Raw genomic sequence first — 112620 nt, 5'->3', positions numbered from 1 at the left:
CGTTGCTGTTGTCGGATGAGGACGGCTTTCGCCAGGCATTGCAGAGTGTCGTGCAGGAGGTTCTTGAAGCCGAGATGACGGAGGCGATCGGGGCCGAGAAAGGGGAGCGGACGGCGGAGCGGACGAGTTACCGGTCCGGCTATTACGAGCGCAAGCTGGTGACGCGGGTCGGGGTGCTGGAGCTTCGCGTTCCGCAGGATCGGGCTGGCCGGTTCTCGACGGAGTTGTTTGAGCGCTACCAGCGTTCGGAGAAGGCATTGGTGTCGGCGCTGGTCGAGATGTACGTGCAGGGCGTTTCGACCCGCAAGGTGAAGGCGGTGACGGAGGAACTGTGCGGCCACTCTTTCTCGGCCTCGACGGTGAGCGAGGCGACGATGCGGCTGGATGAGGCGCTCAAGGCGTTCTTCACGCAGCGGCTCGAGGAAAGCTATCCGTATCTCATCTTGGACGCGCGCTATGAACGGGCTCGCGAGGCGGGCGTGATCGCCAGCCAGGCGGTGCTGGTGGCGATCGGCGTGGATTGGGAGGGCCGGCGCCAGGTTCTGGGCGTGGAGCTGGCCAACCGGGAGAGCCATTCGAGCTGGCGCGAGTTCGTGACGGGGCTCAAGAATCGCGGGCTCGCCGGCGTCGAGTTCGTCGTCTCCGACGACCATCCGGGGCTCAGGGCGGCAATCCGCGAAGTGCTGCCCGAGGCGGTCTGGCAGCGCTGCTACGTGCACTTCCTCAGAAACGCGCTCGACTACGTGCCGCGCAAGGTCGACGACGATTGCCTGATGGAGCTCAGATGGTTCTACGACCGGCGCGACCTTGCCGAGGTCAAACGCGACCTGGCGCAGTGGATCGCCAAATGGCAGGCCAAATACCCGAAGCTGGTCAACTGGGTGGAAGATAACATCGAGGAGACGCTGAGCTTCTATCGGCTGCCGCTAGCTCACCACAAGCACATGAAGTCGACGAACATGCTGGAGCGGCTGAACCAGGAGATCAAGCGGCGCACCCTGGTCGTTCGCATCTTCCCCAACCCGCGGAGCTGTCTGCGGCTGGTTCGGGCATTGGCGGTGGAGATCCACGAGAACTGGCTCGAGGCGACCCGCTATCTCAACATGGATCATCTGCGCGAGCACAAGAAGGAGAGCCTGAGGGCCTTGGCCGCCTGAGCACCGTCATGTGTCCGCCGCTCCGCTAAACACGGGGGCTGCGCGGCGGACACGCCGACGTCACCGCGATGCCACGCCATTTTGCAGAACTTGACGCACACAACTCCGCAGGAATGAGCGAGACGCTGGGTCTGCCAATCTCCCCCCTTGAGGGGGAGATGTCCGGCAGGACAGAGGGGGGCGCGAAGGATCACTCCGGTCAAAATCACTGTGCCGCGGAACTCGCTTCCGGGGGGACGCGCAGCCACAGCGCTTTTTCGCCGAGGCTGCCAACCATGCCTGCGTGTGCTGCGCGCTCGGCATCGGTCAGGCGCGACGGCAAGGCGATCGGCCGCACACCGATCGAAATATCGATGTCGTCGACATTCTGCCTGCCGCCCGCCGGAGTCAGGATGCTGTCGAGGATAAGGCTTGCCTGCTTGCCGCCGATGAGCTCGATATAGACCTCGGCCAGCAATTCCGAATCGAGCAGCGCGCCGTGCTTGGTGCGGCGGCCGTTGTCGATGCCGTAGCGGCGGCAGAGCGCGTCGAGCGAATTGGGGCCCATCGGATGCTTGCGGCGCGCCAGCGCCAGCGTGTCGACGATCCGTCCCGGATCGATGGCCGGATGGCCAAGCCGGCTGAATTCGAGATTGAGGAAGCCGATGTCGAAGCCGGCATTGTGCGCGACCAGTTTGGCGCCGTCGATGAAGGCCAGAAACTCCTCGGCGATCTCCATGAAAGTCGGCTTGCCCTGAAGATCGGCGGCGCTGATGCCGTGCACGGCCTGCGCCTCGTGATGGATCTGGCGGCCTTGCGGGTTGATGTATTTGTGGAAGGTTCGGCCGGTCGGGAAGCGGTTGACCAGCTCGACGCCGCCAAGCTCGATGACGCGGTCCTCGCGCGTGTCGAGGCCGGTGGTTTCCGTATCGAAGATGATCTCACGCATCGAATCAGTCCACTGGTGCCGGCATCATTCTAGCCGAATCACACCAGGAACAAAATGGCAACAAGTAATGCGGGTCTGCAAGCCTCTTAACCAGGCCTGGCTGCCTTATCCACGACTAGTTCGGCGATGATGGCCTTGACGGCCGCGCGAGTGGCGTCAAAGCCCTGACCGGTGTCGATGACAAAGTCGGCGCGCCGGCGCTTTTCGGTGTCGGGAACCTGCCTGGCCAGGATCGACGCCAGTTTCTCCTCGTTCATGCCCGGCCGCGCCAGCACGCGGGCGCGCTGGACTTCGGGCGGCGCGGTGACGACCACGACCTTGTCGACGCGGTTGCGGCCGCCGGTCTCGAACAGCAGCGGTATATCGAGCACGGCAAGCGGCGCGCCGGCGGCACGATGTTCAGCCAGGAAGGCATCGGCGTCGGCACGGACCAGCGGATGGATGATCGCTTCCAGCCGTTTCAGCGCGGCGGCGTCGCCGAGCACCCGCTCCGCCAGTGCCGCGCGGTCGACCGCACCGGATCGGGTGGTGCCGGGAAAGGCCGCCTCGACCAAGGGCGCGGCCTTGCCGGCATAAAGGCGATGCACAGCCTCGTCGGAATCATGGACCGGCACGCCGGCCTCGGCGAACATCTTGGCCGCGGTCGATTTGCCCATGCCGATCGATCCGGTGAGGCCTAGCACGATCATTTTATCGCGCCGATATCGGCAATAATTATTTGCCGCAGTTCGGCGGTGACTTCTGGCCTGATGCCGAACCACCGCTCGAAGCCGGGCACCGCCTGGTGCAGCAGCATGCCGAGCCCATCGACGGTTCTCAGGCCGCGCGCTTTGGCGGTAGCAAGCAGCGGCGTCTCCAGCGGCACGTAGACGATGTCGGTGACGATGGCGCGGTCCGGCAGTCTGCCTGGATCCGCGGACAGGCCTTCATTGCCATGCATGCCGAGCGCTGTCGTGTTGACCAGCAGGCCGGCATCTTCGAGCAATTCGCCGGTCGCCGCGAGGTTGTGGGCGGAAACGCCGGCACCGAAGCGGTCGCGCAGCTCCTGCGCCCTCGCAAGCGTCCGGTTGACGATGCGGATGTCGCTGACGCCGCGCTGCTTCAGCGCATGGATGACCGCGCGAGCGGCGCCGCCGGCACCGAGCACCACGGCGGGGCCGTTGGCCGCCCAGCCCGGTGCATATTCGTCCAGATTGGCGGCAAAGCCATGGGCATCGGTGTTGCCGCCGCACAATTCGCCATTCTCGAACCACAGCGTATTGACCGCACCGATCTGTTCGGCGTCGGCGTCGCGTCGCGCCGCCAGTGCGAAGGCGGCTTCCTTGTGCGGGATGGTGACGTTGCCGCCGCGATAGCCTTGTGCCTGCAGCGCCTGCAGGAATTCGGCAAAGGCCTCCGGTTCAAGGTCGATGGCCTCGTAGACGCCGTCGATGCCGTATTTCGCCAGCCAGTGGCCGTGGATCTTCGGAGACCTGGAATGCGCGATCGGGTGGCCGGTGACGAAGGCTTTTTTTGGGGCCTCAGCCATCGATCGCCCCGAACTCACGCAGCTTGGCCAGCACCGGCAAAAGTGGCAAGCCGACAATAGTAAAATAGTCGCCTTCGATTTTTTCGAACAGCTGGATGCCTTCGCCTTCGATCTGGTAAGCGCCGACGCTGGACAACGCCTTGGCGCCGACGCGCGCCAGATGGCGGCCGATGAAGGCCGGATCGAGCTTGCGCATGGTCAGGCTGGCGATGCCGACATGCCGCCACAGAACCTGGCCGTCACGGCCGAGCACGACGGCGCTGTTGAGGTGATGCGTCTTGCCCGACAGCGCCAGCAGATGACGGCGCGCTCCTTCCATGTCGGCCGGCTTGTGGAACAGCTCGTCGCCGAGCGACAGCGTCTGGTCGCAGCCGAGCACCAGGGCGCCGGGCTTGCGCTCACTGACGTCGGTGGCCTTGGCTTCGGCGAGCACCAGGGCGACGTCCTCCGGCGACACGCCAGTGTTCTGCAGCGGCGCCTCGAGCGCGCGCTCATCGACAGAGGCCGGAACCGCTTCGACAGTGACGCCGGCATTGACGAGCAGCGCCTTGCGGAACGGGCTGCCCGAGGCAAGGATGATTTTTTCAGCCATTTTTTTCGCCCGTTTGCTGGCGTCACTAGGGTGCGTCGAGATTCAGGTCGGGCCGCGCCGAAAATGGTGGCTTCCGAGAACCGGAGCGGAGCGTACATTTCGTACGTGAGCACCGGAAGCGCAGGAAACCGCCGTTTGCAGGCCGGCATCACCTGAATATCACACGCCCTAGCGCGTCTTGCCGCGCAGGGCAACGATGGCCGCCGCCGTCTCCTCGATCGAACGGCGGCTGACGTCGATCATCGGCCAGCCGTGCCGCGTGCATATCTGGCGGGCATAGGCGAGCTCTTCGGCGATCGCGGCGCGGTCGACATAGTCGGTCGGTTCGTAGGCGCTGGTGCCGAGAATGCGGTTCTGCCGGACCTGCGAGATCCGTTCGGCGGTGGCGACCAGGCCGACGATCAGCGGCCTCGTGGCATTGACCAGGCTTTCGGGCACCGGAACGCCGAGCACGATCGGGATGTTGGCGGTCTTGATGCCGCGATTGGCGAGATAGATGCTGGTCGGCGTCTTCGAGGTGCGGGAGATGCCGACGAGCACGATGTCGGCATCATCCATATTGGCCGGCAGCTGGCCATCGTCATGCTCCATGGTGAAGTTGAGCGCGTCGATGCGGCGGAAATATTCGGCGTCCAGCACATGCTGGGCACCGACGCGGCGGCCGGCCGGCGTGCCGAGATAGGACTGGAACACCGTCAGCACCGGTTCCAGCACCGAGACGCAAGGCAGGCCCATGGCCGCGCAGCGTTCGTCGATGCCGCGGGCAAGCTTCTGGTCGACCACCGTATAGAGGATGATGCCCGGCTCCTCCTCGATATCCTCGAACACCTTCGTCACCTGCTTTTCGGTGCGGATGAGCGGGTAGATATGTTCGATGGCGCGCGCGTCCTTGTATTGCGCGGAAGCCGCGCGGCCGGCGGCCAGCAGCGTTTCGCCGGTGGCGTCGGAAATCAGGTGAAGGTGAAAGAAGCTCTGCGGTTTGTTCACAGGATACATTCCAGGCTGTGGGCCGATGTGGATAAGCCGGGCGGGAAACTCGGCCACCGCAAAGCGACTGTATCAGATGGCGGTTTGTCCACAATTCGATGTGCTGTCGGCTTCTCCGGGCGGTTGGGGACAAGTCCGGGGACGGAGCTTTTTGCCTTCGCTTCATCCACAGGGGCAATTTCCCTGGCCTGGCGGCAACGCATTGACTCCAGTCGTAAATTCCCGACTTTCCACAAAGTCCTGCAATCCCGTTGGAGAAGCGCGCGACAATATGCTGGCTGGTCTTTTCGAGGGCAAAGCGGGACAGGAGATAACCACCACAACCAACAGACTCTTAGAATCATAAGATTCCTAAAAATAGAATATTTAATTATAGGGAAGCCTGGAAAGGCGAGCGCTCAATGCCTCAAGACCGGATCGTGCTGGACGTGTTGAGAGGCAAGGCGGCGTTTCCGCCACCGCTCTGGATGATGCGCCAGGCCGGCCGCTATCTGCCGGAATACCGGGAGACGAGGAGACGGGCCGGATCCTTCCTCGATCTTTGCTACGACCCGGATCTCGCCGTCGAAGTGACGCTGCAGCCGATCGAACGCTTCGGCTTCGATGCATCGATCCTGTTTTCCGATATTCTTGTCGTGCCGCATGCGCTCGGCCGCGACGTGCGCTTCGAGGAAGGACGCGGCCCGCTGCTGACGCCGATCACGGCTGCGGAAATTGCGGCTCTCGACGGCGAAACGTTTCACGTGAATCTCGAGCCGGTCTACGAGACGGTGCGGCGGTTGCGCGCCAGACTGCCTGATGAAACGACGCTGATCGGCTTCTGCGGTGCGCCCTGGACGGTGGCGACCTACATGATTGCCGGCCACGGTACGCCCGACCAGGCGCCGGCCAGGCTGTTCGGCTATCGCGAGCCGGCGGCCTTTCTTAGGCTGCTGAAGGTGCTCGCCGATCATTCGGCTGCCTATCTGATCCGCCAGATCGAGACCGGCGCCGACGTGGTGCAGATCTTCGATTCGTGGTCAGGCGTGCTCGACGAAGCGTCTTTCGAATTGTTCTGCGTCGAGCCGGTGGCCTCGATCGTCCGGCAAGTGAAGGCTGCCCATCCCAATGTTCCGGTCATCGGCTTTCCCAAGGGCGCGGGAGATCACTATCGAAGCTATCGCCAGAAGACCGGCGTGACCGGGCTGGGCCTCGACTGGACCGTGCCGTTGTCGAGCGCGAAGGAATTGCAGCGTGACGGCGCCGTGCAGGGCAATCTCGATCCGCTGAGGCTTGTAGCCGGCGACAAGGCGCTTGCCGACGGCGTGGGGGCGATCCTGAAGGCGCTGGGCGACGGACCACTGATCTTCAACCTCGGCCACGGCATCACGCCGGAGACGCCGCTGGCGCATGTCGAGCAGATGGTGAAACTGGTGCGGAGCGCATCGTGACGATGATGGGCGCGGACAATGCGAACAGCACCAACAGCGGTCGAGGGGCGATGCGCCGCGCGGCAATTGCGATCGCCATCTTCCTGGTGCTGGCCGGGCTGCTGTTTTTCTTCGGGCCCGATGATTTCTATCCCTGGGCGAAGGCGATCCATGTGATTGCCGTCATCTCCTGGATGGCTGGCATGCTCTATCTGCCGCGCTTGCTGGTCTATCATGCCGATGCCGAAAAAGGCTCCGTCCAGTCGGAGACTTTCAAGGTGATGGAGCGCCGCCTGCTGCGCGGCATCATCAATCCGGCAATGGTGATCACCTGGGCATTCGGCCTGTGGCTCGCCTGGAAAGGCTTTGGTTTTCAAGGCGGCTGGCTGCATGCCAAGATCGCTGCGGTGGTTGGCCTGTCGGCCGTGCATGGCTATCTCGCCGGCGCCGTCCGGACATTTGCCGAAGACCGCAATGAAAAATCGGCAAGGCACTGGCGGATCGTCAACGAGATCCCTACATTGCTGATGATCGTCATCGTCGTTCTGGTAATCGTGAAACCGTTCTGACGTCTTCGGTTGCCCGCAAAAGGCGGCTTGCTCTTTCAACCGACCGACGATAAAAGACGGGTCTTCCTTCCCGTCATGCGCCGCCCATTTATCGCTTCGGCCGCGCCCGGCATTTGTCGCATCCCTCCGATATTTTTCCCAAAGCTTACTCAGAGTCCGTCTAATGATGCAAGAAATGAAACTCACAGAGTTCAAGAACAAGAAACCGCCAGAGCTGATCGCTTATGCGGAATCGCTCGAGGTCGAGAACGCCAGCGTCATGCGCAAGCAGGAGCTGATGTTCGCGATCCTGAAAAGGCTGGCGACCCAGGATATCGAGATCATCGGCGACGGCGTCGTCGAAGTGCTGCAGGACGGTTTTGGTTTCCTGCGCTCTGCCAATGCCAATTATCTGCCGGGTCCCGACGACATCTATATTTCACCGTCGCAGATCCGGCGGTTCTCGCTGAAGACCGGCGATACGGTCGAAGGGCCGATCCGCAGCCCGAAAGAGGGCGAGCGCTATTTCGCGCTGCTCAAGGTCAACACGATCAATTTCGACGACCCGGAAAAAATCCGCCACAAGATCCATTTCGACAATCTGACGCCGCTTTATCCGACCTCGCGGCTGAAGATGGAGATGGAGGTTCCGACCTCGAAGGACATTTCGGCGCGCGTCATCGACCTGGTGGCGCCGCTCGGCAAGGGCCAGCGCGCGTTGATCGTGGCGCAGCCGCGCACCGGCAAGACGGTGCTGCTGCAGAACATCGCCCATTCGATCACCACCAACCATCCGGAATGCTATTTGATCGTGCTTCTGATCGACGAGCGGCCGGAGGAAGTCACCGACATGCAGCGCTCGGTGAAGGGCGAGGTGGTGTCCTCGACCTTCGACGAGCCGGCGGTGCGCCACGTCCAGGTTGCCGAAATGGTCATCGAGAAGGCCAAGCGCCTGGTCGAGCACGGCCGTGACGTCGTCATCCTGCTGGATTCGATCACCCGCCTCGGCCGCGCCTACAACACCGTCGTGCCGTCATCCGGCAAGGTGCTGACCGGTGGTGTCGACGCCAACGCGCTGCAGCGGCCGAAGCGCTTCTTCGGTGCTGCCCGCAACATCGAGGAAGGCGGCTCGCTGACCATCATCGCCACGGCGCTGATCGATACCGGCAGCCGCATGGACGAGGTCATCTTCGAAGAGTTCAAGGGCACCGGCAATTCGGAAATCGTGCTCGACCGCAAGGTGGCGGACAAGCGCATCTATCCGGCCATGGACATCCTCAAATCCGGCACCCGCAAGGAGGACCTGCTGGTTCCGCGCCAGGACCTGCAGAAGATCTTCGTGCTGCGCCGCATCCTGGCGCCGATGGGAACGACCGACGCCATCGAGTTCCTTATCGACAAGCTCAAGCAGACCAAGACCAACGCGGATTTCTTCGATTCGATGAATACGTAAAGGGGGCAAGGCGCTGTCCCGCCGGCGTTCCGGTTCTGTGCACCTCGACCTATCGACGGCGCAACTGCCGCTCGAGTTCCTCAGCGTCGGTTATCACCGGCAGGCAGACCTGCCCCGTGCAGAGCCAGGCGCCGGGCTCGGTCGTTGGCTGCAGGACGCCGCCTGGCAAGGCCGGCAGATTTGTCACCGAGCCAACAGGCACGACGACGTCCACCCGGCGCGGGTCTGGATTTCGATTCGCAACCGGAACAAGCCTTAGAGTCTCCGGTCTATCCACGATCACCAGCTTCAGCGGTTCAAGCGCCAAGGCACAGGCATTGACTATACCCGCCTGGCCATAGCCCTGGTGCTCCGCCCGCCCGCCCGCGTGCTCTGCGACTGTCCAGGCTTTTTCCCAGAGATCGACATCGCCCGAAAGCGACGACAATCGGACCAGAGCCTCGATGATCTGGCCGGTAGCGGAAGGAATGGCTTCGTCGACATCGCCGCGGATGCGGATGGGCACATCCGCGCTGTCGGACGCGGTCAGATAGTAGCCGGTCTTGTCGCTGTCCCGGTGCCAAAGATCGAGTTGCTCAATGAAGTTCCCGGCGCGATCGATATAGCCGGGATTGCCGGTCGCCTCGAACAGTGAGATGGCGGCGTTGGCCATGGCGGCATAGTCGCTCGACAGAGCCGGAAACAGCTTCTTTGCGCCGAGCATCGAATGCGGCAGGCGGCCGTCACGTCCGGCAGCCGCAATTGCGCCAAAGGCCGTTGCCGCCGCTTCGATCCAGTCGGATCGGCCAAGCGACCGTCCGGCCTCGGCAAGGGCTGCGATCATCAAGCCGTTCCAGTCGGTCAGGGCCTTGCCGTCACGCCCGGGCCGCACGCGCTGTTCCCTCGCTGCCAGCAGCCTTTGCTTGAGCGGAACCAGAAGGTCACGATCGATGACGCTCTGCGCCTGTTGAGCATCAGTCTGGCAAATGATCGGCTTGCCTTCCCAACCATGCGGGTCGGCAAGCGTGAAGTATTTGAAAAACAATGCTGAATCGTCGCCAAGGGCTGCTTCTAGCTCATCCCTGCTCCAGGTGTAGAACAACCCCTCCTCGCCCTCGCTATCGGCATCAAGGCTGGCGGCGAAGGCATCGCCCTCGACTCGCATTTCGCGCAACAGCCAGGCAATGGTCTCTTCGATTCGCAGCCGGAACAATTCCTCGCCGGTTGACGCATAGGCCCAATTGCACAAGCGGATGAGCTGGGCATTGTCGTAGAGCATTTTTTCGAAATGCGGGACCAGCCATTCGGCGTCGGTCGAGTAGCGGCTGAGTCCGCCGCCAATATGGTCATAGATGCCGCCGGCCAGCATCTTTTCGAGGCTGAGGAGAACGGCGTCGCGGTGGGATGCGGTGCCGTCGCGCAGCCAGGACAGCCAGAGGCTCTGCATGAACGGCGCGTTGGGGAATTTCGGCGCGCCGCGCAGACCGCCCAAATCGCGGTCGATCATGCCGTCAATGCCATTGGCGAGGTTCGCCAGCATGCCGCGGTCGAGCACGGCCTTGCCATGGCTGCCCGCCAGCCGCGTCTCGACATGCGTGGTCAGGCCGTCGGCACTCTGGTTAACGCTTTCTTTCTTCTCCCGCCAAGCCTTGTCAACCGCCTCCAGCACCTGGACGAAACCCGGCCGGCCGTAGCGGGCTTCGCGCGGAAAGTAAGTGCCGCCCCAGAACGGCTTGCCCTCCGGCGTCAGGAACATGGTCAGCGGCCAGCCGCCCTGCTCGCCCATCGAGGACAGCGCCGCCATGTAGATCTGGTCGATGTCGGGGCGCTCCTCGCGGTCGACCTTGATATTGACGAAGAGACGGTTCATGACGGCGGCGACGTCGTCGTTCTCGAAGCTCTCATGCGCCATGACGTGGCACCAATGGCACGCGGCGTAGCCGACAGAGAGCAGGATCGGACGCTGCAGCACCTTTGCTTCGGCCAGAGCGGCGGGCGACCATGGCCGCCAGTGCACGGGATTGCCGCTGTGCTGCTGCAGATAGGGGCTGGCCTCTTCGGCAAGCAGGTTTTGTGCAGGCAATGTCACGGCACTACTCGATGCGGATTGAACAGGCATAGCTAGGGCGCTTCGGCAGAGCGGGCAAATGATTTCAAAAGACTCCATCGTGGCGCTGTCGAGCGGGCGCCTGCCGGCCGGCATTGCGGTGATCCGGATTTCCGGGCCGCAGAGTCGATTCGCTGTCGAAACGATTGCTGGATCGAAGGTGCCAAACCGCGTTGCCACCTATCGCAAGTTCCGGGCGCCCGACGGATCGGTGCTGGACAGCGGCCTGGTCGTCTTCTTTGCCGGCCCCGACAGTTTTACCGGCGAGGACGTTGCAGAGTTCCATGTGCATGGCGGGCGCGCCGTTGTGGCGAGGATGCTGGAAACGATCGCCTCCTGCGACGGCGTCAGGCATGCCGAGCCTGGCGAATTCACCCGCCGCGCCTTTCTCAACGGCAAGCTCGATCTGGTCGAAACCGAGGCGCTGGCCGATCTCATCAACGCTGAAACCGAGGCGCAGCGGCGCTTTGCCGTTCACAACGCCCAAGGGGTGCAGAGCGAACTCTATCTGGGCTGGCGCCGACGGCTGATCCACGCCCGCGCGATGATCGAGGCCGAGATCGATTTTGCCGACGAGGACGACGTGCCGGGCTCGGTCGCCGACACAGTCTGGTCGGATGTTCAGGCCGTGATCGACGAAATCGAGCGCCATGTCGCCGGCTTCCGGGCTGCCGAGATCATCCGCGACGGGTTCGAAGTCGTCATCCTCGGCGCACCGAATGCCGGCAAATCCAGTCTGTTCAACGCCCTGGCGCGGCGCGAAGCGGCCATCGTCACCGACGAGCCGGGCACGACCCGCGACCTGCTCGAGGTGGTACTGGACCTGCAAGGGGTGCGGGTCAGGGTAACCGACACCGCCGGTCTGCGGGAGGCGCCCGGCAAGATCGAGGCGATCGGCATCGAGAAGGCCAGGACCAAGGCGCACAGCGCTGATCTGCTGTTGCTGCTGGAGGATCTGGCGGAGCCAATCGCGATCGGTATGCTGCCGGGCGACATTCAGGCGCTGAGGGTCGGTACAAAAATTGACCTGCTGGGGGGCAAATCGCCCTCGCCTGCGGCGCACTATGATTTCGCTATCTCGACGCGGGACGGCACGGGTCTGACCGAATTGCTGGACGAGATCGGGCGTCGTGCCGCAGTCCAGATCGGCAAGGCCGGCGATGTCCTGCCGTCGCGGCTGCGGCACGTCGAGCTGCTCAACGAGACGAAACGCTTCCTGCTCGCAGCAGTGGTCAGTGGTGATCGCGGGCAGGAGCTACGGGCCGAGGAACTGCGCCTGGCGGCGGATCGGCTTGGACGCATCGTCGGGGCGGTCGATGTCGAGGATATGCTGGACGTTATCTTTTCGCAGTTCTGTATCGGCAAATGACTCACGTGAAACATTGCCAAGTACCGAGATGCGGGCGTGTCGCTAGCTTGCTCGCTTAGTGGGGGGAAGCCGGTGATGATTCACGTGAAACACGTAGCGATGAACGCAGACGGAATTGTTTCACGTGAAACGACTAGTGGGTGTCCTTGACAGTGCAGGCTCACGGGCACATGTGTCGGCGGATTTGAATCGGAATATACAAATGACCAATCACTATGATGTGGTGGTGGTGGGCGGCGGCCATGCTGGTTGCGAGGCGGCTAGTGCGGCCGCGCGGGCTGGCGCCAGGACGGCGCTGGTGACGCTGCGTTTCGACACGATCGGCGTGATGTCTTGCAATCCGGCGATCGGCGGTCTCGGCAAGGGCCATCTGGTTCGCGAGATCGACGCCATGGACGGGCTGATGGGGCGCGTCGCCGATGCCGCCGGCATCCAGTTCCGCCTGCTCAACCGCCGCAAGGGGCCAGCGGTGCGTGGTCCGCGAACGCAGGCCGACCGAAAACTGTATCGGCTCGCCATGCAGGCGGCAATCCGCCAGCAGGCTGGCCTCGATGTCATCGAAGGCGAGGTGCTGGATTTCGAAATCAACGACGGGGAAATCGACGACGGACGCATCGCGGCGGTGCTGCTGGCGGATGGAAGCCGGCTCGCCTGCGGCGCCGTGGTGCTGACGACCGGCACTTTTCTGCGCGGGCTGATCCATATCGGCGAGAAGAAGATCGTCGCCGGCCGCATGAACGAGCAGGCGAGCATCGGCCTGTCGGCGACGATGAGCCGCGCCGGCTTCAAGCTCGGGCGGCTGAAGACCGGCACGCCGCCGCGGCTGGACGGCAGGACGATCGATTGGGCGTCACTGGAGAGCCAGGCGGCGGACGAGGACCCCGTGCCGTTCTCGCTGCTGACCGATCGCATCGAAAATCCGCAGATCCATTGCGGCATTACCCGAACGACCAATGCGACGCACGAGCTGATTCGCGCCAATCTCGGCCGCTCGGCCATGTATTCGGGCTCGATCGAAGGCGTCGGGCCGCGTTATTGCCCGTCGATCGAAGACAAGATCGTCAAGTTCGGTGACCGCGAAGGCCACCAGATCTTTCTGGAGCCGGAAGGGCTGGACGACGACACGGTGTACCCGAACGGCATTTCGACCTCGCTGCCCGAGGACGTGCAACTCGACATCCTGAAGACCATTCCGGGGCTGGAGCGGGCAACCATGCTGCAGCCGGGCTATGCCATCGAGTATGACCATGTCGATCCACGCGAGCTCAAGCCGACGCTGGAAACCAGGCGGATCGCCCGCCTTTTCCTCGCCGGCCAGATCAACGGCACCACCGGCTACGAGGAGGCCGGCGCGCAAGGGCTGCTTGCCGGCTTGAATGCAGCGCGCAAGGCGTCGGCGAGCGAGGAAATCGTGCTCAGCCGCACCGAAGCCTATATCGGCGTGATGGTCGACGATTTGACCAGCCGCGGCATTGCCGAACCCTACCGCATGTTCACCTCGCGGGCCGAGTTCCGGCTATCGCTGCGAGCCGACAACGCCGATGAGCGGCTGACGCCACTGGCGATAAGGCTGGGGATTGCCTCGCCGGAGCGGATGCAGCGGTTCAACAATAGTATGCAAGACCTTGAGAAGGCGCGACAGCTCGCCCTCGGCACCACCATGACCCCCAATGAGGCAGCGCGCCATGGGCTCGAAATCAACCGGGACGGCGTCCGCCGCTCGGCCTATGAGTTGCTGGCCTATCCCGGCGTCGACATAGCCTGGCTGGCGCGGGTCGAGCCGGCTTTCGCGGCGATCGACAGCAAAACGGCCGAACGTCTTGAAACGGAAGCCAAATATTCTGTCTATCTCGACCGCCAGCAGGCCGATGTTTCGCAGATCAGGCATGAGGAGAGCAGGCTTATTCCCGAGTCGCTCGACTTTGCTTCTGTTCCCGGCCTGTCGAACGAGTTGAAGCAGAAGATGCTGGCACGCCAGCCGCGCTCGATTGCCGATGCGCAACGCATGGAAGGCATGACGCCGGCGGCGCTGGCGATTATTGTCGCCCATGTCCGCAATGCCGAGGCGGCCGCGCGAAAGCAGGTCGCGTGAGCGCTGCGTCCTGGGTAAACCTGCAGGCGGCAGCGGGCCCGGTTTCACGTGAAACATTCGATCGCCTGGTCGAGTTCGAGGCCGTCTTCCGGAAATGGAACCGCCGGATCAATCTGGCCGCGCAATCGACGCAGGACGATGTCTGGCGCCGCCACATCCTCGACAGCGCGCAGCTGGCGCGAATCAAACCAGAGGCGAAGCGCTGGGTCGATCTCGGCTCCGGCGGTGGGTTTCCCGGCCTTGTGCTGGCCTTTTTGCTTGCCGAGCGGGACGGCGCCGGTATCGACCTGGTTGAAAGCAGCCGGAAAAAAGCATCGTTCCTGCAAGCGGTCATCGGACAGTTCAGCCTGCCCGCCAAGGTTATCGCGCGCCGCATCGACGACAGCTATCCCCTTGTTCCTGCACCGCAAATCGTCACAGCCAGGGCACTCGCCTCGCTGCCCGACCTGCTCGACCTGGCGGCACCGTGGCTGACCAAGGGTTCGCGCGGCCTGTTTCACAAAGGCCGGGATTACCGCGCCGAAGTGGCAGAAAGCGCTCAACGATGGTCTTTCGATCTGGTAGAACATGCCAGTGCAACCGACGCACAGGGCGTCATTCTCGAAGTATCCGACTTGCGACAGCACCCTGGCTTGTGACCGGCGACCCAAATGAATTTCTGGCATAGACCCATGATGAAGAACGGCCCCCGAATCATCACCGTCGCCAACCAGAAGGGCGGCGTCGGCAAGACGACGACCGCCATCAATCTGGCCACCGCGCTGGCGGCCATAGGCGAACAGGTGCTGATCGTCGATCTCGACCCGCAGGGCAACGCCAGCACCGGGCTTGGCATCGACCGGCGCGACCGCACCGTCTCGTCCTATGATGTGCTGACCGGCGAGCTGGATCTCGAAGCGGCGGCGATCCCGACGGCGGTGCCTGGCCTGTCGATCGTACCGTCGACGCTCGACCTGCTCGGCATCGAGATGGAAATCGCCTCGGCGCCGGATCGGGTGCTGCGGCTGCGCAACGCGCTGCGGGCTTCGGCTGAGCGCTCGGCCAATTTCGGCTATGTGCTGATCGACTGCCCGCCGTCGCTCAACCTGCTGACACTGAATTCGATGGCTGCGGCCGATTCGGTGCTGGTGCCGCTGCAGTGCGAGTTTTTCGCGCTGGAGGGCCTGAGCCAGCTTTTGGAGACGGTCGAGCAGGTGCGCCGCTCGATCAACCCCGACCTGACGATCCAGGGCATCGTGCTGACCATGTTCGACGGGCGCAACAATCTCGCCAACCAGGTGGTGCAGGATGTGCGGGCGCATATGGGCGACAAGGTCTATGAAACCGTCATCCCGCGCAATGTCCGCGTTTCCGAGGCGCCGTCCTACGGCAAACCGGCGATTCTCTACGACCTCAAATGTTCGGGCAGCCAGGCCTATCTGCAGCTTGCTTCGGAAGTCATCCGCCGCGAGCGCAAATTGCGTGCCGCTTAACCGGTTGTAAATAATAAACCCGATTCGATACCGAAACGATCTGGATGGACGATGAACGAAGACCCTTCGAGGAAAAGACTGGGACGGGGACTGGCGGCCCTGATCGGCGAAATCGATCGCCCAGCGGCACCGGAAAAGCCCGGGTTGGCGGGCGACGGCAAGGTGCCGATCGAGTTCCTCAGCCCCAATCCGAAAAACCCGCGCCGGCATTTTGGCGACGCCGACCTGACCGACCTCGCCCAGTCGATCCGCGAACATGGCGTGGTGCAGCCGGTGGTGGCGCGGCCGTCGAAAACCCAACCGGGCCGCTACGAGATCATCGCCGGCGAGCGACGCTGGCGCGCGGCGCAACGCGCCGGGCTGACCGAAATCCCGATTATCGTGCGCGACGTCGACGATCGCACGGCGCTCGAACTGGCGATCATCGAAAACGTCCAGCGCACCGACCTCAACCCGGTCGAGGAGGCGCTCGGCTACCAGCAGCTGATCGACGACCATGGCTATACCCAGGCCGATCTCGGCCAGGTGATCGGCAAGAGCCGCAGCCATGTCGCCAACACGTTGAGACTGCTCAAGCTGCCCGACGTCATCCGCGACATGCTGGTCGACGGGGCGCTCTCGGCCGGCCACGCCCGTACCCTGGTGACGGCCAACGACCCGGCCGGGCTTGCCAAGCGGATCATCGATGAGGGGCTTTCGGTGCGCCAGGCCGAGGCCTTGGCGCAGCTGCCGGTCGGCGCGCCGTCGGCAAAACGCCAGCCCGCCGCACCGCCGCAAAAGGATGCCGACACGCTGGCGCTGGAGCGGCTGATGACCAGCACGATCGGCATGATCGTCACGATCGAGCACAACCAGCGCGGCGGCGTGATCAGCGTCGCCTACCGGACGCTGGAGCAGCTTGACGAGCTTTGCCGAAGGCTGAAGCGGGAGTAGGTAGGTTGCTAAAATTAGCCGGCAAATAAGATTTTTGCTGCCGTGCGGTGATTGGCGAAATCGTCGAAGTAGTCAAACCTCCCCCTTGAGGGGGAGATGGCCGGCAGGCCAGAAGGGGTCGTCAAATTTCAAGCGCCACCTCCTCTGTCGTCGCGGAAGGGGCTGGTGTTCTACGCGCTGTGACCCCCTCTGTCGCCTTTGGCGACATCTCCCCCTCAAGGGGGGAGATCAGGTGCGCTGCGCCAGCCTGGCGCTCTCCACGGCGATGCCGAGCAGGGCCTGGCGTGCCAGCGCGATCGACAGATCCGGCCGCCGGCGTGTCTGCAGCACCGCCGTCTGCAGGCGGTTGAGGGCGCGGCCGAGCGCCTCGCTGCTCCAGCGTTCGAGGGCTTTCTCGACCAGCTTGCGCCGGGAGAAAAACACCGGCGGGCGCGCCGCGGCAACGACCGAAGCGGCATTGCGGCCGCCGGCGTCCATCAGGCCGCGCATCGCCTGAATCGCCTGCAACTGCCGCATCGCCGATGAAAGTACCAGAAAGGGCTGGCCGCCGGACTGGCAATGGCGGGTGAAGGCGGTGTCGAAGTCGGCGATCCTGCCTTCGAGCAGGGCGTCGACCGCTGCGTCGAAGGAGAGGCCCGAGACATCGCCAGACGTCGCCTTGACGTCGTCGAGGCCGATTTCGGCCTGGCCATGCGCGTAAAGCACCAGCTTTTCGATCTCGCCGCGCGAGGCCAGCCGGTCGCCGCCGAGATTGCGGCGCAGCGCCTGCCGCGCCTCCAGCGTCATCGACATGCCGGCCTTGCGCAGTTCGTCGTCGATGATCGTATCGATATCTCTGGCCTCATCGGCGTAGCAAGGCAGAGCCATGGCATTGTCCGCCGCCTCCACCACGGCGCGCAGGCCGACGCCCTTCTTCAGGTCGCCGGCCTCGATGAGGATGATGGCGTCCCGCGCGGGCTCCGATGTCAGCGCCTTGACGTCATCGGCAAGCGCCTTCTGAGCGCCGGCGTTGCGCACCCATAGCAGGCGCCGCTCCGAAAACATCGGCACGGTGCGGGCCTCGTCGAGCAGGCGGCCCTCGTCGCGATCGACCTCCGAACCGTCCAGCCTGACGACCGAGAACGGATCGTCAAGCGGCAGGCCGGTCTTGCCGGCAAAGGCCTTTGCCCGCTCGGCAACCAGCCCGCGATCGGGACCGTAAAGCAGCACGATCGAGACGCGCGGATCCGGCTTCGCGAGCCATGCATCGACCTCGTATGCTTTCTTTTGTGCCATGGGCGCTGATTAGCATGACGCGGGCGCGGGGTGAACGGCGCCGCCCTCCTTTCCTTCTCCCCCTTGTGGGAGAAGGTGGATTGGCGCGCAGCGCCAAGACGGTTGAGGGGTGCTGGCCGGAGCGCTGTTGGTGCCAAGCTGGAACACCCCTCATCCGACCGAGCTTCGCTCGGCCACCTTCTCCCACAAGGGGAGAAGGAGGTGCTCGTGCCGCCCAACCCGACGCATTGCCTTATCTGGCGGGAAACCCGGCGCAATCATCTCCCAAATTGCGCGCTGGCGCGGAAGATCGACAAGAAATTTCGCCGACATATCTCCATCCTGTCGGCCGCGGGCAGCAGCCAGCGGCAGCGAAGCCTCGCCCGACGAATTGGCACTGGTCTGGCGGTGTGCAAGTATCCTGGCCGGGCAACAGTGGAGGACCGAGATCATGGCCGATGCCGGAATGCTGCGCTTCCATGTTCCGGAACCGGAAGTGCGGCCGGGCGGGACGCCGGATTTCTCTAATGTGAGCATTCCAAAAGCTGGCTCGGTGCCGCGCCCGAAGATCGACGTCGACCCGCGCGACATCCGCGATCTGGCCTTCTCGATCATTCGCGTGCTCAACCGCGCCGGCGAGGCGGTCGGGCCGTGGGCAGGGCTGCTTTCGGACGAGGAGTTGCTGGAGGGGCTGCGCCATATGATGACGCTGCGCAGCTTCGATGCGCGCATGCAGATGGCGCAGCGCCAGGGCAAGACCTCTTTCTACATGCAGCACCTCGGCGAAGAGGCAGTGAGCTGCGCCTTCCGCAAGGCGCTGTCGCGCGGCGACATGAATTTTCCGACCTATCGGCAGGCCGGCCTGCTCATCGCCGACGGCTACCCGATGGTCACGATGATGAACCAGATCTATTCGAACGAGGCCGATCCGCTGAAAGGGCGGCAATTGCCGATCATGTATTCATCGAAGGAGCACGGCTTCTTCTCGATCTCCGGCAATCTGGCGACGCAGTACATCCAGGCGGTCGGCTGGGCGATGGCCTCGGCAATCAGCAACGATTCAAAGATCGCCGCCGCGTGGATCGGCGACGGTTCGACCGCCGAGTCCGACTTCCATTCGGCGCTGGTGTTCGCCTCGACCTACAAGGCGCCGGTCGTGCTCAACGTCGTCAACAACCAGTGGGCGATCTCGACCTTCCAGGGCATCGCCCGCGGCGGCTCCGGTACTTTTGCCGCCCGTGGGCTCGGCTTCGGCATTCCGTCACTGCGCGTCGACGGCAACGACTATCTCGCCGTCCATGCGGTGGCCAAATGGGCGGCGGAACGGGCGCGCAGCAATCTCGGGCCGACGCTGGTCGAATACGTCACTTACCGCGTCGGCGCCCATTCGAGCTCCGACGACCCGTCGGCCTACCGGCCGAAGGCCGAGTCCGATGCCTGGCCGCTCGGCGACCCGATCGTCAGGCTGAAGAACCATCTCATCCAGCGCGGCGTCTGGTCGGACGAACGCCACGCCCAGGCCGAGGCGGAAATCCTCGACACGGTGATTTCGGCGCAGCGGGAGGCCGAGCGCCATGGCACGCTGCATGCCGGCGGCAAGCCCTCGGCGCGCGACATGTTCGAGGGCGTCTATGCCGAGATGCCGCCGCATCTCAGACGCCAGCGCCAACAGGCAGGGGTCTGACCATGCCGCGGCGGACCATGATCGAGGCGATCCGCGACGCCATGGACGTGTCGATGGCACGCGACAGCCAAGTCATCGTGTTCGGCGAGGATGTCGGCTTCTTCGGCGGCGTCTTCCGCTGCACGCAAGGCCTGCAGGCGAAATACGGCAAGAGCCGCTGCTTCGATGCGCCGATCAGCGAATCCGGCATTGTCGGCGCGGCCATCGGCATGGCCGCCTACGGGCTGAAGCCTTGCGTCGAAGTGCAGTTTGCCGACTATGTTTATCCGGCCTATGACCAGATCGTCTCGGAAGCGGCGCGGCTGCGCTACCGGTCGAACGGCGATTTCACCTGCCCGATCGTCGTGAGAATGCCGACCGGCGGCGGCATTTTCGGCGGCCAGACCCACAGCCAGAGCCCGGAGGCGCTGTTCACCCACGTCTCCGGCCTGAAAGTCGTGGTGCCCTCGAACCCGCATGACGCCAAGGGCCTGCTGATCGCGGCGATCGAGGATCCGGACCCGGTGATCTTCCTGGAACCGAAGCGGCTTTATAACGGGCCTTTCGACGGTCATCACGAGCGGCCGGTAACGCCATGGTCGAAACATGAGCTCGGCGAGGTTGCCGACGGCCATTACACGGTGCCGCTCGGCAAGGCGGTGATCCGACGGCCGGGTGCGGCGGTCACCGTGCTTGCCTACGGCACGATGGTCTATGTCGCCCGGGCGGCGGCCGAGGAGACCGGCATCGATGCCGAGATCATCGATCTGAGGACACTGCTGCCGCTCGACCTCGAGACGATCGTCGCCTCGGTCAACAAGACCGGGCGCTGCGTGGTGGTGCACGAGGCGACGCTGACATCGGGGTTCGGTGCCGAACTTTCGGCGCTGGTCCAGGAGAACTGCTTCTACCATCTGGAAGCGCCGGTGGCGCGGGTCACCGGCTGGGACACGCCCTATCCGCATGCGCAGGAGTGGGACTATTTTCCCGGTCCCGCCCGGCTAGGCCGCGCGCTGGTCGAAACGATGGAAGCCTGAAGAGGGAACGATGGGCGAATATGTCATCAAGCTGCCCGATGTCGGCGAAGGCGTTGCCGAGGCCGAGCTCGTCGAATGGCAGGTCAAGGTCGGCGACCTCGTGCGCGAGGACGCCGTGCTTGCCGCTGTCATGACCGACAAGGCGACGGTCGAAATTCCGTCGCCCGTCGATGGCGAGATCGTCTGGTTGGGCGCCGAGATCGGCGACACGGTGGCGATCGGCTCGCCGATTGTCAGGTTGAAGGTGGCCGGCGAGGGAAATGTGAACGCAGGCGCGAAATCGGCGGAGGGTGAGGCGGCACCTACCCCCACCCCTAGCCCCTCCCCACAAGGGGGAGGGGGACGAGCTTCGGCCGCCAAAGCCGAAGCCAGGTCCAGCTCGCCCTTGGTCGGGTATGTGCCAAGAACCGAGGGCGCACGAACGGCGGATACGGAGTCCCCCTCCCCCTTGTGGGGAGGGGTTAGGGGTGGGGGTACTGCGCCGGCTTTCGGGGGTATAGCGCCGGTCGGTGCGCCGCGTCCGGAGGGAGAAAAGCCACTGGCCTCGCCGGCCGTCCGCCTCAGGGCGAAAGAGGCCGGCATCGACCTTCGGCAGGTCCCGGGAACCGGCCCAGCCGGCCGCATCCGGCACGAGGATATCGACGCCTTCCTGGCACGCGGACCGCAGCTCGCGAAGGCTCCTGGCCTCGCCCGCAACGAGGCGGTCGAGGACATCAAGATAATCGGGCTCAGGCGAAGGATCGCCGAGAAGATGACGCTGGCCAAGTCGCGCATCCCGCATATCACCTATGTCGAGGAGATCGACGTCACCGCGCTCGAGGATTTGCGCGCCGCGCTCAACAAGGAGAAGCGGCCGGGCGCAGACAGGCCGAAGCTGACGCTGCTGCCGTTCTTGATGCGGGCGATGGTCAAGGCAATCGCCGACCAGCCCAATGTCAACGCACTGTTCGACGACGAAGCCGGCATCGTCCACCAGCATGGCGGCGTCCATATCGGCATCGCCGCGCAGACAGCTTCCGGGCTGATGGTGCCGGTGGTCAAGCACGCCGAGGCGCGCGACATCTGGGACTGTGCAGCCGAGGTTGTCAGGCTGGCCGAGGCGGCAAAATCCGGCACGGCGACGCGCGACGAGCTCTCGGGCTCGACCATCACCATCACTTCGCTGGGCGCCATGGGCGGCGTGGCGACGACGCCGGTGATCAATCATCCGGAAGTGGCGATCGTCGGCGTCAACAAGATGATGGTGCGGCCGGTATGGGACGGCAGCCAGTTCATCCCGCGCAAGATGATGAACCTGTCCTCCAGCTTCGACCACCGCGTCGTCGACGGCTGGGACGCGGCGGTGTTTATCCAGCGGATCAAGACGCTGCTGGAGACGCCGGCGCTGATTTTTGTGGACTGAGGAGATGAGAACGGTCGCAAAGGCCCCCTCGCCCGGCAGCATGGGGCGCCGGGACGCTGGCTCCCCCTTCTCCCCTTGTGGGAGAAGGTGTCGCCGAAGGCGACGGATGAGGGGTGCTCCAGCTTGGCACCTACCGCACTCCGTCCAACACCCCTCATCCGTCTCGGCGCTACGCGCCGATCCACCTTCTCCCACAGGGGGAGAAGGAAAGGCGCGCAGCGGCCGGATGGTGGGGCATTTATCCCCGAAAGGACGCAGCTGACATGAAGGAAATCTCCTGCAAGCTGCTGGTCATCGGCGCCGGTCCGGGCGGCTATGTCTGTGCCATCCGCGCCGGGCAGCTTGGCATCGACACGGTGATCGTCGAGGCAGGCAGACCGGGCGGCACTTGCCTCAATGTCGGCTGCATCCCGTCAAAGGCGCTGATTCATGCAGCCGAAGAGTTCGAAAAGCTCTCGCACATGGCCGGCGGCAAAAGCCCACTCGGCATAACGGTCGCGGCACCGTCGCTTGATCTCGCGGCGACCATTGCCTGGAAAGACGGCATCGTTAGCCGGCTGAACAACGGCGTCGCCGGCCTGCTGAAGAAAGCTGGCGTGAAGACGGTGCATGGCTGGGCGACATTTCGCGACGGCAAGACCGTTGCCGTCGAGACCGAGATCGGCATGCAGGTGATCCGCGCCGAAACGGTGGTGATAGCGACCGGCTCGGCGCCGGTCGAGCTGCCATCGCTGCCGTTCGGCGGTCCGGTCATTTCGTCGACCGAGGCGCTGGCGCTGAGCGAAGTTCCGGAGAGGCTGGCGGTGGTCGGCGGCGGCTATATCGGGCTGGAACTCGGCATCGCCTTTGCCAAGCTGGGCGCCAAGGTGACCGTGGTCGAGGCGTTGCCGCGCGTGCTGGCGCAATATGATGCGGAACTGACCCGGCCGGTGGTGAAGCGACTGGCCGAACTCGGCATCGAGGTGCTCGTGAACGCCAAGATCAAGGGGCTGTCCACTAAGCGCGACGCGCTGCTGGTCGAGACGAATGGCGGCAAGAACGGCAAGATTGCCGCCGACAAGGTGCTGGTCACGGTCGGTCGCAAGCCGGTGACCGAAGGCTGGGGGTTGGAGCAGATCGACCTCGACATGGCCGGACCCTTCATCCGCATCGACGACCAGTGCCGCAGCTCGATGCGTGGTATCCTTGCCATTGGCGACGTCACCGGCGAGCCGATGCTGGCGCACCGGGCGATGGCGCAAGGCGAAATGGTCGCCGAGATCGTCGCCGGCCACAAACGCAGCTGGGACAGACGAGCGATCCCGGCTGTCTGCTTCACCGACCCGGAGCTGGTCACCGCGGGCCTGTCGCCGGAGGAGGCCAAGACGCGTGGCGAGATCAAGGTCGGCCTGTTTCCCTTCACCGCCAATGGCCGGGCGATGACGAAGTTGGGCGAGGACGGATTCGTCCGGGTAGTGGCGCGGGCGGACAGCCATCTGGTGCTTGGCATCCAGGCCGTCGGCCAGGGCGTGTCGGAGCTGTCCACTGCGTTTGGGCTGGCGCTGGAGATGGGTGCGACGCTGGAGGATATCGCCGGGACGATCCATGCCCATCCGACACAGGGCGAGGGTTTTCCGGAAGCGGCGCTGAAGGCGCTGGGGCACGCACTGCATATCTGAGGGCTCGCGCTCTCCCCCCTTGAGGGGGAGATGGCCGGCAGGCCAGAGGGGGTCGGTTCGACTGGATGCGACCTCCCTTGCGACAGATGGAGGTTGACGCTCTACGCGAGGCGACCCCCTCTGTCGCCTTCGGCGACATCTCCCCCTCGAGGGGGGAGATTACGCAGCTCACCCCGCAAGCCGGCTAACCATCTCGTGCTGCGCATAGGCGCGGCCGAAGCGGTTGGCCAGGAACGCGTCGAGCGCGATGTCCTCCTGCTTGATGAAGCCCCTGGCCGGCAAGCTGCCGTCGGCGAGCATGTCGAGCACCGCGCAGATGGCCGATGCGGTGGTGATCTGGATGGCGCTGCGCACCGTTTCGCCGTCGCGCCTGGCGTAGATCTTGTTGGCGTAGGTCTCCTGCAGCAGACGGCCGTTCTTGCGGCCGCTGACGGTGACGAAGACGATAACCACGTCCTGCAGCGTTGCCGGCAGGGCGCTTTCGAAAATGTCCTTCAGCATGTCGCGGCGGTGGCGCAGGCCGAGGTCGTTGAGCAGCGCCTTCATGATCGCGGCATGGCCGGGATAGCGGATGGTGCGATAGTTCAGCGTGCGCACCTTGCCCTTCAGCGTTTCGGCCAGCGTGCCCAGCCCGCCCGAGGTGTTGAACGCCTCGTAGGTGACGCCGTCGAGCGAGAATTCTTCACGCTCCTCCAGCGGCGGCACTTCGATCAGCTCGCCTTCGACGATCGCCTCGCAAGGCTCGCAATATTCGTTGATGACGCCGTCGGTGCTCCAGGTCAGATTGTAGTTCAGCGCATTCGACGGGTACTGCGGCAGCGCGCCGACCCGCATGCGCACGCTTTCCAGCGTGTCGAAGCGGCCGGCGAGATCGTTGGCAACGATCGAGATGAAGCCGGGCGCCAGACCGCATTGCGGGATGAAGGCGCTGTTGCCGGAGCGCGCCAGTTCCTTGACCCGCCTGGTGCTGACGACGTCCTCGGTCAGATCGAGATAGTGCACGCCGGCGCTGGCCGCCGCCTCGGCGATGCGCGTGGTCAGATGGAAGGGCGCGGCGCTGAGCACCGCGAATTTGCCGGCCAGGGCCGCTTCGAGGGTGCCGGCGGCCTCGATGTCGAGTTCCAGCGTCTCGACCGTTTCAGGCAGTTCGGCCGCGCCGAACTGCGCCGCCGAGCGGTCGACGAGCGTGACCTGGTAGTCGCCCGTGGAAGCCAGCATCTCGGCAATGGTCGAGCCGATCTTGCCGGCGCCGACGACGATGATTTCCTTCATGACCGGTCCCTCGCACCAATGCTAAATTCACGGTTAGAATCGCAGCTTGCCTGTCGAAAGGAAGCGTGAGATTGTACGAAACGCAGCCTCTCTTTGGGCAATGTGCCGGTAAGGTTCGTCGAAATGCTCAGCGATGCCGACCAAGCTCTGCTTTCTCTGCTGCGCACCAATGCGCGCGCCTCGACCGCCGAACTGGCGCGGCGGCTCGGCGTCTCACGAACGACGGTGCAAAGCCGGATCGAGCGGCTGGAACAGCGCGGCATCATCGCCGGCTACGGGGTCAGGCTGTCGCCGGATTACGAGCAGGGGCTGGTCAGGGCGCATGTCCTGCTCACCGTCACCCCCAAGCTTGCCGACAAGGTGGTGCGCAGCCTGCAGGCGCTGGCACCGGTTCGCACGCTGCACTCGGTCAGCGGCAATTTCGACATGATCGTCATCGTCGAGGCGCCGTCGATCAGGGATCTCGACACGCTTCTCGACCAGATCGGCGCCATGGACGGAGTCGAGCGCACGTCGTCGTCGATCATCCTGTCGACGCGGATCGACCGCTGAGCGGGCTGGTGTCGCGGGTCCAGACGCTGGCGCGAAGGATCACCGAGCGCAGTGATCGTTCTGGCGCTCTCGCGGCAAAGCGATATAGGCTTCGAAGATGTTGGATGAGACTCGCAGAGGGGCCGCGTCCTCTCGCGCCAAGCTGACAAGTCGCGCGGTCACGCAACGATTTCCAGAGGAGACCTCCTTGCCCAAGCAGTGTTTTGGAAAATCCCATGTGCCGTTGTCGCCGGCAGTCAGGGCCGGCGATTTCGTCTATGTCTCAGGCCAGGTGCCGGTCGGCACAGACGGGCTGGTGGTCAAGGGCGGCATCGCCGAACAGACCGAGCAGGTGCTGTCGAACGTCAAGGCGGCACTGGCGCTGGCCGGCTGTACCCTGGACGACGTAGTCAAGACGACGGTCTGGCTCGAAGACGCCCGCGATTTCGGCATTTTCAACACCGTCTATGCCAGGCATTTCCCGAAAGACCCGCCGGCGCGCACGACAGTGGAGTCGCGGCTGATGATCGACATCAAGATCGAGGTCGAGGCCGTTGCCTACAGGCCGGCCTGACGGGAAAATGGAGACAGGCGCGATGCAATTCGATCTCCTGATAAAAGGCGGCCGCCTCATCGATCCGGCCTCCGGCCTCGACGCGCAGCGCGATCTGGCGATTGCCGACGGCCGTATCGCCGCGATCGACACCGAAATCCCATTCGAACGTGCCGCCCGCGTCATCGATGCCACGGGCTCGATCGTCGCGCCGGGCCTGATCGACCTGCACAGCCATGTCTATTGGGGCGGCACGTCGCTCGGCGTCGATGCCGACCGGCTCGCCGCAAAGAGCGGCACCACCACCTTCATCGATGCCGGAAGCGCCGGCGCCGGCAATTTCCTCGGCTTTCGCCGCCACGTGATCGAGCGCTCGAAAGTCCGCATCCTGGCCTATGTCAACATTTCCTTTGCCGGCATATTCGGCTTCTCGCAGACCGTGGCGGTCGGCGAGTGCAGCGACCTCCGGCTCTGCGAACCGCGCGAGACGGTAGCGGCGGCTCGCGAGCACGCGGACGTGGTTGTCGGCATCAAGGTCCGCTCGGGTCGCCATGCCGGCGGCGCCAGCGGCATCGCGCCGGTCGATCTCGCGCTCGAAGCCGCCGACAAAGCCGGCCTGCCGCTGATGGCGCACATAGACGAGCCGCCGCCGGGCCGCTCGGAAGTGCTGCCGCGGCTGCGCAAGGGCGACATTCTCACCCACTGCTTCCGGCCGTTTCCCAACGCGCCGGTCTTCGCCTCGGGGGCGGTGCGGCCAGATATGCGGCTGGCGCGCGAGCGCGGCGTCATCTTCGATATCGGCCACGGCATGGGCTCGTTCGATTTCGAAGTGGCCAAGGCGATGCTCGGCGAGGGGCTGGCGCCGGACGTGATCAGCAGCGACGTGCATCTCTACTGCGTCGACGGGCCGGCCTTCGACATTCTGGTGTGCATGTCGAAGCTGCTGGCGCTCGGCATGCCGCTGGTCGAGGTGCTGCGCGCCGCGACACAGCGGCCGGCCGAAGCGATCGCCAGGCCCGATCTCGGCAGGCTGGCGGTGGGTGCGGTCGGCGACATCGCGGTGCTGCGGCTGCGTCCGGGCCGCTTCACCTTTGTCGATTCGGTCGGCGCCTCGCTGGTCGCCGAGCAAAGGCTGGTCTCGGACGGAATCGTGGTCGGCGGCAGCTGGTGGCCGAACGAGGCGGTGGACGATCTCGGCGAAACCGAGCGTTTCGAAGCGCATGCGCACGACACGCATGTCGAGGTGGCGAGCCGGCATTTCGGGCGTGGGTGATCTCCCCCCTTGAGGGGGAGATGTCGCCGAAGGCGACAGAGGGGGTCGGTTCGACCGGGCTCGTCTTCCTGCAACGGATGGAGGCTGGCGCTCGACGCGCGGCGACCCCCTCTGGCCTGCCGGCCATCTCCTCCTCAAGGGGGGAGATCACAGCTTCACCGCCCCGCCGCTCCATAAACCGGCGTCGCAATGCCTTCCATCCTCGCCTTGATCTGCAGCGCGACGTACTTCGAATAGAAGCGCGACAGCGCCAGATTGCCGCCGTGGAACCACAGCGCTTCCTGTGCCGTCGGCTTCCACATGTTGCGCAATTCGCCTTGCCACGGACCCGGGTCGCCTTTCACGCCCGAGCCAATCCCCCAGCACGGGCCGACCTTGTCGGCGACTTCGCGCGAGACGATCGCCGCCACGGTTTCGTTCATCGAGAGATAGCCGGTGCAGGCGATGATTGCGTCGGCCGCCAGTTCGGTGCCGTCGTCGAAGAGGATGCCTGTCGGCGTCAGCGACTTGATCCCGACGCCGCTGCGGATGCCGATCTCGCCATCGATGATCAGGTCGCAAGCGCCGACATCGATGTAGAAGCCCGAGCCGGTGCGGTAGGCCTTCATCAGGAGCCCGGTCTCGTCGTCGCCGAAATCGATGGCGAAGCCGGCGCCGCGCAAGCGGTCGTAGAAGGCCGCGTCGCGCGCCTTGATGATGTCGTAAAGCGCCCGCTGGCCTTGCGGCAGCAGCGCGAACGGCGTCGAGGCGACGATCATGTCGGCCTTCTCGGTGGTGATGCCGCGGGCCAGCGCCTTTTCCGAAAAGATCTCGAAACCGATCTCCATCAGCGTGTCCGACTTGACCACCGTCGTCGGCGAGCGCTGGACCATCGTCACCTCGGCGCCGCTCTCCCAGAGGTCGACGCTGACGTCATGGCCGGAACTTGCCGCACCGATGACGGCGACCTTCTTGCCGCGGAATTTCTCGCCGCTGGAATACTGGCTGGAATGCAGGATTCCGCCGTTGAAGACATCGGCACCCGGCAGGTCGATGCGCCTGGGCGGGCCATAGGCGCCGGTCGCAAAGACGATATGCTTCGGCTTTAGCGTGATGCGCTCGCCGGCGCGATCGAGCTCGACCGTCCAGACCTTTTCGGTGTCGTCATAGGACGCGCTCACGCATGTCGTGGAGGTCCAGTAGTTGAGCTCCATGACGCGCGTGTACATCTCCAGCCAGTCGCCCATCTTGTCCTTGGGCGTGAACACGGGCCAGTTCTCGGGAAACGGTATGTAGGGCAGATGGTCGTACCAGACCGGGTCGTGCAGCACGAGCGAGCGGTAGCGATAGCGCCAGGAATCGCCGGCCTGAGCGTTCTTCTCGATGACTATGGCCGGCACGGCCAATTGCCTGAGCCGCGCCCCGAGCATGATGCCGCCCTGGCCGCCGCCGATGACCAGGCAATAAGGCTGCTGGCCGGCGCCGAGTTCACGTGTCTCGCGCGCCCTCGCCTCCAGCCAGGTCTCGCGCTCCGGATCGGCCTTGTGGCGGACACCCAGAGGCCGCGCCGGGCCCTTGCGCTCCTCAAACCCCTTGAGATCGCTCATCGCGGTAAACAGTGTCCGGCACTTGCCGTCCCTGAGACGCATGATGCCATGGCCCCACGCCGATGACGTCTCGAAAGAAAACCAGGCTTCGATCGTGCCCTCGTCCGAAGTCGCTTCGCCGCTGAGCTGCCACCGGGCAGGTTTTGTCGTTGCCAGCGTCGCCGCCAGCATGTCGCGGATCGCGGCGCGGCCCTCCATCGTCCTGACGTTCCAGGTGAAGGTCAAGAGATCGCGCCAGTAGCAGTCCTCGACGAACAAATTGGTTGCCGCCTCGACGTCGCCGGCCTCGAGCGCCCGGGCAAAGGAATCGAGCCAGGTGGCCGCCTGTTTCGTCGGTGCGATGTCGAGCATCTGTCTTTCCTAACTTCCAGTGGCCTTTGCGCTGCCCTCATTCTTACCCTTTCCCGGATCTTTGCGGGAGAGGGTGAGGGCAGCGCAAACAGTCCGGAAGCTAAGGGCGCAGCGTAGGCCGAAGCGACTGCCGCTGCCGTCAGGCCCGCGCGCGGGCCTGATCCGAACCGCTATCCAGCCATGCAAGATCGTCCGGCGAAAGTGAAATGTCGAGCGCCTGGAGGCTGTCTTCCAATTCGTCGAGCGTGCGCGGCCCGATCAGCGGGACGGACGGAAACGGCTGCGCCAGCACATAGGCGAGCGCGACGTGGATCGGGCTTTTGCCCAGCCGTCTGGCGAGCTCGATGGCGCGGTCGCGACGGCCGAAATTCCTCTCCGAATACCAGACCCGGACCAGCTCCTCATTGTCGCGCCGGTCGCGGCCGGCGCGGTCGGTGAAGAAGCCGCGGCCCTGGCTCGACCAGGCGAAATTCGGCATCTGCCGGGCGGTAAGCCAGGCCTTCCATTCGTCGCTGGAGGAGGTGACGCAGCCTGCCCAGATCGGCTCCAGCATTTCGGCCAGCGAGAAATTGTTGGAAAGCGCACCGGGCTTCTGCTTGCCGGTGCGCTCGGCATAGGCAATCGCCTCATCCATGCGTTCCATCGTCCAGTTCGAGCCGCCGAACGGACCGCGAATGCGGCCGGCCTTGACCTCGCGGTCCATCGCATCGACGAATTCGTCGACCGGCACATCCGGATTGTCGCGGTGCATGAAATAGACGTCGATATGGTCGGTCTGCAGCCGTTCGAGCGACTGGGTGAGCTGCTTGCCGATGACGTCGGGATAGCAGAGCGGCGAGTGCGCGCCCTTGCCGATGACCACCGACTGCTCGCGCACGCCGCGGTTCTTCAGCCACTGGCCGAGCAGCGTCTCGGTATAGCCGGAACCGTAGACGAAGGCGGTGTCGAACAGATTGCCGCCGGCCTCGAAATAGGCATCGAGCAGGATGGCGCCCGACGAAAAGGTGCGGAAATCCTCGAAGCCGAGCGCCAGGCACGAGGCCGGCCGCGGCAGGCCCGGAATGCTGCGCTTGGGGATGGCGGTTCCGCCGGAGCGCAGCTTCCGTCCGGAGATCGTGTTGACGCGCTTTGCTGGTTTCTCGATGTCGTATTCGAGCCCGATCGCGGCCCGCCATTTGTCGAGCACGCGCAGATTGCCAAGACTGTCGGCCCAGCCCATGCCGGGCCAGGCGAACTCCTGCATTCCGCCGAGAATGGCCTCGCCGGCGGCGTCGACCTCAAATGCGTACAGCCAGCCGTCCTCCGTGACCTCGACCACCTCGGTGTCACCCGGACGGATGATGCGGATTTCGCCGGTGCCGCCTTGCTGGCCGCTGGCATACCAGAAATCCGCCACCTCGATGCGGCCTTTGCTGCCGACAATACGCAAGACATTGTCCTGAGCGAGCGAGATGCTGCAGGACACTTCCGCGACGATGCCGCCCGGAAAATGCAACAGCGCCGACGCCCATTCGTCGACGCCGGATTGGCCGAGATGCGCAGCGCCGACGACTTTGTCCGGCTCGGCGAAGGGCTTTCCCACTGCTGCGCCGGCAATCAGCCGCGCCATCGAGACGGGATAGCCGCCGACATCGAGAATGCCGCCGCCGGCGAGATCCTTGGCGTAAAGCCGGTGCTCCGGCATGAAGCCCGGCATGGCGAAGCCGAAGCTGGATTTGATCATCTTGATGTCGCCGATCGCGCCGGCCCTGATCAGCTCGACCAGCTTGGCCGTCTGCGGATGCAGCCGGTACATGAAGGCTTCGCCGAGAAAGGTGCCGGCCTTGCGCGCGGCATGGATCATGGCGTCGGCTTCGAATGCGGTCAGGCCAAGCGGCTTTTCGCAAAGCACGTGCTTTCCGGCCTCGGCCGCCTTGATCGCCCATTCGGCATGGCTCGGATGCGGCGTCGAAATATAGATCGCGTCGACATCCGGATCGCCAACCAAAGCCTCGTAGCCGTCCAGGATGCGGGCGCCGGGGAAAGCCTCGGTGAGCCCCGCCTTGCGGGGATTGCGCGCCCCTAAGGCGACCAATGTGCCGGTGCGCGAATGGGCGACGCCCCCGGCAAAAGCCTTGGCGATGTTGCCGGGCCCGAGAATGCCCCAGCGAACTTTTTCTGGTTTGGACGTCATGTCAAATCTCCGTGGGGTGGCCGCGAGCAATCGCGATCGGACAAAAGAAAGATGGGTTAGCGAATGCGTGCGCCGGTGGCGTCGAAGAGAAGCGAGCGGTCGGCTTTGATCGACACCACCAGGTCGTCGCCGTTCGCGCGATGCCGCGAGGCCTCGCGCTCGATGATCAGTTCCTCGCGTCCGCCCCCGATACCGGAATTGGCATAGACATAGCTCACCGATCCCAAGTGCTCGGCGACGTCGGCCTTGAGGGTAAGGTCGCAATCGCCCTGGCCGGCGTCGAAGAAATGCTCCGGCCGCACGCCAAGCACAACATCGCCGCCTGTTGCAGGCAAGGCATCCGAAAGCGGCTTGCGCAGTCGCGCGCCGCGATGATTGACCAGTTCGACGACCGCCGCACCGTTGTCGGCCCCGACCATTTTTGCCGCCAGGAAGTTCATTTTCGGAGAGCCGACGAAGCCGGCAACGAAGCGGTTGGCGGGGTCGTCGTAGAGATCGAGCGGCGCGCCGATCTGCTCGATATTGCCGGCGTTGAGCACGACGATCCTGTCGGCCAGCGTCATTGCCTCGGTCTGGTCGTGCGTCACATAGACCATGGTAACGCCGAGCTCCTTATGAAGGCGCGATATCTCGACGCGCATCTGCACCCGGAGCTCGGCATCGAGATTGCTGAGCGGTTCGTCGAACAGGAACACTTGCGGCTCACGCACGATGGCGCGGCCGATGGCGACGCGCTGGCGCTGGCCGCCCGACAATTGCCGCGGCCGCCGCTTCATCAGCTCGGCGATGCGCAGGATTTCGGAAGCCCGCTTCACCCGCCGCTCGGTATCTCCCTTGGGGTTGCCGGTCATTCTCAGGCCGAAGCTCAGATTCTGCTCGACCGTCATGTGCGGATAGAGCGCGTAGGACTGGAACACCATGGCGATGCCGCGATCGGCCGCCTCGACGTCGTTCACCACCTTGCCGCCAATGGCGATCTCGCCGTCGCTGATGTCCTCGAGTCCGGCGATCATCCGAAGCAGCGTGGACTTGCCGCAGCCGGAAGGGCCGACGAAGACGACGAATTCGCCGTCATCGATGTCGATATTGGCACCGTGGACGATCTCGAAGACGCCGAAGCGCTTGATGACGTTTTTGAGTGTGACTGCCGCCATGCTGATCCTTACTTGATGGCGCCGGCGGCGATGCCGGCAACGAAATGGCGCTGCAGAAGCACGAACACGACGAGCATTGGCGCCGTCAGCATCACCGCGCCCGCCATGATGCCGCCCCAGGACACCTTGGTGAGACCGATCAGCGTGCCGAGCGCCACGGGCGCGGTCATCGCGCCCGGCTTGGAATTGATCAGCAGCGGCCAGAGATAGTTGTTCCAGGAGGCAAGGAAGAGGATGATGGCGAGCGCCGCCAGCATCGGCCGCGCCAGAGGCAGTGCGACGAACAGGAATATCCGCCATTCCTTGACGCCCTCGACCTTGGCGGCGTCGAACAGCTCGTGCGGCATCATCGAAAAACTCTGCCGCATGAAGAGCACGCCCAGCGAATTGAACAGCGGCGGCACGATCAGCGCCACCCAGGTGTTGGCGAGCTTGAAGTCGCGCGCCACCATGATGAATTGCGGTATCAGCACGACCGCATAGGGCAGCGTGATGGTGCCGAAGATGATGGCGACGACCATGCCCTTGCCGAAGAAGTTGTAACGCGCCAGCGCCCAGCCGGCCATCGAGGTCAGCATCACCGACAGGAAGGTATAGGTCACCGCCACCGAGACGGAGATGCCGATGGCGCCGATGAAATTGGTGCCGCGCTGCAGATTGCTGACATTGTCGAGGAAATTGCCATGCGGCAAAAGCTCGATGTCGGGGCTGAAGATGCCGTTGTCGGGCATCGTCGAAAAAACCACCATCATCCATAGCGGAAACAGCCAGACCAGTGCCAGCGGCGTCAGGAACAGATGCAGCGCGATGCTGCGTCCCAATCTGGCCTGGGAGCGGCTGACTCTTGAGTGCGAGGTCATTTCGGTTCCCTCGTCAGCCATATCTGCACCAGCGAAATGGCGATCGCCAGCCCGGCCATGGTGTAGGCGACGGCCGAAGCGTAGCCGAAATTGAGCGACCGGAAGCCCTGGCGGTAAAGCAGCAGCCCGAGCGTTTCGGTGCCGCCGCCCGGCCCGCCGCGCTCGGTGATCAGGAAGGGCTCGGTGAACAGCTGCATGGTGCCGATGATCGACAGCACGGCGCAGAACACGATGATCGGCTTGAGCAGCGGCAACGTGATGTAGAAGAACTGTTTGACCTTGCTGACCCGGTCCAGGGTCGCCGCCTCGTAGACATCCTCGGGAATCGACTGCAGGCCGGCGAGCAGGATGATGGCGTTGTAGCCGGCCCAGCGCCACGTCACCGCCATCATGATCACCGCCATCGCCGGGGTGACGTTGGTAAACCAGTCGACACTGGGCAGGCCGATGCTGTTCAGCAATTTGTTGATGATGCCGTAGTCGAGATTGAACATCAGCCGGAAAACCGCCGAATAGGCGACCTCGCCGACCACGACCGGCGCGAAGAAGGCAAAGCGGAACAGGCCACGGGCCTTGAGCAGTGGCGAATTCAAAAGCACCGCCATCACAATCGCCAGCGAAATCATCACCGGCACCTGGATGACAAGGATCAGCAATGTGTTCTTCAAGGCATTGAAGAAGGCCGGATCGCCGATCAGCCGGCCCCAGTTGAAGGTCGGCGCGAAGCGCCACGGCACGGTGCGCGTCGCCTGGAACGAGATCAGGAAGGAATCGATGATCGGCCACAGCCAGAAGATCGAAAAAATCAGCAGATACGGCGCGAGGAAGCGATACGCCGTGGCGTTCTGGTAGCGCATCGTTTCCTCCTTTCTGCTTTCAAGTTCTTGCCTTCTCCCCTTGTGGGAGAAGGTAGATCGGCGCGTAGCGCCGAGACGGTTGAGGGGTGATGGCCGGAGTGCCGCCGGCGCCAAGCTGGAGCACCCCTCATCCGTCGCCTTCGGCTCCCCTTCTCCCACAAGGGGAGAAGGGGAGCCGCGCGCTCGGAGCCGCCTCGTCTAGATCACGACTTGACGGGCAGGCCGGTCGCCGCGGCGATCTGGCTTGCGGCATCGTCGAGCGCTGCCTTGGCGTCGGGATAGCCGCCGGCCAGATATTTGGTCTGCACCGCGCGGATGATGATTTCGGCGTCGCTCTGGAACGGCGTGCCGCGGCTGGGGACGACCTTGGGCAAGGTGCCGAGGATGTCCTTCCACACGGCTTGGCCACCCCAATAGGGCAGGCCCTCGGAGACATAAGGGTCGTTGAGCGCCGAGATCAGCGACGGCACCAGGCCGAAGCCTTTCAGCATGGTGATCTGGCCCTCATTCGTCGCAAGCGTGTATTTCAGATAGGCGTAGGCGGCTTCCTTGTTCTTCGACACCGAGGTGATGGCGAGCGAGGAGCCGCCGAGATTGGCGGCGCGCGGACCGTCGGCGGTCAGGCTCGGCATCAGATAGACGCCCCATTTGCCTGCCCCATCGGGCGATTCGGTGCGCACGGTGCCTTCATACCAGCCGCCATACATCTGCGTGGCGACCTTGCCGGCGGTGTTGTTGGTGATCTTGGTGCTCCAGTCGGCAGAGGAAATGATGCCGGCGTCCTTCATCTCCTTGATCTTGGTCATGGCATCGACGCATTTGGGCTGGTTGACCGTGATCGATTGCCCGTCGGCGGAGAAGTAGGCGCAACCCTGCTCGTTGGAGATCATGCGGAAGAATTCGGAATCGCCGTTGAAATCGGCGTTGGTCATCGTGACGCCGGGATTGGCGGCCTGGATTTTCTTGGCGGCGGCGATGAAGTCGTCCCAGGTCTTGATCGAGGACGGATCGACGCCAGCCTTCTCGTAGAAGTCGCGGCGGTAGAACATCGCCACTGGACCGGAATCCCAGGGCATCGCATAGGCCTTGTCGTCAACCTCGAGCTCGGTACGCTTGAAGTCGGGGAATTTTGCCTGGTCTTCCGCGGTGTAGCCGAGCGTATGCAGGTCGACGAAGCAATCCGGGAACTGGCTCCAGTAGTTTTCGGCTTCGCCGTTCTCGATCGTAACGATGTCAGGCAGCCCCTCGCCGCCGGCGGCACAGCCGGCGATTGATTTGTCGTAGGTCGGCTGGTTGCCAAGGTCCTCGACCGTCACCTTGATGTCGGGATACTGCTTGTTGAAGCCCGCTATGGTGGCCTTCAGCGACGAAGCGGCGATATTCCAGCTCCAGATCGTGATTTCACCGGACTGCGCAAAGGCCGGGCTGGAGCCCAAGGCAAGCGCGAGCGCGGCGCAGGTCAATTTTATGCGCATTGAAATCCTCCCATTTCAGTTGCTCTCTGTTTGCGAGCGTGGCTAGACTAGGCCTCGGGAAAGCCTTGTCCGCGACAAAGGGAATAAGAAATGAGCGGAAAGTAAGATGCCGGAAAGGCCGTTTTACCAGCCTGGCGCCAGCAGCGTGGAGGGCCTGCCGCTGCTGCTGCAGATGTTCCACACCCAGCCCCTGGTGATGCTAAAGCCGCATTGGCACGCCCAGGTCGAGGTGAATTTCATCGTGCGCGGCGCCGTGCATTACCGCATGGACGGGCACGGGCTTTCGCTTTCTGCGGGTGACATGTGCCTGTTCTGGGGCGGCCTGCCGCACCAGATGGACGAAGCGTCCGACGATGCCATCTATGCCGGCGCGCATTTGCCGCTGGTGCATTTCTTCCGGCTGCATTTGCCCGTCGATGTCCGCAACAGGCTGATGACCGGCGCGACGCTGGTGACCGACGCCACCGACCGGTCGGACGACCACAATTTCGAGCGCTGGAATCGCTATGCCCGCTCCGGCGACCCGGTCAAGGCCGAGCATGCCGTCAACGAGCTTTTGCTGCGGCTGGAGCGGGTGCGCTTCGAGCCTTACCGGCTGGTGCCCGAAACCCCGGTCGAACAGGAGATAGGCAGTCCCTTCGATCAGCAATCGCTGCGCAATGTCGGGCGCATGTGCGACTTCATCGCCGAGAATTTCCTCTACGAGATCGATTGCGTCGACATCGCCGCAGCGGCCGATATCCATCCCAAATACGCCATGAGCATATTCAAGAAATCGACCGGCATGACGCTCAATGAATATGTGAACTTGCTGCGCCTCAGCTACGCGCAGGCGCTGCTGATGCATCAGGATGCCAATGTGCTGCGCGTCGCCATGGAATCGGGCTTTGGCTCGCTCAGTGCCTTCAACAAGTCGTTCCGCAAGCTTTCCGGCATGTCGCCGTCGGATTTCCGCAGGGGCGTGGCCAGCGCCAGATAACGGCTGGATTCAAGCGATAATATCCAGGCGCCTCGGCAGGCGGTTCATCGGCGACGGCCCGTTGGCGGTGATCAGGAACTGGTCCTCGAGATTGAAGCTGGCGAGACCGTCGATGTAGAGCGGGATTTCGAATGCCAGCACCATGCCGGCCTCGATCACGACATTGCTGTCGGCCGAGATGAACGGCCATTGCTCGGAAAACACGGAATTGCCGACGCCGTGGCCGAAATGGCCGCGGCGATAGGAACGCAGGCCCTGGCGCGCCAGGCTTTCGCTGGCGGCGCGATGCACGGCGGCTAACGGCTTTCCGGGCATAAGCGCGGCAAGCCCGTCGGCGAAGGCGCGTTCGGCTATCGCATGCAATTCGGCCTGTTCGGGCGACGGCGGCCCGAAGGTGAAATTCCGCGACATATCCGAGGCATAGCCGTTCACGCTGCACACCATGTCGGCCTTCAGCGGATCGCCGGCGGCGGCGACGACGTCGGCGCCTTTTGGGCGAGCGCCCAGCGTGACGTATTCCGCCGTCGAGATTTGCTGCGACGACCCGGCGGCTGCATCCGCGACGCCTTGCCGGTAAAGCGCGACCAGCTCAGACTGACGCATGCCGGTCGTCGCATGCTGCTGCAGCCGCGACAGGCCGGCTTCCGACAGGGCGATGCCCTGCTGCAGAAGGTCGATCTCGCTCTGCGATTTGATTGCCCGCAGCCTGTCGAGAACCGGCGAGCCGTTGACCAGGGCAGTGCCCGGCAACATTGCCTGCATCGCGGAAAAATCGCTGGCCGAGACGAAATCCAGCTCGATGCCGAGCGTCGCACGCTCCAGCCCGAATTCTGCGAGGATCGTTTTCAGCTCGCGGACGGAGCGGGCAAGCTCGAAGGTCGCCGGACGTGAAAAACCGGGGGCGCGGCCAACCAGGCCGGCCTCGATGCGCTGCGCAACAGGCCGGTCGGCCGTCGCCGGCTCGAGCGACGCCGATTCGATCCAGATCGCATGCGTGCGCAGCACGGCGCCGGCCATCGCCGCCCGGAGCCGGGCAGCCTGGAAATCCGCCACCACGACGCCGAGCGGCAGGTCGCCTCGCTTGGGAATAACGACGAAACCGGCACCGGCCCGCCGGAACAGGCCGGCCGGGCCGATCCAGGCACCGGTGGCATATTGGAACGCCTCGGGCTCGCAAAGCACCAGCGCCTCGATGCCGGCGCGCTGCATCAGGTCAGTTGCGCGCTCGCGGTCGACAAAGCCGGCCATGGGATCTCCTCGAATGCACTCGAATCCGACGCCGATGCGGCGTCGTTTGGCCTTAGCGTAGCTTCAGTGCCGCCGTGGAGCAGCTTTTTTCTGGAAGCGCTGTTCACCTTGAGAGTTCGTCGTCGGGAAACGAAAAAGCCGCGGCGAACCACGGCTTTCAACGCGACAAGTGGTCTGTTTGGAATGCTTACTCGGTTTCGTCAGAGGTGTCGTCGGCAGTGTCTGCCGCGTCTTTCGCGGCCTTCCTGTCCAGCGCTGCCTGCAAGGCCAGCGTAGCCTGCGGTGAGGCCGGTGTCGTGGCAACGACCGCCATTGCATGAGCAACGCCGGTCGTCGACTTGTCCTTGGCCGCGGCGGAAGTGGCGGCTCCGTGTCCCTGCGAGCCGGCCCCGGCCGAGTTTCCGCCGTTACCGTTGCTGCCGCCATTGCCGTTGCCATTGCCATTGCCCCCGGGAGCAGCGAGTACCGGAGATGCGACAAGGGTGAGAGCGGCTACAGTCGCGAATAGACAGGTGCGCGTTTTCATAGTTCCTCCTTCGAGTCGCCCTCCCGCCAGGATGGGTTTCAGATGAAAAACGTCAGGACTTTCGAATCCGAAAGTCGGCTGTTACCTAGCTTTGTTCAAATACAGTATTCTACAAGACGGACCTTGGTCCGAAATCGATACGCAAAAGTCCTGGATTTTATCGACAGCGTACTTCGGACGACCGCAGCGGCGGGATTTTTGCTGCCGGCAGATCCGGCGCCGCTACAGCGCAGTGTGCGTCGGCTGACATCAGGCTAGGGTCGAGGAAACCTAGTTGCTCGACCATCGGTGAGATCATTCAAGGCGATTGAGAAACATTCCACATCTCCTGAAGTTGGGAGCGCAGGTGCGCTTTTGAGGTGCCAAAATGTTTGATGCCGGCGGGCTTTTGGGAGGAAGCCATGATCCGCGTCACGCCTGCATTTCGTGTTTCGCGCCGCCGCGCGTTGCAGTTTGGCCTGGGAGCAACGCTCGCTTCGGCCACCGGCCTTGCCCCGGTTTCCCGGGCCTATGCGCAGGATGAGGTCAAAGACGAAGACATTTTTTTCCGGTTCGCCCTCAATCTCGAATATATGCGGAAGCCGAATATTACCTGCGCGGTACAACCGGAAAAGGGATCGAAGACTCGGATACTGGCCCGAAGGCCGGCGCTGTCGTTGGCGGCAAACAGGTCAGCTTTGACACGCCTGCAATCGGCGAGTTCATGTGCCCATGGCGTCCAAAAAGCTAGTGAGTTCAATTGGCTCGCCCGAAAAGAGTCGAACTCCTGACCCTTAGATTCTGGTCTGAGAAGTCAAGATCTAGGCGGTTCGAACGTGTCCCCTACTCCGTCAACGCTCCGGCTTCCCACCGCCAAGGCACATCATGGTTTAGGAGCTTGGCTTAGACGCTCGAAGTGAAGTACCCAGCCCATACCTTATTCCATTCTGGAGTTTCCACGTTTTTCGCAGCGGTCAAGGCCGCCGAGAATCCGAGATGGTCAATACCAGTGAAATGATGCAGGTTCTTCTGGACCACGTGGCAAGCAGGCCGCTGAGCAGACGTAGCTTCCTGGTTTCAGCATATGGACCCTCTTTGTAATACGAATTGAAAATTGCGCCCTCATGTTTCAGAACAGGTCGGTAGACCCGCGAGGATGATTTCGAATCCTGCGGGTCGCTCACGGTCCTCAAGGCGAGAATTCTAAGAGACGTTCAACAATGACCCAGCACGCAGAAAACGCTCGAATTCTCATGTACAGCCACGACACGTTCGGGCTCGGCCATTTGCAGCGCTGCCGGACTATCGCGCATTCGCTGGTCGAGGATTTCCGCGGACTTCAGGTGCTCATCATTTCGGGTGCGACTATCGCTGGCGCCTTCGATTACCGCGCCCGTGTCGACTTCGTGAAGATCCCCAGCGTCATCAAGCTGCGCAACGGCGAATACACGTCGCTGGAAAAGGACATCGATCTGCATGAGACGCTAAGGATGCGCCAGTCGATCATCCGCCATACAGCTGAGACCTTCCGGCCCGATATCTTCATCGTCGACAAGGAACCGCTCGGCCTGCGCGGTGAGATTGAGGACACGCTGTCCTACCTCAAGACGCGGGGCACCACGCTGGTGCTTGGCCTGCGCGAGGTGATGGATGCGCCGCATCTGCTCGAAGCAGAGTGGGCGCGCAGAGACGTGATGCGCAAGATAGGCGTCTTCTACGACAAGGTCTGGGCCTATGGTCCGCCGGATTTCTACGATCCGTTGACGGGCTTGGATGTGCCCCCGGCTGTCAGGGCAAAGATGAGGTTCGTCGGGTTCCTGCAACGGAGCCTGCAGCGGAACGAGTTGCCCGGCCACCGGCCCGAGGGCGACTATATCCTCGTTACTACCGGTGGCGGCGGTGACGGCGCCGATCTGATCCACGACGTCATCGATGCCTATCAGCAGGATCCGCAATTGCAGCATAGAGCCCTGATCGTGCTTGGGCCTTACATGCCGGCGCGCAAGCGCAACAAGCTGCTCAAGAAGGGGTCCAAGATCCCCTACATCAAGATCATCGAGTTCGACAACCGCATGGAAGACCTGATTGCCGGCGCCAAGGCGGTAGTGGCGATGGGCGGCTACAACACCTATTGCGAGATACTGTCTTTCGACAAGCCGGCGCTGATCGTGCCGCGCGTCGAGCCCCGCCGGGAACAACTGATTCGCGCACGGCGCGCAGCCGAACTCGGCCTCATCGAGATGCTTTTGCCGGAAGAAGCCGAGGACTCCCGGCGGTTTGCCGATGCACTGAAGGTGCTGCCGGACCGGCCCCGCCCATCGCAGAGCAATCCGCATCTGACGCTCGAAGGGCTGCCTCATATTTCCGAAATCGTCGCGGAACTGCTCGACCGGCGGGCCGGCCATCACCTTTCGGTCATTGAAGGAATGACCTGAGTTGCAACATCGCAAGATCGTCGTGGTTCTGAAGGGTTATCCGCGGCTGTCCGAAACCTTCATCGCGCAGGAACTGCTCGGTCTTGAGCGTGCGGGGTTCGACCTGATACTCGTCGCGCTCAGGCGGCCGACCGACGAAAAACGCCACCCCGTGCATGACGAGATCAAAGCGCCCGTCCATTATCTGCCGGAATATCTGCATGAAGAGCCGCTGCGCGTGCTTCGCTCGCTGTTTGCCTGTCTGCTGCGTCCGGGCTTCTGGCGCGCGCTCGGATGGCTGGCTGCCGATATGCCCCGCGACTTTACGCGCAATCGCGCGCGGCGCTTCGGGCAAGCGCTCGTGCTGGCGGCCGAATGGCCGGAAAACGCGGGCTGGCTGCATGCACATTTCGCGCACACGCCTGCATCGGTGACGCGCTATGCCAGCCAGCTTCGTGGCCTGCCGTGGACCTGCTCGGCCCATGCCAAGGACATCTGGACTTCGGCGGACTGGGATCTGGCCGGCAAGCTTTCCTCGGCGCGCTGGACGGTCACTTGCACGAAAACCGGCTTCGACCGTCTGAAAAAACTCGATAACGGCAACTCGTCCGTGCATCTGAGCTATCATGGGCTCGACCTTGATCGCTTCGGCAGTTTCGGCGAGGCGCGAAAGCAGCATGACGGCTCGGCTCCGGACGAACCGGTTGTCGTTCTGAGTGTCGGGCGCGCCGTTGAAAAGAAAGGTTATGATACGTTGCTGGAGGCCCTTGCCCTGCTGCCCGGCGATTTGGCGTGGCGTTTCGAGCATATCGGCGGCGGCGAAGAATTGGAACGGTTCAAGGCGCTGGCGCAAAAGCTCGGCCTGGATGGTCGCGTCTCTTGGAAAGGCGCGCTTGCGCAGGAGGAGGTGCTTGAGCACTACCGCCGCGCCGACATCTTCGCCCTGGCCTGCAGGATCACCGCAAATGGCGACCGCGACGGTCTGCCGAATGTTCTGGTGGAGGCGGCTAGCCAGCGGCTTGCCTGCGTGTCGACCGATATTTCCGGCGTGCCGGAGCTTTTATCGTCGGATGAAACCGGGTTGCTGGTTCCGACGGAAAACCCGCTTGCCCTGGCACGGGCGCTGGAGCGCCTGATCCGTGATCCCGTGCTCCGCGACCGCCTCGGCGACGCCGCAGAGCGGCGCGTGCGCGGCAATTTCGATCATATGGCAAGCATTGGACAGCTCAAGGAACTGTTCGAGCGGGAGTGGCGGGCCGCCGAATGAAGCGGCTGCGCGCTTTCTTCTATGTCCAGCACCTGCTCGGCATCGGCCATCTCGCGCGCGCCAGCCGCATTGCGGCGGCTCTGGTCGATGACGGGTTTGACGTTACCGTCGTGACCGGCGGAGCGCCGATCGCCGGGTTTCCGGGACTGGGTGTACAATCTGTAACCCTGCCACCTGTCACCTCCGGTGATGAAGGATTTTCGGGACTTGTCGACCTGCAAGGCAACCCGATCGACGATGATTTCAAGAAATGGCGTTCAGAGATGCTGCTGCAGGCATTCCGGGATTGCAGGCCTGATATCGTCATTGTCGAGGCGTTTCCATTTGGACGCCGGCAGATGCGTTTCGAACTCTTGCCGCTGATCAAGGCCATCGACGCGACGTCGCCCAGACCGCTGCTGGCGACGTCCGTCCGTGATATCCTCCAGGAGCGCGTCAAGCTGGGCCGAAACGAGGAAACGGTCGATCTCATCAACAGGCATTTCGATCTTGTTATGGTCCACGGCGATCCGGCTTTCGCAACCATCGACAAGACATTTCCACTGGCTGGGGCGATCAGGGCCGAGGTCACCTACACGGGGCTCGTTGCCGCGCCGCCATCGCCCGCGGCCTCCGAGCGCTTCGACGTTCTGGTGTCGGTTGGCGGCGGGGCTGCCGGAAAGAGCCTTGTCAGATCCACCATCGCAGCGGCGCGGAATGCCAACAACGCTTGGAAATGGTGCTTGATCACCGGCCCAAACCTGCCGAAAGACGAGTTTGACGCGATCGCACGCGATGCCACGCCAGGCCTGTCCATCTTCCGGTTCCGCGAGGATTTCGCCAGCCTGCTGACCGGCGCCCGCCTGTCAGTCTCGCAGGCGGGTTACAACACGGTCTGCGATGTCCTGCGCGCGGGTTGTCGCTCCCTGCTCGTCCCATTTGCAGCCGGCGGGGAAACCGAACAGACGGTTCGCGCCCTGATGCTCGAAGAACTCGGTCTTGCAACGGTGCTGATGGAAAAGGATCTGACGCCTGAAGGTTTGGCGCAAGCGATCGAACAAGCGCTTGTGGAACCGACGCCATCCGCGCATCGTCTCGATCTGGAAGGCGCGCGTCGCTCCGCGCAAATCCTGCGCGAGCGGCATCGAACATGGTCCCTAAATGTGGGGCCCGGTTTCGGAAAAGTTCATGATTGAACAGACGATAGATCCTAGAGCGGTTCATCGTTTCACGCAGAACCGCTCTGTCTCTTTGTTTTGACGCAATTCCGGACGGAAAGCCGTTTCCACACTTTCCTGCAAATGCTCTAACGCGCGTCGCGCCTGGTGAGATTCGTGCGACGCGCTTCAAGTCCTGTTTTTATGCGTGTCGTTGTCCCAAACCGCTACGCGCTTTTGGGCGAAATGCATTAAACAGTTCCAATCAGCATGAAGCGCGTATAATTTTTTGTCGGCAGTTCGCCGGAGAACCGCACCTCCCGCAGCGCCGCCATTTCCTCGAAGGCTGCAAGCGAAGCCACGCAGTTGATGTGCGTCGGCTCGCTGAAATAATCGTTCGATTGCAGCAGTACATTCGTGCCCGGCGGAAGCAGAGCAAGCCAGGCGCGCAGATCGGCTATGTGTTCGCAGCTCGTATTGATCATCAGATCGGGCCGCCCGGCCGCATAGTCGAGTGCGTACATATCTGCCGTCAGCGCCCGGAACCGGTCGCCGGCTTCCCGGTTGAGGGTCCGGGCGACCGGCGCGACTTCGGGATCGATGTCGATACTATCGACCGCCGCGATGTCGAAGCGGGCGTCGTTGAAAAGCATTGCCGGCAATACGCCGTACCATCCACCCAGAACCCATATGCGCCCGAAGCGGCGGCCGCCGCTTTCGAATAGCCTGTCGAGCGCCCACATCTTGCAGGCGACCTGCTTGTGGTTGAAGGCGTTGGCGATATCGGCCTTCGGATGCTTGGCGACGACCCGCGCCAGCCCTGCCACGAGAGGGCACTTGACATAAGCAGCAATTCCCCGCGTGAGGTCCAAGGCTTGCTCGTGCCAGTCCATGGCATTGCGTGGTTGCGTGACATCCATCATAATTCGTCTTGTATGTTGGGATTTTGGGCGACACAACGCAATCTTGCCTCCCGCAAGACTGTTTGATTCCGCGGACGTGATCATGCTGCAAGCCGCTTGGCTATTGCCCGGTGCCGGAGAGAGCCTGTTGCATCTGTCCGGATCATCGGCGTCCATCCGCCAGCACCAGCCGCGCAGCTGCGGCCTCGTGCCGCTCGGCTGTTCGCCAAAGCCCTACGAAAGCCGCGGACCGTTTGGCCAGCCGCTGTCTTCGCCGATCAACAATGCCCATGTCGATGCCATCGACCATGCGTCGGAACTGGATCGCGCCGCCTCGCAGGTTTCTTGCATCGTTGAGCGCAGGACAATGTCCGTGCACAGCAGCTTCGAGCTTGTCGTTGGCGATGAAGAAATTGCCGATACGCCATTCGCCAGCAGGTGCTTTTACATCCTGCATCCTTCCAACTGAAGGGTCCACAGTCGCATATGGAAGCCAGCCTAGCCCGCTATATCTGGACGCACACCAAGAAGCAGCAACTCTGGATATTGATGATCGTCGTGCTTTCGATGATCCCGTATTTCATGTCCTTCGACCTGCCGAAGCTGATCGTCAACGGACCGATCCAAGGTCGCGGCTTCGAGCAACCGGGCGCGACCCAGCCATTCATGAGGCTACACTATAACCTGCCGTTCGTTGGAGAGGTCCAGTTCTTCTCCGGTTTTCAGCTCGACCGCAAGGAGACCCTGTTTGCCCTGAGCCTTGTGTTCCTCTTGCTAGTCGTCATCAACGGCCTGTTCAAATTCTACATCAACACCTACAAGGGCCGCCTCGGCGAACGCATGCTGCGGCGTATCCGCTTCGATCTGGTCGACCGTGTGCTGCGTTTTCCGCCGGTTTATTTCAAGCGGGTGAAATCCGCCGAAGTGGCGACCATGGTGAAGGACGAGGTGGAGCCGCTGGGCGGCTTCATCGGCGACGCCTTCCTGCAGCCGGTACTGCTCGGCGGCCAAGCGCTGACGGCCATGCTGTTCATCATGATCCAGAACGTCTGGCTCGGAATGATAGCGGTCGTGATCGTGGCGATCCAGATCGTGCTCATCCCGCGAATGCGGCGGCGGCTGATCGTGCTCGGGCGCCAACGGCAGTTGACGGCGCGCGCGCTTTCGGGCCGGGTTGGCGAAATCGTCGACGGCATCGGCGCGGTTCACGTCCACGATACATCAAACTACGAGCGCGCCGACATAGCTGCCCGGCTCGGGCTCATCTTCAAGATCCGCTTCGATCTTTACCAATGGAAATTCATGGTGAAGTTCCTCAACAATTTTCTCGCGCAGCTCACGCCCTTTCTGTTCTACATGATCGGCGGGTATCTGGTCCTTGAGGGGCGGCTGGACGTCGGCCAGCTCGTGGCCGTGATCGGCGCCTACAAGGACCTGCCCGGACCGATGAAGGAACTGATCGACTGGGATCAGGATCGGCAGGATGTCCAGGTCAAATATCAACAGGTCGTTGAACAGTTCACCGTCGAAGGTCTCATCGCGCCGAAAATCGGGGCATTGACGATCGACGATCCCGATCCGATGACCAAGCCGCTGTCGGCGATCAATCTGTCCGTAGCAGACGATGGTGGTGCAATGCTCCTCAACCGTATCTCCCTCCAGGTCAAGCCGGGTGAGACGGTGGCACTGGTCAGTACCGCAACAGGTGGAGCGGAGGCGCTTGCAGAAGCCTTCGCGCGGCTGACCTGGCCGGACAGCGGAAGGGTCGCTTCGGGCACCGACGACCTGCTTGAACTCCCCGAAGCAGTAACCGGCCGGCGCATGTCGTATGCCTCGTCGGATGTTTTCCTGTTCCAGGCAAGCCTCCGCGACAACCTGCTCTACGGGTTGAAGCATGCGCCGCTGACATCGGTGCCTTATGACGGTGCTGCGGCAGATCAGCAACGCTGGAACATTCACGAGGCGCGCCGGTCGGGCAATCCGGATCTTGATATCCACAGCGACTGGATCAACTATGCTTCCGCTGGCGCTACCGGCCCGCACGACCTCTTTGAAGCCGTGCGCCGGGTGCTCGACGCGGTTGTTCTGTCGCGTGACATTCTGGATCTCGGCTTGCGCTCTTCGGCCGACCTCACGCGTCACACGGAGCTTGCCAGGCGGATCGTCGAACTGCGTGCGGCGCTGCGGACCCGGCTGGAACAAGAGGGGCTGAGCGGACTGGTGGTTCCTTTCGAACCGGGCGCCTACAACAAGGAAGCAACGATCGGCCAAAACCTGCTCTTCGGCGCTGCCGCCGGCCCTGAACTGGCCGACAGGGCCCTGGCGGCCAATCCCTATTTTGCTTCCGTGCTGAGGCAAGCCGGCCTCGACCGAACGCTCTACGAAATGGGCTTGGAGATCGCCAAACAGGCGATCGAGCTGTTTGCCGACCTGCCGCCCGATCACCAGTTCTTCCAGCAGCTCGCCTTCATGAGCGCGGAGGAGATACCCGCCTACGAAACCTTGCTGCAACGGCTCAAGAACCGTCCCTACGAGGCGGTTTCGGAGAACGATCGCGCCATGATCGTCACCTTGAGCTTTGCCTACATCGAGCCCCGGCACCGCTTCGGCCTGCTGAGCGACGAGCTGATGAGCAAGATCGTCGCTGCACGCAACCGGTTCTATGAAGACCTGCCGCCCGAGCTGCACAATGCGGTCGAACGGTATGATCCTGCCAAATACATTGCCGCGGCCACCGTCATGGATAATGTCCTGTTCGGGCGTGTGGGCAACAATCATCCCGACGCGCCCGACCGCATACGCTCCATCGTCTATGACATTCTTGACGAACTTGGGCTTTATGGCGAACTTCTGGATGTCGGCCTGGACTTCAACGTCGGCTCCGGCGGCAGGCGGCTGACCGGTGGACAGCGACAGAAGCTCGATGTTGCCCGGGCCTTGCTCAAGCGTCCCGATTTTCTCATTCTCAACCGGCCGCTGTCGGCGCTCGACCAGCGCATGCAGGATAAGGTGCTGCGAAATGTGCTCGAGGAAGCCAGGCGCGACGGCCATTCGCCGGCAATTGTGTGGGTCGTGACGAATCCGGCAATGGCGATGATGTTCGATCGCGTTATCGTCTTCGACTCGGGTCAATTGGCGGAAGACGGAACACACGAGACACTTTTGGCAGGGAACGGTATCTTCAAGGAACTGTTGTCATAGAGCAACGGACATTCAGATGGGATCATTCTGCCGGTGCACGACATCGGGCTCGCCACCTTTCGCGTGGTTTGTCTCGCCATCCCGGAAAGAGAATTGATTCCATCTGGGCGTCCGTTGCTCTAGTCTGGCAAACGCGAATTTTGGAAGGTTTGCGACAATGCTGCTCAAGGATGAAGTTGGAATGCTGCAACGCGTTCCCTTGTTCTCTGCCATCGAGCCGACAAAGCTCAAGCTGCTTGCGTTCACATCCGATCGTGTGAGCTACAGCGCCGGCCAGATCCTTTTCCGGCAGGGCGACGAGGGAGACGCCGCCTATGTCATCCTTTCAGGCAGGGCGGATATTCTTGTCGATTCCGACAGCGGACCGATAAAAGTTGCCGAACTGGAGCCAAATTCGATCGTTGGCGAGATCGCCATATTGTGCAACAGCTCCCGCACTGCCACCGTCAGAGCGGCAAGTCCGCTGGAAGCCCTGAGAATCCGCAAGGATCATTTCCTGAGGCTTATGAGGGAGTTCCCGGAAATGACCATCGAGATATTGCGGGTTCTTGCCGATCGCCTAAGCCATACGACCGCGGATCTCATCGACGCACGAAGCGCCAAATAACGAAGGACGTGCGCTCGATCCTCGCCGTCGTGACGGCACTGTCCTCTCGCTGAGAAGATCACCCGGAGAAAGCCTGTCTCGCCTAGCAGCAGTTGTTTGGATATGATGGGCGAAGGGGTAGCATGGACGACAACGTTTTCCAGGTCAGGTTTTGGGGTGTCCGCGGCAGCATTTCGGTATCAGGGCCAGAATTCTCTCGCTATGGCGGCAACTCAATCTGCGTCGAGATGCGATGCGGCAAGCATACGCTTCTGTTCGACGCAGGCTCTGGCCTACGGCCTGCCGGCGCGGCGCTTCAGGCGTTGGGCGTGACCGATTTCGACCTGCTTTTCACCCATTGCCATTACGATCACATCATCGGGCTGCCGTCTTTTGCGCCGATCTATGACCGGGCCGCCAAGGTTACGCTTTGGTCCGGGCATCTTGCAGGACACATGACGACCCGGCAGATGGTCGATGAGTTCATGCGGCCGCCGTGGTTTCCGGTGAAATTGGAGGCCTGCAAGGCAAGCCTCGACTATCGCGATTTCGTATCCGGAGACGTGCTTCGCCCGCGCGAAGGGGTGGTGGTCCGAACCGGCAGTCTTATGCATCCGGGCGGCTGCATAGGCTACCGGGTCGAATGGGGTGGCGGCGTCGTGGCGGTGATCACAGACACTGAGCACGACCCGGACAAACTCGATCAGACGGTGCTCGGCCTGATCGAAGATGCCGACCTCGTCATCTACGATTGCACCTACACCGAGGAGGAAATGGAACGCCGCCGCGGTTACGGGCACTCGACGTGGCAACAGGGCGTCAAACTCTGTGAGGCGGCAGGTGCGCGGAGGCTTGCGCTGTTTCACCACGATCCGACACGCACCGACAAGGAACTGGACAAGATCCAGAAACTGGCCAAGGACAGGTTTACCGGCGCTTTTGCCGCGCGGGATGGCCAGACGCTCAACATTCCAGTCTCATTGCGCAAAAAGCGCTGAGCTATTTTCCTCTATCTCTTTGTCTTGACGCAATTCCGGACGGAAACCGTTCACACTTTCCTGGAATTGTTCCACCGGCGCTGCGCCCGATCAATGTCCTGATCGGAAGCCATGCGCAGGCTTCAGTCTGTGCGGTGACTGTGAACAGCCGTTCGAGGAAGAGCCAGGCCGATTCATCATGTACGAGATGGTGGGTGAGCAGGCCCACCGGTTCGCCCCTATCGAATGCATGCTGCAAGTGCGCGATGATAGCCTGAACCAACAGGCCATGATCGCGGCACCCGCGCGTGCCATGCCAATCCATGATGTCGACATTGCTGTTGATGACCGCAAGTGAAGCCGGCATTGGCGGCCCGTAGACCGACAATGCCGAAAATCCTATCGATCCAAGGTCGGATACCAAGCCGGCGTCGATCCTGTTCCAGGGTGGCACCAGCATCGGAACGGCACGTGCGCCGTGCAGGCCGGTTACGTGCGCCAGCCCGCGAGCCAGATCATCGAGCACCGCCTCGCGTGGCCGATGCGCGCCGAGCTCCTGCTTCTTCTGGCCCTCGGGCGCATGATTTCGGTGCGCCCAGCCATGGATGGCGACCGTGGCATGCGGCGCCTCGTCAAGCCGAACGACAAGCTTCTCGTCAGTCAGGGCGGGAATGACGGCCAGAGTCACCGGAACCGCGAATTCACCGGTGAGGTCGAGCAACCGATCAAGCGCAGGCGTCGGATCCACGGCGTCATCGTCGCGCAGCCAGAACTCTGCCTTACGGTCCGCGCATTGCCGGCTCGCCAGTTCCTCCACCAAGGGTTGCCAGATCTGATCGGATGTCATGAGACCGGGATCTTCGCAAGAAGTTCGGCCAGACGCGCCGCTGCAGCACCGATAGAACGTTCTTCGAGGATGAAACGTCTGGCTTCTGCGGCCATGATGGATCTTTCGTCGTTACGGGCCAGAAGCCTTTCAATGGCAGAAGCGAACGCCGCCACATCGCCCGGCGGGGTGAGAAACCCGGCCTGGCCATCCCGCACGACCTCCGGCACGCCGGCGATGTCCTGAGCCACAACCGGAAGGCCGGCGGCCTGTGCTTCAAGATAGGCAACGCCATAGGCCTCGCCGAAACCCGGCCAGACGTAAATTCCCCCACTGTAGAGGACATCCGGCACGGCGGCTGGCTCAATCGCGCCAAGCCATTCGATACGGTCGGCGGGCAAGCTGGCGAATTGCGCTTTGATCTCCTCGCGGGCAGGTCCGTCCCCGACGACCGACATCGTCCAGGGCAGGTGACCGATCGAACCGAGCGCCTGCGCCAGCATGCCATAGCTTTCGACTTTGTCGCCCGGGCGCATCATGGCGACCGTAACGAGGCGCGACGGACAACCCCGTGCCGGCGTTTCCCGGAATAGCGATGTGTCGATGAAGGGCGAAAGCATGCCGAAAGCGGCGTCGGGTACCGCATCTGCCAGTCCCTGACGATCCCTTTGCGTGAAGCAGATGTTCAGCGCCGCCTGTTCGACGGCTCGCGCCACCAACGCTTGCGTATCGGCCCACAAACCGGTGTTGCGCCGCCTCGAATAGGAGGCTTCCGCTGTCACATAGGGGACACCAAAGGCCAACGCCAGTTCGGGCCCGATCAGGTCGGGTGCCTTGTAATAGGGATGATAGGTGAACCACAGATCGGGCTTGCCGTCACGATCCCAAAGCCTTGCCAGCCGCGCGGCTTCCTCCCGGGCCTCGATCTTGAGCGCATCGAAACTTTTCGAATCCGGTTCGCGTAGATAGAAGCGCAATTCGGATGCCAATTCGACGCTATGCCTTCCATGCTCCAGTGCCTTGACCAGCATCCGTGCCATCTGGCGGTCGCCGGAGGCAACGGGATGATTGGGCGACTTCAGCGGCGCATAGAAGGCAATTCGCATCGCCGGACCCTATCATCGGAAAGCCTGCGCAAGTCAATTTCGAAGCATGATCGACTTCACCCTCAAGCACTGGAATGTGCTATCTGATGCTCATGGAAACAGCTGCCGCGTCCGATCCGTTTGTTGCTTCTCTGCCGGTCTTCGCAAAGTTCGAAAGCGTTGCCGATATCGATAACTATCGGCCTCTCCCCGATGGCTGGGCGCTGGCCACCGCAGACATCGTCGGCTCGACCAAGGCGATCGAGGCGGGGCGCTATAAAACCGTCAATATGGCCGGTGCCAGCGTCATTTCGGCGCTGCTCAATGCGCTGGGTAGGCAAGATCTTCCCTTTGTCTTCGGCGGCGACGGTGCGCTCGTGGCGTTTCCCGGCTCGGCGCTGGAGATCACCCGCAACGCGCTGGCGGCTGTCCAGAGATGGGTGGCGGACGAACTGGACCTGACCTTGCGTGCCGCAATCGTGCCGATAAAGGATATAAGAGCGCAAGGCCTCGACGTTCGCGTGGCGAGGTTCCAGGCCTCCGATGCGGTCTTCTATGCCATGTTCGCCGGAGGTGGTGGCAGTTGGGCGGAAGCCGAGATGAAAGCGGGGCGCTACCGCATCGATCCTGCGCCGGCCGGCGCGCGGCCGGACCTGACCGGCCTCTCGTGCCGCTGGAACCCGATCGAAGCCCGCCATGGCGAAATCGTCTCGATCATAGCCATACCGGGGGCGTCGCGCGACTTGCGCGGTTTTCAGTTTCTGGTTTCCGACATCATCGCCCTTGCCGGCAGGCAGGAACGCGATGGCCACCCGGTGCCGGTGAACGGGCCGGACTACAGTATGCTGCCCGCCGGCCTCGATATCGAAGCGCGAGCCACGGCGCCGGCAGGACGGCGGTGGCTGTCGAAGCTGTGGATAGTGTTCCTGATGACTCTTACGGCTGTTACGGATAGATATGGCTGGACGATCGGCAGATTCGATCCGAAGATCTACAAACGCGAAGTGGCCAGCAATTCGGATTTCCGGAAGTTCGACGATGGCTTGAAGATGACCATCGACGTTGACGCGGATGTGTTGCAACGGATCGAGGACCGGCTGAAACAGGCGGAAGAGGCGGGCATCTGCAACTATGGCCTGCACCGCCAGAAATCGGCCTTGATGACATGCCTCGTCGCATCGCCGCTGCAGCGCGATCACGTTCATTTCATCGATGGCGCCGCCGGCGGCTATGCGATGGCTGCCGCAAGCCTTAAGGCGAAGGTGCCGGTCTGACGCTTGCGGACATCGATTTCCCGCAATATGCCTCGGGGCTCTTGTGAGCGGTGAGCCTCACCATGGAAGCAGACGGCCTGTCCGAATTAACAGAAAGCAGATTGTTGGACGCCTCACGATCGATATATGACCGTCTTCTGACCCGGATTTCGACGCGCGCCGCGCAAGTCGGCGTGATCGGACTGGGCTATGTCGGGTTGCCGCTGGCGGTTGCGATCGCACGCGCCGGCTTCCCGGTTTCCGGCTTCGACATCGAAGGCCAGAAGGTCGAGAGCCTGAACAACGGACAATCCTACATCGAGGCGGTGACGTCGACAGCCCTTGCCGGCCAGGTGGCGAGCGGACGGTTCCGCGCCACTGCGGATTTTGCCGAACTGGCCGTCTGCGATGTCATCATCATCTGCGTTCCGACACCACTGACGAAACACCGCGAGCCGGATCTCTCCTTTGTCAGGAACACCGCAGGCACCATCGCGAAGCATCTGCGTCTCGGCCAGCTGATCGTGCTGGAATCGACCACCTATCCCGGCACCACCGACGACGTGATCAAGCCCATCCTGGAAAAAACCGGCTTGCAGTCGAGGATAGATTTCTTCCTCGGCTTCTCGCCCGAACGCGAGGATCCCGGCAACCGCAGCTTTGAAGTCGCGACGATCCCCAAGGTCGTGGCAGGTGACGGCATTGAAGCGGCGACGCTCGTGCAGGCTTTCTACCATGGCGTGGTCAAGACCGTCGTTCCGGTTTCCACCACGGCGACCGCCGAGGCGGTCAAGCTGACGGAAAACATCTTCCGCTCGGTCAACGTCGCCCTCGTCAACGAGTTGAAGATCGTGCTCGGTGCGATGGGAATCGACATCTGGGAGGTGATCGAGGCGGCAAAGACCAAGCCCTTCGGCTACATGCCTTTCTATCCCGGCCCTGGACTTGGCGGGCACTGCGTTCCGATCGATCCCTTCTACCTGACGTGGAAGGCTCGCGAATACGAACTGCCGACCCGCTTCATCGAGCTGGCGGCAGAGATCAACACGGCCATGCCGCGTCATGTGGTCGATGAACTGGCGAAGGCGCTGGACCGGCGCTGCGGCAAGGCGCTCAGCCGCTCGAGCATTCTCATCATCGGGCTCGCCTATAAGAAGAATGTGCCCGACATCCGCGAAAGCCCCTCATTGCGGCTCATTGAACTCATCGAGGAATGGGGCGGCAAGGCGGAATTCCACGATCCGCATGTTGCCGAAATCCCGGCCACACGGGAGCATATGGCGATCAAGGGGCGTCGCTCGGTCGAATTGACCGAGGCGGCCTTGAAGGATTTCGACGCTGTCGTCGTTGCAACCGACCACGACGCGATCGACTATCAGGCGATCGCGGATCACGCTCTACTGATCGTCGACACACGCAATGTTTTTGGCCGCCTCGGGCTAGCCCGAGAGACGGTGGTGAAGGCCTGACGGCGTCCGAGCCGGCGAATTTGTGGCAGATCAAGGAGATTTCGAGATAGCATGAGCACAGCGCAAGCAGAAATTTCTGCCATTCTCATGGATAAGGTTGCCGATTGGCTGACCCAATCGGCGTTGGCGGGCAACGACCTGGAAACATTGGTAAGGGGCTTTTGTGAACGGCTGGCTGCTGCCGGCCTGCCGTTGAAGCGGGTGCATTTGAGCTTTTCGATGCTTCATCCGCTTTATGACGCGCTCGGCTTCACCTGGCTCCGCGGCCAGGGCCTGGAAGTGGAAGGCTTCCGCAAGGAGAACGGCGTTCATTCCGACAGATTCCTGACCAGCCCATACTACCATCTGCTCAGCCACAAGCTGGACCATCTGCGGCGCCGGCTCGACCCGTCGGTGCCGTCGGAATTTCCTGTTTTCGATGACCTCAAGCTGATGGGCGTCACCGATTACATGGCTTTTGTCCATCCCTTCAGCGGCAACACCAGTCAGGGCATGATCGGGTCTTGGTCCACCGACAGTGCTGCAGGCTTCAGCGACAGCATGATTTCGGCGCTGCTGCGCATCCAGAACCATCTCGCTATCGCAACCAAGATGGCGGTGCTCACCAAGCTTGCCGATAACATGATGACCACTTATCTCGGCGGCGACGCCGGCAGGCGCGTGCTCGAAGGCCAGATCAAGCGCGGCGAGGGTGATACAATCCGGGCGGCACTGGTCATGGGCGACATGCGCGGGTCGTCAAGACTTGCCGAAACCTCCGGCCGCGAAGTCTATATCGATACGCTGAACCAGTTTTTCGACGCCGCTGCTGCACCTTTCAATCGCAAGGGCGGGCAGATCATGAGTTTCATAGGTGATGGCTTCATTGCCGTCTACCCTTGCGCAAGGCACCGTTCACAGTCCGAGATCGCCTGCCAGGCTGCTCTTGCGGCAGCGCACAAGGCCACCGCGCGCATGATGGATCTCAATCTGCGCAGAAAGCAGCAGGGATTGAGCGACATAAACTATGGTATCGGCCTGCATGTCGGCAATGTGATGTTCGGCAATGTCGGGCTTACCGACCGGCTCACATTCTCTGTCTTCGGCTCGGCTGTAAACGAGGTCCAGCGCCTCCAGACCCTGACCAAGAAATATCCGCACAGCGTTCTCGCCAGCAAAGACTTCGCCAGCTATTGCGGCGCCAACAACTGGCTGGCGCTCGGCATGGAGGAACTGGCGGGCATCAGGCAGAAGCTAACGGTGCTTTCACCCGATTTGTCGGGTGCTCTCGCACTCGATGAAGACGGTGCGCTGGAGCCGATTTACGACCGCATATCGGACGCCGAGCAGGTCATGCTGCTTCATCGCAATGCCGCGCGGCCGTCCGCGGGCGACCCGAGGAAGCTCCAGTAACCGCCACGATCTGATCCGAACGCGTTTGGTATGCAGTCCGGTCGCCGGTTCCGCCAGGGAACTGGCGACTGTTCGAATCCAAGTTGCTCTAGGCTGGCAATGCGTTAGTCTCGCCTTCTGGACGTGCCAGAGTGGGGGCTGGTGTGAGAATGAATTTGGGCGTTGATCTGCTGCGGATCGAGGATGTTGGCATCTCTTTTGCCATTATAGGGGGACCGTTGCATGCTGTCAGGCGTGCAAATCTTCGCGTCCTGCCCGGCAAGGTTACCGCGCTTGTGGGCGAGTCCGGTTCCGGAAAATCGGTTCTCAGCCAGGCAGTGATGGGCATTTTGCCGAACACAGCCCATGTTCGCGGCCGTATCCTGTTTTCCGATCCAAAAAAGCCCGGTACGACGCAGGATATCCTGCAGATGCCGCGTGACGGAACCGAAATCCGGGCGTTGAGAGGCAGCCGCATCGGCAAGATATTTCAGGAGCCGATGACATCGCTGTCGCCGCTGCATACGATCGGCAACCAGGTCAGCGAATCCCTGCAGATTCATACGCCCATGGCCCGGGTGGAGCGCAAGGCGCGGACCGAGGAAATGCTCGGCCTTGTCGGCTTTCCCAACCCCAAGCGCGCCTATGACATGTATCCCTTTGAACTTTCGGGAGGATTGCGTCAACGCGCCATGATCGCCATGGCGCTTATCTGCCGGCCCGCCCTGTTGATTGCCGACGAGCCGACGACGGCGTTGGACGTGACCATCCAGGCGCAAATCCTGCAATTGCTGCGCGAGCTTCAGACGAAGCTGAACATGGCGATGCTGCTGATCACGCACGACCTTGGCGTAGTCGCCAATGTCGCCGACGAGGTGGTGGTCATGTACCATGGCGAGATCATGGAAGCGGGACCCGTGGAGGCGATATTCCGCCGGCCGGGCCACCCTTACCTGAAGGGCCTGATGGCAGCCGTTCCGCATTTCGACCTGAAGCCCGGCGAAAGGCTAAAGGCGCTCCGCGAGGTGCCGGTGAATGTCGGGAACCTGCTCGGCAAGCAGACGGCGCCGGCATCGAAGGGGCCGAACGACCTCCTGCTATCGGTCAGCGATCTGACAAAGACCTTCACGATCCGCAAGTCCGGATGGTTCGGCGGAGATCATCAAACCTCTGTTCGCGCCGTGGACGGCGTGAGCTTTGATATCAGGCGGGGTGAGTGCCTGGGTCTTGTCGGCGAAAGCGGCTCCGGCAAAACCACCGTCAGCAAGATCCTCATGCGGGCTGTCACCCCTACCGGCGGCTCTGTGATCTTCAATGGCCGCGATGGTCCGATCGACGTCTTGGAAGCCGAGGGAGACGCCCTGCGCATGCTGCGCGCGAAAATCCAGATGGTATTCCAGGATCCGGTTTCGTCGCTTTCACCCCGCATGACGGTGGAGAACATTTTGAGCGAGCCGCTGGAAATCCATCGACGTGGCAATGCCGCGTCCCGACTCGCCACGGTCAAGAGCCTGATGCAGGCAATCGGGCTCGACCCGCGCTTCATAAAGCGTTATCCGCATAGTTTCTCCGGCGGGCAGCGTCAGCGTATCGGCATCGCGCGCGCGTTGGCGCTGGGGCCTGAACTCCTGATCTGCGACGAGCCGGTTTCGGCACTCGATGTCTCTGTCCAGGCGCAGATCCTGAACCTTCTGAAGGACCTGCAGAAGGAACTGGGCCTGACCTACCTGTTCATATCCCACAACCTCGCGGTGGTGGACTACATGGCAGACCGCATCGCGGTGATGTGCGGCGGGCGTATCGTCGAGCTCGCGCCGCGCGAAATTCTGCTTAGGAAACCGGTCCACCCCTACACGCGCTCACTGGTCGCCGCAGTACCTTTCCCCGATCTCGACAGGCCGATGGATTTCAAGACGCTGAAACTCAGCGGCGCTTCCGACACCAGCGCATGGGGATCGCAATTCCGCGACGAGGGCGACGAGGATATGCTGTCGCCGCTCGATCTTGGCGGCGGCCACCTCGTGCTGGCCCGACGTTCGGCCGATGTCAGCGAGCTACGCCATTGATCAGCCGGCGCACCGTCCTTGGACTCATGGCTTCGGCATTTCTGCCGGGCACGTTGCGCGCCGGCGATCTGGAGCCGGAATTTCTTGAGCCGCAGCTGAAGGCCAGAGCGCTGCCGGCACTCGCCGAACGCCTGCCCAAGCGCCCTCGCGCGTTGAATCTCGCCGCGATGGGCCGGCAGCCCGGCCAATATGGCGGCACGCTGCGCACGATCATCGGCAGCCAGAAAGACATCCGGATGATGACAATCTACGGGTACGCTCGCCTGGTCGGCTATGACGAAAAGCTTAACCTGCAAGCCGACATTCTCGAAAGTTTCGATGTAGCGGATGATCGTGTCTTCACTTTCAAGATACGAGAAGGACATAAATGGTCTGACGGTAGCCTGCTGACGTCGGAGGATTTTCGCTATTGCTGGGAAGATGTCTGGCTTAACGATGAGCTTTCGCAAGGCGGGCTCGCCCCGGCCCTGCTGGCGGACGGCAAGCCGCCACGCTTCGAGATCGTCGATCCGTTGACGGTCCGCTATAGTTGGGATGCGCCCAATCCCGACTTCCTGCCCAAGCTCGCCGCTGCTTCGCCCCTATCGCTTGTTCTGCCGGCCGCCTATCTCAAGCAGTTCCACAAGAAATACCAAGATCCATTCCGGCTCGCCGGCCTAATGAAGGAGAACCGGGCCCAGAAATGGACGCTCTTGCATATCCGCATGTCGCGGCAGTATCGCCCGGAGAACCCGGAACTGCCGACGCTCGATCCCTGGCAGAACCGGACCAAGCCGCCGGCTGAGCAGTTCGTCTTCGAGCGGAACCCGTTCTTTCATCGAATAGACGAGAATGGCCGGCAACTGCCTTATGTCGACCGGATTGTCATGAATGTCAGCTCGTCGGCGATCATTTCCGCCAAGACCGGTGCGGGCGAGAGCGACCTGCAAGGCATGGGAATTGACTTCACCGATTACTCCTTCCTGAAGGATGCGGAGAAGCGCTACCCGGTGAAGATGCATCTCTGGAAACGCACACAAGGTTCGCGGCTGGCGCTGCTGCCCAATCTGAATTGTGCCGACCAGGTGTGGCGTGGCCTTTTTCGTGACGTGCGCGTGCGCCGCGCACTTTCGCTCGCTGTGGACAGGCGCGAGATCAATTTGGCTGTGTTCTACGGATTGGCGCAGGAAAGTGCCGATACGGTCCTGCCGGAGAGCCCGCTCTACCGGCCGGAATTCGCGAAAGCCTGGGTCGCCCATGATCCCGACCAGGCCAATGCCCTGCTCGACGAGGTCGGGCTTCAGGCGCGTGACGATGACGGCCTGCGGATACTCCCCGACGGACGCCCGGCGCAGCTCGTAGTGGAAACGGCCGGCGAAAGCACGCTGGAAACCGACGCGCTCGAGCTCATCACCGATCACTGGCGCAAGATCGGCATCGCCCTGTTCATCCGGACTTCGCAGCGCGACATCTTCCGCAGCCGCGCGCTTGGTGGCCAGATCATGATGTCGATGTGGTCGGGCATCGACAATGGCGTGCCGACCGCCGACATGAACCCCTACCAACTCGCCCCCACCGTCGATGACCAGCTGCAATGGCCGCTCTGGGGTGCTCACTACTTGTCCCGTGGCAAGGTCGGCGAAGCGCCCGATCTTCCGCCCGTGGTCGAGTTGATGGCTTTACTCAAGCGCTGGAACGCATCGATCGAAGCCACGGAGCGCGCCGAGATCTGGAATTCAATGCTGTCGATCTATACCGATCAGGTGTTTTCGATCGGCACGGTAAACGGAACGCATCAGCCGATTCTGGCGTCCTCGCGGCTGCGCAATCTGCCTGACAAGGCGCTCTACGGCTACGACCCGACCGCCTATTTCGGTGTCTATATGCCGGATACATTCTGGCTTGGAGAGTCCTGAGCGTGCTTCGATATTTTGTCTGGCGTATCGCCGTGATGGTTCCAACGCTGCTGGTCATATCGGCACTGGTGTTCACGATCATCGAACTTCCCCCAGGCGACTATTTCGACAGCTATGTTGCCGAGCTTCGGGCTCAGGGCGAAGCGGTGGATTCCGATCGCATCGAGATGATGCGCAAGGAATATGGTTTCGACAAGCCACCGGTCATTCGCTACTTCTACTGGGTCGGCGGGATGCTGCACGGCGATTTCGGCTATTCCTTCGAATATGAGCTGCCGGTTCGCGACGTCGTCGGGGACCGAATGTGGCTGACGGTGCTGGTTTCCTTCGTCACGATCATCTTTACCTGGCTCATCGCCTTTCCGATCGGCATGTACTCCGCCACGCATCAATACAGCTGGGGCGACTACGGCCTGACTTTCTTTGGCCTTCTCGGCCTTGCGATTCCGAACTTCATGCTGGCGCTGATCCTGATGTATTTCGCCAACATCTGGTTCGGAACGTCTATCGGCCATCTCATGGACCAGCAATATCTCGGCGAGCCGATGAGCTGGGCCAAGGCGAAATCGATCCTCGCCCATCTCTGGATTCCGGTCTTGATCATCGGCACCGGGGGCACGGCAAGCATGATCCGGCGGCTGCGCGCCAATCTGCTCGATGAGCTACATAAGCAATATGTCGTGACCGCGCACGCCAAAGGCCTTCATCCCTTCAGGGCGCTGGTCAAATATCCGCTGCGCATGGCGCTCAATTTCTTCATTTCGGATATCGGCTCTATCCTGCCGGCCATCATCTCCGGTGCCGAAATCACGGCGATCGTGCTGTCTTTGGAAACGACCGGGCCGATGCTGATCAAGGCGCTGCAAAGCCAGGACATGTATCTCGCAGGGTCGTTCCTGATGTTCCTCGCCTTCCTGACGGTCATCGGCGTCCTGATTTCCGACCTGGCGCTGGCGCTACTTGATCCGCGAATTCGTTTGCAAGGCGGCAGCACCAAATGAACACGCAATCGCCGCTGCCCGCTCCGGGTGCCCCACTGCAACACTACGTTTCCATCGAGCCCTTTGACCTGCAGTCGGTCGAGGCGATGACGCCGGAGCAGGAGAAGGTCTTTCAGGCGTCGCAGTTGCGGCTGATGTGGTGGAAATTCCGTCGGCACCGGCTTGCCCTTGTATCCGGCATATTCCTGGCAGCGCTTTATTTCGGGATACTGATCTGCGAGTTCCTGGCGCCCTACGATCTGCACACGCGCAACATGGACTACATCTATTCGCCGCCGCAGCGGGTGCACCTGTTCCACAACGGCGAGTTCGTCGGGCCGTTCGTCTATGGCCGCCAGATGACGCTGGATATGGACACGCTCAAGCGGAACTACATCGAGAAACAGGATGATGTTCAGCGGATCCGTTTCTTCTGCAAGGGCGATAAGTACCGGTTCTGGGGCCTGATCGAAGGTGACAGGCATTTTGTCTGCCCCGCCGAAAACGGCCAGCTCTTTCTGGCCGGCACTGACAGGCTGGGGCGCGATGTGCTCTCGCGCATCATCTATGGCGCCCGCATTTCACTGACAATCGGCCTCGTCGGCATCAGTTTCAGCTTCCTGCTCGGCATTGTCATCGGCGGACTGGCCGGCTATCACGGCGGTATCTTCGACCTGATCGTCCAACGGATAATCGAAGTTCTGCAATCGATCCCCAGCATTCCGCTATGGCTGGCTCTGGCGGCGATCATGCCGATAACCTGGAGTCCGATCCTGATCTATTTCGGCATCACCGTCATCCTCGGGCTGCTCGACTGGACCGGACTGGCGCGGGCCGTGCGTTCGAAGCTTCTAGCCTTGCGCGAGGAGGATTACGTTCTGGCCGCGCAATTGATGGGCGCCAGAAGCAGCCGCATCATCGGGCGGCATCTCATTCCTGGCTTCATGTCGCATCTGATCGCGACGGCGACGATCTCCATACCCGGCATGATCCTGGGCGAGACGGCGCTGAGCTTCCTCGGGCTCGGCCTGAGGGCACCGATAACCAGCTGGGGCATCCTGCTCACCGAGGCGCGCAGCGTCAGCGTGATCGCGTTCTATCCATGGCTGCTTTTGCCGATGCTCCCCGTCGTTCTCGTCATCTTGGCGTTCAACTTCCTGGGCGACGGGTTGCGGGACGCCGCGGACCCCTACAAATGACATCGCTGTTCCGCCGCGCGCTGCGCCGCCGATTCCACCCGGTATGATCCTTGTCGGCAGCCTGTTCGCTTGTTGCAGTGTTCATCGTTCGCCTCTACACGCGGCAAGACTCGATCGGGGTTTAGCTCGTCGGCCTGGGTTTCAGCCGCGAAACGCTCTGGTCGGGGGCAGTTGATTTCGTGAACTGGTTCTGGACATACAATCGCACATGAGTCGCCTTGACAGTTTCATCCGGAGGATGACCGCACAGCGCGACATACTCGATCATGTCTGCGCCGAGGTTGCGAAGATGGAGGGGCCCGTGCTCGAGCTCGGCCTCGGCAATGGCCGGACGTTCCACCATCTGCGCGAGCGCCTGCCCGGACGCCGGATCGTAGCGTTCGATCGCGCACTTGCCGCACACGCCAGCTCAATTCCCGAAGCTGAAAACCTCGTGCTCGGCGAAATACGCGAGACGGCGAGCAGGTTCATTGGCATCGACGCCGCTCTTGTTCATGCCGACATCGGCACCGGCTATGAAGATCGCGATGCAGTGACCTCTACCTGGCTTCCCGATCTGACCGCGCGCCTGCTTCGCGTCGGCGGCATCGCGGTCAGCGGCACGCCGCTCGATCACCCGCAGTTGCAACGCCTCTCGCCGCCACCTTCGATTGCCGCCGATCGTTATTTTATCTGTAGGCGCGTGTGAGGGGCCGGGACGAGCCAACTCTTCAGGGGCCAAGCCTTCAGGGGATCGTGTATACTGCTATCTCCCGGTCAATGCCGCGCAGCGAGACCTCGTGGGGCACGGGCGTCAGCGCGTTCCTATGTAAGAGATCGGCGGTGAGATTGTCGTCGACCACCGCTCGAGTGGCGAAGATCGCCTGTGCGTTGGCAAGGTTCTGCACCCGCGAAGCAATGTTGACCGTCTGGCCGAAATAGTCCTGTCGCTCATTCATCGACACGGCGATGCAGGGGCCGGCATGGACTCCGATCTTGAGCAGCAGATCCTCGCGGCCGCTCTTGTCGTTGAGCGTACGCATGGCATCGCGCATCCTGAGGGCTGCAGCAATCGCACGATCAGGCGTCGCGAAGGTCGCCATCACCGCATCACCGATCGTCTTCACCACCGCGCCTGCCTCCGCCGTGACGATCTCGTGCAGAACCTGGAAATGCTCGCGCACGAGATCGAAGGCTGAAAGGTCGCCCACCCGCTCGTAAAGCTCGGTCGATCCGCGCAGGTCGGTGAACAGGAACGTCAGGCTGGTGATCTTCAGGCGCTGGTTGATGTCGAGTGTATCCGTGCGATAGAGATCGCGGAACGTCTGGTTGGTGAGCAGGCGCTTGGCGGTCAGGAAGGGCCGGCGTTTTCCCAGGAAATCATGCAATGTCTGGCCGGCGATGAAGACTGTCGGCAGCACGCGGGTGTCGGTCCGGTTTTCCAGCGAAATGCGCAACGGGCCGGGTTGCATCTCCAGCGTCTGGTTCTGGACATGGTCGCGGTCGAAGGCCAAAGAGAGGCTCCGGCGCTCCTTTGTTGGTTCGCCCTTCCCGTCGATGAACTGCGCTGAATGGGTGACCGGCTCGAAGACGATGATGAATTCAGACGGAAGCTGTATGGTCAGAACCGCCTTTTCACCGGGCGCAAGCTCGATATCCTCCAGCGAGAACGCTTCCAGCTTTTCCGCGAAATCCTCTTCCGGCAGATCGACTCCGGACGCCCAGTAGATCTGGCGGAAATATTCCGCCACCGGCAGTTCGTGTGGATTGTGTGCGGCAATCCTGCGCACGCGGGGACTGACGGTGAATGTCACCTCGACCATCTCATCGAGAGTCGGTGAATAGCCCTCGGAGCACAGCGCGCAGGTGTATTCGTCCTTTTGCAGGGTTTTCAGCGTGGCGTTGGTGTCGAGCACGCCGCCGCAGCCGGGACACAGAACATTCCAGGAAATGTCGAAGATGCCCACCCGCGCCGCATGGAGAAAGGCGCCTATTGCGCGCTCCTCGTCGAGGTCATGCTTGCTGGCGAAGGCTGGCGCATTGATGCGGCAAAGTTCGCGGTCCTCGCCCTCCGCGATGGTTCGCTTGATCGCGTCGATCGCCTGCGGATCGACATCGGCCGATTGTCGCAGAAGTGAGAATAGATCCTGAGCTTCGTTCATCGTGCAGGCTCCGGAAAATGCACCTCGAGGCGTTTTGACCGGACCGATCTTTGGTCCGAGTGTTCCATCTTACTTCGAAACGGACCGTACGGCCATTCGAATGGATAAGCCTGGTGACCGTTCAATTTCCATTCGGCGGATTTTAACCGGCCGCAAGCAGCACTATGATGGTCCATGGAGCATTCATCTTTGGGATTTTCTCCCATGCCGACATCAGACAATCCGCCATTTCCCGCGGTCCTGCGCCTTTTTTCTGCGGGGGTCATCGTCGTCCTGATCGTAGGCGCCGGCCTGTTTTTCATGCCTGCGCTGGTGAAACCGGGCTGGCCTTGGGCCGTCACGCCGTTCAATGCGCGCTTCCTCGGTGGCTTCTACACCGCCGAAATGGTCGTGATGGCGGCACTGCTGGTCTGGAATCGCTGGTCGCCCGGCAGGCTCGTGCTCGTCATGGCCTTCATCTTCACCGTCATCGTGTCGGCGGCTTCGTTCATCAATCTCGGCTATTTCAACTTCGAGCGCAAAGCGCCTTGGCTGTGGTTTTTGGTCTATCTTGCTTCGGCCGCGGTATCCGGGCTGTTCCTGTGGCGGGCCAGGGCCCGTCCTTCTGCAAAAGGCGTGACCTTAAATCCCGCATGGCGCGGCTACATGCCGGCGGAATCCGCGATCCTTGGGCTCTATGGCGTCGGCCTGTTGCTGTTTCCCCTGACATTCAGTGGCATCTGGCCATGGCCGATCGATGCCTTCCACGCTCAGGTCTACAGCGCCATCTTCCTCGCCGGTGCGGGCGGTATATATCTCGTCTGGAGAAGCGCGCCGCGCGAGGAACTGCTGGTGCTCGGGTTGGCCCAGTTTCTGGTTGGCCTGCTTGCTATCCTCGGCGTCGTCATCACCGACGCTGCGGTGCACCGGATCGACTGGACGGCGACCGGGACATTGTGCTGGCTCGCCCTTTTCGGCTGGATAGGCATCAGCGGCGTCTTCAAACTCTACGCTGCCTCCCGGTATTTTTAGCCCGCAATCGGTATCATAGGTCAGAGACGGCTGGATTTTCAGGTGGCGTCCGGTGCATCGTACCGGGCCGATTGCCTTCGCCGGGAACGCCATGACCAGCACGACCTCGCCACCCGCCGAGAAAATCCAGCCGCTGCTGCGGTCCGTCCGGTCAAGCGATGCGGAGGCGCTTTGCGCTATCTTCAACATGCCGGGCTTCCGCTGGGGCACGCTCAGGATGCCTTTCGAGATGGTGGAGCAGGTGGCGCGGCGCATTGCCAAGTCCGGCCCGGAAACCACCTGGATCGTTGCCGAGCTGGACGGCAAGGTCGTCGGCCATGGCAGCCTGGTCGTGCAAGGTTCACCGCGCCGTTCGCACATCGGCGAGATCAATATCGGCCTTGACGATGCCTTTGTCGGCAAAGGTATCGGCTCTGCCATACTTGGCGCGCTGCTTGACGTGGCCGACAACTGGCGCGCCCTGAAGCGAGTCGAATTGACCGTCTATGCCGACAACGAAGCGGCCCTCCGTCTCTATAAGAGCCACGGCTTTGAGATCGAAGGCCGGCATGTGAAGGCCGGCTTTACCGACGGGCAGTACCACGACCTCCTGAGCATGGCCCGGCTGCGGTTCTAAGATCCGCTGTTTGCCTTAGCTGTTTGGCCAATCTGACAATTCGTGCCGAGGCAGCGAACAGGGGATTGCTCAAGGAGAATTGCGTAGGATACGGTCATTTCGTCTCACACCACCTTGATCGAATTGACGATCTATGTGGGCCGGCCGCATCCAGCAAGTCTGGTCTCGCTTGGCGTTTACACCGCAAGCGGCTAGACGGGACCAATGACCGCCGTCTTTGATCCAACCCCTACCCCTCCGCGGGAAATTCTGGCTGTGCTGTCGCTGCTCTGCCCGGAGGTCGTGCGCGACATCGAGCAGAACTGGAATGCACCGGTTTCCGACTACGCCCGCCATCTTTGGCGGCCGGTGGCAAAGCCTGCATCGGGCCCGGCGATCGCTGCCCGCTCGATCCTGCGCGAAGTCCTGCATCAGCGCCTCGGTAGGATCATGCAGCCTGAGAAGATCGGCAAAGCCCTCGACGAGTTCGAGCACAGACCGGTGATTCAGTCCGGCCTGCACTGCCTGCTTCTGATGGACCGGATCACCTTCGATGCTCTTCTGCTTGCCTGGCTCGGCGCGGTCGAAAACGGGCTGTCGGCCTTCGTCGGCTTCATGGGAACGACGATGACCATGGAGACAGTTGGCCGGGAGGGGCCGGGATGGCTCGATGTCGGCGACGACAAGGTCAACCTGTTTGGCATGGGACGCCACAAACTGTGCCGCAAAAGCGCCTGCGTGGCCGGTCCCGTCTCCCTCAACAAGCGCGCGCTCGAAGCGGTGGGCGATGAAACGGATGGCAGCCGCTGGCTGGGCACACTGCTTGCCAGCCGGGACAAGGTGTTTGAAACCGCCGCCGATGCGCTGACTGAACTGAATGAGGATCTGGTCGCCAATTGGGATCGTGCCAGCATGGCCCTGCCGGTTTTCGTCGATGATCGGGTCGCCGCGGCTGCCATGGCGCGGCATCTAGAATATGACGGCAGCCTTCTTTCCAGGCTGCTGATTGAACCCGCAAGACGCCAGCGTCTCGAACATGCCTGGCAAGAGGCCGCATCGAGCCCGTTTGGCAGATTCCTGCCCAATGCCACGGACTATTTCTGGGGCATCCGCGAGGAGCGTGTGCGCAAGCTCGTTCTCGAGAACGGGCACCTGATCGAGCCCGACAGGCCGCAAGGTCTTTCCATCCCGTTCGAGCGGCCGTATCTCAGGCAGGCGCTGCTGGACGGCGTGCTGCTGCCGAACTTGTTCCTGACGTTCCTCGTCCTTGCCATATTGCCGCGCGTGCGGGTCGTGGGCGGCCTGAGACAGATTGGCTATGTAGCGCTTTTCCACTCGATCCTCCTGGCCGTGCTGGACGAAAACGTGCCGGAAGAGCGCGATCTGGCCGCGGAACTGCAGGTTCGGGAAAATGCCTGGGGCATGCGGGTCATCGATGAAAAGATCTCAGTCCGCGAGCAGCTTGCCGTCCTGCCGGAAGGAGCGCTCTTCCCGGACCTGCTCCGGCAATACCGATTGCGGACATTTGCCGAGACGACCGACGACCTGAAACTGGTTCGCGAAAACGCCAGATGGCGCAAGATCGGCCAGGCAGAGATCAAGCCGACCTGAGCCTAATTCGCAACCGCAAGCGACGGCGATCCATCGGCGAGCCTCTGGCGTCTGACCCCGCCGCACAGGCCTCACCTGTCATTGCACCACACCGCCCTTGCGGAGCCCATCCACCACGTGTTCGAAATCGACCGGTTCTTGTGGCAGACCAAGACTTTGTAGCGGTATCCAGCGAATAGTCGCGATTGACGCGAAGCACCTCCTGCCATGGCGCGCGGGCCTCGGCGAAGCGGCCCAGATGACCGTAGCTGGCGGCCAGAAACGCGCGCGAGACGTCGGTGACAGCGTTTGCGAGCCAGCCGTTGCATCAGAGGTCATGGGTAGCGCTCTGCCACCGGACCCACACGGATCGCCCGCTGCCGCTTGCCCGCCGACGGCTATCGGTGCATCTTTGTGAATAGCCTGGCCGTGAAGTGCGAGCGAGATCACGCCGTCACGGCCACTAGTGAGGTCTTGTTCGATGGACTGCTCGGGCTGCGGTTTCGAGATTGAGGGCGGTTACGCCTTCTGTCCGAGGTGTGGCAGGCGCCAGCCCGTGCCATGCGCCAGTTGCGGCTACACCTGCGCACCTGATTTCGAGTTCTGTCCGAAATGCGGGGCAAGCGTCGGTGCGCCCGCAAAAGCCGTCGAACGGCCTGCTCCGGCACCAAGCCGGACCATTGTGTCGCCTTCTCGAACTCCGTCGCTGCTTCCGAACATCGAAAGCGAAGAAGGGCTGCATCCCGTCTCTGACGCCGATCGCCGGACGGTAACGGTCCTGTTCGCCGACCTTTGCGGCTTTACGACACTCAGCGAGCAGCTCGACCCCGAGGTCATGCAAGCGCTGCAGAACAAACTGTTCAAGGAATTGACGGCGGCCGTGCGAAACTTTGGTGGGTTCGTCGACAAATTCATCGGCGATGCGCTGCTCGCTTTGTTCGGTGCGCCGGTCGCGCATGAGGACGATCCGGAACGCGCGCTTCGTGCCGCTCTCGACATGATCGCCCGGACGGCGCGGCTCGGCGAAAGCACCCCCCACTCCGGCTCGCCTCTGTTACTCCACATCGGCATAAACACTGGTCCGGTCGTTACTGGCGGGTTGGGCATCGGCGCCGCCAGATCCTATTCCGTGACCGGCGACACAGTGAATACCGCGCAACGCCTGCAATCGCTGGCCGCACCGGGTGAGGTGCTGGTAGGCGAGCTCACTCACAGGCTGACCCGGCATGCCTTCTCTTACGAGTCGCTGGGTGATGTCGTGTTTCGCGGCAAGGCTGGCAGCGTGCTCGTTCATCGACTGGACGCACCGCTAGCGGTGCCGCGTGCAGCGCGCGGGCTCGAGGCGCTCGGCCTCAGTGCGCCGCTAATAGGTCGTGGGGCGGAGCTCAATAGAATGATGGCGAGCCTTGACCAGGCGTGCGGCGGCTCGGCCCAACTTGTCCGCCTCGTCGGAGAAGCCGGCATCGGGAAATCGCGGCTGGTGAAGGAGTTCGTCGCCCGTGTCGGCGACGAGGAGCGTTTTCGCAACGTCGCCGTGCGGCAGGCCACGTGCTCACCGCTGGGTGAACAATCTTTTGGCGCCTTGGGCGCAGTGGTGCGCAGCGCTGCCGGGATGATGCAAAACGACAATGGGGACGAAATGCGGGGGAAGCTCGCAGGCTTGCTTGCCGATCTCGGCCTGCAGGGCGAGGAGGCGAAGCGGCTGATGCCTTTGCTCTACCATGTGCTTGGCCTTGGCGACCCCGATGCCACCTTGCAGCATGTCGAGCCCGAGCAGCTGCGGCGGCAAATTCTCTACGCAGTCCGCACAATCATCGAACGGCGGCTTGCGTTGTCGCCGCTATTGATTGTCGTCGAAGACCTGCACTGGGCGGACGCCGTGTCGCTCGAGGCACTACGTTTCGTGATGGACAGGTTGGAACGCACGCGGTTGATGTTGCTGGTCACGCATCGTCCGGCGCCGGACAACGACCAGCTCGACTCAAGTCGGGTCAGTCACACAGCGCTCAGGCTTCCGCCACTCAACAATGATGACGGACGCAGCCTGCTGGCAGCGCTTTTCGGCGAGAGCTGGGTAAGCTCCGCGGGAGGGCTTCTCGACCAGATCCTCGAGCGCGCGGGCGGCAACCCCCTTTTTGTAGAGGAAATCGTTCGCGGCCTTATCGATCGCGGTGTACTGGTGCGAGAGGGCCAGCGATGGCGGACTGTGGCAGGCGAAGTCGCAACCGGCATCCCCGCCACTATCCAGGCAATGTTGCTTGCCCGCGTCGACCGGCTGCCCCAAGAGGTGCGCCGGTTGGCCCAGGAGGCCGCGGTAATCGGCCCGCGCTTCGATGCCACACTTCTGAAAACCGTGACAGCCGACCCCGGCCGGCTCGAAGCCGGCTGCGAACTGCTTTGCGATGCGGAAATCATCGAGGAAGTTGCCGGATCAGGCTCGGTCTCGTCTCAAAGCTACCGCTTTACGCAAACATTGCTGCAGGACGTGATCTACCAGAATCTGCTCCTGCAACGCCGGACCGAAATCCACGGGCGGATCGGTGCTGCCTTGGAGCAACTGTGCGGCGACGAGCCGGAACGGCTCGAGGATTTGACCGTGCTGGGTCATCATTTTGCACAGAGCGCCGAGCGGGAGAAGGGCGCGCATTACCTGCAGGCGGCAGGCGATCGCGCTCGCATGATATATGCCAACGACGACGCCCTTCGTTTCTACGAGCGAGCACTGACTGCGTTGGGCGCGATCGGGCAAACACCGCTCAAACTGGCAATTGCAGAGCGCATTGCCGATTTGAGCGGCCCGGCAGGCCGCCGTGAGATCGCGCACCACCACTACGAGACGGTGTTGCAGGCATACCGCGAGTCAGCCAATCGCGTCGCCTCGGCGCGAGTTTTGCGTAAGATCGGTCGGCTACTCTGGGATGTCGGCAAGCGGGACAAGGCAGAACCCCGCTATGCCGAGGCGGCAGCGCTCCTCGATGGAGCGGATGCCCCGATCGAGCAGGCGCATCTGTGGCAAGAACGTGGCCGACAGGCGTTCCGTAGCGGAGATCACGCTCTCGCGGCAAAATGGGCAGACGCGGCGCTGGATTGCGTAGGCACACTGACAACGGAGCATGTCTCCGAGGTAAGGTGTGATGCCACTCTTGTGACCGCCGAGGCACTCAATACCAAGGCTGTCGCGCTGGCTCGCCTTGGGCGAAACCGTGAGGCCGTGCGTCAGGTTGAGCGTAGCATTGAATTGGCCGAAGCCGCCGGTCTGCTGGGCGCGGCCTGCCGCGGCTACACCAATCTCGGCGTGCTTTACACGACCATCGATCCCGCAAAGGCAATGGAGGTCTGTCGGCGCGGTCTTGAAGTGGCGCGCCGTATTGGTGATTTGGGTTTCCAGGCGCGCCTCCTCGCCAATCTGGCGGTCGCTTGTTGTACTTTCACGGATCGCTGTCCAACGGAGGGCGTACCCGCTGCCGAGAAGGCCATTGAGATCGACCGTGCGCTCGACCAGCGCGAGCACCTGCCGGTGCCTTTGATCGTGCTTGGGCAAATCCACCAGTGCAACGGCCGCCCGGACCTGGCGGTTGGGTTGTTCCACGAAGCACTGGACGTAGCTCGCGAAACGGGCGAACCCCAACTGCTGTTTCCGTGTTATGATGGTCTCGCAACGCTTAATCTCGATCTCGACAATCTGGCCGAGGCCGAACGCTACTTTTCCCTGGCGCAGGGTATATGCGCCCAGCACGGGCTCGACCCGGAAGCGCTTGTGGTGCTGCCTTTTCTCGACTAGCCGGGGTTGGAGGTTGGAAATGTCCGCGCGTAGTGACTTGGTGCCGCTTCAACCGGGCGACCGTGCGCCAAACGTGGTACTCGACGCCATTACCCAGGAAGGCAAGATCGCGCTTGACGATTTTCGCGGCCAAAAACCGGTGCTGGTCGGCCTGTTTCGAGGTCTGCATTGCGCGTTTTGCCGGCGCCATATCGCCGCCCAGGCGCGGCTTGATCCGGAGCTGCGCGAAAGGGGCGTGGAGAGCCTGACGGTGGTCAACACGCCGATCGAACGGGCGCGTCTCTATTTCCGCTACCATCCGATGCCGAATCTGCTTGCGGCCTCCGATCCTGAACGCGCTTCACATCGTGCTTTTGGACTGCCCAATCTCGAATTCACCCAAAACGAGACGAACTGGCCGTACAAGGTCTCGATGGCAGCGGCAAAGGATATGCGGGTCGACATACCAGGCGAGTTGCCCGGTCCTATGGATCCTCTTGCGGCCAGTGAAATGCTCAACAAGAGGGACCATTACGAGCTGACCGAAGCCGACGAGCAGATGCTAGCAACGGGACACGGACAATTGGTCGGTCAGTTCCTGCTGGACCGGCAGGGGATCGTCCGCTGGAGCTTCACGGAGGTTCCAGAGGGTGGGCGATACATGTTTGGGGCGCCAAGCCCGCAGGAGCTGATGTCAGCCGTATCGCAAGTGGCCCAATAGACTTGCGAACGAGGTAAGCGGGCGGGACACGGAACAAAAAGCGGAACCAATTTGTTACGAATCTAGACACTGACAAGTTCACGGTTCATGCGAGCACGGCCTCGACAACGGCAACAAAGTCATCGAGCGAACGATCCCCACGAATCTCGATGCGCGGAAGGTCGATGGGATCGCAATCGAGGTCCGCCGGTCCGTGTCTGCCGCCGAAGCCGATTCGATAGCCGCACTCCTTGGCCAGCCTGCCAAGCCGTCGGTCGGTGACAGAGAAGGGTGCCGCGAACGCCGCGGTTGGCCGACCGGTCCACCGTTCGATGAACATACGAGAGCGCAGGAGCTCGGCGGCCAAGTCAGAGCTCGACAGACCATCGATCGCGCGATGCGTCGCCAGATGGCTTCCGAAGAACGCACCTTCGCCGGCGAGGCGTCGCACCGTCCCGGCGTCCATAAGCTGCGTCGGCGGGCCGCTGTAGGCGTCCCACTGTGCACTTTCACCCACCAAGTCCGTCACCAGGAACACTTCCGCGGTCAGGTCGTTCGCGCGCAAGGCCGGCCAGGCATGGTCGGCAAAGTTCTGGAAGCCGTCATCGAAGGTGATGAGCACTGGGCGGCCAACGAAAGGCTGACGGTTGGCGATGAACCATTCCAGCTGCTCGGAGCTAATCGCGTGAAAGCCATTGGCGCGCAGCCATGTCATTTGGCTGGCGAATGCGGCGGGCGCGAGCCGAAAACGGGCGAGCGCGGCCGGACCTTCATCGGAGACACTGTGATACATGAGGACAGGGATACGCTGCCGCCGCTCGCTATGTGCGACGTCGCGGCGCAAGGCCCGCGCCCCGCCCCAGACGATATTTCGTGCGACTCCGATTTCGACGGGTGCGCGGATTGGCACATGATCTATCGTCGGTTCCGTCGCCACGTCGCCTGGTGACAGGCGGCGGAAGCGGTCTATGCGGTAGAGCTCGGTCTGGATCGATTGCTCGAGAACGAGGCCGTGGCCCGCTGCCAGCGTCTCTGAGATCGCTTGTGCACCGAATGTGTTCCAGTCGAAGCCCGTCCTTTCAACATTGTCTCGTAGCACGAATGCGTGTGCGCTGATGAAACTGCCGCCAGGCGCCAACGCCTCAACAAGTTTTTTGGCGATGCGCCGCAACTCGGTGAGATCGTCCAGGTAGTAGAGCACTTCCGAACAGACGATCAGATCCATCTCGCCCGGCAGCGTGTCCGCAGAAAAATCCAGTACGCCGAACTCAACGTTCGGCTGATCACTGCATCGCGCGCGCGCCCGCCCGACGGCTACGGCGGAGATGTCAGTTGCGGTCAAATGGCCCACGCGCGGCGCCAGCTGCCGCGTGAAGTGGCCCTCCGCGCAGGCCAGCTCAAGCGCCCGTCCGATGGGACCGGCAGGCAGAATTTCGAGCTGCCGCTCATATTTTTCCTGCTCATAGGGCGAACCGTAGTTCCAGGGATCCTCGATCGCAAAATGGCGATTCCAGAAAGATGTGCGGTCATTGTCGCGCCCATCCGCGGCCCGTGCACGGCGCGGCGCTGCAAAAGGCTCTTTAGTTTCGGCGCTCGACCGAACCAGCGCCTGCGCTTCCGCGGCCAATCCCGCAAGTTTGCCGAAATGGCTGTCCTGATCAGACCGGCGTCGCGCCATGGACAACAATGCCTCGGCTGCAGACATGTTTGACTTGTCGGCACCGGCGCCCTTTTGCGGTGCATCTACAGGCGATCGCCTCGCAAGTCGCGCGGCACTGTGCATAGGCCGCTCAGAGGGCAGGAAATTCAGGATCAATTCAATCCAATGACGCCTCGTCACTCTCCCGAGTACGCCGAACTGCACGAGAGCCTCGATCTGGCCATCGATCATCAGATGGGCATAGATTTGATCGATTCCTTTCGGTACTTCGATCGAGGCCGGATTTCGCACGTCGACACGAATTCCAAGTGTCCGCGCCAGCCTGCGCGGCGCGGCAAGATCGTCGACATCGAGCAGCATTTGCTCAAAGTGATACTGCACGCGGCGAGCCGCGTCCGGATTATTCCAGACCTTGCCGAGTTCGAGGATCAACTCGGTGAGGGAAGCGCCGAACCTGTCCCACCTGGCAGCCAATTGCGCTGGCACCGACAGGCTTCCTACCATAAGGCCATCGACGGCCACCTTGGCGATCTCACGCGCCCACTTACGTCCTGCCGGGAGCGCGCGCAGGGACTGCGGGTTGATCGAGCGCGAGCCGCAGCCGCAATCCGATGCGGCGTTCCACAACGCGAACCACGCGAGTGCTTCTGAAGCGGTGTGGCCGTTCGCGTCGGTCGCTCCATTGGCGTGAGCCGATGCCGGGTGTTTGACCCTGGGATCGGCGGAAAAGCCGCGAGCGATCACGACTTCGCCATCTGCCAGCATCTGCGCCCAATTGCGGTTGAGCGCGTTGGGGCTGGCCCGATAGAAAGCGAGCGGCTCGTCGACCATCACCCAATTTTTGCCTAGACGTGCGAGGCGCTGCCACAGATCCCAGTCCTCGCAGGTGCGCAGCGACACGTCGAAACCGCCCAACTCGACAATTATCTCCCGATCGACCAGCAGCGCGTGAGTGCGGACGGCACACCGGCGGGCGAACGTTTCGAAGGGTTGAATCGCAACCTCCGTTGCGATGCTCGACGCCGTGAGTTCGCCATCGGGCATCACGCGTCGGGAACCGCAATAGGCAGCCACTGCATCGGGAGCGGATTTCAGTGCGGCCAGCATTTTGGCAAGGAAGCTGGCATCCACCCAATCGTCCGCATCCAGAAACATGAGCCAGTGGCCGCGCGCCTTCGAAATCCCGCTATTGCGCGCGCCGGCGGGGCTATGCGCGCAAGAGCTCAACATCCGAAATCGGGCATCGTGCTCTACATAACCGGCGATGATCGCAGGGGTGCGGTCCGTGGAGGCGTCGTCGACGATGATCGCCTCCCAATCCATTATTTCCTGATCAAGAAGACAATCGAGTGAGCGCGCCAGCGTTACCTCCGCGTTGTGCGCAGGAACCACGATTGAAACCAAGGGATCATGCGCCACGCCGTCTTACCCGCGCCTGGTTCGAGGTAGAACAAGATGTGTTGAACTTTCTCGGCGTAGGCCGTCACAATCGACGCCGATCAGTCCGTCGACCCATCGTCCATCGCCACTATATCCAGTATCTGGCAGGTCTGCCGGCGGATGCCGGCAAGCATGGCGCCGACGGTTTGCTCGGCATTGAGCATCGGTACCACACCGCGTTGCGGTAGCATCCTGGATCATCGAGCTTTCGTTTTCTTCGGCAAGAGTTGGCAAATGTCAAAACCGGATGACGGCATCGGCTGGCAGCACTGCCCTGTCAAGATAAGGGCGAATTAGAGGCGGGCAAAAAAGACTTGAACACAGGCTGAATGGCAGCGCGAATGCCCGACGGCTTGGAGCTGGGGTCGATGCGCCAGGGCATCTCCGCTCTCGCATTTCATCTGCATAAAGATGATCGCGGGCGAAGACGCGAGCGCGAGCTGATCCGGATCGAGCCGCATGTCGAAATCTACCCGAATGGGGACGTTCGAACCGACTTAAGCCGAGAAGATTCCGGCTTGCGGGTCGACAATTTTACTGGCAAGTTTACCAGTTGCTAAATTAGCGCTGTGGCAATGTTCAAAAGAAGGGGCATGGGATGGCCAAGGAATCTTCGAGTACCGCTTCTTCGGCAAATAAAGCGGACGCAAATCTGATAAGTAATGCAGACGGAAGCGGGCTGACCTTCATGGCGGGCCAGGCTCGCGAGAGCGGAGCCCCCGGCGACGCTGTAGGTGTCGACAAGATACGTGATCTGCTGTTCGGCAACCAGATGCAGGACTATGACCGCCGCTTTTCCAAGCTTGAAGAACGGGTCTTGCAGCGCTTCAAGGATGTCGAATCCGAGGCCAAGCGCAATCTTGAAATGTACGAGTCAAATGCAAAGAAGCAGGTTGACTCGCTTGCGGCGCAATTGCGGAACGAAAAAGACGCGCGAGCCGACGCCGATAAGGAGATTGATCGGAATCTTCGCGAGCAAAATCAGGCGCTCGAAAAGCAGGTGCGCGCGTTGTCGGATCAGTTGAGCGAGCTTGAGCGGGAAGTTGCGGACCGGATAAATCGAAACGATCATTTGCTGCGTGAGGAAATCAAGCAAAAGAATGAAAGCATTCAGATGCTGATGGAGAAAATGTTTTCCGATCTTGGCAATGTCAAGACCGACCGAAATCTTTTGGCTGGCCTGTTTGTTGAGGTTGCAAAATGTCTAAATCAGGATCCCGTCGGCAGCAAGAACAACTCGGAGCGTACCTGGAAAGTGAGTTGATCGGAACTTGACGTCGACTGTCGACCCAATCAGCCTCCCTCAAAGAGCAGCTTCGAACGATACAGAGATTGATCGCGAGGCGCTGGCTCGCCTTTTGATCGAAATTGCCCGGAACGTTGATCCGGACTATCGTGCGCGTCTCGACGGAATCCCAACCGCCGACCCTCGCATGGAAACGCTGCGCCAGTTGCTGGTCGGCCGCGAAATTTCGGAGCTTTCACGAGTTACGCACCTGCTCGACGAACCCGAGCAGCTTGCGGCTGCAGTGGGGAGCGTTCTCCCCAGTGCAGCCGCACGTGCGCCTCATGCGCAACTCGGAGAGGCCCTTGCGCCAGCTGTCGAGAGGGCCGTGCAACGGTCCATCCAGAAGAGCCCGCGTACGCTGACGGATATATTGTACCCGGTGTTTCTGCCGGCTATTCGCAAGTCGATCGGCGAAAAGATCGACCAGACCTTTCAATCGTTGAATGAAACTTTAAGACATATATTTACCTGGCACGGGCTCAAGTGGAGACTTGAAGCGTGGAGAACAGGAGCAAGCTTCTCAGAAGTTGTTCTTAAGCATTCTCTTGTTTATCGTGTAGAACACGTCTTTCTAATCAATCGCAATTCCGGGCTTTTGATAGCGCATGTAACTGCCGATAATGCAACTAGCGAAGATCCTCAACTCATTTCTTCTATGCTTAGTGCAATTCAAGATTTTGTAAAAGACTCATTTAACGAGAAAGAACAGAGCGGCCTGGATACCATTCGTTTCGGAGAGCTTCGTCTCTGGTCGGAAGTTGGACCGTTTGCGACCTTGGTTGCGGTGATCCGGGGAAATCCGCCGGAGGAATTACATGAAATAATTCGCGATGTATTGCTTCGCATCCATGATGAATGCTCACAGGCTCTAGAGCAGTTTGACGGCGACAGTTCGCAGTTGGCCGGCGTAGAGACGCAGTTGCAGACCTGCGTTGAACTGAAGCAGGAGGAATCAAACCAGGGATTTCCGTGGCTGGTCGTGGCTGCAGTCCTGCTGGTTTTGATTCCGGCAGGCGGTTGGTTCTTTCTTTCCTGGCAATCCGTGCAGCGCTGGCAGACCTATGTGTCGCGACTGGGGACCCAGCCGGGCATCATCGTTGCCGAACAAAAGGTGCGTGATGGCCAATTCTATATTGCCGGTCTGAGAGACCCGCTTGCCGCCGACCCGCAGTCGCTGTTGGCCGGAACGCAGGTCGATCCCGCCCGCGTTCATTCACAGTGGCAATTCTATCAGAGTCTTGATCCGGAGTTCGTATTGAAGCGGCTAACGGCGTCGCTGGTTCCGCCGGATTCAGTACGACTTTCGATCGTCAATGGTCGCATCGTTGCCGAGGGTGAGGCTCCCAACACCTGGATAGATCGGGCGCGCGCAGCGGCCCAACAACTTTCGGCAGGCGGACCGGAATTCGACATCTCCAGGGTTCGTGATGTGAGCCCCGAAGCACGCGCGGCGGAGCACTGGCAGACTTATGTGTCGCGACTGGAGGCCCAAGCGGGAATCATCGTCGCCCAACAAAAGGTGCGTGATGGCCAATTCTATATTGCCGGCCTGAGAGACCCGCTTGCCGCCGACCCGCAGGATCTGCTGTCCGGAACGGAGGTAGATCCCGCCCGCGTTCATTCGCAGTGGCAATTCTATCAGAGCCTTGATCCGAAGTTCGTCCTGAAGCGGCTGATGGTATCGCTGACCCCGCCGGATTCAGTACGGCTTTCGATCGTCAAGGATCGCATCGTTGCCGAGGGTGAGGCTCCCGACATCTGGATAGACCGCGCACGCGCAGCGGCCCGACAGCTCTCGGCAGGCGGACCGGAATTCGACATCTCCAAGGTTCGTGATGTGAGCCCCGAGGCACGCGCGGCGGAGCACTGGCAGACTTATGTGTCGCGACTGGAGGCCCAAGCGGGAATCATCGTCGCCCAACAAACGGCCAGGGGGGGACATTTCTATATTTCCGGCCTGAGAGACCCGCAGGCCGCCGACCCGAAGGCTCTGCTGTCCGGAACAGGGGTCGATCCTGCTCGCGTTCATTCACAGTGGCAATTCTATCAAAGCCTTGATCCGAAGTTCGTGGTGAAGCGGCTGATGGCGTCGCTGACTCCGCCGGATTCAGTACGGCTTTCGATCATCAAGGATCGCATCGTTGCCCAGGGTGAAGCTCCTGCCGCCTGGATAGATCGGGCGCGGGTCGCCGCCCAACAGCTGTCCGCGGACGGACTCTCTCTAGAACTCTCCGAGCTGCGTGAGTTGACCCCTCCGCAACTCACTCATTTGAGGGAGGCTATTCAAGCGGTCAACATTTTCTTCGATTCTGGCAAGGCTGTACCGGGACCAGAGCAACTGCCGGTTCTCGACAAATTGGCGAATCAGTTGAAGGAATTGGCCGAGGACGCCCGCAAGGCAGGCGTAACAGCACAGTTCATGTTGACCGGCCATTCGGACGAGACGGGCCGTGAAACGGCCAAGTTGTCGATCAGCGCCGCGCGCGCGGAGACAGTTCGTGCGCTTCTCAAGAAGCGCGGCGTCGATCCGGAGTTGCTCTTGGTTCGCGGCGCGGGCACCTTTGAGCCAGCGGAGATTGAAAATAGCCGAACCGGGAACTCCGCCAACCGCAGAGTTTCGGTTACGGTAAACTTCCACTAGGCGGAGCCCAGGATATTGCAAAAGAAGATCTGTATGTTGGGCGGGTTCGCTGTCGGAAAGACGAGTCTGGTTCGCAGGTTTGTGCAAAGCATCTTTTCAGAAACCTACTTGACCACGGTGGGAGTGAAAATCGACAAGAAGAGTGTCGCATTCCCGGACAAAACCGTGGATCTGATTTTGTGGGATTTGGCCGGCGAAGACGATATCGGCTCATTCCGCGTCAGCTATGTGCGAGGTGCGAGTGGGCTCGTGCTTGTCGTCGATGGAACACGCGCTGCTACTCTTGCCGTTGCGCTCACGTTGCGCGAGCGGGCCGAGGCTGAATTCGGCGCTATGCCGTTTGTATTGCTGTTCAACAAATCCGATCTGGCCGATCGGTGGGCAATATCGGATAGTGAAATTGACGAACTGAGGCAACTTGGATGGCAAATCTATCTGACAAGTGCGCTTTCGGGCGAACATGTTGATGATGCGTTTCGTCAACTTGCTTCGATGGTCAGCAAATAAACCATGGATGTCTTGCCAAGAGAAGTTAGAAGCTGGATTTACGATTTCTTCTACAAGGAGCGCTCGGTCGCATATCTGAAAATCGACGCCCAGCTTTGCATAGCTGCGAAGGGCGGTAACGTTAACCATTACGGACTCTCGTCAGTTCGCATAGGTAAGCCTGTTGCCGAGCAGCTTGAATTCATGGAAGGTTTGTTGCCCTGCCCGGAGCTTCCATATGATATGGCCATGGTCGAACTGCCCAGCGGGCGTGTCGCGGACCTCCATCTTTTTGCTGACAATGCCTGCGTGTGGCTGCTCTTTCTTGACGCCACTGCCGAACGCGACAATAGGCAGCGGCTTCAACAGAAGGCTTATGAAATGACGCTTCTGCAAGAGAGGGAGCGTCAACTCAACGAGAAATTACAATCGACAAACGAGGCGTTGAGGGCGAGCCAAGAGGGATTGTCGCGTGAATACCAGCGCGCCGAAGCCCTACTCCTCAACATTCTTCCGGCGTCGATCGCGGAGCGGCTAAAAGCGCACGAACAAATTGCAGACAACCATGCGGAGGTGAGTGTGCTTTTTGCCGACATCGTCGGCTTTACGGAAAGAGCGCGGAGCGTCGGAGCCGTGACGACGCTCGCTATTTTAAATTACTTCTTCAAGGCGGCGGATCTGCTCTCGGAGCGATACGGCTGCGAAAAGATCAAGACAATCGGCGATTGTGTGATGGTGGTCGCTGGCCTGCCCACCGCGCGATCCGATCATGCGGAAGCCCTTGCGCACTATGCACTTGAACTGCGGAAGGCGGTTAAGCGCGAACGCTTCGCAGGAGAACCGATAAGACTCAGAATTGGAATTCACTCAGGACCAATCGTGGCGGGCGTCATAGGCAAAAGGCGGTTTGCCTATGACCTATGGGGCGACACCGTTAATCTCGCCGCACGTATCCAAACGTCCGCGGAGCCCGATGAAATCCGCATTTCGGATGCAACTCATCAACTGCTTGGACCAAATTTTGCTTGCGACCCACTCCAGGAAACGGAATTGCGTGGTACAGGTCGTGTGCGAATGTGGCGGCTCCCGGCCTGATTTGCCGCATGGCAGTGCCGACCCGGAAGCGCATTGCATCTCAAGCAACATCATGGTTTCGAATGTCCGCAGCGGTGCGCGAAGCAGTTGACCACCGAGTGACCGCCAAAGGTCTGTCCTGGTCATCTCAGGAAATCAGTTCCTGAGATTTAACGTCGATGCCCAGTTCATAGAACGGCCGGAGGCCTGGGCCGAGGTCGGAATGCCCTGCCCCCGGCGGCTAAATAAACACCGCCACGTACCCGGCACAGCGGTCTGGCTCGGAACGATGACGTCTTGCACCGCAACATCGGTTTCTTCAAGGTAGGGCAACAACGGACATAGATGTCGTTGCTCGCCGATCTGATCGGAAGGTTAACAGCACGATGCCACTCATGACTCGACGATTGGGAGCCAGGAACCTGGCGCGCCCGGCACGGCGTCTCGGAGACCTGACTGCGATGTTTGCCCTGATTGCCAGGCCGCTCGTCTTTGGGATCGCCCTTTTGTTGGCTGGTCAGGCGCAAGCGCAGGCGCCGGCGACCGTCCCGCCTGAAAGGGTCAAACAATTGTTCGAGCTTCTCGACGATCCGTCAGTGAAGGCCTGGGTGGCCGAACAGCGAAATCAGGACGCCGGGTCAACGGGAGCGCCCGCCGAGAGAGGGGCTTCGCCGACCGACGCATCGTCCGGCGCCGTGGCCGCACCAGGCCAGATGAATACGATGGCATCCTCGACGCTCGATGGGATCAGGCATCATATCGAAAGAATCATGCGAACTTTGCCCTTGCTGCCAGGCCAGTTCGCGCGCGTTCGGGCAGAGACGATGGAGGATATGTCCAGCAGGGGGCCCGCCGGCGTATTTGTGCTGATTGCAATGTTCATCGCTGCCGGCCTGGCACTCACTTGGGCAACGTTCAAGCTCACCCGTCCATTTCGTCTTTGGATTATCGCGCAACCGAAGGATACGCCCGTTGGGCGAGCCAAGAAGATTGGTGGCCGCCTGCTTTATTCCAGCATGCTGATAGTCTCTTTCGCACTGGGCAGCGCCGGCGCGTTCATGTTGTTCGACTGGCCGATGCTTATCCGCGAGATTGTACTGACATTTCTGATGGCGGCAGTCGTTACATGGGGTGTGCGCATGTACGTCATGGCCACACTCGTCCCTTCCTTCATGAACGTCGAGAACGCCGTCGAGGTTCGTGCTTTGCCGATCACCAACGAAGCGGCTGAGCATTGGTCCTATTGGCTACCCCGGATCGTCGGCGTCTTCGCCTTCTTCGGCGCCGCGTTTATCCTCTTGCCAGGTCTCGGCATCGATCAGGACGGAATGACGGTCCTGTCACTGGTCGCCGATTTCGTGCTGCTGCTGCTCCTGCTGCTCGCCATTTGGCGTCGGCCAAGAACGCAGCGAGACGGTGCGCGCCACATCGGTCACACGGAAGCGACATGGCTATTGACTGCTTATTTCGTCGTCCTGTTCCTGCAGCGTATTGCCGGCCTTTATACATACTTCTGGTTCACCTTCGCCGCATTCTTCCTGCCTTTGGCAATCGTGGTGACGCAGCGCGGGGTTAATTTCGTTCTGCGGCCAGGTTCGGAAGATGTCGGCCGGCCCACGATCCCGGCGGTGACGATCGCTGTCATCGATCGCGGAATCCGAATGATTTTCATCCTGGCGGCGGCTTACCTTCTCGCACGTGTCTGGGGTCTGGACATGCAATCCATGCGGGGCAGTGATACGACGACAACATTCATATTGCGCGGCTTGATCAATGTCGTGGTCATTGCCCTTGCCGCCGACTTCGGCTGGTCGATCATCAAAGCTTTGATCGAACGAAAGCTGGGCATCGAAACACCGCACCCTGTGATCAGCGACGAGGACGTCCCGATCCTCGATCCGCAGCAGGCGCGGCTGCATACGCTCTTGCCGATCCTCCAGAATATTCTGCTCGCATCGATCATCGTGATGGCGGTGCTTATGATGCTCGCCTCGCTGGGTATCCAGATCGGCCCATTGATCGCCGGCGCTGGCGTCGTCGGCGTCGCCGTGGGCTTTGGGGCACAAACCATTGTCAAGGACGTCATTTCAGGCGTGTTTTTTCTGCTCGATGATGCGTTCCGTGTTGGCGAATACATTTCATCGGGCAATTACAAGGGTACTGTGGAAAGCTTTTCGCTGCGCTCGGTGAAGCTGCGCCACCATCGTGGTCCGCTGTTCACAATACCTTTCGGTGAACTCGGGGCAGTCCAGAACCAGAGCCGTGACTGGGTTATCGACAAATTCAACATCACCGTTGGTTATGACACCGATATCGACTTCGCTCGCAAGCTGATCAAGCGGATCGGCCTCGAACTGGCGGAAGATCCCGAGTTCAAACACTGGGTGCTCGACCCGATCAAGATGCAGGGCGTACAGGAGTTCGGCGAATACGGCATCGTATTGAGGGTCAAGGCCACAACCAAGCCGGGAGGCGCCTTCGGTATGAAACGCAAATTCTATGTACGCCTCCGCCAGGTCTTCAAGGAGCAGGGCATCGAACTCCCATTTCCGACCGTCCAGGTCCAGGGGCTACAGAACCAACATGGGGCAGAGAATGCACCGTTGGAGATCACGCCCGAGTTGAAAATGGCCGTCGCGCAGTCGCACACTATTCGGCGCAGAAAAAAAGCTAGCACAACGGAATAGAAGAGCTGTGACACCTGCTGGTCACAGTGCGGCTTTCCGCGCATCGCTCATGGCAGGGACACTCTTTTCGCCACGTAAGCAAAAGGCGCCCCGAAAGGCGCCTCTTAATCGCTTGGTTCCCCTCAAGGAAACTGGAGCGGGTGAAGCGATTCGAACGCTCGACCCCAACCTTGGCAAGGTTGTGCTCTACCCCTGAGCTACACCCGCTCGCGCGGCTTTTGGGCCGCAAGCCGCGCCTATATGGCTGAAGAGCGCGGCGATTGCAACAGGGAATTCGCAGGCTTTTTGCTTCGTCGACAATGCGGACAAGCCTCCTGCGAGACGTCGCAAGGCAATCGCCCCCGCGTTGCGCGACGGGCTTGTCTTGGCAGCATCATTGGCCGTAAACGGCGTTAGTCGAACAAGCAGTTGAAAGCGGGCCATCAGAAGAAAGACCGATGCCGAAGACCGAAGCCGAACTTTTCGCCTTTCTTGCCGGACTCGGGATCGAGGTATCGACGCGGCGGCATCCGCCGCTGTTCACGGTCGCCGATTCGCAGGCGCTGCGCGGCGAGATTGCCGGCGGCCACACCAAGAACCTGTTCCTCAAGGACAAGAAGGACAATTTCTTCCTGGTCAGCGTCGACGAGGAGGCGGTGGTCGATCTCAAGCAGATCCACCATCTGATCGGCGCTGCGGGGCGCGTGTCTTTCGGCCGGCCGGAGATGCTGATGGAGCTTCTCGGCGTCGTCCCGGGCGCGGTCACGGTGTTCGGGCTGATCAACGACACCGAGCGAAGGGTCAAGGTCGTGTTGGACGAGGAGCTGATGAGCCATGCGGTGGTCAATGCCCACCCGCTGACCAACGAAGCGACGACTTCCATCGCTGCCGCGGACCTGGTCAAATTCGTCGAGGCAACCGGACATGATGCTGTTATCTTGAAAGTCTCGGCATGATCGCCACATGGGTGACTGAAACCGGGTTCTAAAGAAGGATGTTGCGCCCGTCCCTTGGCCGGCGGCGCGACCGAAAGGCGACGAGATGAGTGATAGCAACCCCTTTGGCGGCCCATTTGGCAGCAATGGCGGCCGGTATGCCACCACCGTGCAATATGGCGGCACCGATGCCGCGCGTGAGAAGGTCGCGCTTGCGGAGGCGCCGGCCGACGTCATCAAGGACACAACGACCGCTGGATTTGCCGCTGACGTGATCCAGGAATCGCGTCACCAGCCGGTGCTGGTCGATTTCTGGGCGCCGTGGTGCGGCCCTTGCAAGCAATTGACGCCACTGCTGGAGAAGGCGGTGAAAGCCGCCGGTGGCAAGGTCAAGCTGGTCAAGATGAATATCGACGACCATCCATCGATCGCCGGCCAGCTTGGCATCCAGTCGATACCGGCGGTCATTGCCTTCAAGGACGGCCAGCCGGTCGACGGCTTCATGGGCGCCATTCCCGAGAGTCAGATCACGCAATTCATCCAAAAGGTCGGCGGCAAGAACGGCGGTGCGCCGCAAGTTGCCGAGGCGCTGGCCGCGGCCGCCGAAGCGCGCGACGCCGGGGACGTGCAGACGGCGGCCGACATTTACGATGCCATCCTGGAACAGGCGCCGGAGACAATCGAGGCGATCGCTGGCTTGGGCGATCTGCTGTTCGAGGCCGGCGATGCCGAAGGTGCCGAGGCGGTGCTGGCGCGGGCGCCGGAAGCAAAGAAGGATGCGCCCCAGCTCGCCGCGCTGCGGGCCAAGATGGCGCTCGCCGCGCAAGCAGCAGTGCTCGGCAATCCGGCGGAACTGGAACGGCGGCTGGCCGAAAATCCCGGGGATCACCAGGCACGGTTCGAGCTTGCCATGATCCAGAACGCCAAGGGTGATCGCATGGCGGCGGCCGACAATCTGCTGGCGATCATCAAGGCCGACCGCTCGTGGAACGACGACGGCGCCAGAACCCAGTTGCTGCAGCTCTTCGAGGCATGGGGCATGACCGACGAAGCAACGCTGTCGGCACGGCGCAAACTGTCGTCGCTGCTGTTTTCCTGAGCCGGCGCAGACTGTTTTGTCGCGCGGGCTTGCGGTAGGCCGCGGCTGCGCCAGATTAGGTTTTCGGACGGCGTTCGATTTCAGGTTTCCGGTGTTGCGCCTTGTGCCGGCCGGGAGGAGACGGATTTTGTGCGCTTCCTGACAAAGCGATCGGAGGATTGAGGTGCAGGCGGGAAACGCGCATTACCGGCTCGCTGCGGACTTACCGTCGACCATGCCGATCTTTCCGCTTGAGGGCGCATTGCTGCTCCCGGGAGGCCGCATGCCGCTCAACATCTTCGAGCCGCGCTATCTGCAGATGGTCGACGAGGCGATCGCCGGGCCGCGGCTGATCGGCATGATCCAGCCCAGCCTTAACGGTGCGCTGCGTCCCGACGGCGAGCCGGAGCTCTGCAATGTCGGCTGCGCCGGGCGCATCATTGCGCTGTCCGAGAGCGGCGACGGCCGTTACCTGATTTCGCTGCAGGGCGTGTGCCGGTTCCGTATTGTCCAGGAGCTCACGGTCAAAACACCGTTCCGGCAGTGCCGGTTGGCACCCTTTCTCGCCGATCTCGACGAGGAGCAGGCAGACGCCGAGATCGACCGGCCGGCGCTGCTCAAAGCGTTTCGCGCCTATCTGCAGGCTAACGATCTGGAGGCCGACTGGGAAAGCGTCAGCCGCGCCGAAAACGCCATGCTGGTCAACGCACTGTCGATGATGGCGCCCTACGGGCCGGCCGAGAAACAGGCGCTGCTCGAAGCGGCCGATCTGAAGACACGCGCCGAGACCCTGATCGCCATCACCGAAATGGCGCTGGCGCGCGACAATGAGGATTTCGGTTCGAGTTTGCAGTAGGTTCTTGCCTTCTCCCACAAGGGGGAGAAGGGGAAGTCCGCGCTCGAAACCTTAACCGATTGCCTTGTGGAAAGGATGGATCGAATGGCGGATGGACGTGACGGGAACAGGACCGTCGACCCCAAGCTGCTGGAACTCTTGGCCTGCCCGCTGACCAAGGGGCCGCTTGCCTGGGATCCGGAGCGCGGCGAGCTTATCTCGCGGGTGGCAAAGCTTGCCTATCCGGTGCGGGACGGCATTCCGATCATGCTGCCATCGGAAGCGCGTGTCATCACCATAGATGATGCCATGCCACCGCCGCGCCTGGGTGGAACACCCTGAGTGTGCGGTTCAGAGCCGCTCCGTCGCGATCTTTCGCGCCTCTATTGAAAATTGCGCCCTTTGGGCATGACCTTCTCCGCCTTTCCCAATAGTTCCGTTTGCGCGATGGTGTCAGGCTGAGCCTCGTCTGCACTGCTCGACAGTCTGTCCGCGGGCCTTGCCTGTTCAAGCAGCACCGACAGCCACGGCGTCAGATCCTCGACCTTCTCGGCGACGATATGGATGACGTCAGATTCCGATTGCAGCTTGCCGGTGACGCGGATGAGACGCGCGCCCATGACGATGGGGCGGAAGCGGTCAAAAGTCCTTTCCCAGAAAATGATGTTGGCGACCGCATTCTCGTCTTCCAGCGTCAGGAAAATCGCCTTGCCATTGCCCGGCCGCTGCCGCACCAGCACGAGGCCGGCGACCGAAACGCGCCGGCCGTCCCGCACCTGGCCGAGCCGCACATTGGGCGTAACGCCGGAACGATCCAGCCTTTGACGCAGGAAGGCGACCGGGTGCGCCTTCAGCGACAGGCCAAGCGAGCGGTAGTCGTGGACGACGTGCTCGCCGAGCGGCATTGTCGGGAGCCTGGTTGCAGGCTCCAGATCGCGCAAGCGGATCGCCGGCTGGTCGAACAGCGGCAGCTTTTCGGCGGCACTCTTGCCGTCGAGCGCGCGGACCGCCCATAGAGCGTCGCGACGGTTCAATCCAAGCGACCGGAAAGCGTCGGCCTGCGCCAGTTTTTCGATCTCGTCGACGTTGAGGCCCGAGCGCAGCCAGACGTCGCGTATGGATGCATAGCCGGCGCCGCGCCTCGACACAAACGCTTCCATGCGCTCCTTCGACAGGCCCTTGACCTGGCGAAAGCCGAGCCGGACGGCATGGCTGGTCCGGATGACGCCGCGCATCTGGGCATGGCGGTCAAGGATACGATCCGGATCGAAAGGCGATTTCTCCAAGGCGCAATCCCAGCCGGAAAAATTGACATCGACCTCGCGGATCTCGACGCCGTGATCATGCGCGTCGCGGACAAGCTGGGCCGGCTGGTAAAACCCCATCGGCTGGGAATTCAGGATCGCGGCGCAGAACACGTCGGGATAGAAGGTCTTGAACCAGCAGGAGGCATAGACCAGCAGGGCGAAGGAGGCGGCGTGGCTCTCGGGAAAGCCGTATTCGCCAAAACCCTCGATCTGCTTGAAGCAGCGCTCGGCGAAGTCTTTTTCGTAGCCCTTGGCGACCATGCCGTCGACCATTCTCTTGCGGTAATTGCCGATCGTGCCGGTGCGCTTGAATGTCGCCATGGCGCGGCGCAGTTCATCGGCCTCGCCCGGTCTGAAGCCGCCAGCAACGATGGCGATCTTCATCGCCTGCTCCTGGAACAGCGGCACGCCCAGCGTCCTGCCGAGTATTTTTTCCAGTTCCGGCTTGGGATATTCGGGTTTCTCCTTGCCTTGCCGGCGGCGCAGGTAAGGGTGGACCATGTCGCCCTGGATCGGGCCGGGCCGCACGATCGCCACCTCGATGACGAGGTCGTAAAAGCTTTTCGGCCGCAGCCGCGGCAGCATCGACATCTGCGCGCGCGATTCGATCTGGAAGACGCCGATCGTGTCGGCACGGCAGATCATGTCGTAGACATGCTTGTCCTCGGCAGGCAGAGTGGCCAGCACATAGGGCAGGCCGTACGCGTCCCGCGCCTGCGGATAATGATCCTGGAGCAGGGTGAAGGCGCGCTGCAGGCAGGTCAACATGCCGAGCGCCAGCACGTCCACTTTAAGGATTTTCACCGCGTCGAGATCGTCCTTGTCCCACTCGACCATCTTGCGCTCGTCCATCGCCGTCTTGACGATGGGCACGATCTCGTCGAGCCGGTCCCGGGTGATGACAAAACCGCCGACATGCTGCGACAAATGACGGGGAAAGCCCATGATCTCGTTGGCGCATTCGATCACATGCCTTGTCGATGGATCGGTCTGATCGAGGCCGCCGGCCTTTGTCTCCTTTTCGCCGAGCTCCGAGGTCGACCAGCCCCAGATCGAACTGGACAGCGCGCCCCGGACGTCGTCCGACAGGCCCATCGCCTTGGCCACTTCGCGCATCGCCGAGCGGCCCCGGTAGCTGACGACGGCGGCGGCCAGCGCGGTGCGCTTGGTGCTGTATTTGGAATAGATGTACTGGATGACCTCCTCGCGCTTTTCATGCTCGAAATCGACGTCGATGTCGGGCGGCTCGTTTCTTTCCTCGGAAATGAAGCGTTCGAAAAGCGTTTCGATCCTGTCCGGGCCGACTTCGGTGATGCCAATGCAGAAGCAGACGATCGAGTTGGCGGCAGAGCCGCGCCCCTGGCAGAGAATGTTCTGGCTGCGGGCGAATTTGACGATGTCGTGGACAGTCAGGAAATAGCGCGCGTAGTTCAGACGCTCGATCAGAGCGAGCTCCTCCTCGATGCGCTGCGTCACAAAAGCGGGCACGCCCGAGGGGTAGCGGATGGCGGCTCCCTCCTTGGCCAGCCTTTCCAGTTCGGCCTGCGGCCCAAGACCCGATTCCGTCGGCTCGTCGGGATAGTTGTATTGCAGGTCACTGAGCGAGAAGGTCAGCTCGCCGGCAAAACGCAGCGTTTCCGCCAGCGCTTGCGGATGCCTGCGAAAAAGCCGTGCCATCTCCAGCGGCGGCTTTAAGTGACGCTCGGCATTGGCCGCCAGCTCCAGCCCCACCTCGGCGACGGGCACATTGAGGCGGATCGCCGTCAGCACGTCCTGCAGCGGGCGCCGTTCCGACGTATGGTAGAGAACATCGTTGGTCGCCATCAACGGGATGCCGGCCAGCTCCGCCATCGCCGCCGCCTGCTCGATACGGAAGCGGTCGTTGCCGCGGTAATCCGGCGAAACCGCAAGCCACAGGTTTTCACCGAAACGATCCTTGAGCCGGCTAAGGAGTGCGAGGCTGGTTTCCGCGTCCGCCGACACATCCGGCAGTATGGCGAGCGACAGGAGATCGCCCCATTCGAGAAGATCGCTCTGTTTGAGGAGCGTCGCCCCTTTTTCGTTCTCGTCACGCAGATTGGCCTGCGTCAGCATGCGGCAGAGATGACCCCAACCCTTGCGATCCTGCGGGTAGGCGAGGATGTCCGGCGTGCCGTCGCAAAAAACCAGGCGGCAGCCGGGATGATAGGAAACACCCTCCACCTTGGCCTGCTGCCAGGCGCGCACCACGCCCGCCACCGTGTTGCGGTCGGCGAGACCGATCGCCGAAAACCCCAGGAATTTTGCCGCGACCACCAGCTCCTCCGGTTTCGAGGCACCGCGCAGAAACGAGAAGTTCGACTGGATGCCGAATTCGGCATAGGGGTTGGCCGTCAGCGCATTCATGCGAAGATCCCATGCATGAACCAGCGCGGCGAGGGCTGCGAGGCGCCGTAAAGGCCCTGGCGATAGAGCCAGTAACGGCGGCCGTCGGCATCCTCGATGCGGAAATAATCCCGGGTCGGGGCATCTTCTCGTCCCGCCGCCCCTCGCCACCATTCCGGCGCGATGCGCTCCGGCCCTTCGGCGCGCGCGACCCGGTAGAGCGCGCGCCGCCAGCGGAAGTTCAAAGGCGGGCCTTCCGGCATTTCGGTGGCCGGCACCTCGATCGGCTCGGGCGAACGGAAAAGCCGGATCGGCCGTTCCGGCTGGAAGACGGTCATGGGAGCGTCCTTCGCCTTGTCCGGCTGCTTCGGCGGCGAGCTTCTCTGCGGCGCCTCCGTGAAGGGAAGGGTGGCGACGGCGCGCTCCGGCAAATGGCTCTCGACGGCGACCGGCTTCAAGACCGCGCCTTCGCCGAGCCGGGCGCGAATGCGGTCGGCAAAAAGCGCGATATCGGCACCGTCGTCGCTCGTCTCGCCGGCAAGGTCGGCCTGCTGCATGTCGAAGGCGGCGGCGGTCAGCACCGAAAGGCGCACGAGATCGAAGCCATAGCCGGCGTCGATATCCTGTTCGAGCGCGGCAAGCCTTTCGTGGAACAATTTCTGGATCAGCCGCGGCTCGCGCAGAGGCCGCGAGGTGCCGACGGCGATGCGGCTGACGCCGCCATCGACACGGAAAAGCAGCAGCGCCAGCCGCCTTGCGCCTTCGCCGCGACGCTCGAGGTCGCTCTTCAAGGTGGTCGCCAGCATGCCGGTCAGCCGCTCGATGTCCTCGGTCAGCATGATCGGCTCGGCAAGGTGACGCTCGACCGAAAGCGGTGCCACCGGCAGGCGCGGCGACACGGCCTCCTCGAGGCGGCCAAGCGCCTGGTCGAGGCGCAAGAGCAGCGATGCGCCGAAGCGGCGGGCCAGCGGCGCGCGCGGTGCCGCCATGACGGCGCCCGCCGTGCGCAGGCCGACGCTTTCGAGGCTGGCGCGTACCTCCGGGTCGATGCGCAGCGCCGCCAGCGGCAAGGGCGCGAGAAGCGCTTCCTCCTCACCATCGGGCACGATGCGGTCGCCAGCAAACCGCGCCGCCGCCCAGGCAGCACCAGGCGTGGCGGCAAGCCCGGCGCGGACATCGAAGCCCTGATGGAAAAAACGCGACAGGATATCGTCCAGCATCGAGCGTTCGCCGCCGAAAAGATGGGTGCAGCCGGTGACGTCGAGATAGAGGCCGTCGGTCCCGTCAAGCGCCACCAGCGGGGTATAGCGGTCGCACCAGTCGGCGAGGCCTTCGAGCAGGCGCCGGTCGGCCTCCGGATCGGCCTCCACGATGTCGATCGAGGGATGCATGGCGCGTGCGTCGGCTATGCCCATGCCGCGCTTCAGATTAAGCGCCTCGGCCCGCTCGTCGAGGGCGGCGATGCGCTGGGCGTTCCGGTCGCGGTGACTGATCACCAGCGGCAGGTGATCCGACGGCCGGGAACGCCAGGACCGCCCCAGACGCTGCCGCAGGATCCTCTCGGCGGCGAGATGCGGAAACCACAGGGATAGGATTCTTTGGCCGTTCTGGGGTCCATTCCTGAGACCTTCCTTGCTCGCCCCGTCTTTCTTCGAATATGCGTTCATCGGGGTTCCACTCCAGTGTGAATTTTCCGGACAAGGCCGTGCGGCTCTTGCCGATAGCGACGGTGAAGGCGGGTCGGCCGATCGAGCCGGCGAGCGGCCCGGCAAGCGTCTTACGCGTTGCCGCCGGTGCCGCCGACAGGATGAGGCGGACGGGCGCTGCCGTCGGTTCGGGCTCGCCCGCCTGGCGCAGCAGGAACAGCGGCCGGCCCGCACTCTGCGCGCGGGCGTGCAGCCGCCGCGTCGCGGTGAGGTCAAGCCGCTGCGGGCTGCCGCGGATTTCGAGGATGACGGCGGCCAGCGCCGTCATCCGGGCAGCCTCCTCGGCGATCCACAGCGCATCGAGCAGCCTTGGCGCCTCGGAAAACAGCAATTGCTCCGGCTCGATGCCGAAGAAGGCGTGAAGCCCCCTGGCATAGGGAAAGCCGGCCTCGCGGAAAACCTCTGATGTGCCGATCCACAGCACCGGCAATCGCGGCCCCTGGCTTAGGATCAGGCTGACGAGCGACAAGGCAAAACCGGCAACGGCCCCGGCATCGCGGGTCGCGGCGCCATGAAACTCGCTCACCGCCGCCCTCGGCAGGCCGCCGCTCAGCGCAGCATCGAGGCGCTCGGCGCCGGTGCGCAAAAACGCATCGGGCGGCGCCACGGCAAGGCCGCGCCGGACAATGGTCAGATTCCGAGCGGGTGTCGGATGCCGAGAGGGTGTCAGACTCTGACGAGGGACATCCGCGTCAAACGACGAACTGGCCGGCGCCTCCAGGCGCTCGGGCAAGGTCCCTTCGATCTTCGCGATCTGGCGGCGCAGGGCAAAAACAGTCTCCCGCGCCACGGCGCTTGTCGCCATGACGGTCAGCTTCCACTCACAATTGTTCCTGTTATGTTCTCTAGGATTCCAGAGGTCGCCCGAAGAGTCAAGCGGAGTCATGGGGAATTTATTCCTGTAGTGGGGGCATGGCACGGGCACTCCAGCCCGACCATTTGCCGAGTCCGGCCTGAAAGCCTATATGCCGGGATCAAAGGACAAAGCATGGCTCGCATCTACCAAACACGCATCTGGCACGACCAGCTTTCGCCAACGATGGAGGAAATCGAGCTCCTGGCGCTGGAGGCCTATGCCCATCTGCCGGAGGACTTTCGCAAGTTGACCGGCGAGATCGTCATTCAGATCGCCGAATTCCCGACCGACGAGATCATGGACGACCTTTCGCTGGAAACGCCCTTCGACCTGCTCGGCCTGTTCGAGGGGCGCGGCATCGCCGAGCGCTGGAATCCGCAGACCGGCGAGGGGCCGAACCGCATCACCCTCTATCGTCGCGCCATCCTCGACTACTGGGCCGAGAACGAGGAAACGCTGGGCGACATCGTCACCCATGTGCTGATCCACGAGATCGGCCACCATTTCGGCCTGTCGGACGACGATATGGAGAAGATCGAAGAGGCAGCAGAGTGAGCGACCCCGCTCCTCGTCATCCTGGGGCGGAGCAAGGAGCGAAGCGACGCGGCGCAGACCCCAGGATCCATGCCGTGATAGTGATGCAGTGCGCCGGCGGTGCAGAACCGAACGCTCATCATCCCGTTCTGGGTAACGGGGCTATCCCGATCGGTGGTAGATCACACTAATCCTGATCCGCCGTGCCCTTCGGCAGAGGTAACGGCATGGATCCTAGGGTACTCCGCGACGTCGCTTCGCGACTGCTACGCCCTAGGATGACGAAGGACGAGCGCTTCAGCGAACCTCCCTACCAATCGCTGAGCTTGGTGTCGGGGCCGTATTCCTGGCCCTCGATGTCCTTCACCACGGCCTGGCCGCAGCGCATGGTCTTGGCTTCCTGGTCATAGGCATAGGTCGGCGAGCCGAACAGGTGCCAGCCCTTGTTCAACGCCGCCGTCACCTTGTGGCAGAAGCTGGAATCGTCCGGACCGGACAGAAAACGGTAGAGTTTCATTCTTCAATCCTGTCGTCAGTTGCGTTAGTCATGCGCGAACAGCGGCGGCCTTCGCCAGCAGTTTTTCGGCCTGCGCCAGATGCAGCCGCTCGACCATCTTGCCGTTCAGCGCAACTACCGCCCTACCGGTATTTTGGGCGAGCGCGAAGGCATCCTTGACCGCGCGCGCTTCGGCTATTGCTTCGGGCGACGGTGCAAAGGCGCGGTTCGCGGCTTCGATCTGAGCCGGATGGATCAGCGACTTGCCGTCAAAACCCATGGCGGCCGCTTCCGTGCACTCGCGCGCAAACCCGTCCATATCGCGAAAATCATTGAAGACGCCATCGAGCAGGTCGAGGCCGCCGGCGCGCGCGGCGAGCACCATCTGCATCAGCCATGGAACGAGATAACGCCGGTCGGGCGTGGCGAGAATGCCGGTGTCCTTGACCAGGTCGTTCGTTCCGGCAACGAAACAAACCAGGCGAGAGCCCGGATCGCGGCCGAGCTCGGCAATCGGCCCGATGTTGAGCAGCGCCTTGGGCGTCTCGATCATCGCCCATAGCTTGACTTCGTCGGCGATAAAATTGTCGTCGAGCACGTCGCCGGCCTCGAGAATGTCGCGCGGCGTGTCGACCTTGGGCAGCAGGATGGCGTCGGGCGAGCATTTTGCCGCGGCCAGCAGGTCGGCGCCGCCCCACTCGCTCGACAGCGCATTGATGCGCACGACCATCTCGCAGCGCCGGTTGGAATGGCCGGCGAAAATCGCCACCAGCTTTTCGCGCGCGGAAGGCTTGTCGGCCGGGGCGACGGCGTCCTCGAGATCGATGACGACGGTATCGCAGGCCAGCGATTGGATCTTGGCCAGCGCCTTGTCGTTCGAAGCCGGGATGTAAAGCACCGAGCGGCGCGGGCGGTAGCTTTCGGTGGTCATCTCCGATCTATGCCGTCTGCAGCCGGCCGAGGCAAGCCGTGCATAAAAACTGCACGCAACTTCGGAAAATCTCCTCGTCTCCGCCCCGCTTGCCACCCGACCGGATGCGACAAGGGCGGCATGCAAGAGCAAACGAACTCTCGTTGGTCCCTGCCGTACCGGCTTCGCCGCGAAAGCTGGTGGCTCGTCGATCCGCCCCGGACTTCGGTAAACCTCCTCCCTTTCGTCCGGAAATCCCCGCCCACCGCCCGCATCAAAGCCGCCGAGAAAGCCCGATCATGATAGTATTCCTCCCGGCGGCGCCGAGCTATTGCAACCGCTTCGGCGTTGCCGTCCTGCTCGTCGCGCTGGCCGATTTTTTCTTCTATGGCCAACCGGCGGGCATCACGCTTTTCCTGTTCGGCGTTGCGATTGCCGCGGCGAGCATGGCTCTCCATCCTCTCGGCTCCTTCAACGATGGCAAATTCTGGTTCAAGCCGGTTGCGCTGCTCATGGCGCTGCTGCCGCTTGTGGAAAATGTCAGCGCACTGTCCGTCTCGATCGCGCTGGCGGGGCTGGCCATCTTCGCGCTTTCACTGGCCGGACGGTTGCGGCGCGGCCTTGCCCGTATTGCCGGCCAACTCTCGCTGTTCCTGGTTGCAACGCCATTTCGGCTCGTTCTTGATTTCTTCCGCTGGCGCACGGCGGCGCGGCGGCTTGGCCGGCGGCGCGTGCGCCTTGCGGCGATCGCCGTCTGGGTCATGCCGCTGGGCCTCGGCGCAGTGTTCCTCGCGCTGTTCGGCGCCGCCAATCCCGTCATCGAATACTGGTTTTCGCTGATTGATCTCTTCGCCCTGCTCAACCTCATGCAGTTGCCGCGTCTTGCCTTCTGGCTATTCGCGCTCGCCGGCGTATGGGCCTTTCTGCGGCCGCGCCTGCCGCGGCTTCTCCGGCATATTCCCCGGTTGGGAACGCCTGCCAGCACACCGACGAGGCCAGCCATAAGTCCCACGATCGAAGACATCGTCTTCGGCAAGGCCGCTATCCTCCGCGCGCTCGTCGTCTTCAACATCCTGTTCGCGGTGCAGAGCGCACTCGACGCCACCTATCTGTGGGGCGGCATCGCGCTTCCCGACGGGCTGACCTATGCCGCCTACGCGCATCGCGGCGCCTATCCGCTGATCGTCACGGCGCTGCTGGCCGCCGGCTTCGTGCTGGCGGCGCTGCGGCCGGGAAGCGCGACCTCCGGCGATCCGCTCATCCGCCGGCTGGTTTATGCCTGGGTGGCGCAGAACATCCTCCTGGTGATCTCGTCGATCCTGCGGCTCGATCTCTATATCGGTATCTATGCGCTGACCTATTGGCGTGTCGCTGCGTTCGTCTGGATGGGGCTGGTGGCGGCGGGCCTTGTCCTGATCATGGCCCGCATCGCGCGCGAAAAGTCCAACGAATGGCTGCTTGCCGCCAATCTTCTGACGCTATCGGCGACGCTCTATGCTTGCTCGTTCATCAACTTTGCCGCGCTGATCGCCAACTACAATGTCGACCATTGCTTCGAAATGACCGGCCAAGGCACCCAGCTCGACGTCTGGTACTTGCGCTCGCTCGGACCCGGCGCCTTGCCGGCGCTCGATCGCTTCGTCCAGCACCAGAGCAGGACGGTTTCCGCGGAGGATGCCTCCATCCGCGAACTCGCCGGCTGGTATGCACAGGACGAAGCACGCTTCCGCGCCGGCCAGGAGAACTGGCGGGGCTGGAGCTTTCGTGACTGGCGGCTCAACCGCGCCCTCGACAGGCGTGGCCCGTTCGTGGTTCCTCCGATGTCCGAACCCTTCATGCCGGGCCGCTGATTTGATGCCGCACCACATACTGGTCGCCGACGACGACCCGCACATTCGCGAAATCATCTGCTTCGCGCTGGAAAAGGCCGGCATGAAAACGCTGGCGGTGCCGGACGGCGCGGCTGCCTTGCAGGCGATAGAGCGCCATGCGCCCGATCTCGTCGTGCTCGACATCGGCATGCCGGAAATGGACGGGCTGGAAGTGTGCCGGCGGCTGCGCCACACATCCGACCTGCCGGTGCTGTTCCTGTCCGCGCGGGATGAAGAGATCGACCGCGTGCTCGGGCTGGAGATGGGCGGCGATGATTATGTCACCAAGCCGTTCAGCCCGCGCGAGCTGGTCGCCCGCGTCAACGTCATTCTGCGCCGCGCTCGGCCCACGCCGGAACCAGCCGACGACCGGCAATTCTCGCATGGCAGACTGTTGCTGGTTCCGGCAAGCCATACAGCCAGCTTCGACGGCAAGCCGCTGGCGCTGACGTCGATCGAATTCGCGATCCTGAAAGGCTTTTTGGCGCGGCCGGCGCATGTGCTTGGCCGCGACATGGTGATGGGCAACGCCTATGCGGCCAATATCCATGTCGCAGACCGCACCGTCGACAGCCACATCCGCAATATCCGCGCCAAGCTGGCGGCCGTCGGCTGCGTCGATGCGATCGAGACCGTGCACGGCGTCGGTTTTCGGCTGGGCGGATGCGGCGCGTGAGCGCCCAAGAACTGATTGGCAGCAAATGGCGGCCTCGCCTCGCCACGGTCGTCATCGCCATCCTGATCATGGTGATGGCGCTGCCGCTGGCCGGCCTGTTTTTCTTCCGGCTCTACGAGAACCAGCTGATCCGGCAAACCGAGGCCGAGCTGATCGCCCAAGGCGCCGCCCTTGGCGCGATCTATGCGCAAGAGGTTCGCGAGGCCGGCATTGCCCCGGAAAAGCTAGGCGCACCCGTGCCTTCACCCAACACCAGCGATCGGGCCTCTCCCTACCAGCCGATCGAACCGGGCCTCGATCTTGCGTCCGACGGGATCCTGCCGACCCGGCCCGCGGCCACCGCGGCCAGCGCCGATCCCGCGTTCGCTTCAATCGGCGCACGCCTGTCGGGCATTCTTGCCGAGACGCAGAAGACCACGCTCGCCGGCTTCCGGCTGCTCGATCCCAGAGGCGTGGTCATCGCCGGCCGTGAGGAGGCCGGCCTGTCGCTCGCGGCTGTCGAAGAGGTTCGCGCAGCGCTTGCCGGCCGCTACGCCAGCGCGCTCAGGCTGCGGGTTCCCGACCAGCCGTCGCCGCCGCTCTATTCGGTCAGCCGCGGCACCAAGGTTCGCGTCTTTGTCGCCATGCCGGTTGCGGTCTCCGGCAAGGTCGCCGGCGTCGTCTATCTGTCGCGGACGCCGAACAACATCGTCAAGCATCTCTATGGCGAGCGCGGCAAGGTGGCGCTGGCGGCAATCGCCATCCTCGGCGGCGCGCTGCTGATCGGGCTGGTCTTCCTGCGCGCCGTCAGCCGTCCGATCTATGCGCTGATGGAACGCACGAAACGCATCGCCGCCGGCGACCGCGCGGCGATCAGGCCGCTCGATCACCACGGCACGCGCGAAATGGGTGAACTCTCTGCTGCTTTCCTCGACATGGCCGAAAAGCTGCACGCACGCTCCGACGGCATCCAGACCTTTGCCACCCACGTCTCGCACGAGCTCAAATCGCCGCTGACGGCGATCCAGGGGGCCGCCGAACTGCTGCGCGATTCGGGCAGCGCGATGGACGAGGCCGAGCGGCGGCGTTTTTCGGACAATATCGTCACCGATGCCGGCCGGCTCAACCTTCTGGTGCGCCGCCTGCTCGACCTGGCGCGCGCCGAAAATCTCGAACCGAGCGGCGAAAACACGTCGCTCACTGCTGCACTGGCGCTGCTGCCGGCCGACGACAGGCTGGCGGTGCGCGTCGAGGCGGGCACCGAGATCGGGCTGCGCATATCGGCCGAAAACGCTGCGATCGTGCTGGCCAATCTCATCGACAATTCGGCGCGGCACGGCGCGACGCTGGTATCGGTCACAGCCGCAAAAGCGGACGGCAAGGCCACCATCGTGGTCGCTGACGACGGCGCCGGCATTTCGCCCAGCAACCGAGGCCGCATCTTCGAGCCGTTCTTCACCACGCGCCGCGATTCCGGCGGCACCGGCATGGGCCTCGGCATCGTGCTGGCCCTCCTGAAAGCGCATGATGGCACGATCCGGCTGGTTGACTCGGCGAGCGGCACGCGCTTCGAGATCATCCTGCCGGCGGCGTGACTCGGCGATTCAGACCGGAAGGGCGAAAAGGTGCATTACGACATCGTCATCATCGGCGGAGCCATCGTCGGCTCGTCGGTTGCCTATTACCTGCGCAAGGAAGGGTTTTCGGGCTCGATCGCGCTTGTCGAGCGCGACCCGCAATTTTCCCGCGCCGCGACCACGCTGTCCTGCGCCTCAATCCGCCAGCAGTTCTCGATCCCGGAAAACATCCGGCTGTCGCAATTCACGCTGAAACTGTTCCGGCGGCTCAGGGAAGAGTTTGGCGCGGACGCCGATATCGGCTTTCGCGAAGGCGGCTACCTCATCCTTGCCGGCGAGAACGGGCTGCCGATCCTGCGGGCCAACCACGAGGCGCAGATGGCCGAGGGCGCCGACATCGTGCTCGAGGATGCCGAGGCGCTCGTCCGCCGCTTTCCGTGGCTGTCGGTCGAGGGCATTTCCGCCGGCGCCTATGGCCGCAGCGGCGAAGGCTGGTTCGACGCGCATGCGATGCTGATGCTGTTCCGCAAGGCACTGCGAAGCAAGAACATTGATTTCATCACAGCGTCGGTGACCGGTATCGAGCGGCAGGGGAAGCGCGTCGCCGGTGTGACCCTCGACAATGGCGAGCGGCTCGAGGCCGGCACCGTCGTTAACGCCGCCGGGCCGAATGCCGGCAAGGTGGCAGCAATGGCCGGGCTGGCGCTGCCGGTGGAGCCGCGCAAGCGCAATGTCTTCGTCTTCGAGGCGCGCGAAAAATATGACGACATGCCGCTGCTGGTCGACCCGAGCGGCATCTATGTCCGGCCGGAGGGCTCGGTCTACATCACCGGCGGCGCCGAGCCGGAAGAGGGCGAAGGACCGGCCGACCCCGCCGACTTCGACCCCGACTGGCCGCTGTTCGAAGAGGTGATCTGGCCGGTGCTGGCGACCCGCATTCCGGCCTTCGAGGCGATCAAGCCGACGCGCGCCTGGGTCGGCCATTACGACTACAATACGCTCGACCAGAACGCGGTGATCGGCCCGCACCCGGAGGTCGGCAATTTCCTCTTCGCCAACGGGTTTTCCGGTCACGGCTTGCAGCAGGCTCCGGCGGTCGGCAAGGCGCTGGCCGAACTGATAGTACATGGCGGCTATCGCACGGTGGATTGCTCGGCGTTCGGGTACAGCCGGATCGCCGACGGGCGGCCGTTTCGGGAATTGAATGTAATTTAACGCTGGCGCGAAGGGATGCTACCGTTGCTTGGTGGATTGAGCCGCCGCCAAGCCGCCCGTACCAAGATACGCCTGAAGCCAGCCCAGCACCCGGGCCCAGCCTTCGGCATGCTTCGTTGCGGCAGCAGCGAGGCCGGCGAAGCCGCCATGGCAGATGGTGACGCGTGTGCCGCCGGCGATCGGCTCCAGCAGCCAGGCGACTTTGGTTTCGCGGCGGCCAAGCGTCGGATGGTCCCAGTCGTATCTCCGCGTCTGCACGATCCGGCGCGGCTCTTCGATCTCCAGGAATTCGCCGCTGGCGGGCAGGTGTCTGCCGGCCGCCGTCTCGACGGTGACGCTCCAGCGGCCGCCGACGCGGAGGTCGGCCGCCCATCCGGTCATCCGGTAGGTCCTGGCGGACCCCCACCAGCGCTCGACCTCGTGTGTAACGAGCGCGTCAAATATCCGCTCGGGCGGCGCGCGAACATCGGCGCTCGCCATGACGGTCTCGCCATTGGTCATGCTGTGCACCGCGGAACCGTGCATCACCTGTCCTCAAGAAGGTTTCGCTATCGAAACGACCTCAAGCTTTCGACGCCGGGCGCGACAGGCCTTTGCCGGTTTCGAGCAGGCTCTTCAGGCTGGACAGGATGAGCGGCCAGCCGTTCGCCACATGGCCAAGCAGCTTGTGCGGTCCATCGGCTTCGTGTGTGATGGCGAGCTTCATCATCTCGCCCTCCTGCTCGAGGGCGAAGGTGCAGCGTGTGTAGCCGTCCGCCTTGACCTCGGGCATGAACTCGTTGCGCCATTTGAGCACGATGCGCTTGGGTGGATCGATCTCGAGGACCTCGCCGCTGTCGGTGACGCGGCCGTCGGTGTAAACCATCTTCCACGCCGAACCTTGTTTCCAGTCGCTTAGCATCTGAGCGCCGAGGAAATATTGCCGCTGGAACTCCGGCTCGGTCAGTGCTTGCCAGAGTTTTTCGGGCGAGGTGCGGATGTAGGTGACATAAACGAAAATGTTGCTCATCAGTCTTCCCTTTCGAGACGTTTCTTCAAATCGCCGAGGGCGCCCAGTCGTCCCCGCTCGAATTTGCCGATCCAGCGTTCGGCGATCTCGTTGATGGGAACGGGATTCAGATAATGTTGCTTCTCGCGTCCCTTGCGGATGGTGGCGACGAGGTTTGCTTCTTCCAGGATCGCCAGATGCTTGGTCACCGCCTGGCGCGTCATGTCCATCTCACCGCACAGCGCGTTCAGCGTCTGTCCGTTCCTGGCATGAAGGCTGTCCAGCAATCGCCGGCGTGTCGGGTCGGCCAAGGCCCGAAAGACATCATCCATGCTCATGATCCTAATATGCAACTATTTGGTTGCATGTCAAGGGGCAGAACCCTAGCCAAGGATGCGCGGGTTGAGGTCGCTGGGAGTGGATTTCAGCGCTTGCGGCCGAACCAGAATGCGTTGGGCATGCGCTCCATGCCGATACGCTCATAGAAGCCGACGGCGTCGGGTATGGAGATCAGGCTGATGGCAACGGAAGGTCCGAGTTGCCGGCGTGCCTCATCCATCAGGCCCTTGCCGATGCCCAGCCCTTGCGCCGATGCAGAAACAGCGAGCTCGGAGATATAGCAGACCCAGGAAAAGTCGGTGATGCCGCGAGCGACACCAACCAGCGGCTTGCCCGGTGCATCGATGCGCGCGGTGAGCACCAGGTCGGCACTCGTGAGCATCGCCTTCAAACGGGCATGATCATCGACGGGCCGTGTCTCGCCGAGGCCGGATTCCACCAGAACGCGGCGGAACTCGGCGATGCCGAGGCCCGGTTCGCTGGCGTAAAGGATCGTGGATCGCGTTGTCATGTCGACAAAAGTGCACCATGGGCTGGTGGTTTTGAAGCCGTTTTGTACCGATTTTGTGTTTCGATCGACGACGGAAGTCCAAAAACAGCCGCCTTTTATTTGCCCGCGGCATTGTGTAAACCGGGCGCCAGCAATTCCCCGCAACGAGAAGAAGACGGGCAAGAACCATGGAAAAATTCACCAAGCTCACCGGTGTCGCCGCGCCGATGCCGATTGTCAATGTCGACACCGACATGATCATCCCCAAGGATTATCTCAAGACGATCAAGCGCACCGGACTCGGCACCGGCCTGTTCGCCGAAATGCGTTACAAGGACGACGGCTCGGAAAACCCGGACTTCGTGCTCAACAAGCCGGCCTACCGCAAGGCGCAGATCCTGGTCGCCGGCGACAATTTCGGCTGCGGTTCGAGCCGGGAACATGCGCCGTGGGCGCTGCTCGATTTCGGCATCCGCTGCGTCATCTCGACTTCGTTCGCCGACATTTTCTACAACAACTGCTTCAAGAACGGCATCCTGCCGATCACCGTCAGCCCGGAAGACCTGGAGAAGCTGATGGACGATGCCTCGCGCGGTTCCAACGCGACGCTGTCGGTTGATCTCGAAGCCAAGGAAATTCGCGGGCCGGACGGCGGCGTGGTCAAGTTCGACCTCGACGAATTCAAGCGCCACTGCCTGCTCAACGGGCTCGACGATATCGGTCTGACCATGGAGAAGGCCGGCGCCATCGCTTCGTTCGAGAAGAAGAACGCTGCTGAGCGCCCCTGGGCCTGAGCGGTACGATGACCTGGCCGCGACAGGCCGGGTTCGTGGCGGCTGAACGGAGGGAACAGTCATGACACGTTCGCTTCTTGCCGGGGCCTGCGCGCTGGCGTGGATTCTGATGCCGGTGGCAGGCGCGCATGCACAGACCGACGTGGTGCTCGTGCCGGCTGACGATGCATCCGGCGGGGCCGCCGACCAGGGCGCGTTGAGCAATGCGGCCCTAGTCGACAATGACAAACAGGCGCCGATCCCGTTCGAGGGCGGCCAGCTGACCATCACTCAGGAGGAAGAGTACGGGGAACGGGTACTCGCTTTCGACGGCAAGGAACTGGCGCGCAATTACGACGTCTTCTTCGACAAGATCGTCGAGGTCGGCGGCGTCAAGGTGGCGCTGGTCGATGTCGGCGACGGCGGCAATCAATGCGGCCCAGCCAAGGTGATCGTTTGGAAGCCGGAAGGCGGCACGATCCAGACGGTCACGGTCGAGCAGGATGAATGCGGCGCGCCGCCGGCCGCGATCTCCGACAGCGCCGTCTATTTCGTGCCCTATCTGCTGCCGGGTGATTCCAAGCCGGCGCTGCAATGGTCGCCGACGGCCGGACTGACGACGTCCGGCAATCTGACCTACATGCCGGAGCCGGGCACCGACTGGAAGGACGTCGATCCGTCGAAATACGACAACATCATCGACGCCTTCCACAACGAGGCCGTCTACAAGCAAGCTGAGACGCTGCTTGGCAAGGACATGCCCGACATGGCGACCAGCCTGCTGGTCGGCGGCGGCACGGAAAAAACCGCGTCGGGCGCCTTTTTTGCCAGCGGCTGCGTGCCGCATGATTGCGGCGGCAATGACGGCTTCATGGCGGTCGACCCGGTCAACCAGAAGCTCTATTTCGCGCGCCGCGGCGACAAGCCCGAGCCGGACGCGTGGCCAGCGGTGAGTACATGGCCGGCCGACGTGAGGGAAGCGCTGGACAAGGCGCTAGGGTCGGCGAATTAGGTTTTTTGCGCGGCGCGGCGACTACCCTGCTTTCGTCATCCTCGGGCCTGCTTTCGTCATCCTCGGGCTTGACCCGAGGATCCATGCCGTAACATCGGCCGAAGTGTGCAGCGAAACAGAATTCTGAACCGTTGTGTCGCTCGGATGTCACGGCATGGATCCTGGGGTCTGCGCCGCGTCGCTTCGCTCCTTGCTTCGCCCCAGGATGACGACTGGAGAGATGTTCTGGCCAATCTCCAAGGTCTGCGCTTCCACGTCGTAACAACAATCGGTTGCCTCTGGCCCATGGCCGGGTGGACCCTATACCTTCAGGATGGCCGCAACCACTGCGAGGAAGCCATGCGAAAACTGATCTCCACCGGTTCGCCCTTCGAGAAGACCGCCGGCTATTCGCGCGCCGTGGTGCAGGGCGACTGGTGTTTCGTGTCCGGAACGACCGGCTATGATTATGCGACCATGTCGATGCCGGAGACCGTAGAGGCACAAACGCGCAATTGCCTGGCGACGATCGCCAAGGCGCTCGGGGACGGCGGCTTCGAGATGGCCGATGTGGTGCGGGCACATTACTATATTACCGATGCGGCTTTCGTGGATGTGGTGTTCCCGATCCTCGGCGAGGCCTTTGGCGAGATCAGGCCGGCGGCAACGATGATCGTGTGTCAGCTCAACAAGCCGGAGATGAAGATCGAGATCGAGGTGACGGCGCTGCGGCGCACAGCCTGATGCCTGTCACGGTTGCGAAAACGACACGGTTAGCACGAGGATCGGCCCATGGCGAAGGTCAGGCGCATCGTTGCAAACATAGACACGCAGGATATCGCGGCGGCAAAACCCTTCTATCAGGATGTGCTCGGCCTCGATCTCAAGATGGATATGGGCTGGATCGCTACCTACGGCTCGCAAGAGACGATGTCCGTGCAGGTCAGTTTCATGGCCGAAGGGGGATCAGGAACGCCGGTGCCGGACATCTCTATCGAAGTCGACGACGTCGATGCCGCGCTTGAAAGCATGAGGACGGCCGGCTTTGCCATCGAATACGGTCCGGCGGACGAACCCTGGGGCGTGCGGCGCTTCTTCGTACGCGACCCGTTCGGCAGGCTGGTCAATATCCTTTCGCATCTCTAGGCATTTTGTCTTGAGCATCGGAGTTTCCCAAAACCGGTTTCCACTTTTGGGTCCGATGCTCTGAACCGCAGGCTTGCGCGCCGGCCGCTTGGCGTTTAGCAAGGCCGCGGCTCACGACACAATCAGGACGGTTCTCATGGCTTCGAAAAATCTTCTCCTGCTTGCCGGCGACGGTATCGGCCCCGAGGCGATGGCCGAGGTGAAGAAATTGATCGCCGGCATGAACGACAGCCTCGGCAGCGATTTCGCCACCGACGAGGGCCTTGTCGGCGGTTGCGCTTACGACGCACATGGCGCGGCAATTTCCGATGCCGACATGGCCAAGGCAATGGCGGCTGACGCGGTGCTGTTCGGCGCCGTCGGCGGGCCGAAATGGGATGCCGTGCCTTACGAGGTGCGCCCGGAGGCGGGTCTGCTGCGGCTGCGCAAGGACATGGAGCTGTTTGCCAATCTCAGGCCGGCAATCTGCTATCCGGCACTGGCGGCGTCCTCCTCGCTCAAGCAGGAGGTGGTCGAAGGTCTCGATATCCTCATCGTGCGAGAGCTCACCGGCGGCGTCTATTTCGGCGAGCCGAAGCAGATCATCGATCTCGGCAACGGCCAGAAGCGCGGCATCGACACCCAAGTCTACGACACATTCGAGATCGAGCGCATTTCGGGCGTTGCCTTCGAGTTGGCACGCACGCGCAAGAACCACGTCACCTCGATGGAAAAGCGCAATGTGATGAAATCTGGCGTGCTGTGGAACGAGGTCGTCACCCAGACGCACAAGGCCAGGTATGCCGACGTCAAGCTCGATCACATGTTGGCCGATGCCGGCGGCATGCAGTTGGTGCGCTGGCCGAAGCAGTTCGACGTCATCGTCACCGACAATCTGTTCGGCGACATGCTGTCCGACATCGCCGCCATGCTGACCGGCTCGATCGGCATGCTGCCGTCGGCCTCGCTCGGCGCACCTGATGTCAAGACCAAGAAGCGCAAGGCGCTCTACGAGCCGGTGCACGGCTCGGCGCCCGACATCGCCGGCAAGGGCATCGCCAATCCGATCGCCATGATCGCCTCCTTCGCCATGTGCATGCGCTATTCCTTTGGCATGGTTGAAGAGGCCGACCGGCTGGAAGGCGCGATCGCCGCCGTGCTCGATCAGGGCTTGCGTACCAGGGATATTCATTCGCCGGGGATGACCGAGGTCGGCACGACCGAGATGGGCGACGCGATCATCGCCAAATTTTTGGGCTGATCCCGTGTCGGTCGACGTCCGCTGGGCGACGACCGGGGATGCGGCGGCACTCGCCGCCATGCTTTGCGAAATGGCGGTGCATTACCGGCAGCCGCCACTCGACGCCAGCCAAGCTTTGTCGGCGGCACAGAAATGGCTTGGCGACGAAGGTCCGGCCTATCCGCATTTTGCGCTCGCCTTCGTCGATGGTGAAGTTTGCGGGCTGGCCCCGGTTGCGATCGCGCATCCCGGCATCGATCTCGAGCGGCTGTTCCTCAAGGACCTATTCGTACGCAATGATGCCCGCAATGGCGGTGTCGGTCGAGCACTGATGGCATTCCTCGCCGGCCATTGCCTGCGCGAAGGCATCGGCCGCATCGACCTGACCACGAAGGACTGGAACGAAGGCGCGCTGCGCTTCTATGCCCAATTTGGTGCCGAGCGTCACGAGCAGAAGGTCTTTCTAAGGCTATCCGGCGAGGCGCTGCTGGCGATCGCGGGTGGTTCCTCGACGCGGAAGCCCTAAATTTGGAGATTGGCCGAAACATCTCCCCTTTCGTCATCCTGGGGCGAAGCAAGGAGCGAAGCGACGCGGCGCAGACCCCAGGATCCATGCCGTTACCCGGCGGCAGTGCTCGGCCGACCAGAACCGAGCGCTTCTTCGTGGTGGATATGAGCGCCATTCTGAACCGCTGCGTTCCTCGGCTTATGTCGCGGCATGGATCCCAGGGTCTGCGCTCCGCTTCGCGTCGCTCCGCCCTAGGATGACGCAGGCGTGGCGGCCGGCGACCCAATCGTGGAGGTACTAAACCCTGACACCTACCGGCACCGGACCCCACTGGTTTTCGCGCGGCTGCGTCGGGATCAGCGCAAAGATCAGGATGATCACGGTGCCGAAGGTCGGGATCAGGAAAAGCAGGAAGAGCCAGCCGGTCAGGCCGGTATCGTGCAGGCGACGCACGTTGAGCCCGAACCACGGCAGGGCTGTCGCCAGCAGGAAGAGACCGGAAAGGCCGACCGTCACTGCCGGCAATTCACTGTTGTCGAGATTGCCCATGGCGTCGTCGATAAAGACGCCGAGTCCTATGACCACGATCAGCGCGATCGTCCAGAACAGACAATAGCCCCAATACTCCTTGCGGCGGGCACGGCCGGCGAAGTTGAAGTAATTCTCGGTCAGACCCCACCAGAAGTAGCTCCACAGGCCAGCCGATTCGGCCGGACTTTGTTCAGCGGAACGGCCGAAATGTTGCGGCTGACGTGCCGCGGGCGCATTGCCGGCCTGAGTTGGGGCGGCGGTTGCAGTGGAGGCGTCGGCGGGCGCACTGGCAGGTTGGGCGCGGATCGAAAAAACATCGCGTGCCCGTCCGCCAGCCGGCTGGAATTCGACGGTCGTACCTCCGGCAACCGATGCTTCGCGGCGCAAATCTTCGCGCGCCAAAGTGTAGCGGTTGCCGTCGGCTCCGGTGATGAAGCCGAAACCCTGGTCTTCGTCGTAATGAAGAACTTCGCCGCGCATGCCCTGCCCACCCCCATTTCCCCGCCCCAGACTGTGCAAAGTTCCGGCAGACCGCAAGGGGCGTGCGGAAATGGAGAGTGCTGGCTATTTACCCCGGCCGTTTCTTCGATTTCTTGTGTTTCGCAGGTCCGCCTTCGAACTTCGCCTTGGCCGGTTTCCCGGCCCAGGGCTTCGCCTCGAATGCCGGGCGCTGGTCGGCCGGTGCGCGCTTCTCGAATTTGGGCGTGTTCTGATCGAAGGTGCGCTTGCCGCGGTGCGGCTTCTTGTCGGGTCGTGGTTCCTGGTAGCCGGCCCGCGACAAATCCGGCGTGCCATCCAGCCGCTTGACCGCAATGTTGCCCTGCAGCTTGCGGTCGGGGCCGATCGCAGCGAGGAAACGCTCGGCCCAGTCCGCCGCGATCTGCACGAAGGTTTCCTCCGGCTGCATCTTGATGGCGCCGATCTCGCGCTTAGAAATGCCGCCTGTCCGGCACAGCATCGGGATCAGCCAGCGTGGCTCGGCATTCTGCCGGCGTCCGACCGACAGCGAGAACCAGACGCTGTCGCCGAAATCGTCGCGGCGGCTCGGTGCCTCATCCCGGCGCGCAAATTTTTCGCCCGACGGCGTGAACGGTGCCACGTCGAGAAGATCTTCCGGTGCCGAGTGGCTGGAGCGGCACATCCGCACGAAGGCGGCGGCAACCCGTTCGGGCCCGTGCTGATCGAGAAGCGCCTCAACGAAGCCGCGCTCCTCATCCTTCATAGGCTCGCTGAAGACCGGATCAGCGAGAATGCGCTCATCGTCGCGCCGTATCACGTCGTCGGCCGACGGCGGGCTCGCCCAGGTTGCCGCAAGGCCGGCACTTTGCAGCAGCCGCTCGGTGCGCCTGCGGGCACTATTGGGCACGATCAGCGCGCTGACGCCCTTGCGTCCCGCACGACCCGTGCGTCCGCTTCGGTGCAGGAGCGTTTCCGGGTTGGTCGGCAGGTCGGCATGGATCACCAGCTCGAGATTGGGCAGGTCGATGCCGCGTGCCGCGACGTCGGTGGCGATGCAGACCTTGGCGCGGCCGTCGCGCATCGCCTGCAGCGCGTGGCTGCGCTCGTTCTGGCTAAGCTCGCCGGACAGCGCCACGACGGAAAAGTTGCGGTTGTTGAAGCGTGCCGTCAGATGGTTGACGGCGGCGCGCGTGTTGCAGAACACCAGCGCGTTCTTGGCCTCGTAATAGCGCAGCACGTTGATGATGGCGTTTTCGCGGTCCGCCTGGGCGACGCTCAGCGCCCGGTATTCGATGTCGAGATGCTGCTTTTCCTCGCCGGAGGCCGAGATGCGCACAGCATCGCGCTGGTAGCCCTTGGCCAGCGTGGCGATGGAGCGCGGCACGGTCGCGGAAAACATCAGCGTGCGGCGGTCGGCGGGCGCGGCATCGAGGATGAATTCCAGATCCTCGCGAAAGCCGAGATCGAGCATCTCGTCGGCCTCGTCGAGCACCACTGCCTTGAGCGCCGACATGTCGAGCGAATTGCGGGTGATGTGATCGCGCAGGCGGCCGGGCGTGCCCACGACGATATGGGCGCCGCGCTCCAGTGCGCGCCGTTCGGTGCGCATGTCCATGCCGCCGACGCAGGACGCCACCGTGGCGCCGGTCAGTTCGTAGAGCCATTCCAGCTCGCGCGTTACCTGCAGGGCCAACTCCCGCGTCGGCGCCACGGCCAGCGCCAGGGGTGCCGCCGCGTGGGAAAAGCGCTCCGCGCCATCGAGAAGGGTCGGCGCCAAAGCCAGACCGAAGGCGACGGTCTTGCCGGAGCCGGTCTGGGCCGAAACCAGCGCATCGGCCTGGCCAAGCTCGAGAACGGCGTTCTGCACCGGCGTCAGCTCGACATAGCCGCGTTTTTCCAGCGCCTTTGCCAGCGCGGGAACAATAGCTTCGAAGTTGGACATCTTGCTCTTTCGAAATTCGGATTCTGAATACCCGGCGACGGGTCAAATGTCGGCAAGCGCCCACAGACGGGCGCCACGAGCCAGACGATGCTCGTTCGTACTTGGTGCCGCCGTCATTGTACAGGGCGGGCGGGTCGGCCTGCTTGCGATTGACTCTAGACGTAAACCGCGTAAAAGCCGGCACCGAACGGGATAGTTTTCGATGCGCGGCCTTTTGATGGCGCTTTCTGCCTTCGACATCCCCGGCCCCAATGCGAACCATTGGGCCGGGCGCGTCGCTGCGTCTCCTCGTTCCAGCAAAATCACGTTCTTGCTCAAAAAACCGGCAAAACGACCACCAAAACGGTCTGATTCCCTTGGCCTAACCACCCTCTCCCGGGTCCGGCCCGGGGGTTGAAACCCGCATCGGCCGGCGGGTTTTCTCCAGAAACCGAGCGGAGAGGGACAGGAGATTTCGATGAGTTTCAAGGTTGCGATCGTCGGCGCCACGGGCAATGTGGGCCGGGAAATGCTCAACATACTGGAGGAACGCGGCTTTCCGGTGAGCGAGGTGGTGGCGCTGGCCTCGCGGCGCAGCCAGGGCACGGAAGTGTCGTTCGGCGACCGCACGCTGAAGGTCAGGGCGCTCGACCAATATGATTTTTCCGACACCGACATCTGCATCATGTCGGCCGGCGGCAACGTCTCCAAGGAATGGTCGCCGAAGATCGGCAAGCAGGGCTGCGTCGTCATCGACAATTCGTCGGCCTTCCGCTACGACCAGGACGTGCCGCTGATCGTTCCGGAAGTGAACCCGGATGCGATCTCGCTGTTCACGCGCAAGAACATCATTGCCAACCCGAACTGCTCGACGGCGCAGCTGGTCGTGGCGCTGAAGCCGCTGCATGACGCGGCCACCATCAAGCGCGTCGTCGTCGCCACCTACCAGTCGGTCTCCGGCGCCGGCAAGGAAGGCATGGACGAATTGTTCACGCAGACGCGCGCGGTGTTCGTCGCCGACCAGGTCGACGTCAGGAAGTTCACCAAGCGCATCGCCTTCAACGTCATCCCGCATATCGACGTCTTCCTCGACGACGGCTTCACCAAGGAAGAGTGGAAGATGGTGGCCGAGACCAAGAAGATGCTCGACCCGAAGATCAAGCTGACGGCGACCTGCGTGCGGGTGCCGGTGTTCATCGGCCATTCGGAAGCGGTCAACATCGAGTTCGAGAAGCCGATCACCGCCGAAGAGGCGCGCGAGATCCTGCGCGAGGCGCCGGGCTGCCAAGTCATCGACAAGCGCGAGGACGGCGGCTACATCACGCCGCTGGAATCGGCCGGCGAGGACGCCACCTTCATCTCGCGCATCCGCGAGGACTCGACCATCGATAACGGCCTGTCGATGTGGATCGTCTCCGACAATCTGCGCAAGGGCGCGGCACTCAATGCGGTGCAGATCGCCGAACTGCTGGTCGAGCGCGGGCTGATCCAGCCGAAGAAGAAGGCGGCATAGTTCGCTCACGGCCGTATCGCCGCTAGCGCGGCTGGCCTCCGCGGGGGCGCCGGACGACCGGCGGCCCGCAGTCGCGGGCTCGGCCTTCGGCGGTTGTTTTGCTCACGGCCGTATCGCCGCTACGCGGCTGGCCTCCGCGGGGGCGCCGGAAGGCCGGCGGCCCGCAGTCGCGGGCTCGGCCTTCGGCCGTTTTGCGCCCTTCTCGCCGTTCACGGGGAGAAGGTTCCGGCAGGCGTATGAGGGGCAGCGCAGGCGTCTCAAATAGGCAGCAAGGCGCCGGCGTCACAGCCGGTTCTCCTCCGCTAGGTCCAACAGCAACTCCAGCGCCTCCTCCGCCCGGTCGGCGGGCACGAACAGATGATCGTGGTAGAAGGCCGAGACCGGATTGACGCCGATGCCGGCGGTGGCCAGCCGCGCGGTGATGGCGGCGAGGAAGCCGACCGCTTCCAGCGACGAATGGATGTTCAGCGTCAGCATCCGGCAGCGGAACACGGTTTTCAGTCCAGCGGCCTTGGCATGGTCTTCAAGCACGATCAGCGTCGTGCCCTCGCGCTCGCGAAATAGCATCACCGGGTGGAGCCTGTCGGGAACGGGCGCATGGGGTGGCAACGTGGTGAAGACATGAACGCCGGCAAGCAATTCCGGCGTCATTGCCGCCAGCAACTGTTTCAGGTCGGTCTCTCCGGCCATCGGTTGCTTTCGCTGTGCGATCAGGCTGCTGCTGCCGTCGCGCGCTCGGAAGACACCTCTACGGATTTTCAATAACGCCCTCCACCTCACCCCGCAAGGTGGACTTGGCCAGGTTCGTTGCTGACTGAACGTACACACCCAAGGTTCGCCCCTGGAGTGAAAAGAATTGGAGGCATGTCGGATCGCCGTCATGGGCCGCGTCCTTGGTTCGAGCTGGCGGAGAGCCAGTGCTCACAACGACCGGAGGGAACATCAATGACCATGTCTCAGGCAGCACCCGTCTCATCGCGTGCCTTGTGGGCCGGCCGCGTGCTCAGCGCCGTAGTCGTGCTGTTCATGATCTTCGACGGCGTCATCAAGCTACCGCCGCTCGAAATCGTCACCCAGACCATGGTGCAGCTCGGCTGGCCGGCCGATGCCAATGTCTCGCGCATGCTCGGCATCATTGGACTGGTCTCGACAGCGCTTTACGCGCTGCCGCGCACCTCGGTGCTCGGCGCCATCCTGCTCACCGCCTATCTCGGCGGTGCCGTCGCCACGCATGTGCGTATCGGCAGCCCTTTGTTCTCGCACATACTGTTCGGCGTTTATCTCGGCGCCATCCTCTGGGGTGGCCTGTATCTGCGCGATCCAAGGGTGCGCGCGTTATTCCCGTTCAGCCAATAGCGCGACATCGAAAGCCGCTCGATGGTGGCCAGGCCGCCAGAGCGGGCGCGGTCTGCCGCCGCCTTTCTACTCTTTGGATCAAATTGAGCGCCGCCGGGCGGCAGCCGATCTTCTTCTTTGGATCAAATCGCCTGGTTGCGAGTTAGGGGGTGCAGCGGCGAGGACGGCACCCTGTTGGAGAGGAACGACAATGAAAAAGGTGATGATCTTGATGGCCCTGCTGGTGCCGCTCGGTGCCTGCTCCCGTACTGAGCAAGGCGCGGCAGTTGGTGGCCTGGGCGGTGCGGCGGTCGGCGCTGCTGTGGCCGGCAACCCGACCAAGGGCGCGGTGATCGGCGGTGCGGCCGGCGCTTTGGCCGGTGCGCTGATCGGCCGTGCCAGCGAAAGCGGCCAATGCCGTTATCGCGATCGTAACGGTCGTGTCTACGTTGCGAGTTGTCCGGAAGGCTATTGATCGGGCCGCATCATATGGATGCAATAGCAAAACGGCGGGCAGGGCCCGCCGTTTCGTGGTTGTGGAGATGATTTATTCGGCGCTGGCGGCTTCCGACTCGGCCGGCGCGGCTGCGGCGGCGGCAACGGCCGCGGCGGCATCTTCCTGCGCCTTCTTCAGCAAGGCTGCGCGCTCCTGCGCCTTCTTGCCGGGCTCGGCCTTCTTCGGGTTGGAGCGGGCTTCGCGCTTGGCGATGCCGGCTTCATCGAGGAAGCGCAGCACGCGGTCGGTCGGCTGGGCGCCATGCGACAGCCAATGCTTGACGCGCTCGGCGTCGACCTTGACGCGTTCGCCGTCCTTGGGCAGCAGCGGATTCCACGAGCCGAGCGACTCGATGAAACGGCCGTCGCGCGGCGAACGAGCGTCGGCGACGACGACATGGTAATAGGGACGCTTCTTCGAGCCCGCACGGGCCAATCGGATTTTCAGTGGCATTTCTTTTCTCCTAAAAGCTCTGATCTGGTTGATCGGTTGGTGGCTGGTCCTCAGCCGGTTTTCGTCACGCCGTTGGATGCGGCGATCTGCTCGTGATGGCGGATCACTTCGCGGACGACGAAGTTCAGGAATTTCTCCGCGAAATCCGGGTCGAGATGGGCGTCCTTCGCCAGTTGGCGAAGACGGGCGATCTGCTCCTGCTCGCGCGCCGGGTCGGCAGGCGGCAGGCCATGTTCCGCCTTCAGCACGCCGACTGCCTTGGTGCAGCGGAAGCGCTCGGCCAGCATGTGGATCAGCGCCGCGTCGATATTGTCAATAGAGGCGCGATAATTGGCCAGCGCCGCACGCGCGTCCGCCATGTCCTTCTCTTCGTTCATGGCGCCCTCACTTCTTCTTGCCGAGGCCATTCTTGCCAAGCATTGGCAGCCCGCCACCGCCCGGCAGGCCGGGAAGTTTCATGCCGCCGGGCAGCCCAGGCAGGCCACCGCCACCGGGAAGACCACCGGGCAGGCCCTTCATGCCGCCGAGCCCGGCGGCCTGGGCCTGCTTCTGCAAGGCGTCGAGCTGCTTGGGGTCCATCTTGGAGAGGTCCGGCATGCCGCCGCCCATCATGCCGCCTCCGGGACCGCCTGGGCCGCCAGGCATCATGCCGCCGAGCCCCATCTTGGAAGCGAGGCCGCCCATCATGCCGCGCATCAGGCCGCCGCCTTTGCCCTTGCCGCCCATCGCCTTCATCATGTCGGCCATGCCGCGATGCATCTTCAACAGTTTGTTGATTTCGGCCGCGTCGGTACCCGAGCCGGCGGCGATGCGCTTCTTGCGCGAGTGCTTCAGAATATCGGGGTTGGCGCGCTCGGCCTTGGTCATCGACGAGATGATGGCGAGCTGGCGACCGAACATCTTGTCGTCGAGCCCGGCGGCGGCCATCTGGTCCTTCATCTTGCCCATGCCGGGCATCATGCCCATGATGCCACCCATGCCACCCATTTTCGACATTTGCTGAAGCTGGCCGGCGAGGTCGTTCAGGTCGAACTTGCCCGACTGCATCTTCCTGG

Annotated in this window: 98 protein-coding genes, 1 tRNA gene and 2 pseudogenes (1 of these 101 running past the window's edge); 62 read left to right on the top strand and 39 right to left on the bottom strand. The window is 62.5% G+C overall.

Annotated elements, in window-relative coordinates; all coding sequences use genetic code 11:
- Window positions 1–2: 2 nt before the first annotated feature.
- Entirely contained in the window at window positions 3–1157 is a 1155-nt protein-coding gene (locus tag NKI08_RS15155) for an IS256 family transposase (RefSeq protein ID WP_352770452.1), read from the top strand.
- Window positions 1158–1362: 205 nt separating this feature from the next.
- On the opposite strand, the gene dnaQ is transcribed toward NKI08_RS15155, so the two are convergent.
- The 5 genes from dnaQ to NKI08_RS15130 all read right to left on the bottom strand — a co-directional run bounded on the left by dnaQ (window position 1363) and on the right by NKI08_RS15130 (window position 5192).
- Window positions 1363–2085: a DNA polymerase III subunit epsilon gene (gene dnaQ, locus NKI08_RS15150; protein WP_352770450.1), complete on the bottom strand. Its 723-nt coding sequence runs from the start codon at window positions 2083–2085 to the stop codon at window positions 1363–1365.
- A gap of 86 nt (window positions 2086–2171) precedes the next feature.
- Window positions 2172–2774, bottom strand: coding sequence for a dephospho-CoA kinase (gene coaE / locus NKI08_RS15145; RefSeq protein ID WP_352473995.1), 603 nt, complete (start codon window positions 2772–2774; stop codon window positions 2172–2174).
- Window positions 2771–3613, bottom strand: coding sequence for a shikimate dehydrogenase (locus NKI08_RS15140; protein WP_352770448.1), 843 nt, complete (start codon window positions 3611–3613; stop codon window positions 2771–2773). The genes coaE and NKI08_RS15140 overlap by 4 nt, the downstream gene beginning before the upstream one ends.
- Window positions 3606–4205, bottom strand: coding sequence for a Maf-like protein (locus NKI08_RS15135; RefSeq protein WP_352473997.1), 600 nt, complete (start codon window positions 4203–4205; stop codon window positions 3606–3608). Before NKI08_RS15135 ends, NKI08_RS15140 begins: the two co-directional genes overlap by 8 nt.
- 168 nt (window positions 4206–4373) lie before the next feature.
- Complete coding sequence (locus NKI08_RS15130) at window positions 4374–5192, bottom strand: pyruvate, water dikinase regulatory protein (RefSeq protein WP_254817949.1); 819 nt, start codon at window positions 5190–5192, stop codon at window positions 4374–4376.
- A 401-nt stretch (window positions 5193–5593) separates the two neighbouring features.
- On the opposite strand from NKI08_RS15130, the gene hemE reads away from it, so the two are divergent.
- From hemE to rho, 3 genes are all read left to right on the top strand, one after another.
- A complete protein-coding gene (hemE, locus tag NKI08_RS15125) occupies window positions 5594–6622 on the top strand; it encodes a uroporphyrinogen decarboxylase (RefSeq protein ID WP_352770447.1) in 1029 nt (342 codons plus the stop codon).
- Window positions 6623–6627: 5 nt separating this feature from the next.
- Window positions 6628–7170 carry a protoporphyrinogen oxidase HemJ gene (gene hemJ, locus NKI08_RS15120; protein WP_352614786.1) on the top strand — a complete coding sequence of 181 codons (543 nt, stop codon included), beginning with the start codon at window positions 6628–6630 and terminating at the stop codon, window positions 7168–7170.
- Between the two features lie 166 nt (window positions 7171–7336).
- Entirely contained in the window at window positions 7337–8602 is a 1266-nt protein-coding gene (rho, locus tag NKI08_RS15115; RefSeq protein ID WP_023675925.1) for a transcription termination factor Rho, read from the top strand.
- 49 nt (window positions 8603–8651) lie between these two features.
- On the opposite strand, the gene NKI08_RS15110 is transcribed toward rho, so the two are convergent.
- Window positions 8652–10670 carry a thioredoxin domain-containing protein gene (locus NKI08_RS15110; RefSeq protein ID WP_352770446.1) on the bottom strand — a complete coding sequence of 673 codons (2019 nt, stop codon included), beginning with the start codon at window positions 10668–10670 and terminating at the stop codon, window positions 8652–8654.
- Between the two features lie 58 nt (window positions 10671–10728).
- Here NKI08_RS15110 and mnmE point away from each other — a divergent pair, with 58 nt between their 5' ends.
- The 5 genes from mnmE to NKI08_RS15085 all read left to right on the top strand — a co-directional run bounded on the left by mnmE (window position 10729) and on the right by NKI08_RS15085 (window position 16554).
- The gene (mnmE, locus tag NKI08_RS15105; RefSeq protein ID WP_352770443.1) at window positions 10729–12057 is read left to right on the top strand and encodes a tRNA uridine-5-carboxymethylaminomethyl(34) synthesis GTPase MnmE; all 1329 of its coding nucleotides are present in this window, start codon (window positions 10729–10731) and stop codon (window positions 12055–12057) included.
- Window positions 12058–12259: 202 nt separating this feature from the next.
- Window positions 12260–14149, top strand: a complete 1890-nt coding sequence (gene mnmG / locus NKI08_RS15100) for a tRNA uridine-5-carboxymethylaminomethyl(34) synthesis enzyme MnmG (protein ID WP_352770440.1) — start codon at window positions 12260–12262, stop codon at window positions 14147–14149.
- Window positions 14146–14787, top strand: coding sequence for a 16S rRNA (guanine(527)-N(7))-methyltransferase RsmG (gene rsmG, locus NKI08_RS15095; protein ID WP_352770437.1), 642 nt, complete (start codon window positions 14146–14148; stop codon window positions 14785–14787). Before mnmG ends, rsmG begins: the two co-directional genes overlap by 4 nt.
- A 33-nt stretch (window positions 14788–14820) precedes the next feature.
- A complete protein-coding gene (locus tag NKI08_RS15090; RefSeq protein WP_084642633.1) occupies window positions 14821–15621 on the top strand; it encodes a ParA family protein in 801 nt (266 codons plus the stop codon).
- Window positions 15622–15672: 51 nt separating this feature from the next.
- Window positions 15673–16554: a ParB/RepB/Spo0J family partition protein gene (locus NKI08_RS15085; RefSeq protein WP_352770435.1), complete on the top strand. Its 882-nt coding sequence runs from the start codon at window positions 15673–15675 to the stop codon at window positions 16552–16554.
- A 228-nt stretch (window positions 16555–16782) separates the two neighbouring features.
- Here NKI08_RS15085 and holA read toward each other — a convergent pair whose 3' ends face one another.
- Complete coding sequence (gene holA / locus NKI08_RS15080; RefSeq protein WP_352770432.1) at window positions 16783–17829, bottom strand: DNA polymerase III subunit delta; 1047 nt, start codon at window positions 17827–17829, stop codon at window positions 16783–16785.
- Between the two features lie 430 nt (window positions 17830–18259).
- On the opposite strand from holA, the gene NKI08_RS15075 reads away from it, so the two are divergent.
- The 4 genes from NKI08_RS15075 (at window position 18260) to lpdA (ending at window position 23568) form a co-directional block, all read left to right on the top strand.
- Window positions 18260–19492: a 3-methyl-2-oxobutanoate dehydrogenase (2-methylpropanoyl-transferring) subunit alpha gene (locus tag NKI08_RS15075; RefSeq protein ID WP_352566898.1), complete on the top strand. Its 1233-nt coding sequence runs from the start codon at window positions 18260–18262 to the stop codon at window positions 19490–19492.
- Between the two features lie 2 nt (window positions 19493–19494).
- On the top strand, window positions 19495–20508 hold the full coding sequence (locus tag NKI08_RS15070; protein WP_352770428.1) for an alpha-ketoacid dehydrogenase subunit beta: 1014 nt from the start codon (window positions 19495–19497) through the stop codon (window positions 20506–20508).
- Window positions 20509–20518: 10 nt separating this feature from the next.
- Entirely contained in the window at window positions 20519–21910 is a 1392-nt protein-coding gene (locus tag NKI08_RS15065) for a dihydrolipoamide acetyltransferase family protein (RefSeq protein ID WP_352770425.1), read from the top strand.
- 263 nt (window positions 21911–22173) lie between these two features.
- Window positions 22174–23568 (top strand): dihydrolipoyl dehydrogenase, encoded by a 1395-nt coding sequence (lpdA, locus tag NKI08_RS15060; protein ID WP_352770421.1) that lies wholly within the window; start codon window positions 22174–22176, stop codon window positions 23566–23568.
- Between the two features lie 168 nt (window positions 23569–23736).
- On the opposite strand, the gene NKI08_RS15055 is transcribed toward lpdA, so the two are convergent.
- Window positions 23737–24840: a saccharopine dehydrogenase family protein gene (locus NKI08_RS15055; RefSeq protein WP_352770418.1), complete on the bottom strand. Its 1104-nt coding sequence runs from the start codon at window positions 24838–24840 to the stop codon at window positions 23737–23739.
- Between the two features lie 123 nt (window positions 24841–24963).
- Here NKI08_RS15055 and NKI08_RS15050 point away from each other — a divergent pair, with 123 nt between their 5' ends.
- The 3 genes from NKI08_RS15050 (at window position 24964) to NKI08_RS15040 (ending at window position 27197) form a co-directional block, all read left to right on the top strand.
- Window positions 24964–25392 (top strand): Lrp/AsnC family transcriptional regulator, encoded by a 429-nt coding sequence (locus NKI08_RS15050; RefSeq protein ID WP_352474012.1) that lies wholly within the window; start codon window positions 24964–24966, stop codon window positions 25390–25392.
- Window positions 25393–25579: 187 nt separating this feature from the next.
- Window positions 25580–25945 (top strand): RidA family protein, encoded by a 366-nt coding sequence (locus NKI08_RS15045; protein WP_023675940.1) that lies wholly within the window; start codon window positions 25580–25582, stop codon window positions 25943–25945.
- Between the two features lie 22 nt (window positions 25946–25967).
- Window positions 25968–27197 carry an amidohydrolase/deacetylase family metallohydrolase gene (locus NKI08_RS15040; RefSeq protein WP_352770415.1) on the top strand — a complete coding sequence of 410 codons (1230 nt, stop codon included), beginning with the start codon at window positions 25968–25970 and terminating at the stop codon, window positions 27195–27197.
- Between the two features lie 155 nt (window positions 27198–27352).
- Here the strand turns inward: NKI08_RS15040 and NKI08_RS15035 are convergent, their stop codons facing one another.
- From NKI08_RS15035 to NKI08_RS15010, 6 genes are all read right to left on the bottom strand, one after another.
- Window positions 27353–29134 carry an NAD(P)-binding domain-containing protein gene (locus NKI08_RS15035; RefSeq protein WP_352770412.1) on the bottom strand — a complete coding sequence of 594 codons (1782 nt, stop codon included), beginning with the start codon at window positions 29132–29134 and terminating at the stop codon, window positions 27353–27355.
- 139 nt (window positions 29135–29273) lie between these two features.
- Window positions 29274–31307 (bottom strand): aldo/keto reductase, encoded by a 2034-nt coding sequence (locus NKI08_RS15030; protein WP_352770409.1) that lies wholly within the window; start codon window positions 31305–31307, stop codon window positions 29274–29276.
- Window positions 31308–31363: 56 nt separating this feature from the next.
- Window positions 31364–32461 (bottom strand): ABC transporter ATP-binding protein, encoded by a 1098-nt coding sequence (locus NKI08_RS15025; protein ID WP_352770406.1) that lies wholly within the window; start codon window positions 32459–32461, stop codon window positions 31364–31366.
- An 8-nt stretch (window positions 32462–32469) separates the two neighbouring features.
- On the bottom strand, window positions 32470–33321 hold the full coding sequence (locus NKI08_RS15020; RefSeq protein WP_023675945.1) for a carbohydrate ABC transporter permease: 852 nt from the start codon (window positions 33319–33321) through the stop codon (window positions 32470–32472).
- A complete protein-coding gene (locus NKI08_RS15015; protein WP_254817930.1) occupies window positions 33318–34178 on the bottom strand; it encodes a carbohydrate ABC transporter permease in 861 nt (286 codons plus the stop codon). Before NKI08_RS15015 ends, NKI08_RS15020 begins: the two co-directional genes overlap by 4 nt.
- Window positions 34179–34381: 203 nt before the next feature.
- Window positions 34382–35653, bottom strand: coding sequence for an extracellular solute-binding protein (locus NKI08_RS15010; protein WP_023675947.1), 1272 nt, complete (start codon window positions 35651–35653; stop codon window positions 34382–34384).
- Window positions 35654–35759: 106 nt separating this feature from the next.
- Between NKI08_RS15010 and NKI08_RS15005 the strand changes: the two genes are divergently transcribed.
- Window positions 35760–36632 carry a helix-turn-helix domain-containing protein gene (locus NKI08_RS15005; RefSeq protein WP_352491733.1) on the top strand — a complete coding sequence of 291 codons (873 nt, stop codon included), beginning with the start codon at window positions 35760–35762 and terminating at the stop codon, window positions 36630–36632.
- 9 nt (window positions 36633–36641) lie between these two features.
- On the opposite strand, the gene NKI08_RS15000 is transcribed toward NKI08_RS15005, so the two are convergent.
- A complete protein-coding gene (locus NKI08_RS15000) occupies window positions 36642–37880 on the bottom strand; it encodes a M24 family metallopeptidase (RefSeq protein ID WP_352491732.1) in 1239 nt (412 codons plus the stop codon).
- A 187-nt stretch (window positions 37881–38067) separates the two neighbouring features.
- On the bottom strand, window positions 38068–38406 hold the full coding sequence (locus NKI08_RS14995) for a hypothetical protein (protein ID WP_023675950.1): 339 nt from the start codon (window positions 38404–38406) through the stop codon (window positions 38068–38070).
- Window positions 38407–38807: 401 nt separating this feature from the next.
- Between NKI08_RS14995 and NKI08_RS14990 the strand changes: the two are divergent.
- The 4 genes and pseudogenes from NKI08_RS14990 to NKI08_RS14975 all read left to right on the top strand — a co-directional run.
- Window positions 38808–39112 (top strand): annotated as a pseudogene (locus tag NKI08_RS14990) (ferritin-like domain-containing protein); the annotation flags it as partial.
- A 493-nt stretch (window positions 39113–39605) separates the two neighbouring features.
- Window positions 39606–40820 (top strand): glycosyltransferase family protein, encoded by a 1215-nt coding sequence (locus NKI08_RS14985; protein WP_352450264.1) that lies wholly within the window; start codon window positions 39606–39608, stop codon window positions 40818–40820.
- Window position 40821: 1 nt separating this feature from the next.
- Window positions 40822–42066 (top strand): glycosyltransferase, encoded by a 1245-nt coding sequence (locus NKI08_RS14980; protein WP_352541931.1) that lies wholly within the window; start codon window positions 40822–40824, stop codon window positions 42064–42066.
- Window positions 42063–43241 (top strand): glycosyltransferase family protein, encoded by a 1179-nt coding sequence (locus NKI08_RS14975; RefSeq protein WP_352491730.1) that lies wholly within the window; start codon window positions 42063–42065, stop codon window positions 43239–43241. Before NKI08_RS14980 ends, NKI08_RS14975 begins: the two co-directional genes overlap by 4 nt.
- 212 nt (window positions 43242–43453) lie before the next feature.
- On the opposite strand, the gene NKI08_RS14970 is transcribed toward NKI08_RS14975, so the two are convergent.
- Complete coding sequence (locus NKI08_RS14970; RefSeq protein WP_352770469.1) at window positions 43454–44122, bottom strand: class I SAM-dependent methyltransferase; 669 nt, start codon at window positions 44120–44122, stop codon at window positions 43454–43456.
- 130 nt (window positions 44123–44252) lie between these two features.
- Between NKI08_RS14970 and NKI08_RS14965 the strand changes: the two genes are divergently transcribed.
- The 4 genes from NKI08_RS14965 (at window position 44253) to NKI08_RS14950 (ending at window position 48889) form a co-directional block, all read left to right on the top strand.
- Complete coding sequence (locus tag NKI08_RS14965; protein ID WP_352491729.1) at window positions 44253–44573, top strand: hypothetical protein; 321 nt, start codon at window positions 44253–44255, stop codon at window positions 44571–44573.
- Between the two features lie 17 nt (window positions 44574–44590).
- The gene (locus NKI08_RS14960; RefSeq protein WP_352770398.1) at window positions 44591–47305 is read left to right on the top strand and encodes an ABC transporter transmembrane domain-containing protein; all 2715 of its coding nucleotides are present in this window, start codon (window positions 44591–44593) and stop codon (window positions 47303–47305) included.
- A gap of 157 nt (window positions 47306–47462) precedes the next feature.
- The gene (locus NKI08_RS14955) at window positions 47463–47912 is read left to right on the top strand and encodes a cyclic nucleotide-binding domain-containing protein (RefSeq protein ID WP_023675957.1); all 450 of its coding nucleotides are present in this window, start codon (window positions 47463–47465) and stop codon (window positions 47910–47912) included.
- Window positions 47913–48034: 122 nt separating this feature from the next.
- Complete coding sequence (locus NKI08_RS14950) at window positions 48035–48889, top strand: MBL fold metallo-hydrolase (RefSeq protein WP_352770395.1); 855 nt, start codon at window positions 48035–48037, stop codon at window positions 48887–48889.
- Window position 48890: 1 nt separating this feature from the next.
- On the opposite strand, the gene NKI08_RS14945 is transcribed toward NKI08_RS14950, so the two are convergent.
- Together NKI08_RS14945 and NKI08_RS14940 are read right to left on the bottom strand one after the other, a co-directional pair.
- On the bottom strand, window positions 48891–49715 hold the full coding sequence (locus NKI08_RS14945; protein WP_352770393.1) for a polysaccharide deacetylase family protein: 825 nt from the start codon (window positions 49713–49715) through the stop codon (window positions 48891–48893).
- The gene (locus tag NKI08_RS14940) at window positions 49712–50800 is read right to left on the bottom strand and encodes a glycosyltransferase family 4 protein (RefSeq protein WP_352770390.1); all 1089 of its coding nucleotides are present in this window, start codon (window positions 50798–50800) and stop codon (window positions 49712–49714) included. Before NKI08_RS14940 ends, NKI08_RS14945 begins: the two co-directional genes overlap by 4 nt.
- Before the next feature lie 74 nt (window positions 50801–50874).
- On the opposite strand from NKI08_RS14940, the gene NKI08_RS14935 reads away from it, so the two are divergent.
- The 8 genes from NKI08_RS14935 to NKI08_RS14900 all read left to right on the top strand — a co-directional run bounded on the left by NKI08_RS14935 (window position 50875) and on the right by NKI08_RS14900 (window position 61700).
- The gene (locus NKI08_RS14935) at window positions 50875–52053 is read left to right on the top strand and encodes a DUF3095 domain-containing protein (RefSeq protein WP_352470891.1); all 1179 of its coding nucleotides are present in this window, start codon (window positions 50875–50877) and stop codon (window positions 52051–52053) included.
- A 104-nt stretch (window positions 52054–52157) separates the two neighbouring features.
- Window positions 52158–53501, top strand: a complete 1344-nt coding sequence (locus tag NKI08_RS14930; RefSeq protein ID WP_352770388.1) for a nucleotide sugar dehydrogenase — start codon at window positions 52158–52160, stop codon at window positions 53499–53501.
- A gap of 51 nt (window positions 53502–53552) precedes the next feature.
- Complete coding sequence (locus tag NKI08_RS14925; protein ID WP_352684409.1) at window positions 53553–54893, top strand: adenylate/guanylate cyclase domain-containing protein; 1341 nt, start codon at window positions 53553–53555, stop codon at window positions 54891–54893.
- A 149-nt stretch (window positions 54894–55042) separates the two neighbouring features.
- Window positions 55043–56938, top strand: a complete 1896-nt coding sequence (locus tag NKI08_RS14920) for an ABC transporter ATP-binding protein (RefSeq protein WP_352770386.1) — start codon at window positions 55043–55045, stop codon at window positions 56936–56938.
- A complete protein-coding gene (locus NKI08_RS14915) occupies window positions 56935–58833 on the top strand; it encodes an ABC transporter substrate-binding protein (RefSeq protein WP_352770384.1) in 1899 nt (632 codons plus the stop codon). Before NKI08_RS14920 ends, NKI08_RS14915 begins: the two co-directional genes overlap by 4 nt.
- Window positions 58834–58835: 2 nt before the next feature.
- Window positions 58836–59834 (top strand): ABC transporter permease, encoded by a 999-nt coding sequence (locus NKI08_RS14910; protein WP_023675966.1) that lies wholly within the window; start codon window positions 58836–58838, stop codon window positions 59832–59834.
- Window positions 59831–61012: an ABC transporter permease gene (locus NKI08_RS14905; RefSeq protein ID WP_352614641.1), complete on the top strand. Its 1182-nt coding sequence runs from the start codon at window positions 59831–59833 to the stop codon at window positions 61010–61012. Before NKI08_RS14910 ends, NKI08_RS14905 begins: the two co-directional genes overlap by 4 nt.
- Before the next feature lie 208 nt (window positions 61013–61220).
- Window positions 61221–61700: a class I SAM-dependent methyltransferase gene (locus NKI08_RS14900; protein WP_352541938.1), complete on the top strand. Its 480-nt coding sequence runs from the start codon at window positions 61221–61223 to the stop codon at window positions 61698–61700.
- A 37-nt stretch (window positions 61701–61737) separates the two neighbouring features.
- Here NKI08_RS14900 and NKI08_RS14895 read toward each other — a convergent pair whose 3' ends face one another.
- Window positions 61738–63153 (bottom strand): adenylate/guanylate cyclase domain-containing protein, encoded by a 1416-nt coding sequence (locus tag NKI08_RS14895; protein ID WP_352541939.1) that lies wholly within the window; start codon window positions 63151–63153, stop codon window positions 61738–61740.
- A gap of 204 nt (window positions 63154–63357) precedes the next feature.
- On the opposite strand from NKI08_RS14895, the gene NKI08_RS14890 reads away from it, so the two are divergent.
- From NKI08_RS14890 to NKI08_RS14880, 3 genes are all read left to right on the top strand, one after another.
- Entirely contained in the window at window positions 63358–64164 is an 807-nt protein-coding gene (locus tag NKI08_RS14890) for a hypothetical protein (protein WP_352770379.1), read from the top strand.
- A 91-nt stretch (window positions 64165–64255) separates the two neighbouring features.
- Window positions 64256–64780 carry a GNAT family N-acetyltransferase gene (locus NKI08_RS14885; RefSeq protein WP_352470882.1) on the top strand — a complete coding sequence of 175 codons (525 nt, stop codon included), beginning with the start codon at window positions 64256–64258 and terminating at the stop codon, window positions 64778–64780.
- A gap of 204 nt (window positions 64781–64984) precedes the next feature.
- Window positions 64985–66370, top strand: a complete 1386-nt coding sequence (locus NKI08_RS14880; RefSeq protein ID WP_352541942.1) for a hypothetical protein — start codon at window positions 64985–64987, stop codon at window positions 66368–66370.
- 78 nt (window positions 66371–66448) lie between these two features.
- Here the strand turns inward: NKI08_RS14880 and NKI08_RS14875 are convergent.
- A pseudogene (locus NKI08_RS14875) lies at window positions 66449–66659 on the bottom strand (adenylate/guanylate cyclase domain-containing protein); the annotation flags it as partial.
- A 171-nt stretch (window positions 66660–66830) separates the two neighbouring features.
- Between NKI08_RS14875 and NKI08_RS14870 the strand changes: the two are divergent.
- Window positions 66831–70130: an adenylate/guanylate cyclase domain-containing protein gene (locus tag NKI08_RS14870; RefSeq protein WP_352770375.1), complete on the top strand. Its 3300-nt coding sequence runs from the start codon at window positions 66831–66833 to the stop codon at window positions 70128–70130.
- Between the two features lie 19 nt (window positions 70131–70149).
- Window positions 70150–70830, top strand: a complete 681-nt coding sequence (locus NKI08_RS14865; protein WP_352470916.1) for a peroxiredoxin-like family protein — start codon at window positions 70150–70152, stop codon at window positions 70828–70830.
- Between the two features lie 85 nt (window positions 70831–70915).
- Here the strand turns inward: NKI08_RS14865 and NKI08_RS14860 are convergent, their stop codons facing one another.
- Both NKI08_RS14860 and NKI08_RS14855 read right to left on the bottom strand, forming a co-directional pair.
- The gene (locus tag NKI08_RS14860) at window positions 70916–73888 is read right to left on the bottom strand and encodes a trifunctional glycosyltransferase/class I SAM-dependent methyltransferase/polysaccharide deacetylase (protein WP_352770372.1); all 2973 of its coding nucleotides are present in this window, start codon (window positions 73886–73888) and stop codon (window positions 70916–70918) included.
- A gap of 80 nt (window positions 73889–73968) precedes the next feature.
- Entirely contained in the window at window positions 73969–74100 is a 132-nt protein-coding gene (locus tag NKI08_RS14855; protein ID WP_352684428.1) for a glycosyltransferase, read from the bottom strand.
- A 150-nt stretch (window positions 74101–74250) separates the two neighbouring features.
- Between NKI08_RS14855 and NKI08_RS14850 the strand changes: the two genes are divergently transcribed.
- The 6 genes from NKI08_RS14850 to NKI08_RS14825 all read left to right on the top strand — a co-directional run bounded on the left by NKI08_RS14850 (window position 74251) and on the right by NKI08_RS14825 (window position 82085).
- Window positions 74251–74469, top strand: a complete 219-nt coding sequence (locus NKI08_RS14850; protein ID WP_352500816.1) for a hypothetical protein — start codon at window positions 74251–74253, stop codon at window positions 74467–74469.
- Window positions 74470–74507: 38 nt separating this feature from the next.
- Window positions 74508–75173 (top strand): DUF3450 domain-containing protein, encoded by a 666-nt coding sequence (locus NKI08_RS14845; RefSeq protein ID WP_352470876.1) that lies wholly within the window; start codon window positions 74508–74510, stop codon window positions 75171–75173.
- 7 nt (window positions 75174–75180) lie between these two features.
- Window positions 75181–77838, top strand: a complete 2658-nt coding sequence (locus NKI08_RS14840; RefSeq protein ID WP_352770367.1) for an OmpA family protein — start codon at window positions 75181–75183, stop codon at window positions 77836–77838.
- A gap of 15 nt (window positions 77839–77853) precedes the next feature.
- Window positions 77854–78345, top strand: a complete 492-nt coding sequence (locus NKI08_RS14835; RefSeq protein WP_254818889.1) for a Rab family GTPase — start codon at window positions 77854–77856, stop codon at window positions 78343–78345.
- Window positions 78346–78348: 3 nt separating this feature from the next.
- A complete protein-coding gene (locus tag NKI08_RS14830) occupies window positions 78349–79419 on the top strand; it encodes an adenylate/guanylate cyclase domain-containing protein (protein ID WP_352470874.1) in 1071 nt (356 codons plus the stop codon).
- Window positions 79420–79859: 440 nt separating this feature from the next.
- Window positions 79860–82085 (top strand): mechanosensitive ion channel family protein, encoded by a 2226-nt coding sequence (locus tag NKI08_RS14825; RefSeq protein ID WP_352770363.1) that lies wholly within the window; start codon window positions 79860–79862, stop codon window positions 82083–82085.
- Between the two features lie 132 nt (window positions 82086–82217).
- On the opposite strand, the gene NKI08_RS14820 is transcribed toward NKI08_RS14825, so the two are convergent.
- Window positions 82218–82292: transfer RNA gene (locus NKI08_RS14820), tRNA-Gly, on the bottom strand.
- Window positions 82293–82522: 230 nt separating this feature from the next.
- Between NKI08_RS14820 and NKI08_RS14815 the strand changes: the two genes are divergently transcribed.
- From NKI08_RS14815 to NKI08_RS14800, 4 genes are all read left to right on the top strand, one after another.
- Window positions 82523–83020, top strand: coding sequence for a prolyl-tRNA synthetase associated domain-containing protein (locus NKI08_RS14815; RefSeq protein WP_352458336.1), 498 nt, complete (start codon window positions 82523–82525; stop codon window positions 83018–83020).
- An 85-nt stretch (window positions 83021–83105) separates the two neighbouring features.
- Window positions 83106–84098 (top strand): thioredoxin, encoded by a 993-nt coding sequence (gene trxA, locus NKI08_RS14810; RefSeq protein WP_352458335.1) that lies wholly within the window; start codon window positions 83106–83108, stop codon window positions 84096–84098.
- A gap of 163 nt (window positions 84099–84261) precedes the next feature.
- The gene (locus tag NKI08_RS14805; protein ID WP_352470870.1) at window positions 84262–84933 is read left to right on the top strand and encodes an LON peptidase substrate-binding domain-containing protein; all 672 of its coding nucleotides are present in this window, start codon (window positions 84262–84264) and stop codon (window positions 84931–84933) included.
- Between the two features lie 84 nt (window positions 84934–85017).
- Entirely contained in the window at window positions 85018–85254 is a 237-nt protein-coding gene (locus NKI08_RS14800) for a Trm112 family protein (protein ID WP_352470869.1), read from the top strand.
- Window positions 85255–85295: 41 nt separating this feature from the next.
- On the opposite strand, the gene NKI08_RS14795 is transcribed toward NKI08_RS14800, so the two are convergent.
- The 3 genes from NKI08_RS14795 to NKI08_RS14785 are packed head-to-tail and all read right to left on the bottom strand — an operon-like array spanning window position 85296 to window position 91094.
- Window positions 85296–88604: an error-prone DNA polymerase gene (locus NKI08_RS14795; protein ID WP_352770358.1), complete on the bottom strand. Its 3309-nt coding sequence runs from the start codon at window positions 88602–88604 to the stop codon at window positions 85296–85298.
- Window positions 88601–90079: a DUF6504 family protein gene (locus NKI08_RS14790; protein ID WP_352770355.1), complete on the bottom strand. Its 1479-nt coding sequence runs from the start codon at window positions 90077–90079 to the stop codon at window positions 88601–88603. The genes NKI08_RS14795 and NKI08_RS14790 overlap by 4 nt, the downstream gene beginning before the upstream one ends.
- The gene (locus NKI08_RS14785; RefSeq protein WP_352770353.1) at window positions 90012–91094 is read right to left on the bottom strand and encodes an ImuA family protein; all 1083 of its coding nucleotides are present in this window, start codon (window positions 91092–91094) and stop codon (window positions 90012–90014) included. Before NKI08_RS14785 ends, NKI08_RS14790 begins: the two co-directional genes overlap by 68 nt.
- A 183-nt stretch (window positions 91095–91277) precedes the next feature.
- Between NKI08_RS14785 and NKI08_RS14780 the strand changes: the two genes are divergently transcribed.
- Entirely contained in the window at window positions 91278–91700 is a 423-nt protein-coding gene (locus NKI08_RS14780; RefSeq protein WP_023680515.1) for a metallopeptidase family protein, read from the top strand.
- Window positions 91701–91989: 289 nt separating this feature from the next.
- Here the strand turns inward: NKI08_RS14780 and NKI08_RS14775 are convergent, their stop codons facing one another.
- Both NKI08_RS14775 and NKI08_RS14770 read right to left on the bottom strand, forming a co-directional pair.
- Entirely contained in the window at window positions 91990–92196 is a 207-nt protein-coding gene (locus tag NKI08_RS14775; RefSeq protein ID WP_352470863.1) for a DUF1737 domain-containing protein, read from the bottom strand.
- Between the two features lie 28 nt (window positions 92197–92224).
- Window positions 92225–93106 carry an HpcH/HpaI aldolase/citrate lyase family protein gene (locus NKI08_RS14770; protein ID WP_352770350.1) on the bottom strand — a complete coding sequence of 294 codons (882 nt, stop codon included), beginning with the start codon at window positions 93104–93106 and terminating at the stop codon, window positions 92225–92227.
- 278 nt (window positions 93107–93384) lie between these two features.
- Here NKI08_RS14770 and NKI08_RS14765 point away from each other — a divergent pair, with 278 nt between their 5' ends.
- Genes NKI08_RS14765 through NKI08_RS14750 form a run of 4 tightly spaced genes read left to right on the top strand, consistent with a single transcriptional unit; the run spans window position 93385 to window position 98403 of the window.
- Window positions 93385–94935 carry a DUF4153 domain-containing protein gene (locus tag NKI08_RS14765; RefSeq protein WP_352770347.1) on the top strand — a complete coding sequence of 517 codons (1551 nt, stop codon included), beginning with the start codon at window positions 93385–93387 and terminating at the stop codon, window positions 94933–94935.
- A gap of 4 nt (window positions 94936–94939) precedes the next feature.
- Window positions 94940–95632, top strand: a complete 693-nt coding sequence (locus tag NKI08_RS14760; RefSeq protein ID WP_352770344.1) for a response regulator transcription factor — start codon at window positions 94940–94942, stop codon at window positions 95630–95632.
- Window positions 95620–97206 (top strand): ATP-binding protein, encoded by a 1587-nt coding sequence (locus tag NKI08_RS14755; protein WP_352770341.1) that lies wholly within the window; start codon window positions 95620–95622, stop codon window positions 97204–97206. The genes NKI08_RS14760 and NKI08_RS14755 overlap by 13 nt, the downstream gene beginning before the upstream one ends.
- 30 nt (window positions 97207–97236) lie before the next feature.
- A complete protein-coding gene (locus tag NKI08_RS14750) occupies window positions 97237–98403 on the top strand; it encodes an NAD(P)/FAD-dependent oxidoreductase (protein WP_352770338.1) in 1167 nt (388 codons plus the stop codon).
- An 18-nt stretch (window positions 98404–98421) separates the two neighbouring features.
- On the opposite strand, the gene NKI08_RS14745 is transcribed toward NKI08_RS14750, so the two are convergent.
- From NKI08_RS14745 to NKI08_RS14730, 4 genes are all read right to left on the bottom strand, one after another.
- Complete coding sequence (locus NKI08_RS14745) at window positions 98422–98928, bottom strand: SRPBCC family protein (RefSeq protein ID WP_352770335.1); 507 nt, start codon at window positions 98926–98928, stop codon at window positions 98422–98424.
- A gap of 37 nt (window positions 98929–98965) precedes the next feature.
- Window positions 98966–99412 carry an SRPBCC family protein gene (locus NKI08_RS14740; RefSeq protein WP_352541961.1) on the bottom strand — a complete coding sequence of 149 codons (447 nt, stop codon included), beginning with the start codon at window positions 99410–99412 and terminating at the stop codon, window positions 98966–98968.
- Window positions 99412–99723, bottom strand: a complete 312-nt coding sequence (locus NKI08_RS14735) for an ArsR/SmtB family transcription factor (protein ID WP_352770332.1) — start codon at window positions 99721–99723, stop codon at window positions 99412–99414. Before NKI08_RS14735 ends, NKI08_RS14740 begins: the two co-directional genes overlap by 1 nt.
- Window positions 99724–99815: 92 nt before the next feature.
- Entirely contained in the window at window positions 99816–100241 is a 426-nt protein-coding gene (locus tag NKI08_RS14730; protein WP_352450225.1) for a GNAT family N-acetyltransferase, read from the bottom strand.
- 167 nt (window positions 100242–100408) lie between these two features.
- Here NKI08_RS14730 and leuD point away from each other — a divergent pair, with 167 nt between their 5' ends.
- The 6 genes from leuD to NKI08_RS14700 all read left to right on the top strand — a co-directional run bounded on the left by leuD (window position 100409) and on the right by NKI08_RS14700 (window position 104875).
- Complete coding sequence (gene leuD, locus NKI08_RS14725) at window positions 100409–101014, top strand: 3-isopropylmalate dehydratase small subunit (RefSeq protein ID WP_352541962.1); 606 nt, start codon at window positions 100409–100411, stop codon at window positions 101012–101014.
- Between the two features lie 61 nt (window positions 101015–101075).
- Entirely contained in the window at window positions 101076–102005 is a 930-nt protein-coding gene (locus NKI08_RS14720; RefSeq protein WP_352618945.1) for an Ivy family c-type lysozyme inhibitor, read from the top strand.
- Window positions 102006–102344: 339 nt separating this feature from the next.
- Window positions 102345–102728, top strand: a complete 384-nt coding sequence (locus NKI08_RS14715) for a RidA family protein (protein ID WP_352470853.1) — start codon at window positions 102345–102347, stop codon at window positions 102726–102728.
- Window positions 102729–102776: 48 nt separating this feature from the next.
- Window positions 102777–103130 (top strand): VOC family protein, encoded by a 354-nt coding sequence (locus NKI08_RS14710; RefSeq protein ID WP_352470852.1) that lies wholly within the window; start codon window positions 102777–102779, stop codon window positions 103128–103130.
- A gap of 136 nt (window positions 103131–103266) precedes the next feature.
- Window positions 103267–104370 (top strand): 3-isopropylmalate dehydrogenase, encoded by a 1104-nt coding sequence (leuB, locus tag NKI08_RS14705; RefSeq protein WP_352541965.1) that lies wholly within the window; start codon window positions 103267–103269, stop codon window positions 104368–104370.
- A 4-nt stretch (window positions 104371–104374) separates the two neighbouring features.
- Window positions 104375–104875, top strand: coding sequence for a GNAT family N-acetyltransferase (locus NKI08_RS14700; protein ID WP_352615516.1), 501 nt, complete (start codon window positions 104375–104377; stop codon window positions 104873–104875).
- A 279-nt stretch (window positions 104876–105154) separates the two neighbouring features.
- On the opposite strand, the gene NKI08_RS14695 is transcribed toward NKI08_RS14700, so the two are convergent.
- Both NKI08_RS14695 and NKI08_RS14690 read right to left on the bottom strand, forming a co-directional pair.
- Window positions 105155–105868: a DUF805 domain-containing protein gene (locus tag NKI08_RS14695; RefSeq protein ID WP_352615515.1), complete on the bottom strand. Its 714-nt coding sequence runs from the start codon at window positions 105866–105868 to the stop codon at window positions 105155–105157.
- Between the two features lie 88 nt (window positions 105869–105956).
- Window positions 105957–107789: a DEAD/DEAH box helicase gene (locus NKI08_RS14690; protein ID WP_352615514.1), complete on the bottom strand. Its 1833-nt coding sequence runs from the start codon at window positions 107787–107789 to the stop codon at window positions 105957–105959.
- 457 nt (window positions 107790–108246) lie between these two features.
- Between NKI08_RS14690 and NKI08_RS14685 the strand changes: the two genes are divergently transcribed.
- Complete coding sequence (locus tag NKI08_RS14685; protein ID WP_352770324.1) at window positions 108247–109281, top strand: aspartate-semialdehyde dehydrogenase; 1035 nt, start codon at window positions 108247–108249, stop codon at window positions 109279–109281.
- Between the two features lie 282 nt (window positions 109282–109563).
- Here NKI08_RS14685 and NKI08_RS14680 read toward each other — a convergent pair whose 3' ends face one another.
- Window positions 109564–109971: an ACT domain-containing protein gene (locus NKI08_RS14680; protein ID WP_352470915.1), complete on the bottom strand. Its 408-nt coding sequence runs from the start codon at window positions 109969–109971 to the stop codon at window positions 109564–109566.
- Between the two features lie 255 nt (window positions 109972–110226).
- On the opposite strand from NKI08_RS14680, the gene NKI08_RS14675 reads away from it, so the two are divergent.
- On the top strand, window positions 110227–110637 hold the full coding sequence (locus NKI08_RS14675; RefSeq protein ID WP_352507359.1) for a DoxX family protein: 411 nt from the start codon (window positions 110227–110229) through the stop codon (window positions 110635–110637).
- Window positions 110638–110827: 190 nt separating this feature from the next.
- Window positions 110828–111091 carry a YMGG-like glycine zipper-containing protein gene (locus NKI08_RS14670; RefSeq protein WP_023680734.1) on the top strand — a complete coding sequence of 88 codons (264 nt, stop codon included), beginning with the start codon at window positions 110828–110830 and terminating at the stop codon, window positions 111089–111091.
- 72 nt (window positions 111092–111163) lie between these two features.
- On the opposite strand, the gene rpsP is transcribed toward NKI08_RS14670, so the two are convergent.
- The 3 genes in view from rpsP to ffh are tightly spaced (at most 50 nt apart) and all read right to left on the bottom strand, a layout consistent with a single transcriptional unit that may run on beyond the window.
- Window positions 111164–111565 (bottom strand): 30S ribosomal protein S16, encoded by a 402-nt coding sequence (gene rpsP / locus NKI08_RS14665; protein WP_352615509.1) that lies wholly within the window; start codon window positions 111563–111565, stop codon window positions 111164–111166.
- A 50-nt stretch (window positions 111566–111615) separates the two neighbouring features.
- Window positions 111616–111942: a chorismate mutase gene (locus NKI08_RS14660; RefSeq protein ID WP_254817890.1), complete on the bottom strand. Its 327-nt coding sequence runs from the start codon at window positions 111940–111942 to the stop codon at window positions 111616–111618.
- A gap of 7 nt (window positions 111943–111949) precedes the next feature.
- Window positions 111950–112620, bottom strand: the 3' portion of a protein-coding gene (gene ffh, locus NKI08_RS14655; protein WP_352770318.1) for a signal recognition particle protein. The gene runs 958 nt beyond the window's last position; only the last 671 of its 1629 coding nucleotides appear in the window; its start codon lies beyond the right edge, outside the window; its stop codon occupies window positions 111950–111952.

This window comes from Mesorhizobium sp. M0768 (assembly GCF_040320195.1).
In the GTDB taxonomy this organism is placed as follows: domain Bacteria; phylum Pseudomonadota; class Alphaproteobacteria; order Rhizobiales; family Rhizobiaceae; genus Mesorhizobium.
This window is presented reverse-complemented; position numbering and strand designations above follow the sequence as displayed.

Bases quoted from the DNA above. Each gene is read 5' to 3' on its own strand.
- NKI08_RS14710 (WP_352470852.1), top strand. From the start codon at position 102,777: ATGGCGAAGGTCAGGCGCATCGTTGCAAACATAGACACGCAGGATATC.
- NKI08_RS14695 (WP_352615515.1), bottom strand. From the start codon at position 105,868: ATGCGCGGCGAAGTTCTTCATTACGACGAAGACCAGGGTTTCGGCTTC.
- NKI08_RS14745 (WP_352770335.1), bottom strand. From the start codon at position 98,928: ATGCACGGTTCCGCGGTGCACAGCATGACCAATGGCGAGACCGTCATG.
- mnmE (WP_352770443.1), top strand. From the start codon at position 10,729: ATGATTTCAAAAGACTCCATCGTGGCGCTGTCGAGCGGGCGCCTGCCG.
- NKI08_RS14735 (WP_352770332.1), bottom strand. From the start codon at position 99,723: ATGGATGATGTCTTTCGGGCCTTGGCCGACCCGACACGCCGGCGATTG.
- NKI08_RS14680 (WP_352470915.1), bottom strand. From the start codon at position 109,971: ATGGCCGGAGAGACCGACCTGAAACAGTTGCTGGCGGCAATGACGCCG.
- hemE (WP_352770447.1), top strand. From the start codon at position 5,594: ATGCCTCAAGACCGGATCGTGCTGGACGTGTTGAGAGGCAAGGCGGCG.
- NKI08_RS14900 (WP_352541938.1), top strand. From the start codon at position 61,221: ATGAGTCGCCTTGACAGTTTCATCCGGAGGATGACCGCACAGCGCGAC.
- NKI08_RS15005 (WP_352491733.1), top strand. From the start codon at position 35,760: ATGCCGGAAAGGCCGTTTTACCAGCCTGGCGCCAGCAGCGTGGAGGGC.
- NKI08_RS14855 (WP_352684428.1), bottom strand. From the start codon at position 74,100: ATGCTACCGCAACGCGGTGTGGTACCGATGCTCAATGCCGAGCAAACC.
- NKI08_RS14670 (WP_023680734.1), top strand. From the start codon at position 110,828: ATGAAAAAGGTGATGATCTTGATGGCCCTGCTGGTGCCGCTCGGTGCC.
- leuD (WP_352541962.1), top strand. From the start codon at position 100,409: ATGGAAAAATTCACCAAGCTCACCGGTGTCGCCGCGCCGATGCCGATT.
- holA (WP_352770432.1), bottom strand. From the start codon at position 17,829: ATGGCACAAAAGAAAGCATACGAGGTCGATGCATGGCTCGCGAAGCCG.
- NKI08_RS14905 (WP_352614641.1), top strand. From the start codon at position 59,831: ATGAACACGCAATCGCCGCTGCCCGCTCCGGGTGCCCCACTGCAACAC.
- NKI08_RS14795 (WP_352770358.1), bottom strand. From the start codon at position 88,604: ATGAATGCGCTGACGGCCAACCCCTATGCCGAATTCGGCATCCAGTCG.
- NKI08_RS15065 (WP_352770425.1), top strand. From the start codon at position 20,519: ATGGGCGAATATGTCATCAAGCTGCCCGATGTCGGCGAAGGCGTTGCC.
- NKI08_RS15010 (WP_023675947.1), bottom strand. From the start codon at position 35,653: ATGCGCATAAAATTGACCTGCGCCGCGCTCGCGCTTGCCTTGGGCTCC.
- NKI08_RS14690 (WP_352615514.1), bottom strand. From the start codon at position 107,789: ATGTCCAACTTCGAAGCTATTGTTCCCGCGCTGGCAAAGGCGCTGGAA.
- NKI08_RS14760 (WP_352770344.1), top strand. From the start codon at position 94,940: ATGCCGCACCACATACTGGTCGCCGACGACGACCCGCACATTCGCGAA.
- NKI08_RS14865 (WP_352470916.1), top strand. From the start codon at position 70,150: ATGTCCGCGCGTAGTGACTTGGTGCCGCTTCAACCGGGCGACCGTGCG.
- NKI08_RS14895 (WP_352541939.1), bottom strand. From the start codon at position 63,153: ATGAACGAAGCTCAGGATCTATTCTCACTTCTGCGACAATCGGCCGAT.
- rpsP (WP_352615509.1), bottom strand. From the start codon at position 111,565: ATGCCACTGAAAATCCGATTGGCCCGTGCGGGCTCGAAGAAGCGTCCC.
- NKI08_RS14720 (WP_352618945.1), top strand. From the start codon at position 101,076: ATGACACGTTCGCTTCTTGCCGGGGCCTGCGCGCTGGCGTGGATTCTG.
- NKI08_RS14815 (WP_352458336.1), top strand. From the start codon at position 82,523: ATGCCGAAGACCGAAGCCGAACTTTTCGCCTTTCTTGCCGGACTCGGG.
- NKI08_RS14660 (WP_254817890.1), bottom strand. From the start codon at position 111,942: ATGAACGAAGAGAAGGACATGGCGGACGCGCGTGCGGCGCTGGCCAAT.
- NKI08_RS15040 (WP_352770415.1), top strand. From the start codon at position 25,968: ATGCAATTCGATCTCCTGATAAAAGGCGGCCGCCTCATCGATCCGGCC.
- NKI08_RS14845 (WP_352470876.1), top strand. From the start codon at position 74,508: ATGGCCAAGGAATCTTCGAGTACCGCTTCTTCGGCAAATAAAGCGGAC.
- NKI08_RS15085 (WP_352770435.1), top strand. From the start codon at position 15,673: ATGAACGAAGACCCTTCGAGGAAAAGACTGGGACGGGGACTGGCGGCC.
- NKI08_RS14940 (WP_352770390.1), bottom strand. From the start codon at position 50,800: ATGCGAATTGCCTTCTATGCGCCGCTGAAGTCGCCCAATCATCCCGTT.
- NKI08_RS15015 (WP_254817930.1), bottom strand. From the start codon at position 34,178: ATGCGCTACCAGAACGCCACGGCGTATCGCTTCCTCGCGCCGTATCTG.
- dnaQ (WP_352770450.1), bottom strand. From the start codon at position 2,085: ATGCGTGAGATCATCTTCGATACGGAAACCACCGGCCTCGACACGCGC.
- NKI08_RS15050 (WP_352474012.1), top strand. From the start codon at position 24,964: ATGCTCAGCGATGCCGACCAAGCTCTGCTTTCTCTGCTGCGCACCAAT.
- NKI08_RS15055 (WP_352770418.1), bottom strand. From the start codon at position 24,840: ATGAAGGAAATCATCGTCGTCGGCGCCGGCAAGATCGGCTCGACCATT.
- NKI08_RS15035 (WP_352770412.1), bottom strand. From the start codon at position 29,134: ATGCTCGACATCGCACCGACGAAACAGGCGGCCACCTGGCTCGATTCC.
- NKI08_RS15135 (WP_352473997.1), bottom strand. From the start codon at position 4,205: ATGGCTGAAAAAATCATCCTTGCCTCGGGCAGCCCGTTCCGCAAGGCG.
- NKI08_RS14945 (WP_352770393.1), bottom strand. From the start codon at position 49,715: ATGACATCCGATCAGATCTGGCAACCCTTGGTGGAGGAACTGGCGAGC.
- NKI08_RS14800 (WP_352470869.1), top strand. From the start codon at position 85,018: ATGGCGGATGGACGTGACGGGAACAGGACCGTCGACCCCAAGCTGCTG.
- NKI08_RS14880 (WP_352541942.1), top strand. From the start codon at position 64,985: ATGACCGCCGTCTTTGATCCAACCCCTACCCCTCCGCGGGAAATTCTG.
- NKI08_RS14935 (WP_352470891.1), top strand. From the start codon at position 50,875: ATGTGCTATCTGATGCTCATGGAAACAGCTGCCGCGTCCGATCCGTTT.
- NKI08_RS14785 (WP_352770353.1), bottom strand. From the start codon at position 91,094: ATGGCGACAAGCGCCGTGGCGCGGGAGACTGTTTTTGCCCTGCGCCGC.
- NKI08_RS15030 (WP_352770409.1), bottom strand. From the start codon at position 31,307: ATGACGTCCAAACCAGAAAAAGTTCGCTGGGGCATTCTCGGGCCCGGC.
- NKI08_RS14775 (WP_352470863.1), bottom strand. From the start codon at position 92,196: ATGAAACTCTACCGTTTTCTGTCCGGTCCGGACGATTCCAGCTTCTGC.
- lpdA (WP_352770421.1), top strand. From the start codon at position 22,174: ATGAAGGAAATCTCCTGCAAGCTGCTGGTCATCGGCGCCGGTCCGGGC.
- NKI08_RS14995 (WP_023675950.1), bottom strand. From the start codon at position 38,406: ATGAAAACGCGCACCTGTCTATTCGCGACTGTAGCCGCTCTCACCCTT.
- NKI08_RS14780 (WP_023680515.1), top strand. From the start codon at position 91,278: ATGGCTCGCATCTACCAAACACGCATCTGGCACGACCAGCTTTCGCCA.
- NKI08_RS14920 (WP_352770386.1), top strand. From the start codon at position 55,043: ATGAATTTGGGCGTTGATCTGCTGCGGATCGAGGATGTTGGCATCTCT.
- NKI08_RS14960 (WP_352770398.1), top strand. From the start codon at position 44,591: ATGGAAGCCAGCCTAGCCCGCTATATCTGGACGCACACCAAGAAGCAG.
- NKI08_RS14740 (WP_352541961.1), bottom strand. From the start codon at position 99,412: ATGAGCAACATTTTCGTTTATGTCACCTACATCCGCACCTCGCCCGAA.
- mnmG (WP_352770440.1), top strand. From the start codon at position 12,260: ATGACCAATCACTATGATGTGGTGGTGGTGGGCGGCGGCCATGCTGGT.
- NKI08_RS14770 (WP_352770350.1), bottom strand. From the start codon at position 93,106: ATGACCACCGAAAGCTACCGCCCGCGCCGCTCGGTGCTTTACATCCCG.
- NKI08_RS14850 (WP_352500816.1), top strand. From the start codon at position 74,251: ATGCCCGACGGCTTGGAGCTGGGGTCGATGCGCCAGGGCATCTCCGCT.
- NKI08_RS14765 (WP_352770347.1), top strand. From the start codon at position 93,385: ATGATAGTATTCCTCCCGGCGGCGCCGAGCTATTGCAACCGCTTCGGC.
- NKI08_RS14985 (WP_352450264.1), top strand. From the start codon at position 39,606: ATGACCCAGCACGCAGAAAACGCTCGAATTCTCATGTACAGCCACGAC.
- NKI08_RS14970 (WP_352770469.1), bottom strand. From the start codon at position 44,122: ATGGATGTCACGCAACCACGCAATGCCATGGACTGGCACGAGCAAGCC.
- NKI08_RS15000 (WP_352491732.1), bottom strand. From the start codon at position 37,880: ATGGCCGGCTTTGTCGACCGCGAGCGCGCAACTGACCTGATGCAGCGC.
- NKI08_RS14975 (WP_352491730.1), top strand. From the start codon at position 42,063: ATGAAGCGGCTGCGCGCTTTCTTCTATGTCCAGCACCTGCTCGGCATC.
- NKI08_RS14825 (WP_352770363.1), top strand. From the start codon at position 79,860: ATGTTTGCCCTGATTGCCAGGCCGCTCGTCTTTGGGATCGCCCTTTTG.
- NKI08_RS14870 (WP_352770375.1), top strand. From the start codon at position 66,831: ATGGACTGCTCGGGCTGCGGTTTCGAGATTGAGGGCGGTTACGCCTTC.
- NKI08_RS14685 (WP_352770324.1), top strand. From the start codon at position 108,247: ATGAGTTTCAAGGTTGCGATCGTCGGCGCCACGGGCAATGTGGGCCGG.
- NKI08_RS14925 (WP_352684409.1), top strand. From the start codon at position 53,553: ATGAGCACAGCGCAAGCAGAAATTTCTGCCATTCTCATGGATAAGGTT.
- NKI08_RS15140 (WP_352770448.1), bottom strand. From the start codon at position 3,613: ATGGCTGAGGCCCCAAAAAAAGCCTTCGTCACCGGCCACCCGATCGCG.
- NKI08_RS14730 (WP_352450225.1), bottom strand. From the start codon at position 100,241: ATGACAACGCGATCCACGATCCTTTACGCCAGCGAACCGGGCCTCGGC.
- NKI08_RS15020 (WP_023675945.1), bottom strand. From the start codon at position 33,321: ATGACCTCGCACTCAAGAGTCAGCCGCTCCCAGGCCAGATTGGGACGC.
- coaE (WP_352473995.1), bottom strand. From the start codon at position 2,774: ATGATCGTGCTAGGCCTCACCGGATCGATCGGCATGGGCAAATCGACC.
- rho (WP_023675925.1), top strand. From the start codon at position 7,337: ATGCAAGAAATGAAACTCACAGAGTTCAAGAACAAGAAACCGCCAGAG.
- NKI08_RS14955 (WP_023675957.1), top strand. From the start codon at position 47,463: ATGCTGCTCAAGGATGAAGTTGGAATGCTGCAACGCGTTCCCTTGTTC.
- NKI08_RS14755 (WP_352770341.1), top strand. From the start codon at position 95,620: ATGCGGCGCGTGAGCGCCCAAGAACTGATTGGCAGCAAATGGCGGCCT.
- NKI08_RS15090 (WP_084642633.1), top strand. From the start codon at position 14,821: ATGATGAAGAACGGCCCCCGAATCATCACCGTCGCCAACCAGAAGGGC.
- leuB (WP_352541965.1), top strand. From the start codon at position 103,267: ATGGCTTCGAAAAATCTTCTCCTGCTTGCCGGCGACGGTATCGGCCCC.
- NKI08_RS14950 (WP_352770395.1), top strand. From the start codon at position 48,035: ATGGACGACAACGTTTTCCAGGTCAGGTTTTGGGGTGTCCGCGGCAGC.
- NKI08_RS15025 (WP_352770406.1), bottom strand. From the start codon at position 32,461: ATGGCGGCAGTCACACTCAAAAACGTCATCAAGCGCTTCGGCGTCTTC.
- NKI08_RS14715 (WP_352470853.1), top strand. From the start codon at position 102,345: ATGCGAAAACTGATCTCCACCGGTTCGCCCTTCGAGAAGACCGCCGGC.
- hemJ (WP_352614786.1), top strand. From the start codon at position 6,628: ATGGGCGCGGACAATGCGAACAGCACCAACAGCGGTCGAGGGGCGATG.
- NKI08_RS14890 (WP_352770379.1), top strand. From the start codon at position 63,358: ATGCCGACATCAGACAATCCGCCATTTCCCGCGGTCCTGCGCCTTTTT.
- NKI08_RS14885 (WP_352470882.1), top strand. From the start codon at position 64,256: ATGACCAGCACGACCTCGCCACCCGCCGAGAAAATCCAGCCGCTGCTG.
- trxA (WP_352458335.1), top strand. From the start codon at position 83,106: ATGAGTGATAGCAACCCCTTTGGCGGCCCATTTGGCAGCAATGGCGGC.
- NKI08_RS15075 (WP_352566898.1), top strand. From the start codon at position 18,260: ATGGCCGATGCCGGAATGCTGCGCTTCCATGTTCCGGAACCGGAAGTG.
- NKI08_RS15070 (WP_352770428.1), top strand. From the start codon at position 19,495: ATGCCGCGGCGGACCATGATCGAGGCGATCCGCGACGCCATGGACGTG.
- NKI08_RS14675 (WP_352507359.1), top strand. From the start codon at position 110,227: ATGACCATGTCTCAGGCAGCACCCGTCTCATCGCGTGCCTTGTGGGCC.
- NKI08_RS14830 (WP_352470874.1), top strand. From the start codon at position 78,349: ATGGATGTCTTGCCAAGAGAAGTTAGAAGCTGGATTTACGATTTCTTC.